The sequence below is a fragment of the Alkalihalobacillus sp. MEB130 genome, from assembly GCF_032335535.1.
Taxonomy (GTDB): Bacteria; Bacillota; Bacilli; order Bacillales; family Bacillaceae_D; genus Halalkalibacter.
On the sequence record NZ_JAOANA010000002.1, the window covers coordinates 1 to 115,343 of the forward strand.

Genomic DNA, 115,343 nt, shown 5'->3' on the forward strand with positions numbered 1-115,343 from the left:
GAACATGGTGATGGCTTCACTCGCTGCACGCCATTTAGGAGAAGATCACTCCTAATTGGCTTAATAGATCGCAGCGGCTTCGCCTATCACTTCGCGGAAAACAAAAAAGGGGAAGATCACCCTTTTTTGGCGAACATGGTGATGGCTTCACTCGCTGCACGCCATTTAGGAGAAGATCACTCCTAATTGGCTTAATAGATCGCAGCGGCTTCGCCTATCACTTCGCGGAAAACAAAAAAGGGGAAGATCACCCTTTTTAGCGAACATGGTGATGGCTTCACTCGCTGCACGCCATTTAGGAGAAGATCACTCCTAATTGGCTTAAAAGATCGCAGCGGCTTCGCCCATCACTTCGCGGAAAACAAAAAAGGGAAGATCATCCTTTTTTGTTTTCCGCTTACATAAATTCGGTCATTAGTTGGTTGAATTTTTCTTCGTTTAAGTTTAGGTCTTGGTGTGCAAGAGGTTTTTCGTCGTATGAGTTGATGAGCTCTTGGTATGATTTTTGTTCTGTGTTTTGATAAATAAGTCCTGTAACAAGTCCATTATGTTCCATTAATGTTTGCATTGCCGTCATACGGTTTGTTGGATCATAGTTCTCAATATCAGCTAACTTCGTAATGTTTTGTTTAAACCAGTCGTACGTATTCACTTTATTAAAAGTAACACATGGACTAAATACGTTAATAAGAGAAAAGCCCTTATGATTCATTCCTTGTTCAATTAATGATGTAAGCTCTTTTAAATCGCTAGAAAAACTTTGTGCGACAAACGTCGCTCCTGCCGTTAATGACATTTCCATTACATTTAATGCAGATTCAATTGAACCACCCGGTGTACTTTTTGTCTTAAAGCCCATCTCACTTCGTGGAGAAGTTTGGCCTTTTGTTAACCCATAAATTTGATTATCCATGACGATATACGTCACATCGATGTTACGACGAATTGCATGAATCGTGTGTCCCATTCCAATGGCAAATCCATCTCCGTCACCACCAGAAGCAATTACCGTCAAATCACGATTTGCCATCTTGACTCCTTGAGCAATTGGCAACGCTCGTCCGTGAACCCCGTGGAATCCATAGGAATTGATGTAACCTGAAATCCGCCCTGAACAGCCAATTCCTGAAATGACAGCGAGATCATCCGGTTCTAGTCCAACATTTCCTGCAGCACGCTGTATGGCGGCTTGAACAGAAAAATCACCGCAACCTGGACACCAATTAGGTTTAACTTTGTTACGAAAATCTTTAAATGTTGCCATCTAGACCAACTCCTTGCTACCTTCGAATAGTGCTTTACATGTTCCATGTAATTCACCAGGTAAAAATGGATTTCCATCATATTTTAAAACGTTTTCTATTTTAACATGGCCAACGTTCATCTTAATGATATTAGCTAATTGAGCTGTTGCATTATTTTCAATCACGACTACTTTCTTCGCACGGTCAATCATTGGTTTTAATTCTTCAGTAGGGAATGGATGCAACAATCGAATTTGAGCATGATTTACTTTCATTCCATCAGCTTCAAGTCTAGGCATCGCCTCTTCAATCGTACCTCTAGTTGAGTTAACACCAATGACAAGTAAGTCAGCCTCATCATGTGTTGCGTTCATATAGATAGGATTCTTAAATTTCTGAGAAAGATTTGCTATCTTACGCATACGCTTATCCATTTGTGCTTTACGATTTTGGGGACTTTCAGACGGTTTTCCCGTTTCATCATGCTCTACACCCGTAACATGATGAATACCATTCTTCATCCCCGGTATAACGCGGTTTGAAATGCCCGACTCTGTTACTTCATAGCGCTTATAATAAGCCTTATCTTCTCTTTCCTGAATCTCTTGACCTTCCTGAAGTGCACCGCGACGAATTTCTACTTTACTAAAATCAAGCGGCTCAACCGTTTGTTTCCCTAAAGACAAAGCTAAGTCGGTCACTAAAATAACAGGACACTGATATTCTTCAGCTAAATTAAAGGCTTCAACGGTATCATAAAATGCTTCCTCTACAGTGCTTGGTGTTATCACGATTTTTGGAATATCACCATGTGTACTGTAGATCATTGCCATTAAATCAGACTGCTCTTGTTTTGTAGGCAATCCAGTACTTGGTCCTCCACGCTGTGTATCCATAATAACAAGTGGCTGTTCGGTCATCCCAGATAAGCCGATTGCTTCAGCCATTAGCGATAAACCAGGCCCTGCTGAGGCGGTGAACGCACGAACTCCTGCATAATTCGCACCAATGGCCATTGTACATGCAGCAATCTCATCTTCCGTTTGAATGACGGTTCCACCAAACTCCGGTAACTTGTCTATCATATACTCCATAATTTCAGATGCAGGAGTAATCGGATAAGCTGCCATAAATCGACTTCCAGCAGCGATTGCTCCCATCCCAATAGCATCATTTCCTATCATAAACATTCTTTTCTTTCCATCAGCGGGAGCTAATTGTAAATCTGAGATGGTTACTCCTGCGTGTTTTCGGAAATATTCTGCACCCGCACGGATGGCTTCCATATTCTTCTCTACAACACTAGCACCTTTTTTTAGAAAGAGGTCTTCTACAACGTCTTGATATGACTCTGTTGACAAGCCGAGAATTGCACTTGATGCACCAACAGCCACCATATTTTTCATTAAAGACGTGCCTAACTCAGTTGCAATCTCAGTAAAAGGAACCGCAAATAATGGAATATTATAGCCTGCGGTTACAACTGGATTAAATTTTGCATCGGCGATAACAATGCCATCTTCACGTAGTTCATGAATGTTTACATCAATCGTTTCCTGATCAAATGCAACTAAAATATCCAGGTCATCCGAAATAGAATTTAATGGAGTTGTACTTACTCGAATCTTATTGTTCGTATGTCCTCCCTTAATTCGGGAGGAAAAATGACGATACCCAAATAAATAATAACCTTGACGATTTAATGCAGACGCAAAAATCTCACCTGTACTTTCAATTCCTTCCCCTTGTTGACCGCCAACTTTCCACGATAATTGCTCTCTCACACTCTCCACCCCTCGCTTGTTGATTAGACTAAAAATAGTGAAATATCAAATTATTGACATGATACCATATTCCCGACTATTTTACTAGACTTACTCAACAATAATAGGATCATCTAAACGTTATTATAATAGGATCTCTCCTCTAAAAAACAAGACCATTCTGAAACAAGAAACTCGTTATTTGAAGAGATTATTTACAATCATGTCATCAACTTTATTATGAAATATAAAAAACCTACTCACATAAATGTAAGTAGGTTTTTGCAGGCGCTATTCCTATCTTGGTTCAACGATGATTTTCATAGCTGTTCGTTCTTCTCCCTCAATTTGAATATCTGTAAAAGCTGGAATACAAACAAGATCAATTCCACTTGGTGCAACAAAGCCCCGTGCAATCGCAATCGCTTTTATTGATTGATTAAGCGCTCCTGCTCCAATTGCTTGAATTTCTGCTGCTCCCCGTTCACGAATGACTCCCGCTAACGCGCCAGCAACAGAGTTGGGAGTAGATTTTGCTGAAACTTTTAAGACTTCCATTTCTTGTACCTCCTCTTTATGCGAAAAGTGGGCTGTCCATGATTACGATCGTCTTCATGCATTCAACAGTGCAATTAGCAGACTCGCTAATCGTACAAGATGTGAATCTAATTCATCTTATTTCAGAAAACCTATCCTTATTCCTAAAACCTTAAAATTCTTACCTAATTACGTATAAAAAGGATGATCATCATTAATTAAGACCCGTTTCACTGATTTTGCTAGACCTGTTTTTGGATCTAAATCAATGACAACCCCACTAAGCTGTGTACGCCCTTCGGCTACTTCAAAGCGGACGGGCAAATTTGTTAAAAATTTATGTATGACCGGCTCCTTTTCTACACCTAAAATCCCATCGTAAGGCCCAGTCATTCCTACATCAGTTAAATAAGCTGTCCCTTTTGGCAATATTCGTTCATCTGCTGTTTGTACATGTGTATGAGTACCTACTACAGCTGATACTCTCCCATCAAGATACCACCCCATTGCCTGTTTCTCACTTGTCGCTTCTGCATGAAAGTCAACAAAAATATATGGCGTTCTTTCCTTTATTTCTTCTAATATTTCATCCATTTTTTGAAACGGACAATCCATTGCAGGCAAGAATGTTCTACCCATGACATTAATGACTGCTACTTCTATTGCATTAATTTTGACAAGGGTATAGCCTTTGCCGGGTACACCTGAAGGATAATTCGCAGGTCTTACTAACGCCTTCGCATCATCAATAAATTCAAAAACTTCACGGTTATCCCAAGAGTGATTTCCTAAGGTTACCGCTTGTGCCCCTGCTGCTAAAAACCCTTTGTAGATTTTCTCTGTAATTCCTTTACCTGAAGCTGCATTTTCACCGTTTATAATTGTAATGGCAGGTTTGAACTTTTGTTTCAATTTCATCGTATACTCTTGAATCATCTTTCTACCTGGCGCTCCAACAACATCACCAATAAATAAAATTCTCATATTAACTCCTTCACACCGCTATGTAGTAATTACAATCATTAAAAGTTTATATAAAAGTACGATAAAAAACAAATAAAGTGGCGAATGTCGCCACTTTATTTTGCATATTCCACGGCACGTGTTTCTCGAATAACCGTAACACGTATATGCCCTGGATAATCTAATTCTTCTTCAATTCTCTTCGTAATATCGCGAGCAAGCTTATGAGCAAGTGCATCATCTACAACATCTGGCCTTACCATAATCCGCACTTCACGTCCAGCCTGAATTGCATACGTCTTTTCAACACCTTCAAAAGACTCAGAAATTTCTTCTAACTTTTCAAGACGACGGATATATGTTTCAAGCGTTTCTCTTCGCGCACCTGGTCTTGCAGCTGATAAGGCATCTGCTGCTGCGACTAATGTTGCGATAATAGAAGTTGACTCTGTGTCTCCATGATGTGATGCAATGGCATTAATGACAACAGGGTGTTCTTTATACTTCGTAGCAAGTTCTACACCAATCTCTACATGGCTACCTTCGACTTCGTGGTCAATTGCTTTTCCGATATCATGCAACAATCCAGCTCGTTTGGCAAGCTTCACGTCTTCACCTAATTCAGACGCCATCAATCCCGCTAAATGAGCAACTTCCATTGAATGCTTCAGAACATTTTGACCGTAACTTGTTCTAAACTTCAAGCGTCCAAGAATTTTAATTAAATCTGGGTGTAACCCATGAATTCCCATCTCAAACGTTGTTTGTTCTCCATACTCTCTAATAGCCTCATCAACCTCACGACGAGATTTATCAACCATTTCTTCAATACGAGCAGGGTGAATACGACCATCTTGAACAAGTTTCTCAAGAGCTGTACGAGCAATTTCACGACGAATTGGATCAAAACCAGATAGAATTACTGCCTCAGGCGTATCATCAATGATCAAGTCAATTCCCGTTAATGTTTCTAATGCACGAATGTTACGCCCTTCACGACCAATGATTCTTCCTTTCATCTCATCATTCGGTAACGTAACAACAGAAACAGTTGTTTCTGCTACGTGATCAGCAGAACAACGTTGAATTGCAAGAGATAATACCTCTTTTGCCTTTTTATCAGCCTCTTCTTTTGCTTGTGCCATTCTTTCTTTAACAATAAGAGCTGTTTCGTGAGCAATCTCTTGCTCCACCTCACTGCGAATGGTTTCACGAGCTTCTTCGCGGGAAAATCCAGAAATACGTTCAAGCTCAGTTTGTTGCTTGTTCAAGATTTCCTCCACTTTGCTATCCATCTCTTCAATTTGTCGTTGTTTTTTGGTGAGAGATTCCTCCCTTTTCTCCAAAGACTCTTCTTTCTTATCTAAGGTTTCACTCTTCCGGTCTAGAATCTCTTCTTTTTGTACCAAACGATTCTCTTGTTTTTGAATCTCATTTCTTCGTTCACGAACTTCCCGCTCTGCTTCAGTACGGATTTTATGTGCTTCATCCTTCATTTCAAGAACTGCTTCTTTCTTACCCGCTTCTGCTTCACGTTTAGCATCTTCAACAATTTGTTTCGCTGCATGTTCCGCACTTGAAATTTTCGCTTCTGCAATGGATTTTCGAACAAGATATCCAACAACTGCACCAATACCTGCAGAGACAACAAGCAAAATGGAGATGATCAATATTTCCATACTCTTTCACCTCCTCTTGCTATCTAATTGTTGGTTTCAAAATTTGTCATACGTTTCATTAATTATAAAAACAAACGCATATTACATTTGATCGCGGAAAAAATAAATAGGAAAAAACTTAACCGCATTCTCCTTAATTTTATAGCTCGTTTTAGGCAATGTCAAGTGTTGTCAATTTTCGTAACTTCACTTATTCCATCTTTTATACTTACCTCATATGATAAATCACCAGACTGTGCAAGGTGATAGTTATGCGTAATCATAATAATTTGTCGATTAAACATCGTACTTAATGATTTTAAAAATTCATATAAATAAAGAACGTAGTCTCCTGAAACATGCTTACCAGGTTCGTCTAACAAAAGTGGCCCTTCCCGTCTAGGCTGAACCGTTTCAATTAATGCTACACGAAGTGCTAATGTAACGATATCGACCACTCCACCACCACGTGAATCCTGTGGTCTTGTTTTCACCTTTATTCCTTCGTATTCTGAAACAACATAAAATTCAGCAACTGCTTTATTTCCATGTTCTTCTAGTTCAATTTGAAATGAGAATAATGGGCCAAACACATATTGCAAAGCATTTGTTACTAGCGTCTCAATTTGTTGTTTCGCTTGTTCTCTTGCATATTCTGCAGATTGTTGTAAGAGTACTCTTGCCTTTTCATACGTATCAATGGTTTCAAAATATGAATCTAGTTCCTTTATCTTTTCCGCCAACTGTTCTTCTAGCAAAGTCTTTTTTGCATCTAATCTTGTCCATCTTTCTTGAGCTATTTTAAACCTGTTCTCTAATTGCTTTAATTGTGTAGAAGCGTTACTCATTATCAATCAATTCCTTAGGAATTAATTCCCACGTCTCTTTTAAGGATATCTCAATTTCCCGTTCAAGCTTTTCTATTTCATGATCCAACTCTTCAGGTTTCACTCCTAACTCTTTTAATTCTGCTAATAACCTATTTTTTTGGTTTTCTAACTCTTCTAATTTTGCTTCTGCACGGTAACGCATATCTCTTGCTTTATCTATTGCCTGTTTCATTTGGGCTAACTGCTTTTCTACTGACATCGTACATTCACCTTCCTTGTATCAATTTTTAGGCATGTTTACAAATGGATTGACCACAGGTTGGACAAGTTCCTTCTGCTAGTAACGCTTCTTGTAACGCTTTTTCGGCCTTTTCTTGTTCTATTTTTTGTTTTTCGATGTAACGTTTCCCTTCTTCTAACCTAGACTGATAATCTCTAACTTCTGAATAGATTGTTTGCAATTTCACACAGAGCTCTAACTTTTCTGTAATCTGTTCTGTATTGCTTTTAAGCTCAGTTACACTAGGCAATCTAGTATAAATTTGTTTAATTTTCTTTTTTTGATTACTGTTACTTGTTAACTGGTCTTTTATCTCATTTAACGTTTGGCGTTTTAATTGGCAAGCCGAAATACGATCCATTGTATGATGATTTACTGAATCGATAAAGGCGGTCTTCATTGTTCTATTTTTTTCTTCTTTCTCTGCATTCTCTAATCTTCTCCATTGTTGAAAATTTCTTTTTAACTGTGTTAGAGATTGAAGCTGATTATGCAGATGTTCATAATTCTTATTTGCTAATTCAGCATGCTTTGTTTTCGTGAGCCACATCTCACATACTGAGATGGCCCGCGTAACTTCTTGTTCTTGTTTTCTTTTTTGCTCATAAATAACAAAGCGATGAACCATCTCCTGCAATTGTTCTCGCTTTCTCTCCCAGTTGTCAACCTCTTTAATTAAGTTCATCCGTCTTTCTGTTTCCGTTTCTTCGATCCTGATTTGATGCCAACTACTTTGGATTTGCTTTAGTTTTTCTTTTTTCTCTAACAGGTTCTTTATCTCGTCAATACTTGAGTCTACACGTCTTAATTGGGATTTTAGTTCTTCTAAATGAATATAGGGTTCTAAGTCTTCTTTTAGTCTATCAATTACTTGTTGTTCTTGTTTCATTCGTATATTTAATTGGGAGACATCCTTCGTCGTATCACGAATGGCCATATCCAAAAAATGTGCCCCGCTAATTCTTCCTAGTGTTTTTGCTCGAATTGTGCTCGTATTTTCCAATAAAAACGGTCCATCTAATTGCTGGGATAAATGAATCATTAATTCATTATCCTGATCAATTCGTAAATGGTCCATTCCGTGTGCTTTCATAACTTCCTCCGGGACATGAATTCCAAATCCCTCTAGCACTAGTTCTTCTTCTCCCTTTCTTTTTATCATATAGCGGTTCTTGGAACCTGTCCGTTCACGTATAATCGTTGTTTCATTTTCAAACATAACGGTAACCCTTACAAAATCACCAGATACACGAATAAAATCGGTTCCTCTTGGTTGATTATACAATGCCCAACGAATTCCTCTTAAGATCGCAGTCTTCCCACTATCAGATTGTCCGACAATAACATTTAAGCCATTACTGAATTCAACAAAAGTGTCTAGGTGAGATTGGAAATTTTCGAGTCTAACTGCCTTAATGTTATTCATATTCCCCGTCCTTCCATACTTCTTCAATAACGGTCATCCTTCGTAACGCTTCTTGTTTCACTTTTTCTTCGACATTTTTCAAAGATGCAATTTCAAGAATAATATCACTCATATTTAACGTTTGGAATTGCGATGTTTCTTTTACTTGCTGAACAAAGCTATGAAGTTTCTCTTCTTGGTGGACAGCTTTTTCTAGGAAAGTACGATCTAGGACCTCTTCTCCTTTGCGCGCGCTCTTTATTCCTACCTCTTTTAGAGAAATCACTCCATTGCAAATAGTACCAATGATTACTTTTGGCATTCTACTAATTTCTGACCAATGGTTATTGACTCGAGACAAGGCACCAGGATTGCATATGTATTTACCATTACGTTCCTTAATCCCGAACCCACCATGAAAATGGCCTGTTAAAATAATATCTGCTGTCGTTCCCCAAATATGATCAATAATCGTGTGCGGAACTCCTTCCGGCAACGCTTTCTCAACGAGCATGCTATGCACGATATGAATCAGAACATCAGCGTCTGAGTCGTTCGTAGGGTAGTAATCTAGTTTCGGATCTCGTTGATCTAAGTCGTAATGATACGGTTGTCCACTAATTTGAACTCGTTGACCGTCTTTTTCTATTAAAACAGGATGAGTAGGATCAATTACTGTCATTACTCCAAAAGAATCCATTAATCCAAGCATTGTTCGTGAAATCGTCTCTGGATTATGACCAAATGTATCATGATTTCCGGCAACAACATAAATAGGCATGTTGGCCTTCATAAATACTTTTGCAAACTGACCAACAACGTTAGGAGACAGATCTGGTCGATCAAATACATCTCCACCATGTAAAATCACATCTACTTCTTCTTTATTGGCTAATTCCATTACTTCTTCCAACTTTTCTTTTAACGTATCTACATAGACGTCTAAACGATTTTTTGGTGTCGTTCCTCGGATATGCGTATCGGTTACATATAAAAATTTCAATGAATATGACACCTCCAAATTAAATTTAAAAGAAGGAGGTGTTCTAAAGGTTAAGATTGGACCTTTAGAACACCCCTCTATTTTTTATTTATTTTAAATCAAAAGGTACATCTTCAAACTCTTCCTCTGTAGCAGCAGCTACTTCAATTTCACCATTTAAACCGTGATGATCACGGATCAATGTTTCAATTTGTTCAGCAAGATGTGAGTTTTCCTTTAAAAACTGTTTCGAATTTTCTCGTCCTTGACCGAGGCGCTCTTCATTAAATGAGTACCATGCTCCACTTTTTTGAACGATATCCAGATCTGATGCAATATCCAAGATCGATCCTTCACGAGAAATTCCCTCTCCGTACATAATATCCACTTCTGCAACTTTAAATGGAGGAGCAACCTTATTTTTCACAACTTTAATTTTCGTTTTGTTCCCAACCATGTCATTCCCTTGCTTTAGTGTTTCAGCACGACGAACTTCAAGGCGAACAGACGAATAGAATTTCAATGCACGTCCTCCAGGCGTTGTTTCAGGATTCCCGAACATAACTCCCACTTTTTCACGAATTTGGTTAATAAAAATCGCAATAGTCTTTGACTTGTTGATTGCTCCTGAAAGCTTACGTAATGCTTGAGACATAAGTCGAGCTTGCAAACCAACGTGGCTGTCTCCCATATCTCCTTCAATTTCCGCTTTTGGTACAAGGGCAGCCACACTATCAATAACAATCATATCAACTGCACCACTTCGTACTAGTGCTTCTGCAATCTCTAATGCTTGTTCTCCTGTATCTGGTTGTGAGAGTAATAACTCATCTATGTTGACACCTAACTTTTGAGCGTATACAGGATCAAGAGCGTGCTCTGCATCAATAAATGCCGCTTGTCCACCTTGTCTTTGTACTTCCGCAATCGCATGTAACGATACGGTTGTCTTACCAGAAGATTCTGGACCGTACACTTCAATGACACGACCTTTTGGATATCCTCCTACTCCAAGTGCAATATCAAGGGCAAGTGCTCCACTTGATACTGTTGATACCCGTTGCTCAGCTTGCTCACCAAGCTTCATAATTGACCCTTTACCAAATTGTTTCTCGATTTGACGTAGTGCCATATCAAGGGCAGCCTTACGATCACTCATTATGAATCTCTCCTCTATTATAAAAAATAATGTATTTTAAATTGGAAAAGCGAATCTATGTTTTGTTCTTTACTATCATACATTCTTTTTTCGCTTTTGCCAATAGTTTTACGAACATTTATTCGCTTAATAATAATAGGGAAAAGGTGACAAGGAAAGGATAGGAAAGAGCCCGATGGAACAAGGACTCTTTCAAATTCGTTATTAACTACGTGTTGGGGTTCTGCGTGGTTCACGTTTCGGGCGTGGTTTAGCTGGCTCTAAGTTAACCCTAGCGCCACTAATTCTAGAATAACGTAATGCTTCATAGACAAATGGAGCTGCTTCTTCTGGCACTTCTACAAACGTAAAATTCTCAAAAATATCAATTTTCCCTACGGATTTTCCTGGAATACCAACTAGTTCAGATATGGCTTCAATTAATATTTTTGGTGTCATATTGACATTTCTACCTACATTAATAAAGAAGCGGACCATTCCTTTTGCAGCACCTGTATCACCAAAACTATAGCCAGATTCTTCGGACGAACTTGCTGGTGAAAAGTTCATTTTTAATAATGCCGATACGACATCTCGTGCTGAAAATTCTGCTAGAACTTCATCAACTAAAGGATCAAATAACTCTGTTTCTTTTCCACTTGTATTAATCGTATCAGAAATTAATTTTTTCCATGATCCCTGTTGCTTTACAACCACTTCCTCAATTGTAGGAACATCTTGTGAAGGAATACTCATTTTAATCTCTTGTTCAATTGAACGCAAGTGTTTCATCTCACGAGGAGTGACAAGCGTAAGAGCTAAACCTTTACGACCTGCCCGTCCTGTACGTCCAATTCGGTGGACATAACTTTCAGGATCTTGTGGAATGTCATAATTAATTACATGTGTAACATTGTCAACATCGATTCCACGAGCAGCTACATCCGTTGCAATAAGGAATTCAATCGATGAGTCACGGAATTTCTTCATAACAGCATCACGCTGTGATTGTGTTAAGTCTCCATGTAATCCATCAGCTAAATAACCACGTGCTTGAAGGGCTTCAGCAAGTTCAGCAACACCTTTTTTCGTTCGACAAAACAAAATTCCTAATTCTATATCCTCACTATCAATAATTCGACAAAGTGATTCAATTTTGTTTCTCTCTAACACTTTGTAGTACATTTGATCAATAAGTGGTGCCGTCACTTCACCTTTATTAATCGTAACTGTTTTTGGAGCTGTCATATACTTACGTGACAACTTTTTAATAGCTGGGGGCATCGTAGCTGAAAAAAGAAGTGTTTGACGTTCAGTATTCACCTCGCGAAGAATCGATTCGATGTCGTCCACAAAACCCATATCAAGCATTTCGTCGGCTTCATCTAGAACAACCGTATGCACTTGATCAAGTTTTAACGTTTGTCTACGTAAATGGTCGAGAATACGCCCAGGAGTTCCTATTACCACTTGCACACCTTGTTTTAACGCGCGAATTTGGTGACCAATTGACTGTCCTCCATAGATAGGCAAGGTTCGAATCGATTTATGCACAGATAATTTTTGAAGTTCCCCTGAGACTTGGATCGCCAATTCCCGAGTGGGTGTTAAAATTAATGCCTGTACGTAACGATCAGAAGTAACTTTATCAACAACCGGTATCCCAAACGCAGCCGTCTTTCCTGTCCCTGTTTGGGCTTGCCCTACAACATCTCCTCCTTCCAAAATAACAGGAATAGCTTTTGCTTGGATAGGAGAAGGTTCTTCAAACCCCATGTCCTTTATTGCTTTTTTAATTGGTTCTGAAATCTCAAAATCATTAAAATACGTAGTCATTCTTTCTTATTCCACCTTTTCATTTCGTTCAATATATAATAACAACCATATTTAATCGCACGATCCCTAACCGACTCACGATTTCCAGCTAAATTCAATTCATAATACAACGGTTCTGACGTGAGCCCTGATACCCCAATAAAAACGGTGCCCGGATCTTTTCCGTCTTGTTTAGATGGACCTGCTACTCCAGTAAAACTTATCGCTAGGTCTGACTCGTATTGCTCCTTTGCACGTTGAGCCATTTCGATCGCACATTGATAACTAATTACACCATGCTTGTTAATGACTTCATTCGACACACCTAATACGTTTTCCTTCACATCTGTAGAATAGGAAACAATTCCCCCACGGTATACCGCAGATGACCCTGCAAACGAAGTTAACATTGAAGAGAACTTCCCACCTGTAAAACTTTCTGCTGTAGATATCGTACAGTTTTTTTCTTGTAATTGCAAAAAGAGCTGTTCCATTAGAGAGGTTTCATCATAACCGTATAAGTATTGGCCAACTCGCTTTGTTATTTGCTCTTCTGTTTCATCTAATAACCTTTTTTGTTCAACAGGGTCGGCATGTTTCACCGTTAATCGTAGCGTCACTTCGCCTTCATTTGCTAAAGGAGCAATCGTTGGATTGGTTTGAGATTCGATTAAATCAAGTAAGTCCGTCTCTAATTGAGACTCACCAATATCGAAAAAACGTAACACACGTGAGGTAATTGACGTTTGTTCTCCCATCATGGCTGCAAGTTGAGGCAACAATTCGTTCATAAACATCGGCTTCATTTCTTGAGGTGGACCAGGAAGAAGAACAATTTTCGTATTCCCGGCTGAAACAATCATTCCTGGCGCCATTCCATGAAAGTTATTTAGGACAAAACTACCTTCAATCACAAGTGCTTGTTTTCGGTTGTTTTCAGACATAGGACGATTTCTTTTTTTAAAATACGCTTCAATATTATGTAAGGACTCTTCATGATGAACGAGCTTCTTTCCTACCATTGACGCCACTGTTTCTTTCGTAAGATCATCTTTCGTAGGTCCTAGACCGCCAGTTAAAATAATTAAATCTGAGCGCGACTTAGCTAACTCTAACGTAGTAAAAAGCCTCTTGTCATTGTCACCTACTGTAGTTTGGTAATAAACATTCACTCCAAGAAGAGCTAATTCCTGAGAGAGAAAAGCTGCATTTGTATTCACAATCTGTCCAAGTAGTAATTCTGAACCTACAGAAATTAATTCAGCATTCATCGCATCTACCGCCTACTATTTTGATTTTAGGAGCACATGTTGATTTTTTTGAAAATAATCAATTCCAGAAACAATCGTTAAAAACGTTGCCACGTATATAGCAATCATATCAAATGGCAATGAAAGAGCTTGAAAAGGCCAGTTATGTAACATAAGTGCAGAAATCGCTACTATTTGTGATACAGTTTTCAACTTTCCAAGCTGACTCGCAGCAATAACATCTCCATCGGCAGCCGCAACTAAACGAATCCCTGTCACAGCAAATTCACGACTGATAATCACAATAGCAATCCAAGCCGGAAGAAACTGTAGCTCCACTAACGCAATTAAGGCTGCAGTAATTAACAACTTATCTGCAAGAGGATCCAAGAACTTCCCTAAATTGGTCACAAGTTGATATTTTCTTGCATAATACCCATCTAGCCAATCTGTCGCAGCAGCAATAATAAAAATAATCGCCCCAATAAAGTGGGCAAGAGGGATCATTGTTCCAAGAAAATTAATGTCACCAAATGAAAAAGGGACTAAAAAGAAAATCATAAATAAGGGGATAAGAAAAATTCGAGAGATCGTTATTTTATTAGGTAAATTCACAAAATTCCCTTCCTTCATCTAACGGTGATAATAGTACAATCCAGGTTCCATAAAACATTGTACCATAATTGCTATTAATTAATAAATGTAACCACCTTATTCCATTTGCACAAAAAAAGAGCAGTTCATCATCCGGCCCTCCCTTCCAGGTTTTCAGAAGGGAGTACAACAGACAATGAGCCCCTCATTATTCAGACTCTTCTTGATTTAAAACCGTGATGTCAATTTTCTGATGAGTAATATCTAGTGGAAATTCTACTTGTACATCATTAATATACAATTCAACAAATTGAGAAGCTCCAAAATTGAAGATTACTCGTTCTTCAGCCTCAACTTCAGGTGTAATTACTTCTCCATCTGTTGGCTGTCCACTAAAAAATGTGTTACCTAATGCATTTTTTACATCGATATAAGAACGCTCTCCTGTAATTTCAATACGCACATCTGATAATTGCCCATTTTCTAACTCAAAGAAGGAAGTATTCCCAGAACTTTCTATGAACGTCAACGTGAACGTTGGTTCAGGCTCAGCTTCTTCCTCTTCTTGTTCTTCTTCAGGAACTTCTTCTACTTCAGGCTCTTCCTCTTCCTCTTCAGGAACCGTCCCCACGCCTTCAGAAAAATCGGCTTCTAAGTTCTCACTATCATCTGGAGCAACAGCCCCACCATCTTCTGTACCTCCACCTTGAGCCATAATCCAAATTCCAACGACAATTATACCTATAAAGACAACGGCAACAAGAGCTGGTATAAACGACCCTTTTTTCGTCCGTTTTTTCGGATTGGGCGCTGGCTTACTTCGCTCTGTTCGCGATGGAAGTGTAACAGCTTCACGCTGTGGATTGGGAAGCTCATTACGATATTGATCAAATAATGGTTCAGGATCAAGTCCAATTGCTTCGGCATATGTTTTAACAAATGCTCTCGCATAGAAGATCCCAGGCAATGCATCAAATCGGCCTTCCTCAATAGCAATTAAATAACGCTTTTGAATTTTTGTCATACGCTGAAGGTCATCCAATGACATTTGTTTTTGCTCTCGTGCTTCTTTTAAATGCTGACCTAATTCTGACAATCCTAACACCTACCTACCTCTAACTTATATCAAAAGAGGAAAAGCCAGATTCTACAACCTCGTATGTAATCTCTTCTCCCTCATCGTTTCTCAATTCTATAATACAATCAAAATCATCAAGTTCATATTCTGTTTCACGAACAAAAATATCTGGATGCTCCACAACTTTCACTGCTGGAAGTCGCATAATATCACTTACTAATGTCCGGTGTTTCTCTGTTGATCTCATCGTTGTCACAATTCCATCAATAATAAAAATATGATCTTCACTCATTTCATCATCGGCCAGTTGGCTTCGAACTGTTTGCCTTAAAAGCGTTGAAGAAATAAAAGACCACCTTTTATTTGCACAGACACTAGCAGCAACAATAGACTCTGTTTTTCCAACTCGAGGCATTCCGCGAATCCCCACTAGGAAATGCCCTTCACGTTTAAATTGTTCTGCCATAAAGTCAACTAATAGACCTAATTCATTTCGGATAAAACGAAACGTTTTTTTATCATCAGCATCCCGTTCAATATATCGCCCATGACGTATAGCTAAACGATCACGAAGCCTAGGTTCCCGAACCTTGATAACCGTAATGTCTTCTATCGTCTCTAAAATAGCTTTAAATCTAGCCACTTGATCATCTGAAGAGCTCCGAATTAGCATGCCTCTTCGCATATTGTCTACCCCATTAATCGTGACGATATTAATCGCAAGCATCCCAAGTAAAGAAGAAATATCTCCCAGAAGACCTGGCCTATTTTTATGTATTTGATATTCTAAGTACCATTCTTTTAAGCCCATTTGCTTCACCCTTTTTGAACTAATTGAGTCATATGTGAGGCTATATGAGATCTCATCTTTCATGATAATTGATTTTAATCATAAATGAAAGAACTTTGTCGGAAATAATTGGTGGTTGACAAATAGCTTCCCTTTTTTTTGGGTATAGTTGTGACTATCAACAGTTTGCTCCACTTCTGGTGCTATTATGTAATGATCCATTAAAGGTTTTTCATGCGATGAAAAAACGCCGCAGATTAGCGGCGTTTCTTGTTTGTCTATTCGAATTAGCCTTCATTTTGAACAAGCTTGACCATCATGTTGGCAATAGCATGTTGTTCTTGCTCATCTGCTACTTTCCAAAGTTCAGCTAGGACACGCTCTTGTTCGTTTTTAGGCTCAACCTGTTGCGCCAAATACTCACCAACTTGATAAGCAACATCAGACACAACATTCTGACTCATTCCTTCACCTTGTGCTTGGTTAAGACGGTTTCCTAAAAAATCTTTCCATTGTTCCCAATTGTCAAGTACAGACATATTAAGACCCTCCTTGAAAATGTACTTCGATAGTATTTTTTCTCAGGTCCAATTAGAATATTCATGTTTCTACTCTTTTTTAAATATGTATAACTGTTCGTATTTTGAGTTTCGATCGTGAATTTTTAACAATACCATGCTCCGTTAATTGACAGAATTTGGCCATTTATATAATTAGCCTTATCTGAACTTAAGAACGCAACTGCATGTGCGACATCCCTTGGTTGTCCAAAAGCATGAGCTGGTATTTCTTCTTTAAGTTCTTCTAACTCTTCAAGTCCATGTTTTTGTAGCATATCAGTTTCAATAGCACCGGGAGCAATTGCATTTACTTGAATTCCACTAGGAGCCAATTCCTTAGCTAGTCCTTTAACAAAGCTATTAATTCCTCCTTTAGCGGCGGAATACATCACTTCACATGAAGCACCTGTTAAACCCCAAATGGAAGAGATAACAATAATCTTCCCTTTTCGCGCATTTACCATGTTCGGCAGTACACCTCTAGTTAGTTTCATTGGGTTTAATAAGTGTATGTTCATCATTTCAGCTAGCTGCTTATCAGTAATATCGCTAAATAAGCCAAAATGACTTAGCCCTGCATTATGAATGATGGTATGGAAGGTAAGGTTGTTATCTATGTTAGATAATAGTTGTTGATCACCGTCATCTCTTGTGAGATCCGCACATAAAACAGTAACGATAGCTCCTTTTTTTTCACATGCACTTGCTACACGTTTTATGCCTTCCTTATTTTTATAATACTGTAAAAAAAGAGAGCAACCTGGGGAGGCTAGCTCGATTGCTACTTGAGCGCCAATCCCTCCGGATGCTCCTGTAATTAAAATAGCTTTCATCTTTATTCTTCAAACCCCTCTGCCTTTACTTGGCATACCGTAAAACGATTAAATTCAAAATGACTTTGTAATACTTCACTAAGTTGACCTGCATTAATACTTTCAAGCATAGGAACTACATCAAATAAATTCATATCATTAAATTCATACCTTGTAAACTGATTAGCGATATACTCTGGAGAATTTAATGAACGTAAAAAGGAACCAATTTTCTTTTTAATCGCTCGATTCACTTGGTCATCTGTTAACTTTCTTTCTTTAAATGTTTGGACCATTTCTTTTAGTCTTTGAGCAAGTTTATCTGGATATTTCGTATCTCCACCAATAATAGTAAAGCCGAAGCCTTCTTCTGCTGAGTGATCAAAAGAGAAGGAATCGTCAATAAGTCCTTCATCAAAAAGAGTCTGGTAATTATCAGAGCTTTGACCAAACATCAAATCAAGCAGTATATTTAAAGAAAGTTCACGCTTTAGTAACTCTTTTCCTTGTCTAGTAGCTCCAGTCTCCTTAAATCCAACTAAACATTTTGGCGTTTGAACCGGCATGGTAATTACATTCTTCTCTTTTGCTACCGTATCAGGCTCTTCTTCAAAGAAACGCTTTATCTCTTCAGGTGCGGCAAAATCTTTCTTCCCTTGGTTTTCCTTTACTTGTTGCATAATTTCTGCTGGATCTACTGGGCCAATTACAAACAACAGCATGTTTGCTGGGTGATAGAACGTCTCATAACAAGTGTACAACAAATCTTTTGTTATATTAGAAATTGAATCAATTGTCCCCGCAATATCAATCTTTACAGGGTGATGATGAAACATATTTTCTATAACTCCGAAATAAGCCCGCCAATCGGGATTGTCGTCATACATAGTAATCTCTTGATTAATAATTCCTTTTTCTTTTTCTACACTTTCCTCTGTAAAATAAGGGTGCTGAACAAAGTTCAGTAACGTCTCAAGATTCTTCTCAACTTCATTTGTGCTTGAGAAAAGGTAAGCGGTTCGAGTAAAGCTCGTAAATGCATTGGCCGAAGCTCCTTGCTTACTAAAATCTTGAAACACATCTCCTTCCTCATCTTCAAACATCTTATGTTCAAGAAAGTGAGCAATCCCATCTGGAACCGTAAGAGGCTCTTCTTTTCCAAGCGGAGTAAATGTTTGGTCTATTGAACCATATTTTGTTGTAAAGGTGGCAAACGTTTTATTAAACCCTTCTTTCGGCAAGATATAGACATCTAAGCCGTTATCTAGTTTTTCATGATAAAGTGTTTCGTCTACTTGTTGGAATTGAACTGGTTTCATTGGCTCTCCTCCTTACCTTTTAAGAAATAAATCGTATCTAATTTTACTTTTTTGGCAACGCGAACAATATCCTCTTTTGTCACTTTATCAATTTGTTGCATCCATTGTTCAATTGACCGATTCTTTCCACTTACTACTTGGTGATAAGATAACTCGACCAGCCCTCTTGCTACATCCGCCGTCTCTAGTAGTTGATTTTTCAACATTGCTTTCGTTTGTTCTACTTCTGCTTCAGTAAAATCACCTTGCTTCATTGCTTCAAATTGTTCCTTAATAATTTCAACCGCTCGATCATATTTAGAGAACTCAATTCCAGACATCACCATCATAATTCCTTTATGACTTTCAAATCTAGATGCCGCGTAATAAGCAAGACTTTCTTTTTCTCGCACATTGATAAATAATTTAGAATGAGAGAAAGCGCCATACAGTCCATTACATACTTGCATCGCAACATAATCATCGTCAGCATATGTCGTATACGTTCGAAAGCCCATATGCAATTTCCCTTGTTTAACATCTTGTTCGTCATTGACCACATTAACTTCTTTGACTTCTGGACTTTGAGAAGTCTCAAATGGAGCCACTTTTCTCTCTGATAAAGAATTAAACTTCTCTTCTACCTTTTGAATGACTTCCGTACCTTCAATGGCTCCCACAATATAAAGGTCAAATTGATTGCTTTTTAACAAATCCTGATAATATGAAAAAATCGATTCAGCTGTAATTGCCTCTACTTCTTCTTCCGTCCCAAAAGCCGTGAGGGCAAAAGGTTCGCCTTTGCACATCTCTTCTGTTACACGAACATTTGCATAGCGCATTTTGTCATCATAAACTGATTGAATTCTTTGTTTTAATGAACGCTTTTCACTTTCCACTACAGAGGTCACAAACGTTCCATTTTCGAGTTGCGGTTGAAAGATCACTTCTGCTAATAATGAAATGGCATTATCAAATAGTGGAGTCGTGTCGGATAAATAGCGTTCATTCGCGACATCAAGGCGAATAGAAATAACATGCTCCTCTCCTTTTTTTTGTACATCCGTCGCTAACATTGCTCCGTACATGTCATCTAATCTTTCACGTAACTGTTTTCTTGATGGACTATTTGCTGTTCCATTTTGCAAAATATGTGGCAATAATGCCCGCATAGCGACCGTTTCTTTTGTTAATGGCGCTTTAATCATAAGAATTAGTGAATTGGTCTTGTATTTATTCGTATACATAGAATGAACGGTTAAACCTTTCAATTCATTGATACGCTCCTCGACTTGCGTCACGTCAATCATCTCCTTTTAGCCAATCACGTTTAGGTTATACTTACATTCTTTTTTTACACAGGAAACGATACGATTACCAATCACAATACGCTTCCTCACTCTACACTTTTTCCATTTATTTCATTCGTTATAAGTATTTTCAATCAAGTAAGAAATCTTACTCATTCATCTGAAACATATTTGCTACTAATTCAAATGAACGCATCCGAGCTTGAAAATCATGAGTAATGGTAATTATTATTACTTCGTTAACGTCATATGTGGTTGCCAATGATTCAATGGACTTCTTCACTTTCTTTGGGTCCCCTACAATCATCCTCTTACGGTTTTCTTTTATTTGTTCGATATCATGTTGTGTATACGGATAATTTAGAGCTGCATCCACTGTTGGAATTTCCATTGAACGTTCCCCTTTTTGAAGCATAAGGAGGGAAAGATCTAAACTTGTCGCCAAACGGTTTGCTTCCTCATCTGTATCCGCACAAATAAGATGAATGGCTACACTCGCTTCTGGTTTTGCATAAAACTCTGAAGGTTGAAAATGCTCTTTATATGCTTTTACAACATCTTCTCCGCCTGCACCATTAATAAAATGAGCAAAAGTAAAAGCTGTTCCCTTTTCGGCTGCAATTCGCGCGCTTCCTCCGCTTGATCCTAAAAGCCATAATTCAGGCAAAGTGTCCACCATTGGTGTTGCTGTGATTCCATAAAAACGGTGAGCTTGAGGAAGTTCTGTTAAGTAACCCTTTAGATCTTCAATTTGTTCTGGGTAACGATCTCTGTTTCCATCCGGATTATTTTGGAGTGCCATCGTTGCAATTGGATTGCCACCTGCTGCACGACCTAAACCAAGATCAATTCGATTTGGATAGAGCGCTTCAAGCATTTTAAAGTTTTCTGCCACTTTGTAAGAACTGTAATGGGGAAGCATCACACCTCCGGAACCAATACGAATTTTCTTTGTTATTCCCCCAATGTGGGCTAATAATACTTCAGGGGTAGATCCTGCTACTCTTCCAGCATCATGATGTTCCGAGACCCAAAAACGGTAATAGCCTAACTGTTCAGCCCATACGGCTAAATTAGCCGTTTGCTTAATGGCTGTTCTTGCATTCACCCCAGTAGCTATAGGAGATTGATCCAATATACTAAGTTTCAACAAAGTGTACCCCTCCCAAAATTGATTTTATCTATGTATTAATGCCATCTCCTCGATTATCGTCTTCTTTTACCTTGCTGTCTACTAATTCACACCACTTTTTTGAAAAGGCTATCATTCCCTCCATCTATAACAATATATGGAATAAGTAAAAAGCGCCCTAGATTTCAAGGGCGCTTTTTACTGTTAATTTCGTTTTCTCACAACATGAAATTTAAATTTATCCGCTCGGAAATAATTTAATGAATACAAAACTGGTTGTTCCGCTTGATCGTAGTGCATTTGCTTTAATAATAAGAGTGAAGCCCCTGGTTCACATTCTAAAATATCAGATACATGTTCATGATAACCAATTGGTTCAACATACGTAATGGCATACGTAATCGTTCTTCCTATATCTTCTAAAAACCGAAAAATTGATTTCGTTTCATGGATAGAATGATGTTTCACTAATTCATTAGGAATTCGATCTAAACAATATACAACTGGGGAGTCATCAGCCGTACGGACTCTTTCAATTTCCATAATTTCAGTTAACTGATCATTGGCAAATTTTCTTTTATCCTCCTCCGTAGCATCTTGTACTGCGGAGGATAGAAAGATGGTACCTGGATTCATTTTTGCTTTCACAATCATATCGGTAACACTATCTAATTCTTCAATTCCTGCAGAAAATAAAGGCTTTGAATGAACGAACGTACCCACACCATGTCGACGAATGACTACTCCTTCTTCTTCCAATAAACGTAATGCCTCACGCAGTGTCGCACGACTTACACCGAGTAATTTAGATAGTTCAAATTCTGAAGGTAACTTTTCGCCTTCCTCATAAACATTTCTCTCTATATCTTCTTTTAGGCGATCAATCACCTGTAAATATAATGGTCTGTGGTCTGCTCTTATCACATTCTCAACCCCTTCTATAGAACCCCTTTTCAATTTAAGACGAGACTTCATCTTCCTTCGGCTTTTCTATTAATACTTCCCGTGGTTTACTTCCTTCGTATGGACCAACGATTCCCCGAATTTCCATCTCATCTATTAACCTTGCCGCTCTTGTATAACCGATTCGAAATCTTCTCTGAAGCATAGAAACAGAGGCCGTATTCATTTCGATTATCAACTCAACAGCTGCATCATACAAATCATCTTCTACTTTTTCCGTTACCACTTGCTCTTCTGTTGGTGTCATCTCTTCTTGATATTGTGCTTTTTGCTGGGAAATGACGAAATCAACGACTTCTTCAACCTCCCCATCTGATAGAAAGGCCCCTTGCACTCTCTTTGGTTTTGTAGCTCCTACTGGCATATATAACATATCTCCACGCCCAAGCAGTTTCTCTGCTCCACCAGAATCTAAAATCGTTCTCGAGTCTGTTTGAGAGGAAACTCCAAAAGCAATTCTCGATGGAATATTGGCTTTAATTACTCCTGTAATAACATCTACTGAAGGACGTTGAGTCGCAATGATCATATGAATTCCTGCGGCACGAGCCATCTGTGCTAATCGTGCAATTGAATCTTCTACATCACCTGAAGCTACCATCATTAAATCGGCAAGCTCGTCCACGATAACAACAATATATGGCAATGTTGGTTGTTTGGCTTCTCCTTCTTCATTTTGACGATTTACAAGATCATTATACCCCTCAATATTTCTTGTTCCACTATGTGAAAATAAGTCATATCGCCTTTCCATCTCGGCAACGACTTTCTTCAATGCCTGAGATGCCTTTTTCGGCTCTGTCACAACAGGTGTTAACAAATGAGGAATGCCGTTATAAACTGTTAACTCAACCATCTTAGGGTCAATCATCATCAACTTGACCTCATGCGGTTTCGCCTTCATTAAAATGCTTGTAATGATTCCATTAATACAAACACTTTTTCCACTTCCCGTTGCTCCTGCCACTAGTAAGTGTGGCATTTTATTTAAATGCGCTAAAACTGGCTCTCCTGATATATCTCTTCCTAGTCCAACAGCAAGCACATTTTTTTCAGATGCTGATTCAGAAGAATCGAGAACTTCACGCAACGTAACAATGGCAACCTCGTGGTTTGGCACTTCAATTCCAATAGCAGATTTCCCAGGAATAGGAGCCTCAATCCGAATATCTTTGGCTGCAAGTGCTAATGCTAGATCATCAGCCAAATTAACAATTTTGCTGACTTTCACACCTACATTTGGATTCACTTCATACTTTGTAACAGCAGGTCCCAAATGAACTTTTGAGACTCGCGCCTTGACCCCAAAACTTTCAAGCGTTTGTTCAAGCTTCCTAGCATTTGCAGTCAAATGTTTTTTTTCATTTGTTTGACTAGGGTTATTTGGCAACTTTAGCATATGAACGTCCGGTAGTTTATAGGCTTCATTCGTTTCTTCGGCTGTTACAAGCGCCACTTGTACTTCTTCTCCTTTTTCTTCTTCATTTCCAACAGTTGGAGGAGAACTATGTTTCTTCGGTTCCTGACCTTGTGGTTTGTATGCTTTCTGTGTAAAATCAACAATTTCTGGTTCTAAATCTTCCGCTTTTTCTTCCGCTTCTACGTGTTGATTTTTATCAACTAGTTTCTTTTCTTCCTCACGTGCTTTCTTTCTTTCACGCTGAGCAGCTCGTTCTTCTTCAAAACGCTGATTGGCTTTCTCACGTAACTGTTTTAGCTCACTTAAAAGACTTGTAAATGTGTCTATCACAAAGAGATAGCACTTTCTAAATGCTTTTCCAATAAATTCAGAAAGTGATTTACCTGTTAGTAAGATGAAACCAATAATGAAGAGGATAAAACAAAGAAAATACGTGCCCATTTCAGCAAACAAAAAATGACTAACTGCAAAAGCTAGGGACCCGACCATCCCTCCCCCTAAATCGGCTGGAGGGGTTTCTCCTTGCATTTCCATCCAAAATAATTTCCACGTATTTCGAATGACCGATTGATCTTCAAATCCTTCCCCGCCACTTAATTGGTGAAACAAACCAACATGACTGAATAAAACAAATGATAGAATGATAACATAAATGCCTGATAACCTTCTTGACCAGAACTTCGGCTTTTGTCGCTTTATCATAATATATAAGGAAACGACAAGTAGGCCTATTGCTAATACGACAAACCACTCACCTAAGAAAAAGCGAAAGAGTCGTACAAAGGTTTCCCCTACCGTTCCTAACCGTGCAAATGTAACGACGGCAATGACTAATAGCCCGAGACCGATTAATTCAAAAGATAGCTGTGATTTCCACTCGGTTTTTCTTTTTTTCTTACGCCTTGCCATACCTTTCACCCTTTACTGCTAAAAATAGTCAATAATATTAAGAAGCAGCCAAAATTGGCTGCTTCGACCATGCTTGGATGAAATTATTATAGCATAAGACAAACACTCTCTACAGAGCTAAAGTTGAGGATTTGCTTGAATGATTGATCCGGGAGCATATTTCTCATCCAAATAGTTCATGACATTTCCACTTATTAGGCGAACGACTCGATATTGGCTATGATTAATTTGTTCAACGACTAAATGACCGGCCTCACATGAAATCACTTGTTGGGACGTATACTGCTGATCGTCTTCAGGGAAAACCATCTCATGAGGCATCATCGTGTAAAGGATCATTGAACGACATCTCCTTCTGGACCTTGTTTATTTTGATCAATTAATTCATTTAATTTCTTTAGTGCCTGTCCAATTCCTCCAACTTCATTAATTAATCCGTACTCAACTGCATCCGTGCCAACAACATTCGTTCCAATATCACGCGTTAAATTTCCTTTAGAAAGCATTAGCTCTTTAAATTTTTCTTCTGATATGGAAGAATTCTTAGTCACAAAATTGATAACACGTTCTTGCATTTTATCTAGATATTCAAACGTTTGTGGAACGCCAATAACGAGTCCCGTTAAGCGAACAGGATGAATGGTCATCGTTGCTGTTTCTGCAATAAATGAATGGTTTGCAGCAACCGCGATTGGTACACCAATTGAGTGTCCCCCACCTAAAACGAGGGTTACTGACGGCTTTGACATAGACGCAATCATTTCGGAAATCGCTAAACCAGCTTCCACATCTCCACCTACCGTATTAAGAATTAAAAGTAGACCTTCAATTTTGGGATTCTGTTCAATCGCAACTAACTGCGGGATAATATGTTCATATTTGGTCGTTTTATTTTGAGGAGGAAGTTGCATATGTCCTTCAATTTGACCAACTACTGTCATGCAATGAATATTAGATTGTCCCATATCTGGCACATTTGTCTGACCTAGTTCTTGTATTTTTTCTATAATACCTGAGCTCTTTTGATCTTTCGGTGGTGCAGCAGGTGTTGGTTGTTGTTCTTGATTTGGGTATTCCATCGTCATCAACAAATCCTCCTTAAATCATCACTAGGAGTAGTATGATCCTGATCTCCCTTTATCATCCAAAAAATAAGGATGTTTTACATGATTGGTATCAAATTTAAATGGGTGAACACATCATAAAAAAGAGATGGTATCCGGCTAGGAATCCATCTCTTTTGGTTTTGCCTTTTTTACTTATTACACTTCCATAATAATTGGCAATATCATCGGACGTCTTTTTGTTTTTTCAAATAAGAAACGACTTAGCCCTTCTCGAACATTACTCTTTAGAGAAGACCATTCATTTACATTCTCATTCACACATTTCTTCAAAATAACTCCTACTAATTCATTAGCATCATCTAATAATTTTTCAGACTCACGAACATAAACAAACCCACGAGAGATAATATTTGGACCAGACACAAATTCACCCGTTTTTTTGTTCAATGTGACAACAACGACTAAAATTCCGTCTTTTGAAAGCAAACGCCGATCTCTCAGCACAATATTGCCAACATCGCCTACCCCAAGTCCATCAATTAATACATTACCAGAAGGGACTTTTCCTGTTTTTCTCGCTTGCCCATTCGTAAATTCAACTACTTCACCTTTATCAACAAGAAAAATATTTTCCTGTGCCATCCCCGTTTGCATGGCTAATTCTCGGTGAGCATATTGCATTCGAAATTCCCCATGAACAGGAACAAAATATTTAGGTTTCATTAAGTTAAGCATTAACTTTAATTCTTCCTGACTTCCATGCCCTGATGCGTGGACTTTCGCTTGTCCATAAACAACATCAGCACCAATTCTGTGTAACTTATCAATGATAGCGGATACTGATTTTTCGTTACCTGGAATAGCAGATGCAGCAATGATTACGGTATCTTCGTCTGTAATTGTGATTTGCCTATGGGCTCCTTTTGCCATCCTTGTTAAAGCCGACATCGGCTCACCTTGGCTTCCCGTTGTTAAGACAGCTAACTGTTCATCTTTATACTTACCTATTTGATCAATATCAATAAAGATATCTTTCGGTGCTTCAAGGTAACCTAATTTGGTAGCAATCGTGATCACACGAACCATACTTTTTCCTACAACAACAAGCTTTCTATTTGCCTTTAACGCAGCTTGAATCACTTGTTGGATTCGGTGGACATTGGATGCAAACGTAGTAACAATAATCCGTCCTTCTGTCTTCTCAAATACTTCAGCAATCCCTTGTCCAACTTCTGTTTCTGATTTTGTTGTACCTGGACGTTCTGCATTCGTACTATCTGATAAAAGGCAAAGAACTCCTCGTTCACCAATTGCCGCCATTTTTCCAATTTCAGCATGCTTTCCATCAACAGGGGTTTGGTCAAACTTAAAGTCCCCCGTATGAACAACTGCTCCTTGTGACGTTTCAAAACAAATACCAACTGAATCCGGAATACTATGATTTGTACGGAAAAACGATACAGATGTAGTTCCAATTGTTAGACGTGAATTAGAATCGATCAAATGTAAGGTAGTATGACGGTAGATTCCTGCTTCTTTTAACTTTTCTTCAACTAGGCCAAGGGTTAACTTTGTTCCATAAACAGGAACATTAATTTTCTTTAATACGTAAGATAAACCTCCGATATGATCTTCATGACCATGTGTTAAAAAGATCCCTTGCACACGCTCGGCATTTTCAACTAGGTATGATACATCAGGTATAACAATATCTACACCTAACATGTCGTCATCCGGAAACATTAATCCCGCATCAACGACCAAGATGTCTTCATCTACTTCAACAACATACATATTTTTGCCTATTTCACCGACTCCACCTAAGGCAAAAACACGTACTTTCTCTATATATTCTTTTGACAATGGACGTTCCTCCTACTTTTTCTAAATCTATCCGAAAAGTTATTCATGTTTGTCTAAACCGTTCTTTCATCCTTGGCGTAGATGATGTCACTCGCTAAAAAACAGATGATCGGCATACCCGATTCAATCTAACCCGAACAAATCAATTACAATTAGTATACCTTATTAAGGAAATGAAACACAAGACTGAACTAAGAACATTCTCATTCACACAACTGAAATACTTACACTATTATCAAACTAGCAAATGAAACACACAAAAAGAAGCCAATCCGAATGGATTAGCTTCTTTTCAATAAACTTGCCTTTACAATTGCTTTTTGATCATGAGTTAAAGAAAGCAATGGGAGACGCACATCTCCTACATCAAGTCCTTTCTCTGCGAGAGCAAATTTTACACAGGTAGGATTTGGCGCTAAAAACATAGCTTTCATCGTCGGCAACAATGTTCGATGGGCTTTCGCTGCTTCTTTTACTTTTCCTCTTTTATAGAAATCAATCATCTCTTTCATTTCATTGCCGATAACATGTGAGGCAACTGAAACGACTCCGATTGCTCCTATAGCCATGGCTGGAAGAGCATTTGCATCGTCACCAGTATAAAGGGTGAAATCTTCTTCAACAGCTGAAACAATCGAAGCCATCTGTTCTAAATCTCCACTTGCTTCTTTAATCGAAACAATATTGGAGATTTTAGATAGAGCAATTGTTGTTTCTGCCAGAATCTGTACTCCTGTTCTTCCAGGAACATTATAGAGCATAATAGGAAGGTCTGTAGATTCAGCTACTTTTTTGAAATGCTCATACATCCCTTCTTGAGATGGTTTATTGTAATAAGGAGCTACGAGCATAATCCCATCTACCCCTATGCTCTCTGCCCTTTTTGTTAATTCAATCGACGCTTGCGTATTATTGCTCCCGGTTCCAGCAATTACAGGGATCCGTTTGTTCACATGCTGCACACAAACATCAAATAATTCTAGCTTTTCATCTGTCGTTAACGTTGGAGATTCTCCAGTTGTTCCTGATACAACAATTGCATCCGTTCCATTTGCAATTAGATAATCAATTAACTTTTTCGTGTTCTCAACATCAATTAAACCTTCATGGGTAAATGGTGTTACCATCGCGGTAACAATATGGCCAAAGTACATAACCTTCAGCTCCTTGTTTCATATTTCTAAGTGGTTTCTTCTTGTTGTCCGATTTGTTCAAGTTGAAACATGTGATGGAGTGCGTTTACTGCTTTAACCATATCTTCTTCTTTAACAAGTACCCAAATTGTAGTATGAGAATCAGCTGATTGAAGTATTTGAATGTTTTGCTTCGACAATGCACTTACAATCTTAGCAGTAACTCCCGGAACACCACTCATTCCGGCTCCTACCGCTGACACTTTCGCACAGTTTCTCATCACTTCAGGTTCATAGCCCATATGATGCAAAACCTCAATAGCTTTGTCAGCGACATCTTCCATTACCGTGTAGCAGACCCCCCGAAGATTAATGTTGATAAAATCAACACTAATTTCCGCGGATGCCATTGCCTTAAATACTTTCTCTTGGAGATCATATTCACCTTCTTTTGCGAATACCTTAATCTGAGCAACATTAGCTAAATTCGCAATTCCGGTAATTACTCGGTCTTTTACTTCTGTTGCTGGTTTGGCTATTTTCGCTGTAACAAGCGTTCCTTCTTTCGAAGAATACGTTGAACGAACGCGAATTGGAATACGGGCTTGCATGGCAACTTCGACAGCTCGAGGATGAATTACCTTTGCCCCTTGATAAGCCATATTGCAAATTTCTTCATAGGACATGGCATCAAGTGCCCGGGCATCTTCAACAATTCTCGGATCTGCTGTCATAACCCCTTCGACATCCGTAAAAATATCGACCCATTCTACTTGAAGAGCTGCACCTAAAGCTGTAGCTGAAGTATCGCTCCCACCTCTACCAAGCGTCGTCGTTTCTCCTTCAAATGTTTGGCCTTGGAATCCAGCAACCACAATCACATCACATGACTGTAGCTGCTTTTTTAAGCCATCACATTTCATATCTATAATCTTTGCATTCGAAAAGTCGTTGTTCGTTCTAAACCCAGCTTGAGCACCAGTCATTGCCATTGCTTGAATGCCCATACTTTGCAGAAGATCTGTAAAAACAACAGAAGAAATCACTTCTCCACATGAAACAAGAAGATCTTGTTCCCTCTTTGGAACCTGTTTGTGATTAATAAGCCCAAGTAATGTATCTGTTGCATAAGGCTCTCCCTTACGCCCCATTGCTGATACAACGACAATGACTTTATAGCCATCTTCAACAGCTTTTTTCACATGGTTTGCTGCCATTGATCTGCTCTGGTCATCTCGTACAGACGTACCACCGAATTTCTGAACAATAATTTTCATATGACACCTACTTTAATTACGATAAAAGATCTAATTTTACGAGACTTTCAGCAATTTGTACTGAATTCCACGCTGCACCTTTTAGTAGATTATCGGAAACAATCCACATGTGGTAGCCATTGTTACGGTCAAGATCATGACGAATTCTTCCAACAAATACATCATTCTTGCCCACACATTCTGAAGCCAATGGATACACTTGATTAGCAGGATCATCTTGTAACGTTACACCAGGTGAATTGGCAAGAAGATCTTTAAGTTCTGCTACTGTTGCCCCACCTTTTTCCGTCTCAATATATACAGATTCTGAATGACCTGTTTCAACCGGTAAACGAACACACGTAGCTGCTACTTCAAGTTCTGCCATTTCCATAATCTTCTTTGTTTCATTGATCATTTTCATTTCTTCAAATGTATAGCCATTTTCTTGAAACAGATCAATTTGCGGGATGGCATTAAATGCGATTTGATAATGCTTCTTGTCTCCACCTACTGGTAAAATCTCAGGCGTGAATTCTTTTCCATCTAGAATGTCTTTTGTTTGTTGCTTCATTTCTTCAATTGCCTCAAGTCCTGCACCGGAAACGGCTTGATATGTTGAAACAACCACTTTTTTCAAACCGTATTTCTCACGGATTGGCTCAAGTGCAACGACCATTTGAATCGTCGAACAATTCGGATTAGCGATGATTCCATTATGGTTACGTAAAGCTCCTTCGTTTACTTCTGGAACAACAAGAGGTACCGTTGGATCCATTCTAAACGCACTTGTATTGTCAACCACAATCGCGCCACGTTTGACAGCTTCTGGTGCTAACGCTTTTGAAACAGATCCTCCTGCTGAAAATAAAGCAATTTGAACCCCTTCAAACGATTCTGGAGAAGCTTCTTCTACTGTATATTCTTGCCCTTTAAAGGTTAAGACTTTTCCTGCAGAGCGTTTTGAAGATAACAATTTCAAACTCGCAATTGGAAAATCCCTTTCCTCCAATGTTTTTAACATTTGTTGACCTACTGCGCCTGTTGCGCCTACTACAGCTACATGATAATTTGACATTTGTGTTCGTCTCCCCTCATCTGCTTACAACGTTTAATAGAACTTCACTGAGTTTGGATTGATTATAGCATATCCAAACTCGTTTGTATCTGTTGCTTTTCTCTATTAAACTTTAAGGGAAATATTTCATTTGTGCAACCGCGTGAATTCGTTAATCTCTGAATTTTTCCACTAGTACAGGCTGATATTGCTTCCCAGCTAGAGCAGACTCAACTGTATCCGTTAATGCTTCCATTCTAGCTACTAACGAGTTTGGTTTATTTACTGGATCATCTTGCCCAAAAGGAATAAAGTATATATTTTTCGTTGCCATTAGTTTCATAATATTTACACCGTTAAGTCCTAACGCATCGTTCGTTGATATTCCTAAGACTACTGGATTGCCGCTTCGTAATGTTGCTTTTGCTCCCATTAAAACAGGTCCGTCTGTCATTGCATTCGCTAGTTTGCTTGTTGAATTGCCCGTAATTGGAGCTAGCACCATACAGTCTAACGGAGTCTTCGGACCAAAAGGCTCAGCTTTCACAATAGAGTCGACTAACGGCTCTTCTGTAATTTCTTCAATTCTTTTTAACCAATAGGCACTCGTTCCAAACTTGGTATCAGTCGATTGAACGTTTCCAGAGACAAATGGCGTTACTTTCGCTCCTAGTTTTATTAGCTTTTCAATTTGTGGCATAACCTCTTCATACGTACAATGAGATGCCGAAATACCAAAACCAATGTGTTTTCCTTTTAGTGACATGATTCATCCTCCTCTTACTTTTTCGTTTCAGTCGTTAACAATCCCGCTAGGACGTCAGCTAAAATTTGACCAGCTGTTTTAGGTGCTACAATGCCCGGTAATCCAGGAGCAAGTAACGCTTTCATCCCCCGCTTTTCTGCATAACGAAAATCAGTACCACCAGGCTTAGAGGCTAAATCAATAATAAGAGTGTGAAGAGGCATCTCAGCTAATACATTTGCTGTAATAACGCGGGCTGGTATTGTGTTTATACACAAATCGACGTCTTTTAATTCTTCTTTGATATGATCCGTGTGAAATGGCTTTAACCCCATTTCGGTAATTCTTGCTAGCTGATGTGATTCATTAGCTCCAACCTTAACTTCGGCTCCTAATGCGCTAAACGTTCTTGCAACAGACATCCCAACCCTACCTAAGCCTAGAACAGCTACTTTGGCTCGGTGAATGGTAATATCGGTATGTTGAATTGCCATCATAACGGTTCCTTCTGCTGTAGGAATGGAATTGTAGATAGCCACGTCATCTCGCTCCATTAGTTTCACTAATGAACGTTCTGCTTTTTCTACGCATTGGTCAAGGTAATTATTGCTTATACCTGAATAGATGACACAATGTTTCGGCGTTTTTTGGAGGTGCTCGACCTTTAAGATGAGTGATTCATTCGAGAACACCGTCTCAATATTTCCATCTGTACTCGTTCCACTTACCGGTAGCAAAATAGCATCTACCGAAGACCATTCAATGTCCTCTAATGTGTGTTTGGATGCACCAATAAAACCATCATTCAACTGATCAAAACCTACCATAGATATTTTGGCATCCAATGTTGAGAGTTTTCTGATGATCTCTAATTGACGTGCATCTCCTCCAATGACAACTACATGCTTATCTGTTAACATTTGCTCTTGTTCTCCTTTCAATCATGCGAATCTGATCATCATCGCAGGCCGCTTAAGAAAGAGACGTTTCGCTTTCATCGTGCTAAATAACTCTAAACACAAGCGACACCAAATTGCACTCGTTCCCGTGAGCAAAGGATGAACAGCAACGATTCACCATAGCATATGTACTGTATATTCAATAGGTGAATACCAAATTAATATGGACATCACCATTTCTTTTCTAAAAAAGTCGCACTATAAGGTGTCGTTCTCGCAAAAAAAAATAGCCCTTATACAAAGGCTATAACTTATTAGTCATATATGTTTTTCACTCAAATTGGTCAAGATTAATAATGATCATATCTTCACCTATTTTTTTAACTTGATTCCAATAGACCGTTACTTCTCGATCTTTTTTTCCAAAACCAAACCATTTCATTGTTGGAATGATAAACGCTTCGATCTCCCCTGTTTCCTCGTTTACTAATAAGTCTGTTTGCCCTAATATTCCTAGTCGTTCTCCTTTTTGATAATCGATAATCTCTTTGCTGCTAATTTCACTAAGTCTCATCAGATTACCTCCTCGTCCCTCATTAGTAGTAAGCTATGAGACAAGAGCAAAAAAAAGACCAGCTGGAGCCAGTCTTTTATAAAATATTTTATTGAACAAAGGATGAAGGCAAAATACCTGTTGTATTAATTAAAGACACGGAAGGCTGTTCTTTTAATATCGAAGCAGCCAGTTGATTCACTTGTGAAATGGATACACTATCAATTTCTTCTACAACCTCATCAAGTGTTCGGTGCTTTTTCAATAAAAGTTCATTTTTGCCGTTTCGGCTCATACGACTATTGGTGCTTTCTAAACTTAGCATAAGACTACCTTTTAATTGTTCTTTTCCGTTTTTTAATTCCTTCTCTGTCATCCCTACATCCGCAAGTGTAAACGCCGTTTCTTGTAATGCTTTTGTTAAATCCTCTAATTGATTATGAGCAGTAGCTGCATAGATGGTTAGCATCCCACTGTCTTGATAAGAGGAATGGTATGAAAATACGGAATAACACAGTCCTCTTTTTTCTCGTATTTCTTGAAACAATCTGCTACTCATGCTACCACCTAAAAGGTTATTTAACAATACGAGAGCATAAACGTCTTTCTCTCCAATTGCTAAACCAGGATAACCTAAACAAAGGTGAGCTTGTTCCGTCTCTTTTTGACGAACAATCGTGTTAGCATAAAAAGTAGGCTTTTCTACTTTATGTTGATACGTAGTAGGGCTTACTTTAGAGAATGTTTCTTTTAGTTGTTCAATCACTTCATCTGTAATGTTCCCTGCTACTGATATCACAACGTGGTCTCCAGTATAGAAACGAGACATATATTCTCTTAACGAGTCCCCATTAAATGTATCTAATGTAGCGACAGTTCCTAAGATGGGATACCCGAGAGAATGATTTTTATAGCTAGCTTCGCTCAGTAGATCATGAACAATGTCATCAGGAGTATCGTCAACCATCTTAATTTCTTCAAAAACAACATTCTTTTCTTTCTGAAGTTCTGTTTCATCAAACACAGAATTAAAGAACATATCAGCGAGAACATCCACCGCAAATCCAGCGTGATCATCTAACACTTTCGCATAATAGCACGTATACTCTTTTGAGGTAAACGCGTTCACTTGACCACCAATGCTATCAAATGATTCAGCAATGTCTGCTGCGGAGCGTGTTGTTGTCCCTTTAAAAAACATATGCTCTAAAAAATGTGAAATTCCGTTTTCTTCTTTTGTTTCAAACCGAGAGCCCGTTCCGATCCAAACGCCTATTGAGACAGAACGGACCGACGAAATATTCTCTGCTAATATTCGAACACCATTGTCTAACTGTATTCTTTTTACCACACTTAATCCCCCTTATTATTATCAAGGGTTACACCTAGCGTAACTCGCTCCTCTGAAAGGACATCTGAAACTGTTCCAATTTTATAACCTTTTTCTTGGATTCCGATAATTAAGTCTTCTAGTCCCTCTGCTGTCGGCTTGGTTGGATGCATGAGAATCATGGCTCCGTTGTGTACTTTTGAAAGGACTCGATTAACCATCTCAGACGTATTCGGTTTTCTCCAATCGACTGTATCCACAGACCACAGGACCGTTTTCATTCCTTGGCTATCGGCCTGATCAACAACAGCTTGATTGTAACTTCCACTAGGTGGAGCGAACCATTTAGGTGTAACTTCAATTGTCGCTTCAATCACTGAGTTTGTTTTCTGTAATTCTTCATCAATTCGACCTATTGTCAATTTATTCATATCTGGGTGGGAATAGGCATGATTTCCTATCTCGTGCCCCTCTTCTACAAGCATTTTAGCGAGGCTTGGATTATTTTTCACCCATGAACCATCTAAGAAGAATGTTGTATGTAGTTCATGTTCTTTTAATGTTTTTAACATGTCCGGTAAGTATTCATTTCCCCATGCCACATTCACTAAAAAAGTTACTACCGGCTTGTTTTCATTGCCCTTATATATCGGGGAAGGAGGCAAATCATCTAAATGGACATTCGGACTTGTTTCATTAAAGACAAGTCGGCTCTCATCAAAGCCGTCTAGCTTCTTCATCTTATCATACGAAGCTTCCACGTCAACTTCTACCCCATTATAACCTGGTACTGCTTTCCACACTTTATCGATTCGTGCATCAATCGCCGGTTCTAGATAAGATTCTGATCTTGCCACTATCTCCTCGTACAGAGCGTCCTGCTTGTTAAAGACCGTTTCACTTTCTTGCTTCAATTCACTTATATAATTTAAAGCAAATGGATTTTGGACAGCTCCAATGGATAGAATGACAACCATGCAGAATACACCTATATGAATCATGTTTTTCTTCATTCCCGTTCCCTCCTCCTCTAGTGCGATTGTATGCTAGAGTAGGACAGGTTAGAACGCAAAAGGAGACTAGGTTTACTTCCCCCAGTCTCCTTTTTACACACATGGTTACTTCTGTGCCTGTTGCTTACGTTCTTTTTCTTCTTTGAGGATGACTTTTCGTGAAAGATTAACTCTTCCTTGATTATCGATCTCTGTTACACGGACAAGAATTTCATCGCCAAGCTTTACAACATCCTCTACTTTTTCAACACGCTCTTCAGCAAGTTGAGAAATATGGACGAGTCCATCTTTACCTTTGAACAGTTCAACAAAAGCTCCAAACTTTTCAACTCGTTTCACTTTACCAAGGTATGTCTGACCAACTTCCACTTCTCGTACGATATCTTCAATAATAGAACGTGCTTTCTCATTCATCGACATCTCAACTGAAGAAATATAAACCGTTCCATCTTGTTCAATATCAATCTTTACTCCCGTTTCTTCAATGATTTTATTAATCATTTTTCCGCTTGGTCCTATAACATCACGGATCTTGTCTGGATTAATTTTCATTGTCATGATTTTCGGAGCATAAGTAGATAGCTCGGTGCGGTATTCGCTTAATGCAGATAACATATTATCTAAAATATGCATGCGCCCTCTTTTTGCTTGAGCAAGCGCTTCTTCTAAAATTTCACGATTAATACCTGAAATTTTAATATCCATTTGTAACGCCGTAATACCTTCTCTAGTACCAGCGACCTTAAAGTCCATATCCCCTAATGCATCTTCCATACCTTGAATATCAGTCAAAACAGATACATGTTCTTCCTGCTTGACTAGTCCCATAGCGATTCCTGCTACTGGTGCTTTAATTGGTACGCCCGCATCCATCATTGCAAGAGTACTTGCACAAATACTAGCCTGTGAAGTGGAACCGTTCGATTCTAACACTTCTGATACTAGACGAACCGTATAAGGGAATTCGTTTTCATTTGGAATGACTGGTTCAAGGGCACGTTCTCCTAATGCTCCATGTCCAATTTCACGTCGACCTGGTCCACGAATTGGTCCTGTTTCCCCTACACTAAATTGTGGGAAATTGTAATGGTGCATAAATCGTTTTGATTCTTCTATACCAAGCCCATCAAGAATTTGTACATCACCTAATGCCCCAAGTGTACAAATACTTAATGCTTGTGTTTGTCCACGGGTAAAGAGACCAGATCCATGTGTACGTGGAAGCAGACCTACTTGTGAAGCAAGTGGACGAATTTCATCAACCTTCCGCCCATCTGGACGAACTTTGTCAACCGTAATTAGACGACGTACTTCTTCTTTTACAATCTTATGTAAAACTTCTTTTACATCCCCTAAATTTAGATCTTCTTTTTCTTCAAAAACCGCAATCGTTTTATCCTTAATAGCGTCGATTGCTTCCGCACGTGCATGCTTCTCTTGTACTTGAACGGCTTCTTTTAATTCCGCTTCTGCTAATTGGCGTACTTCCTGTTCTAAATCAGCATCAACAATTTTTAATTGTACTTCTGATTTTTCTTTCCCTACAGCTTTAGCAATACCTTCTTGAAATGCAATTAATTTCTTAATTTCCTCATGACCAAACATGATCGCTTCTAACATTGCTTCTTCGGTCACTTCAGATGCTCCAGCTTCAACCATGTTGATTGCTTCTTTTGTTCCTGCAACAACAAGATCAATATCACTTTGCTCTAATTGTTCCGTTGTTGGGTTAATGATAAACTCTCCATCTAATCTCCCAACTGTCACACCTGCAATAGGACCATCAAAAGGAATATCAGAAACACAAAGAGCAAGAGATGAACCAATCATTGCCGCCATTTCAGAAGAGGCGTTTTGATCTGAACTCATTACAATACTAATCACTTGCACTTCATTTCTGAACCCATCAGGGAAGAGCGGTCGAATTGGACGATCAATTAAACGACTTGTTAAAATCGCTCTCTCACTTGGACGTCCCTCTCTTTTAATAAATCCACCAGGAATTTTCCCAGCTGCATATAAACGCTCCTCATAATTTACTGTTAGAGGAAAGAAGTTTAAATCTTTTGGTTCTTTAGAAGCGGTAGCTGTTGATAACACTGCTGTGTCACCATATCTAACAAGGACTGCACCATTAGCTTGTTTCGCTAATTGGCCAGTTTCTACAGTTAGTTCTCTCCCAGCCCACTGCATTGTAAATACTTGTTTTTCTTGTTCCATTACGCGTACTCCTCTCGTACACCATTATTAATCCAGCTTCATTTATTATTACCAATTTCATTAAAAACTAAAAGAATATATAAGATTGGGTAATTTTAGTCAAATTACCAATGTTATTAGATCAAGAAAAAAGCGGGAATTTATCCCGCTTTCATCACGAATTATCGGCGTAAACCAAGCTTATCAACTAGGTTACGGTAACGTGTAACATCCTTGTTACGAAGATACGTTAACAAGTTACGACGTTGACCTACCATTTTAAGAAGACCACGACGTGAATGGTGATCCTTCTTATGAGTACGTAAGTGCTCATTTAATGTGTTGATTTGCTCTGTTAGGATAGCAACTTGAACCTCTGGAGAACCAGTGTCCGTGTCATGCGTTTTGAATTCAGCGATTAACTCATTCTTACGCTCTTGTGTTAAAGCCATCCTATTCACCTCCTTTTTTTATCTCCTATTCCCTAGCAAACGTCGGTGAATCGATCTGCCAAGAAACGGATTTGTACTGTAGTACAAACAATACTATACCTTTTTTTACGATGAATTGCAAGTTTTCGCGTTTATTCATAGACTTTTGAATTTAATAAAGATTCAGCTGCCTCTTTGTCTCGTTTAATTTGTTCTACTAACTGCTCAAAGCCGGCAAATTTCTTCTCTGACCGAATACGTGAATGCCACTGAATTTCAACATCAAGTCCGTAAATATCTTTATCAAAAGAAAAAAGATGAACCTCAATAGTCGGAGTGGATTCCTGCTCATTATGAAACGTAGGTTTGAAACCAATATTACAAACTCCATTATATTGTTCCTTATCAACCGTTAATCTTACTGCATAAACCCCTGTTCGCGGAATGATATACCGTTCAATAGGTTCAACATTGGCTGTTGGAAATCCAATCGTTCGACCTCGTTTTTCTCCATTCACTACCGTTCCCCTAATCTTGTATTCTTCTCCTAACAGCTCAGTGACACTAGCGACGTCACCATTATCAAGCAGTTGTCGAATCTTTGTAGAACTTACTTTTTCATCATCCCCAGCAACATGCTTCCGAACAACCGTTGAATCTAATCGATTTCTTGCATGAAATGGCAAAGTCTCCATTGTTCCTTTACCAAGAGCGCCGTACGTAAAGTCAAACCCTGCCACTGCATGTACAACCTGCAAACCTATTAAATAATGATCAACAAATTGCTGAGGTGTCAAACTAGCAAACGATGTAGTGAAATTAACAACATAAAGAGTGTCAATTCCTAGTTTTTCAATTTTTTTTATTTTATCAGGTAATGGTGTTATGTAATTCATTTCCGTTTTCCTCAATACTTCTTTTGGATGAGGATGAAACGTCATTACAGATGTTGATACACCTAAATCTTTAGCTATCTTTATTGCTTGTTTTATAACTGCTTGATGACCTATGTGAACACCATCAAAATAACCTAGAGCCATAACTGATTTCTTTTGATGTAACGTCTGTTCATCTATTGGATGATTCAAATAAATGGTCTCCATAAAAGATCCCCTTTTCACTCCCAAATTATTAGACTGACTCGCCTGTCCAGAACATTTTCTCCGGTTTAATAAGCCCGTCTTTCGTTGGATGCTGCTTATAAACAGCTAAGCAATCCCCTTTTTCATTATAAACGGTAAAACGCATTTCTTCTAACCCTTTATTAACAGGAAGAACAGATCCATTCTTAATTAACTGTTCTGTTTCTTGATCTACCACACAACTTGGCAAATAGTCTACTGCTGTATCAAAAGGGATTAAGTGAGAAAAGAGCGTTCCATTCTCTTTTTCTTTTTCTAATTGTTCAAATGTTTTGCTGTCTTCCAGTTTATAGGGACCTGAGGATGTACGGACTAGATCAGACATATGAGCTGGATATCCAAGCATTTGTCCTATATCAACAGCGAGCGTGCGAACATACGTACCCTTACTGCAATGTACACGAAAACGAAAGGAAGCAGTCTCTTCCTTATAAATAATCTCCGATAAACGTTCTAGAGAATGTATTGTAATTCTCCGCTGAGGACGTTCGACTTCCTGACCAGCTCGTGCATATTCATATAACTTTTTCCCTTTCACTTTAACAGCAGAATACATAGGAGGGACTTGAATGATATCTCCTCGAAATTGTTCCAGTGTCTCTTCAATTTCTTTTTCATTCCATTGTTTCGTTACAGGTTTTGAATGTACCCTATCTCCACTTTTATCTTCTGTTGTTGTTGAATATCCCATTGTTACTTCACCTTCATACTCCTTAGAGTAATCAGACATATATTCTACCACTTTTGTAGCTTTTCCTATACAAATTGGCAAAACGCCATTTACATCAGGATCAAGCGTACCAGTATGCCCTACTTTTTTTGTTTGAAAGAGCCGTCTTACTTTCATCACACAATCATGTGATGTCATACCTCTTGGCTTATGTAAAATTAAGATTCCACTTGGGTTCATGACTTCCTCCACTTTTACTGTTTTTACATTGCAGTTCTAAAAAAGGGTAGAAGAGCATTCGCTCTCCTACCCCTCTTGTACTTATCTTTCATGTTTATTGATATCCTGAAGAAGTGTTTCGATGCGGTTTCCATATTCGATCGATTCATCAAATTCAAAGAAAATATCTGGTGTTTTGCGTAGACGTATTCGTTTTCCGATTTCAGAACGAATAAATCCTTTTGCTTTTGATAATGCTTGAAGAGTTGCTTCTTTTTGTTCGTCACTTCCAAGAACTGTAATAAATACTTTTGCTTGCTGAAGATCTCCTGTGACATCCACGCCCGTAACCGTAACAAAACTTACGCGAGGATCTTTCAGTTCTCTCATAATAATATCACTAAGTTCTTTTTTCATTTGTTCACCGACTCGGTGTGCACGAACATTACTCATAGCTTTCACCTCTGTTCTTTACGTTAGAGCCATTCATAATCGGTAACCGTTCTTTCTGCTTTTGGTTCACCATCAATTAATGCAAGTGCCCTTTGCAGTTCGCGTTCACAAACAGAACGTTCATTTGAAACAGTTACCATTGTTAATTCAGCCCTTTGCCAAACATCATGATGATCTGTTTCTGCAACTGAAAGGTTAAACCGCTGCTTTAATCTTGTTTGAATACTTTTTAAAACAGAGCGTTTGTCTTTCAAGGATTGAGCATCATAAATGAGGAGCTCTAGCCGAACGAACCCGATGATCATTTACGCTCAATTTCTTCCATAACGTATGCTTCGATAATGTCGCCTTCTTTTATATCATTGTAGTTCTCAAGGGTAATTCCACATTCGTACCCTGCAGCGACTTCTTTTGCATCGTCCTTAAATCGTTTCAGTGCATTAATAGAACCTTCGTAAATAACAATTCCATCACGAATAAGACGAACAGTAGAATCTCTTGTTACTTTTCCATCTGTTACATACGCTCCGGCAATTGTACCCACTTTCGATACTTTAAATGTCGTACGTACTTCCACTTGACCGATAACTTTTTCTTCGAATTCAGGGTCAAGCATCCCTTTCATCGCTGCTTCAATTTCGTCAATCGCATTATAAATGACACGATGAAGACGAATATCCACTTTTTCTGCCTCAGCCGTACGCTTAGCATTGACATCAGGTCGTACGTTAAATCCAATTACAATGGCATTAGAAGCTGATGCAAGCATAACGTCATATTCCGTAATCGCTCCAACACCTGTATGAATAATATTTACTTTGACACCTTCAACGTCAATCTTTTCTAATGAACCTCGCATCGCTTCAACTGAACCTTGAACATCTGCTTTAATAATGATATTAATATCTTTTACTTCACCTTGCTGAATTTGATTAAATAGATCGTCTAAGCTTACTTTAGAGTTTTCAGCAAGATTTTCCTCACGTTGACGAGACATGCGAGCTTCTCCAATTTGACGAGCTTTTTTCTCATCTGCAAAAGCTTGGAATTGATCACCTGCAAGTGGTACTTCATTTAATCCAGTAATTTCAACAGGAGTAGATGGTCCCACTTCTTTCACACGACGCCCAAGATCATTGACCATCGCACGAACTCGACCAAATGCCGAACCTACAACAATTGGGTCTCCCACTTTCAACGTACCGCTTTGAACTAAAAGTGTCGCAACTGCCCCACGACCTTTATCTAATTCAGCTTCAATAACCGTTCCTTTTGCTAACTTATCAGGATTTGCTTTTAGTTCCTCTACTTCCGAAACAAGTAGAATCATTTCTAATAACTCATCAATTCCTGTTCCTGTAAGAGCCGATACATTAACAAAAATTGTATCTCCACCCCATGCTTCAGGAACCAATTGAAACTCTGTCAACTCCTGCATCACACGGTCTGGATTGGCAGCTTCTTTATCAATTTTATTGACTGCAACAATAATTGGTACTCCAGCTGCTTTCGCATGACTGATAGCCTCTTTTGTTTGTGGCATAACACCGTCATCTGCAGCGACAACCAAAATGGTAATATCGGTAACTTGCGCACCGCGAGCACGCATCGTAGTAAAAGCAGCGTGACCTGGTGTATCAAGGAATGTAATCTTCTTACTACCAGATTCAATTTGGTAGGCACCAATATGTTGAGTAATCCCACCAGCTTCTCCTTCTGTCACTTTTGTGTGGCGAATCGAATCGAGTAACGTTGTTTTTCCGTGATCAACGTGACCCATAATTGTGACAACAGGTGGTCTCTCTTGTAAGTCTTCCTCTGAATCCTCATCAACATAACTTTCAAAGTCCATTTCATCAATAACAATTTCTTCCTCAACTTCAACACCATAATCACCAGCAATTAGCTCAATTGTGTCTTTATCTAATTCTTGGTTAATAGTCGCCATAACGCCAAGCATCATTAATTTTTTAATGATTTCTGAAGGCTCTTTATGTAGTTCTTTCGCGATCTCTCCAACCGTTAGCGAACCCACAAACGTGATTTTTTCAGGTAATGGCTTTGGTTTTGGTGGCTCTTGTCTTTGCCCACCGCGCTTAGGTTGTTGCTTATTGCCACGGTTGGGTTGATTTTTGTTATTGGAAGGCCGAGATTGATTGCGTTTCCCATCATTGTTAGGCTTCGAACGTTGACCACTATTTTCTGTGTTCTTAGTCGCAGCAGTGTTTGTTGTTGCTGTTTTGCCACCTTCTAACGTTGCGACCATCTTATCATCTAAAACAGACATATGGTTTGTTACAGCGAACCCAGATTCTTTTAGTTGATCAATGATGACTTTGCTTGCCACGTCTTTTTCTTTTGCATATTCATATATTCGCATTTTTTTCATGTACTTACCTCCAAAATCATTGGTCGAGTAATGCGGTCATTTTTTTTGCAAATCCATCATCCGTTACTCCAATGACGACTCTCTCCGCTTTTCCGATAGCTTGCCCAAGGGTTGCCCGATCGGACGTAACTCGTACCGGAATATTGTAATGGCCGCATTTGTCCAATACCTTTTTCTTTGTTTGTTCTGCAGCATCAGAAGACAAGAGGACTAAGCGTACCGATCTTCTTCTCACTTCTTTTATAACGAGCTCTTCCCCGGTAACTAGCTTCCTAGCTCTTGCTGCTAATCCAAGTAACGAAATCCATTTTTCCATCATTTACGACTCCGTTTACTAGCTTCATGCAACTCGTCATAAATGTCAGGATCAACCTTAACTTGCAAATGCCTAGATAAAATATCCTTTTTCTTTGCTAATTCAAAACTTTCATCATTGTTGCTGATGTAAGCTCCTCGACCATTTTTCTTCCCAGTAAGATCAATCGAGACTTGACCTTCTGGAGTACGGACGATTCGAATTAATTCTTGTTTTGGTTTCATTTCATTTGTCACAACACATTTTCGAAGAGGAACTTTCCGTTGTTTCACAGGCTCCATCTCCTTATTTATTCTTGTTCGTCCAGTTCAGGAACAAACGAATCTTCTTCATTTCCAACTGGTACGAGTTCTTCCTCGTCATCTAAAAGACCAAGCTCTCTAGCATCAGATTCACTTTTTATATCAATTTTCCAACCCGTTAACTTTGCAGCGAGTCTAGCATTTTGGCCACGTTTTCCAATAGCTAAAGAAAGTTGATAATCTGGCACAATTACTTGTGTCATCTTTTCTTCTTCATTCACGTTTACTTTTAATACTTTTGACGGGCTTAATGCATTTGCTACATATTCAACTGGATCTTCAGACCAACGAACGATATCGATCTTTTCACCTTTTAATTCATTTACGATCGTTTGAACGCGTTGACCTCTCGGACCAACACACGCCCCTACCGCATCTACTTCTGGATTATCAACGTGAACCGCAATCTTTGAGCGATCACCAGCTTCACGAGAAACAGATTTGATTTCAACAGTACCGTCATAAATTTCTGGTACTTCTAATTCAAATAAACGTTTTAATAACCCGGGATGTGTACGTGAAATTAAAATTTGCGGACCCTTTGTCGTTTTTTCTACTTTAGTGATATAGGCTTTAATTCGATCATTGTGTTTGTAACTTTCATTCGGCATTTGTTCACTTAATGGCAAAAGTGCTTCCACTTTTCCAAGATCGACATAAATGAAGCGATGATCTTGGCGTTGAACAATCCCTGTCATAATATCTTCTTCACGATCGATAAAGTCAGAATAAATAATTCCTCTTTCTGCTTCACGGACACGTTGCGTTACAACTTGCTTAGCCGTTTGAGCAGCAATACGCCCAAAGTCTTTTGGCGTTACTTCAATCTCAACTACATCGTCCACTTCATAGCTTGGATTAATTTTTTGTGCTTCATCTAACGAAATCTCCAAGCGAGCATCGAATACTTCTTCCACAACGGTTTTTCTCGCAAAAACACGAATGCTCCCGTTGTCTCTATTAACATCGACACGTACATTTTGTACTTGATTAAAATTACGTTTGTAACCCGAAATGAGAGCTGCTTCAATCGCCTCAATAATTACTTCTTTTTTTATTCCTTTTTCTCTTTCTAACGTTGCCAATGCATCCATAAAATCGCTGTTCATGGATTGTATTTCCCCCTTTCAATGATCAAGACAGCAAATTCTAGAAAAGAATTGCTAACCTTGCGTTTGCTACTTTATCGTATGGGATTGTATAAACTTTTTTGCGTGTTTTTATTTTTACTTCGATTTCCAATGTTACTCCATCAAAGTTAATCAGTTTTCCTTCAAATGTTTTTTCTCCGTCAATTGGCTCATACGTCTTAACATGAACGTCCTTGCCAATTGCTTTTATAACATCTTTTTCCTTTTTAAGTGGCCTTTCAGCTCCTGGTGAAGATACTTCAAGGAAATACGCTTGTGGGATCGGATCAAGTTCATCTAATTTATCACTTAACCTCTCACTAACTAATCCACAATCTTCCAAGTCAACACCCTTATCAGAGTCTATAAAAATACGTAAAAACCAATTAGGGCCTTCTTTTTTAAATTCAACTTCGACAAGTTCTAAATTAAGTTCCTCTAAAATTGGTGTTACTAATTCTGTTGTTATTTCTGTAGCTTTCTTACTCATTTGTACCTCCTCGCTGTTCTACTATTTCATGTGTTGATAGCGAACCTACTGTTGTTGCTTGTATTTCCTTCAGTTACGCCCTTGTTTTACTAGAAAAAGTAGATCGAACAACGAAAGAGTGGGTTCCCCCACTCTTTTGCGTAACATATTCTAAGTATTACCATATAACACAATACCATACTATACTTCGTATTGCAACAGAACGGGCAGTAAACTAGAACAGAGAGAGTTGATTTGAATCAGGCATACCTTCCAGACAGCCATGTTCATCCAAGTGCTCTAAAACAGTCTTCGTCAACTTGCTTCGCTGTTGTAGATCTTCTTTTGAAAGAAATTCACCATTCTCTCGTGCTTTCACGATATTAATGGCCGCATTTGTCCCAACACCTGTCATGGCGTTGAATGGTGGCAATAACGCATGATCTTCAACAATAAATTCTGTTGCACTAGATTCATACAGATCCACCTTTTTGAAAGAAAAACCTCGTTCACACATCTCTAAAGCAATCTCTAAAACGGTTAGTACAGATTTTTCTTTTGGAGAGGCATCTAACCCTTTTGCGTTAATCTCTTGCACTTTGGTCTTTATAGACGCAGGGCCTTTGATCATCGTATCTAAATCAAAATCATCTGCACGAACGGTAAAGTACGACGCGTAATACAAAATCGGATGATGTACTTTGAAATAAGCAATACGCACAGCCATTAATACATAAGCTGCTGCGTGGGCTTTCGGGAACATGTATTTAATTTTAAGACATGAACCAATGTACCAATCAGGTACATCATGCTTTTTCATTTCATCAATCCATTCAGGTTGAAGACCTTTTCCTTTACGAACAAATTCCATAATTTTAAAAGCTAATGACGGGTCTAAGCCTTTGTATATTAAATAAACCATAATGTCATCTCGACAACCAATTACATCTTTTAATTCACACGTTCCGTTATATATTAACTCATTGGCATTGTTCAACCAAACATCTGTTCCGTGAGATAACCCAGAGATTTGAACTAACTCCGAAAAAGTACTTGGTTTCGTTTCTTCAAGCATTTGACGAACAAACCTCGTTCCAAATTCAGGGATACCAAGTGTCCCCGTCTTACACATGATTTGCTCTTCTGTGACTCCTAGTACCTCTGGGCCACTAAAGATTTTCATCACTTCTGGATCATCTGTTGGGATTGTTTTTGGATCAATTCCACTTAAATCTTGAAGCATACGAATCACCGTCGGATCATCGTGACCTAGAATATCTAATTTGAGCAGATTATCATGTATCGAGTGGAAATCAAAATGAGTGGTTCTCCATTCGGAGTTCTTATCGTCTGCCGGAAACTGAATTGGACAAAAATCGTGAATGTCCATATAATCCGGAACAACAATGATCCCACCTGGATGCTGGCCCGTAGTCCGCTTCACTCCTGTGCAACCAGAAACAAGACGGTCAATTTCAGCCCCTCTCATATGAAGGTCGTGATCTCCTTGATACCCTTTCACATAACCATAAGCTGTTTTTTCTGCTACTGTACCGATCGTACCTGCTCTGTACACATATTCTTCACCAAATAGTTCCTTCGTATAATGATGAGCTCGAGGTTGATATTCACCTGAGAAATTTAAATCGATATCTGGAACTTTATCTCCCTTAAAACCTAGGAACGTTTCAAACGGTATATCTTGTCCATCCTTAATATAAGCTGTCCCACATTCTGTACAATCTTTATCAGGTAAGTCAAAACCTGAGCCAACTGAACCATCATCAAAAAAGTGAGAGTGGTGGCAATTTGGACAAACATAGTGCGGAGGCAAAGGATTTACTTCTGTAATTTCGGTTAATGTAGCGACTAAAGAAGACCCAACCGACCCTCGTGATCCTACTAAATAGCCATCAATCAATGACTTTTTCACGAGCTTATGCGAAATTAAGTAAATAACCGCAAACCCATGTCCAATGATACTCTTCAACTCTTTTTCAATTCGAGCCTCAACTATTTCAGGCAAGTCTTCTCCATAAATACTTCTTGCCATATTGTAGCTCATTTCCCTGATCTCGTCGTCTGCTCCTTCGATTTTAGGTGTATACAAATCGTCTGGGATTGGCTGAATTTCATCAATGGAATTGGCAACCTTTTGTGTATTCGTAATGACAACTTGTTTTGCCTTTTCTTCACCAAGAAACGAGAACGCATCAAGCATTTCATCTGTCGTGCGAAAATGAACTTCTGGTAACGTTTGTTTATTTAATGGATTGGCTCCACCTTGGGATGCGATTAAGATTTTTCGGTAAATATAATCTTCTTTGTGTAAATAATGAGCATTCCCGGTAGCAACAACTGGTTTTTCAAGCTTTTCTCCTAAAGAAACGATGTTCGAAACAATTTCTTGTAATGCTGCATCATTTTTTACTAATTCTTTTTCAATTAAGTGTTGATACGTCGCTAGTGGTTGTATCTCAATATAATCATAAAATTTAGCTATTTCTTCTACTTCATCAGCTGACTTCTGCATCATCCCTTCAAAAACTTCACCTTTGTCACATGCAGACCCAATTAACAATCCATTTCGATGCTTTTGAAGTTGTGACCTAGGAATTCGCGGAGTCCGGAAAAAATACTCGAGATGAGACATGGAAACAAGCTTAAAAAGGTTTTTTAACCCTTCTTGAGTTTGAGCTAGAATCGTACAATGTGCAGGACGTTGACGATGGAAATTTCCTTGTCCCATATGTTCATTTAATTGATCATGATACGTTATGTCTCGTTCATTTGCGTCTTTCACCATTTTCCATAGCAAATAACCTGTTGCTTCAGCATCATAAATGGCTCGGTGATGACTGACGAGTTCAATATCAAACTTTTTACATAACGTATTTAATCGGTGGTTTTTCAATTCAGGATAAAGAAATCGTCCTAACTCGAGTGTGTCAATTACGGGATTTTTCGCTTCTTCCAAGCCAATTTTTTGGTAGCCCACATTTAAAAAGCCCATATCAAAACTTGCATTATGGGCAACTAAAATGGCATCCCCCACAAATTCTTTAAAATCACGAAGAACATCTGCTACTTCTGGCTGCCCTTTGACCATCTCATCCGTAATGCCTGTTAATTCAATAATTGTATTCGTTAAAGGTTCATGTGGGTCAGCAAAAGATTCAAATCGATCGATGATTTCTCCACCTTTAATTTTTACAGCTGCGAGCTCAATAATTGTGTTATACACAGCGGATAAACCTGTTGTTTCCACGTCAAAGACAACAAACTCGTCTTCCATTAAGAGACGGTGTGCCTCGTTATATACAATCGGAACTCCATCATCGACTAGATTAGCTTCAATCCCAAATAAAACTTTAATGCCGTGTTTCTTTCCTGCAGAGTAAGCTTCTGGAAATGCTTGTACCACTCCATGGTCAGTAACAGCTATAGCAGGATGTCCCCATTTTGCTGCTTGTTCAACATATCTCCCTGCTGATACAATCCCGTCCATTTGACTCATCGTCGTATGAAGGTGAAGTTCCACCCTCTTCTCCTCTTCACTCGCTGTGTCTGTGCGTTCCACTGGACTTAACTGATTGACATCATTTCCTATCATGACAAGGTCTCGAACAAACGTATCATTTTGAATGCCACCGCGCACTTTGACCCACATACCTTTTTTAATAGCTTGAAGAAGTGGCACATCTTCTTTATCTCTAGAAAACATCTTAACAAGGATTGAATCGGTGTAATCCGTTATTTTAAATGTTAGTAATGTACGTCCGCTTCTAAGCTCTCTCGTTTCGGCATTGAATACATAGCCTTGAACCGTGACTCGTCTTTCTTCATCTATAATGGCTTCTAGCGGCATAGGTTCATCTTTAATTGGATAACCAATAACCAATGGCTTGCCACTAAGTTCTTTTTCAGCTTGTTGTTCATTTTTCTTTTTCTCTAAAATGGCTTCTACAACCTTTGAATGGTCTTCCTGTTCCCTTTTTTCAACGAACTTCTCGAACTCTTGTTTAGACTCATGTATATGTGTATCAATTTGAACAGAAGGCAAGCTAAGCTCCATTAATGTAGCTTGAAATGGCTCTGTTAATTTTCGCTTTAATGCTACAGCTTCTGTCTCATTTCGAACTTGAATCACCAGTCGTTTCCCATCATAGGTAGGTGTTTGCTTCTTCAACAGGTCACGTATTCCATCTGAAATCTGGGTCAACTTTGAGATGATTAATGGCCAGTAATCTGCCCATGTTACGTCTTGTAACTCAGTACGTTCATAATGGAAGGTAAATGATGCGGAAGCTATATGTTCAAATGTGATTCGTAACCGTTCGGAAAATAATTCATATACTTGAGCAGGTACGATCACAGGCACGTCAATATGAAAATGCCAAGCACGTTTTTCTTTTGAAATAACAAGTTTACGTATCCTCGCCTGTTCAAAATGAGCAGCGACTACTTGTTCAGGCATTTGTAACTGTTGGAGAAGCAATTGAAGTCGTTCTTTCCTAATTTGTTCTTCTGACATCGATTCTTCCCTCCCCATCTTTCAATCTATCTTTATTTTAATTTTATTTTGTTTACATGAAAAGAGATGGTACCTCATAACATGAGATACCATTTTAACATAAATATTTAGGTTTTTACTTACTTACTCAAAAGGTTTTTCACCGTTTCAACTAATTCTGTTACATGTACTTCAATCATTTCCCCTGTTTTCCTAACTTTTACTTCTACAATACCATCTGATGCTTTCTTACCGACCGCCACTCGAATCGGTAATCCAAGTAAATCAGAGTCTTTAAACTTAACGCCTGCACGTTCCGGACGATCATCAAATAGTACATCAAAACGCTCTTTCTTTAATGTTTCGTATAACTCTTCTCCAAGCTTGCTTTGATCTTCATCTTTTACATTAATCGTAACTAAGTGCAGATCAAAAGGAGCTACAGAAGTAGGCCAAATAATCCCATTTTCATCATGATGCTGCTCAACGATAGCCGCTACAGATCTAGAAACACCAATTCCGTAACAACCCATCACCATCGTTTGCGTTTTTCCATTTTCATCAAGGAACGTAGCTCCAAGAGCCTCACTATATTTAGTTCCCAATTTAAATACGTGACCCACTTCTATTCCCATCGCAAATTGAATGGTTCCCTTGCCATCTGGGGAAGGATCACCTTCCTGAATTAAACGAAGATCTGCATATTGAGAAACTGCAAAGTCACGATTTGGATTTACATTTTTATAATGCTTATCTTTTTCATTTGCTCCACAAACACCATTTGTGACAAATTCTACAGCTTGGTCTGCAATGACAGTAACCGAACTTGGGATGTTGATTGGTCCAACAAAGCCTGTTTCACAACCTAGAATTTTTGCAGTTTGTTCCGGAGTAGCTAGTTCCACTATTGCTTTCCCAAGAACATTGCTTACTTTTATTTCATTCACTTCATGATCTCCACGAACAAGTACCAATACCGGTTCATCGTTTACAATGTATAGAAGTGACTTAATCGTTTCACTTGCTTTCACACCTAAAAATGACGTTAGTTCTATAATGGTTTTTGTATTAGGCGTCTCAACCAGTTCTAGTTCTAGGGCTTCCTCATCAGATTTTGTATATTCAACACGAACAGGGGCTATCTCAATGTTTGCTGCAAAATTTGATTGATCGGAATAAGCGATAGTATCTTCTCCAATTTCACTAAGAACCATAAACTCATGTGTATCCGTTCCACCAATTGCACCGGAGTCAGCCTCTACCGCTCGGAAATCTAAGTCAAATCGAGTAAAGATCTTTTGATATGCATCGTACATATCTTGATAACTTTTATCTAGGCCTTCTTTTGATGTATCAAAAGAATACGCATCTTTCATAATAAACTCACGTGACCTAAGAACTCCAAATCGAGGTCTTCTCTCGTCACGATACTTCGTTTGAATTTGATACAAATTCATTGGAAGTTTTTTATACGACTTCACATCATCACGAACCAATGTCGTAATCACTTCCTCATGCGTGGCCCCAAGTACAAAATCACGCTCATGACGATCTTTTAACCTCATAAGTTCTGGACCATAATTCCCTAAACGACCAGACTCTTCCCAAAGTTCTGCTGGTTGAACGGCTGGCATTAATACCTCTTGTCCTCCAGCCGCATCCATTTCAGATCGAATCACTTCCTCAACTTTTCGTAATACCTTTTTTCCTAATGGTAAGTATGAGTAAATCCCTGAAGCTGTTTGGCGAATAAGTCCTGCTCTTAGCATAAGTTGATGACTTTTTATTTCAGCATCTGCCGGAGTATCCCGTAATGTTGGTGTTAAATAATTCCTTTGTCTCATGGTTACTATCCTTTCCAACTCATCTTTTCATGTCACATGAAAAATTTATTAATATCGTTCCATGTTACGACTATCATTAGTAGCATTAATAAAGCAAAACCAATAAAGTGAACCAATCCTTCTTTTTGTGGGTCCATCGGCTTTCCTCTCACCGCTTCAAGACCAATAAAAATTAGACGTCCTCCATCCATTGCAGGAATTGGAAGTAAATTTATTATTCCTAGATTAACACTTAAGGCAGCTGCCCATTGCATTAATACAAAAATCCCCATCGCTGCTGCTTCCCCTGTGTAATTATAAATACCGACAGGACCAGCAACATAATCTAGCGAAAAGTTTCCTGTTACAATCATACCAAGTACTTCAAAAATCATGGTCATGAACAAATAGGTTTGTGTAAATCCAAAAATAATGGAACCCATTAATGAGAATTCCGTCGGTCTAGCAATCCCAACAAATCCCTCTGGATCACCAAATTGCCCTATTCTTTCATCTGGTGTGACAGGGATGGTTAACGATTGTCCGCCACGTTCTATTTCAAAAACAATTGATTCATTCGGATGTTGTTGAATAATAGCTGTCATCTCTTCCCAACTATCAATCGGCTGACCCTCTATCGCAACTACCTGATCACCTTCTTGCAAGCCCGCTTCAATTGCTGCACTATCAGGAGTAACATCACCAATACGCGCTTCATCTACAGGCATTCCTTGGAACAGGGCAAATGCAATTAAAATCACAATTGCAAGTAAGAAGTTCATCATTGGTCCAGCAAAAATAGCTAGTGCACGTTGACCAACCGTTTTTGAACCAAATTGGCGATTCCACGGCGCAATTTGTGTCTCTTGCTCATCTTGTACAAGAACGGCTTGTTCATCGACTTTGTATTGAATTCTTTCACCTTCATCATTATAGGCTTCAATAACCAGTTCACGCTCTAAGTCAATTTTCTCAACTTGTACAACTAATGCCTCAGGATGTTTCGATTTATTATTGACAATAATCTTACTTACTTTTCGGGCTGCATTAAACACAAGACCAATTTCATACCCTGTTTTTATATCAATCATTTCAGGGTCTTCGCCCGCCATTCTAACAAAACCACCTAATGGCAACAATCGAATCGTGTAGACCGTTTCATTCCTTTTAAAAGAGAAGATTTTGGGACCGAAACCGATCGCAAATTCACGGCACAATATCCCTGCTCGTTTCGCAAAGTATAAATGCCCCCACTCATGAATGAAAACAAGAAGACCAAAAATAATTATGACTGATAATAACGTATTCATCGCTTAATCGTCCACCTTTCTTATTTGATGGTAGAGTGAATCATGGCCCTCGTCTGTGCATCAACCGCAATAATCTCTTCTAATGTAGGCTGGCTAATGACACTATGTCCTTCTAAAGCTTGTTCAATGACATGTTCAATTTCAAGAAAAGAAAGTCGATTCTCTAGAAAGAATGCAACTGCTACTTCATTTGCTGCATTTAGAACCGTCGGCATAGTTCCACCTAATTTTCCTGCCTCGTAGGCAAACCTCATGCAACGGAAACGTTCCATATCAAGTTTTGTGAAGTTCAATGAGCCAACTTCCCACAGCTGAAGCCTCTCGTTTGAGATAGAGTGATAACGATTAGGGTAGGTCATTGCGTATTGAATAGGGACACGCATATCTGGTGTACCTAATTGGGCAATCACACTTCCGTCTATGTATTCGACCATTGAGTGAATGATACTTTCCTTATGTAAAACTACATCAATTTTCTCATATGGTATATTAAAAAGCCAATGAGCTTCAATGACTTCCAACCCTTTATTCATCATCGTTGCTGAGTCAATCGTTATTTTAGCCCCCATCGACCAGTTAGGATGATTGAGCGCCTCAGAAACAGTCACTCCCTCTAACTCAGCTCTAGTACGATCACGAAAGCTCCCACCTGATGCCGTTAGAATTAAACGTTCGACCTCATTTAGCGTTTCTCCATTTAAAGCCTGAAATATTGCTGAATGTTCACTGTCAACAGGAATAAGCGATACATTATGTTTTTTGGCTTCTTCTGTTACGATGTGACCAGCCGTTACGAGTGTTTCTTTATTGGCTATTGCAATCGTCTTTCCCGCCTGAATCGCCGCTAATGTTGGAGATAAGCCGACACTTCCTAACACAGCATTCACAACCATATCTGCCGCCTCAACGGTAGCCACTTCAATTAAGCCTTCCATCCCATAAACGACTTTTGTATTGCTTGGAACATTATGGATTAGTTTATCATAATCCTCTTTCGATTGTACTGATATAAGTCTTGGGCTAAATTCATGAACTTGCTTCAATGCTAATTCAATATTTCTTCCAACTGACATTGATTCAAGTGTAAAGTCTTCTGGATATTGTCGAATAACATCCAATGTTTGTGTTCCAATAGATCCTGTTGAACCTAATAAACTAATATGCTTCAACTTTTACTCACCTACTATTCAAAAAATCTTCTTTTTTATTATATTAGTTGAAGCAAATGCAAAATTGGCATGACATAAATTAAACTATCAAAGCGATCTAATATTCCACCATGGCCGGGTAGTACATTTCCAGAGTCTTTGACAGCATAGTGCCTTTTTAACGCTGATTCAACTAAGTCTCCCAATTGTCCAAATACAGATGCAACGACAATAACGAGTAAGGCTGTTATATAACTTGAAAAGATCGGAAATATGGAAAAAAAGATCGTACCAACAATAAGAGCTGCTAGTAACCCACCAAGAGAGCCTTCGATTGTCTTCTTCGGACTAATATCAGGCCACAGCTTATTTTTCCCCCATTTACGTCCAACAAAATAAGCACCTGAATCCGTTGTCCAAATTATGAATAGGACAAAAAACACTAGATACAAACCGTACTCAGGGATATCTCTCGTCATAATTAAGTAATGAAAACCAAAGCCAACATATACCGATGAAAGGATCACAAAACCAACTTGATCAAATGTAAACGTATTTTTTGTAAGTACCGTAAACATAAGCAAGACTAAGATGACGAAGATGAAAATTTCTACTTTCGTAAAGTGTGAAGGCACGACTTGTTCAAACCAATTTGTCGGAACAAGAAGAAGCCACATTGATAAAAGACTAATAATTCCCATGATAGATATGGGTGCAATTCTTTTCATTCTTAACAGTTCAACCATGGCTACTGATGCTAATATAGAAATAAAAAGGGCAAATATCCATCCCCCTAGCAAAACCATTGTTAAGAAGACGGCGCCTCCTACCATTCCTGTTATAATTCTTTGTTTCATGTTACATCGCCCCTTTTAAACGCCACCATATCTACGCGCTCGTTTTTGATAGACGGCAATGGCTTCCACTAGGTGCTGCTCATTAAAATCCGGCCAAAGAACATCTGTAAACCAAAATTCACTATAAGCTACTTGCCAAAGCATAAAGTTACTTAGACGAAGCTCCCCACTTGTCCGAATTAGCAAATCCGGGTCGCGTAATTCAGCTGTCATTAAATGCTCTGAAATAACGGACTCGTCAATGTCCTCAACAGACATAGAGCCACTCTCAACTTCCTTTGCAATATCTTTGACAGCATTAATAAGTTCATACCTACTTCCGTAATTAAGAGCAAAATTAAGGACCAGTCCAGTATTATTCTCCGTTTCTTTCATGGCTTTTGTCACAGCTCTTTGAGTATGCTCTGGTAGTTGCTCAATACTTCCCATTAAACGCACTTTCACATTTTTCTCTATTAAGGTCGGTAATTCTTTATTTAAAAATCGCTCTGGTAGCTTTAACAAATAATCAACTTCTGTTTTCGGACGTTTCCAGTTTTCAGTTGAAAATGCGTATAATGTTAAGATTTCAACTCCAAGCTCATCTGCTTTACGAACGATCTTATTGATGACCTTCATCCCTTCGTGATGACCAGCGACACGTGGTAATCCTTTAAGTTTAGCCCAACGACCATTTCCATCCATGATAATAGCTATGTGTCTGGGGACATTAATATCATCTATATCTTTATTTTTTTCTCGAGATGAAATAGTTGATTTCCATTTTGATAACTTTTCAAGCATGTTTGCGCCCTCCATCTATGTAAGCAGCAGGTTCATCTTCATCTAGCTTTACCTATTTTTTGATGAGTCATAACCACTAAGAAAGTGTAAAAAACCCCCTATGACAAAAGAGGGTCTTTTACTATGTCTATTTTACATGGATCTAGCTTACACTTCCATGATTTCTTTTTCTTTCGTTTCTGCTACTTCATCTACTTGCGCAATGCTCTTATCTGTTAATTTTTGAACATCATCCGTGCTACGACGTAATTCATCTTCCGTCATCTCACCATCTTTTTGACGTTTCTTCAAATCATCATTCGCATCACGACGAACGTTACGAACAGCTACTTTCGCTTCTTCAGCAGCTTTCTTCACTAACTTAACCAAATCTTTACGACGCTCTTCCGTTAATGGCGGGATCTGGATTCGAATCACAGTTCCATCATTGGAAGGTGTTAAACCAAGATCAGCCATTTGGATTGCACGCTCAATATTAGCAATGGAAGATTTATCAAACGGTTGAATGAGAAGCAACCTTGCTTCAGGTACCGAAATCGTTGCTAGTTGATTAAGAGGCGTATCAGCTCCGTAATATTCTACCGTTACACGGTCTAATAGAGCTGGATTTGCTCTACCCGCTCTCAATTTTGCTAACTCACGGTTAAGAGCTTCAATTGCTTTTGTCATACGTTGTTCGGCATCTTTTTTCACTTCTTGTGACATTATGAATTCCCCCTTACTAATGTACCAATTTCTTCACCAAGTACAGCTCGTTTAATATTTCCTTCTTCCATAATAGAGAAGACAATTAATGGAATATCATTATCCATACATAAAGATGACGCTGTTGAATCCATAACAGCCAATCCTTCTTTAAGGACGTCCATATAGGAGATTTTTGTATATTTCTTTGCGTTTACATCTACAGATGGGTCCGCACTATAAACACCATCTACTTTGTTCTTCGCCATTAAAATAACCTCTGCCTCAATCTCTGCAGCTCTTAACGCCGCTGTTGTATCTGTTGAGAAATATGGATTTCCAGTTCCAGCTGCAAATATTACAACACGCTTCTTTTCGAGATGACGAATTGCCTTACGGCGAATATAAGGTTCAGCTACTTGACGCATTTCAATTGATGTTTGTACTCGTGTTTCAACATCAATATCCTCTAAGCTATCTTGCAAAGCTAAAGAATTCATAACTGTAGCTAGCATACCCATATAATCAGCTGTAGCACGGTCCATTCCTTTTGCACTACCTGCCATCCCACGCCAGATGTTGCCGCCGCCGACAACTACAGCAACTTCTACTTGAAGTTCAACAATTTCTTTGATCTGTTTTGCAATAGATTGAATGACTAGAGGATCAATCCCATACCCTTGTTCCCCTGCCAATGCTTCTCCACTTAGTTTCAGTATTACTCGTTTATATGTTTGCATGAAAACCTCCGACATGAGATGAAGTTAATCGAATTCACTCTGAAAAAAGGGACACTGCGTGCCCCCTACTAGCAAAAATTATTTCTTAACTTGAGACATTACTTCCTCAGCAAAGTTATCTTCGCGCTTCTCCATACCTTCTCCAACTTCATATCGGATAAAGCTCTTTACAGAAGCACCTTTACTTTGAACATATTTCCCAACTTTTTGATCACCATCTTTAACAAAAGGTTGATCAAGAAGACAAACTTGCTCAAAATATTTTGAAAGACGACCTTCTACCATTTTTTCAACAATGTTTGCTGGTTTGCCTTCGTTAAGAGCTTGCTGTGTAAGAACTTCACGCTCACGTTCTACTTCTTCTTGAGATACTTCATCACGAGATACGTAAGATGGGTTGATTGCTGCTACGTGCATAGCGATATCTCTAGCAAGCTCAGCGTCATTAGAGCTACCTACTACAGAAAGAACACCAATGCGGCCGCCCATGTGTAAGTACTCACCGAATACATCGCCATCTTCTTTTTCTACTACTTCAAAGCGACGAAGAGAAATTTTTTCTCCAATTTTCGCGATAGAAGCATTAATGTATTCTTGGACAGATTGTCCATTAGCAAATGGTTGTGTAAGAGCTTCTTCAACAGATGCTGGTGCGTTAGAGATGATATGAGAAGCCAAATCCCCAACTAATTTTTGGAAGTTTTCATTTTTAGCAACAAAGTCTGTTTCAGAGTTAACTTCTACAATGACTGCCTTGTTTCCTTCAGATTTTACAAGAGTAAGACCTTCAGCCGCTACACGGTCTGCTTTTTTAGCTGCACTTGCAATCCCTTTTTCACGAAGGAAGTCAATTGCTTTTTCCATATCACCATCAGTTTCAGTTAAAGCTTTCTTACAATCCATCATTCCTGCGCCTGTTTTTTCACGTAATTCTTTTACCATACTTGCTGTAATTGCCATTCAAAACGCCTCCTTAATAGTGTCAGTATGTACACGTACCTAAACGTATAAACAATAATCAGTTGTGAATTGTCCTAAACTTACAAAAAAAGATGGCAAAAGGGTAATCCCCCTTTACCACCCTTTTTTAGTAAATGAAATTAAGCTGTTGTTGTTTCCTCAACTTCTACTGTTTCTTCACCAGATGTTGCTTCGATTACTGCATCTGCCATTTTACCTGTTAAAAGTTTAACAGCACGAATAGCATCATCGTTACCTGGAATAACATAATCAATTTCATCAGGGTCACAGTTTGTATCTACAATCGCAACAATCGGAATGTTCAATTTATGAGCTTCCGCAATTGCAATGCGCTCTTTACGAGGATCAATAACAAAAAGTGCATCAGGAATTCCTTGCATATCCTTGATACCGCCTAAGAACTTCTCTAAACGATCCATTTCCTTTTTAAGAAGAATAACTTCTTTCTTAGGAAGAACATCGAATGTACCGTCTTCTTGCATTTTCTCAAGATTCTTAAGACGAGTAATACGCTTTTGGATTGTTTCAAAGTTCGTTAATGTACCACCTAACCAACGTTGGTTAATGAAGTACATGCCACAACGCTCAGCTTCTTCTTTTACAGAATCTTGAGCTTGTTTTTTCGTACCAACGAAAAGGATTTTTCCTCCGTCAGCTGCTAAGTCACGTACAAAATTATACGCTTCCTCAACCTTTTTGACTGTCTTTTGTAAGTCAATAATGTAAATACCGTTACGTTCTGTGAAGATGTAGCGATCCATCTTAGGGTTCCAACGACGAGTTTGGTGACCGAAGTGTACCCCAGCTTCTAATAATTGCTTCATGGAGATTACTGCCACATCAAACACCTCCTTTAAAATTGGTTTTTTTTTCCTCCGCTCTCATCATCTCTATGCGACACTGAATCATCAGCACCATCACATAAATTAGAGGCGTGTGTGATTAACACCGTTGATTAATATATCATATCAAATCTTTTGTTGCAAGCAGAATTAGACATTAACGATAAAATTTCAACATTAATTCTACTTCGCCTTTTCCTAAACTTAATTTTTTTGCAATTTCCTCCGCATGTAACCCTTGTTTGGCTAGAGCTAATACTTTCGCAGTATCGGACTGTTCATACATATCACTCTCCATTTGATCTTCTTCTATCAATGGAGGGCTATAGTCATCATACGTTATGCTTTCTCTAGTAGGTACCTGTTTGACTCGTTCAGACTCTTTCAAAGATTGTTTTGGACTTGGATTTTCTTCTGAAGAGGTTCCTTGTGATTTTTTTTCGGGCGTTGCTTTCAATTGCTTTAACTGTTTAACTAATCGCTCATTCTCTTCTTTCATTTCGACTGTATAGGAAACTAATAAATCTTCTATTTCACTTTTTAACTTGTCTTCATTCTCTTTAGTTGATAATGGTTGAACATGTTGTTGTCTTTTCATAAGAGTGATGATCCAAAGAAATGTAAAGGCATGTAGAAGTAAACTAATAGTGACGAGTAATGTTGTCATAATAATCCTTTCTCAACCAGAAAAGTCAATAAATTTCCCTTTAAAAGGATGATCTGCTTGTTCCCCAACTGCTTCTTTTTCCTCTTCCTTTTGATTTTGTTTTTTCTGATTTGAATTATGTCTATTTTCCCCATCGTCTCTTAACCGAATCTGCTCTTTTCCTTCTGACTCATTCACTTGCTTTCTTTTTCTCTTATCTTCTGCTTTTTGATGCTCTGTCAACACATGATGACTCACATGCGCTCGTTGCTGGAGCTGATCTTGAATTTTCCCTGTTTTTGGTGAAATAGGAAAAGAACCTTGTGCTTCTATTGGACGCAAACTCATATAATTTAGCCTCCTGTTATGACAATTTCACTATCGATGAGGGAAATATGCGGTTGGTAAACGATGGATAGCAACTTTCGCCGATACTTTCCAAATTGGACATTTACATTTGGATACATGGTTTTGCTTTTTATATGTCCCGAATCATGGATTCTTCCGTCCGTATCTTCTTCTACTCTTTCGCTGATTTCGTCTATTTTTTGCTTTGTTACTTGGAAAGAATGTTGAACTTTTACTTTTAACAACTTCTCATGAGGAGGGAAAACCTTCCCTTGTTTTTCTTGATCTATGTATACTTTGAGTAATTTTCCTAATTTCATAAATTCGTCTTTTAGACGGGTAAGCTCATCCTCTCTTTCTTTTTGTTGACGTAAGGCATGTTCATGCATTCCGATAAATAAATTTGTACGCGTTTGCATCTCATTTCCAATTTCATGTGCCACAATACTTTTTTTTGCAGAAAGCGTACCACCAACAATTAATCCCTTACCTCCCATACAAACGATATTCTCCTCTGCGGAACAGTTGCTATGTAAGATGGCTTGAGTCACTTCAATAGATCCTTTGGCTATGACAGTTCCTTCATTAATAAATGTAGTTTGTATATCTCTTTCTGCTTCGAGATGGGATTGGTTTTGACCTACAATTCCTTGTCCAATAAAAATAGACCCGCCTGATATAATTTTGGCTGACTCTACAGTTCCAGTTATACGTATATCTCCCCCTGCTTCTACAGTAAAACCCGAAGGAACATTCCCATGTATCGTTACATTCCCAACAAAGGAGATGTTGCCTGTTTTCATAGAGAGATCACTTTTCACTTCAAAAGTAGGGTGAACATGCACCGTGTTTCGGTCCACACTTATCTGCCCATCAATAAGTGAATAGAGTACTTGTTCCTTTTCTACGAGTCTTGTGTTTTTCCCTTTTCTCAATACAACATCTTTACCCCGTTTCGGCTGAACGACTTCGCCGTAAACGTTAAAACCTTGTTCCCCTTGTGTAGCTTTTATTTTTTCGGCTATTTTATCACCAGCTTTTACTGAGGGAATGTCCAATATCTCTTTTAAATTTACATTGTGCTTCGTTTCTATATTTTTATCTCTTTTCTCAAAATGAATATGTTGTAAATATGCAGCGTCTCCATCTACTGCTGGTTTGCCTTGCGCAAGAACCATCTTCAAAATAGGCAATCCTTTGTCATTCATTATAGTTTCAATTACATTTGATTCAATACCATATGTTACACCAAATCCATTAATAAATTGAAAAAGAGTATCTTTAGACAAGTCAACCTCATCAGGTACATTCTCACACTTTGTTATAAAAGCCCTCATTTTATCGTCAGAGACCGTTATTTTATAATATTGTTCCAAATCATACATTTTTGATCAAATCCTTATTAGTAATGGTTATAACATTTTCTTCATTGCTTGCTGAAGTTTAAACAAAGATTTTGAATGTATTTGTGATATTCGAGAAGTGGAAAGTTCTAATATTTGACCTATTTCCGTTAACGTTAATTCTTCAAAGTAAAATAAGCTTACGACCAATTTTTCTTTTTCGCTTAATCCATCAATGACCCTTGCTAACTCTTTTTTTGTTTCATCTTCAGCTGAGTATTGCTCTGGGGACTTCATTACCTTGTCCTCAATTAAAGATGCGTAGGTCTCATCCTTCGTTGTATCTTGCGCGCGCTCGTCAATGGAAAGGATGTTTGACGCATAATACTCAGTCATTGCCTGTTCTACTTCTTCAGGTTCCATATTCAATTTACTTGCTACTTCATCACTTGAAACAAACCGGCCGTATTGTTGTTCTAGCTTTTCTGTTGTTGATTCTATTTTTTTTATTTTGTCTCGTAAAGACCTAGGAAGCCAGTCCTCTTTACGAAGACCATCTATGATTGCTCCCCTTACTCTAAACGATGCATACGTATCGAATTTCAAATCTCTATTGGGGTCAAATTTTTCTAGAGCATCATATAATCCAATAAGCCCATGGCTTTTTAAATCGTCTGTTTGGACACTTTTTGGCAACCCTAACGAAATACGTTGAACGTGATAATTTACGAGTGGCATGTAACGACGAATTAATTCATCACAAGCAGTATGGCTTCTCTCGACAATCCATTTATCCCAGAGTATTTGATCTTCTACTGTTGTTACATGTCCCATAAGCTACCTCCATTAACAATATAAAAGTATATGTAAAACTCACAAAAATTAAATTTCCTTTGTTCCCTGATTGACTGTACGAATATGTAACATTTTTGTAACAGGATTAAATTCAATCGTACGACCACTTTTGCCGCCAACATCTTCAGAAATCAATGGAATTCGAAGGTCTTTTAATGTTGCTTTTACCGCCTCCACATTTCGTGGCCCAATTCTCATCAAATCACTTGAACCTGTTGAAAATGAAAACATTTGGGCTCCGCCCGCAATTTTTGCTTTTAACGAAAAGGTTTTCGCACCTAACTTCTCCAGTTCCATTAACAAAGCAGGTATAGCTGTATCCGCATATTTCGCTAAATTGGTCTGGCCTTGCCTGTTCAATGATGAACTTGGGAGCATAATATGGGCCATCCCTGCTACTAACCTGATTTCATCATAAACAACAACTCCAACACAAGAACCAAGACCAGATGTACGAATCGTATTAGGCGGATTGACGACTTTAAGATCTGCCATACCAACTTTTATGACATCACCCATTCTCATGCACTCCTAATGCTTTAAAGATTTTTTCGAAGGAGTCTGGGTCAGGCAGTAAGAAAAAATGACCAGATATCGGTTTCTCAGCTTCTAGTTCCATCATTTGCGTATCAATGACAATAGCATAGTCTCCCACTACTGAAAGGGGTATTAATCCATAGCTTAAAATGGCACCTGCCATGTCCACACTAAATCCAGGCACTGAAGGATATAGAGATAATTGAGTGAAATCTGCCAATGAGGATAAGTACGAACCTGCTAATATATTTCCAACTTCTAAAAAAGCAGATACAGCCATTTCATCAAAAGGTGGATTCATTAATTGGATCGACTCCTGATGGATTAAATGACGAATTAGTTTCTCTGTATCTTCAACCGTCGAGATAAAAAACATACTTCCTGGAGCTTCTCCCTCAATTCGTAAAAATATAGCTGCTACTTTCGTATCGGCTCCACCAACATGGTCAGGAAGTTCTTGAAAACTAGCAATGCGGACAGCTGGTACTTTCATATCAATTGTTTTATTTAACAACTGTGATAATGCTGTAGCTGCATGCCCGGCTCCAATATTGCCAATCTCCTTTAATACGTCCAAGTGGTAATCCTTTAACTTCTCCATAAATTCCACGATAATGCCCTCCAATCAAAACCGTTTTAAAATTCGTTCACTGATTTGCTGTACATGGACAACTTCATCAACTAGCTTGGTTTGAATCGCAGCTTTGGGCATTCCGAATACAGTACAAGATTCTTCTGACTCTGCAATTGAGTAACAATAATGACCTTGTTTCTTTAATTGCATCAATCCCTCCGTTCCATCTGCACCCATGCCTGTCATGATGACAGCGATAGTTTCAATCTCCGGAAACATTGCCAGTGACTCAAACATCACATCAACGGACGGTCTGTGGCCACGTCTAGCTTCTTCTTGGTGTAAGTGAATAGCATAAATAGAACCGACCCGTTTTGCAGTAAGGTGGAAACCTCCAGGTGCGATATACGCCGTACCATTTTGTAAAATTTCTCCGTCTTGCGCTTCTTTTACGTGAATGTGCGATAACGAATTTAATCTATTAGCCAATGAAGCAGTAAATCCAGCCGGCATATGTTGCACTATTAATATAGGAGCTTCAATATTAGCTGGAATTTTTGTTAAAACATCCTTTAAGGCTCTAGGTCCGCCTGTAGACGTCCCAATAGCAACTATTTTCTTTTTGGTTACAAATTTTTCTACTTTCTTTACGGGAAGAGGCCGGTCCTCTCGGGCCGGTCTCTTTTGCCGTACGTTGGCTTTTGCAGCATGTAGAACTTTTTCGATAATTTGTTTTTCAACTTTATCAATATCCAAAGAGATAGCTCCCGAAGGCTTTGTCACAAAATCAACTGCACCATACTCTATCGCTAATAGCGTATTTTCTGCACCTGCCTTCGTTGTACTGCTCACCATGACAACAGGGCATGGGTCTTCATCCATTATAAGTTTTAACGTATCCAATCCATTTAAGATCGGCATTTCGACATCCAAAGTTATTACATCGGGACGAAGAGTTTTACGCTTGGTAAGGGCGTCTTGACCATTACGAGCGGTCCCTATCACTTCCATTTTCGGATGTTGATTCAACATTTCTGAAATCACTTTTCTCATAAAAGCAGAATCATCAACAATAAGAATTTTTATAGTATCAACCAAGCTTTTCTCCCAACTTTCTGTACGGGAATTTTTTTATTGTTTAGATGCCATTATTTTTTTCATTTTGCCAATAAATTGGCCAAATTTAGTCGGCTGATGCAACTCACCTATATAGGAAGAGGCAAGTTGTTTCACTGCTTTGCTTGCTTTTGTCTGATCATTCCAAATGACAAACGGGATTTGAGCTTTAACAGCTTTTTTTACGTTCGTATCATCAGGAATAAAGCCAAGAATAGAAATCTCCTTTGATAAAAATTGCATAGCGACTTTTTTAAAGCTATTTAGTGTACGGTTTCCTTCTTGTTCCGAGTCTGCACGATTAACAATCAAGTAAAGTGGTTTTTCATTTTCTTGTAAGTAGATGTATTTCAGCATTGAATAGGCATCTGTAATCGACGGAGGTTCCGGAGTTGTCACAATAAAAACTTCATGAGCTGCTAGAATGAACTCTAAGCTTTCTTTTGTAGCCCCTGCCCCCATATCTAAAAAGATATAATCAAATTTCTTTCCGATTTTTTCAAGTTGAGAAAAAAAGCGGTGCATTTTCTCTTCATTTAATTTAGAAAATGTAGAAAAACCAGATCCTCCAGCTATATAGGAAATACCAACGTCTGACTCTTCCATGATATCCCAGACAGACAACTGATTCTCAAGCATATCAAGGAGGTGATATGAAGGCGTAAGTCCCATCAATATATCTAAGTTCCCCATTCCAATATCAAGATCAATAATCGCTACTTTTTTATTCAGGTTTGATAGCGAAATCGCAAAGTTTAAACATACATTCGATTTCCCTACTCCTCCTTTTCCACTTACCACCGCAATTACTTTCGCTTCTTTTTCATCGTTCATATTTATTAGCCTTCTCAGACTCTCTGCTTGGTCATTCATACTTGCTCACCTCAAGCACACTGTCAAGTAAATACTTAATCGTTGCTTCAACAATATCATCTGGGACATTTTGTCCTGTTGTTATATAGGCAAACCCTTTATCTAGATCAATGGGAATGTTTAAAATCGCTCCATACGAACTTGTCTCATCTTGCTTCGTTAAAATTACTTGATCTAGGGGGATCAAGCTGAATTGATTAATAATGTTTTTCATATCTTCGTATTTAGATGTTAACGACAAAACAAGATAAGTGGTTGCATCTTGCTCGAAGTCAATCACTTTTGATAATTCATCTACATACAATTTGTTTTGAAAATTTCTCCCAGCCGAATCAACAAGTATTAAATCATAATGCTGAAATTGTTCAATGGCCTTTTTAAAGTCTTCAATAGAATAAGCAACTTCTAAAGGGATATTCAAAATTTTGGCGTATGTTCTTAACTGGTCAACAGCTGCAATACGGTACGTGTCTGTTGTAATTAGAGCTACTTTCTTTTGCTTTTTCAAAACACAATGTGCAGCTAACTTAGCGATTGTCGTTGTTTTTCCTACGCCTGTCGGACCGACTATATTTATAATCTTCTTATCAAAAGCGATTCCCCCTATTGGGACTTTAGAAAGAAGCTCTTGTAAATAAGTATAAAGATCCTTTTTAATTGCTTCTTTGTTTCTCTCTGGAGCCGTTTGTTCATACCATTGCTTCATCATATGCTTCATGATCTTTAAACGAATAGTATCCGTAACACCTTGTGTACGCAATTGATCATCCATCTCTTGAAATGGTTCCGGGTAATCCTTTTGAATTGGTTTATTGTCATTCATGCCTTGAATAAGCTCTTTTAATTGATTGATTTCTTTCATTAGATGAGCTTGATTAGTCGATTCTTTTTTTGACTGAACTTGTGAAGGAGCATGGGCCTGTCTACTACGGGAGATAGAATGATCTTGCTTCCGAATAGGAGCTCGAATTACAGTAGGATCAATTGCTGCAATGACTTCAATTTGTTTTTTTGTAAAAAAACCAAGAAACCCACCTACGTCCACTTCTTTCGAATTTAGGATGACTGCATCATCACCAAGCTCTGAACGGATTACCTTCATTGCTTCATGCATCGAGTTTGCTGTATATTTCTTTACTTTCATTCTATATTCACCACTCCCACACTTTGCACTTCCACGTCTGCTTCGAGTTCATTGTAAGATAAAATTGGAACATGAGGCAAATATCTCTCTAGCAACTGTCTTACATACATCCGTACTGCCGGAGAACATAGAATAACAGCCTGTTGCCCCATCTGACTTAGCCGATCTGTTTCGGTTGCCGCCGCTTCAAGAATCGCTTGGGAATCATTCGGGTCCATAGAAATGAAGTTACCATGTTCGGTTTGCTGAACAGAATCGGCTACTTTTTTCTCAACTTGACCGCTTAATGTAATAACATATAGTGGCTCACCAGGTGTTGTCATTTGTTTTGATATTTGACGTGACAGCGATTGCCTTACATATTCAGTCACTAAGTCCATATCTTTAGTCATATGGCCGTAATCAGCAAGTGTTTCAAATATAATTGGTAAGTTTCTAATTGATACATTTTCCTTTAAGAGATTCGTTAGAACCTTTTGTATCTCACCCGTATTTAGTGAATTAGGAGTCACTTCTTCTACAAGCACTGGATAAGTTTCTTTTAAATGATCAATTAGCTGTTTTGTTTCTTGGCGACCCAATAACTCGTGAGCATGCCTCTTAATCACTTCCGTTAAATGAGTAGATACAACAGATGGTGGATCTACGACAGTATAACCTGATAACTCTGCTTGTTCTTTCATTTCTTCCCCAATCCAGAGAGCAGGTAGACCAAAAGCCGGTTCAATTGTATCAATTCCTATAATGCTCTCATCTTCAAACCCTGGACTCATTGCCATATAATGATCAAGCAACAAATCACCTTTTGCAATTTCATTTCCTTTAATCTTTATCGTATATTCATTTGGTTGTAACTGAATGTTATCTCGTATACGAATCACTGGCACAATCATACCTAATTCAAGTGCCATTTGACGTCGAATCATAACGACACGGTCTAATAAATCTCCCCCTTGATTTGCATCTGCAAGAGGAATTAAGCCATATCCAAATTCAAATTCAATAGGATCAATCTGTAACAGATTGACGACACTTTCTGGAGATTTCAGATCATCCGTTTCTCCCTCATCTTCCACTTGGTCGTCTTCCACCAGTGCCAGTTTTTCATCTCTGGAAAGAAAATAGCCACCAATACCAAGTAAAAACGCAATAGGAAAGGTAAAGATCGGACTAATTGGTGTTATTACCCCTAGAAGAAAGATTGTTCCGCCTGCAATATAGAGCATTTTCGGATAGGCAAAAATTTGCTTTGTTATATCATGTCCTAAATTCCCCTCAGAGGCAGCACGAGTTACAACAATTCCTGTTGCGGTTGAAATAAGCAAAGCAGGTATTTGACTGACAAGACCATCCCCTACAGTTAATAGAGTATAAGTAGAAGCCGATGTAGCTAAGTCCATTCCCATTTGAGTCATTCCGATAATAAGCCCAAATAACAGGTTGATAATAACAATGACAATCCCGGCAATAGCGTCTCCTTTTACGAATTTACTAGCACCGTCCATCGAACCATAAAAATCTGCTTCACGTTCAATTTTTTCTCTTCGTTCCTTTGCCTCTATATCTGAAATCATTCCAGCATTCAAATCAGCATCAATACTCATTTGCTTACCAGGCATGGCATCTAATGTAAAACGTGCCCCTACTTCTGATACACGTTCAGCACCTTTTGTAATAACTAGGAATTGAATGACAATCAGAATGAGAAAGACAACAAAACCAACTAAAGCGTTTCCTCCAACAACAAAATTCCCAAATGTATCAATCACATTTCCGGCATTAGCTTCTCCTAAAATCGAACGTGTTGTCGATACATTTAGCCCCAGACGAAATAGGGTAACAAGCAAGAGCAATGTTGGAAATATGGAAAATTGCAAAGGTTCTCGTGTATTCATTGCAACGAGAATGATAATTAGAGCAAGAGAGATATTGATAATGATTAAAAAGTCTAACATCGCCGTTGGTAACGGTATGATGAGCATGATGACTATTAAGATAACACCTAGTAAAACCGAAAGATCTCTTGCTCCCACAAAACTTCTCCCCTAACTAAATCGAAATAACTAATTTATTTGTTTATTTTTCAGACGATATACGTAAGCAAGCACTTCAGCTACCGCTTTAAATAGCTCTTCAGGAACAACATCGCCAACGTCCGTCTGATGATACAACGCTCGAGCAAGCGGTCTATTTTCAACGGTTACGACCTTATGTTCAGCCGCTACCCCTTTTATTTTCTGAGCCATAAAATCAACACCTTTTGCAACTACAAATGGTGCATCAGCTTTTTCCTCATCATATCGCAATGCAACAGCAAAATGAGTTGGATTCGTAATAACGACATCCGCTTTCGGTACTTCTTGCATCATTCGTTGCATTGCCATTTCCATTTGTTTCTGCTTACGTTTTGATTTGATACGAGGATCCCCTTCCATGTTTTTATGCTCATCTTTAATATCTTTTTTTGACATTTTGATTTGCTTTTCATGGTCATATTTTTGATATAGATAATCGGGTATTGAAAGGATAAGGAGGAGAATCGCTACTGAGATTCCTAAGATTGCTGTAAGCTCCGCAATCAAGACAAATCCATCTGCTACGCTTTTTTGTGACAGCATCATAACTTCTTCTAATCTAAGCCAAATAATGATAAACACAACAACGCCAGCTAAAGATATTTTTAATAATGATTTCAATAGCTCAACTAGCGCTCGCACAGAGAATATTCTTTTTGCCCCTTTTATAGGGTCTAATTTTGATAATTTCATTTTGATCGCTTCAGGAGCGAAAAGAACCCCAACTTGAATATAACTAGCCAATACTCCAGCAATAAGAGCAATCAACATAATAGGCAAAAGAACGATAGCTGCCTCCATAACTAATTCGTAAAACATCGCAGCAAAATTTGCTTCCGTCATATCCATTAGCAAATATGTTTGAAATGTGTGCTTTAATAAATTAAATAACGTTTCTCCAAGTAGTCCACCGAACATCCATAGAAATAGAAAAACTAATAGCAAAATAATAGCTGTATTAACATCGGTACTTTTCGCTACTTGTCCTTTTTTCCTTGTATCTTGACGCTTTTTCGGGGTCGCTTTTTCCGTCTTTTCTTCGGCAAAATACTGAAGATCAATTCGTAGTTTGAACCTTTCCATATTATGCCCCCCCCAGTAATTGTAACAGAGTCCTCATGGCGATAATCATTTGATCAAATAAACGTTGTACCACCATAAAAAAGACTCCCATAAAAACCGTTAATAGAAGTAAACCAACAATAATTTTCAAAGGCATCCCGACGACAAAGACATTCATCTGAGGTACAGCTCTTGAAACCATGCCTAAACCAACATCAACTAAAAATAAAGAACCTACAATAGGAAATGCCATTTGAAAGGCAATGATAAACATAGCATTAAACGTTGTAGCCACATACTGAATTACATTTTCCTGACCAAATGGAAGAGTCACTTGATCCATAGGGACATACTGATAACTATAGAAAATTCCATCTAACAGCAAATGATGTCCATTAACTAGCAAAAGAAAAAGTAACGCAAATGTATATAAATAACTTCCGGTAAGTGGAGTTTGCGCACCTGTTTGAGGATCGACTACGTTAGCAATCATAAACCCCATACTATAGTCTATAAATCCACCTGCCACTTGAATGGCATACAAAAGGATGGCGGCAATTAATCCAACAAATAAACCAACCATAACTTCTTTTATTAAAATCAAATAATACATCGAGTCTATTACGATAACAGGATTATCTAAGGTAAATACCATTGTCCAAGCTAAGAAAAGCGATAAGCCTATCTTTAACATATTCGGAATGGATCGATGTGAATAAAGTGGCAATACAGCTAAAAAAGCGAGCACTCTCATAAACACTAGCAAAAAAGCAGGCAAAACATTTACAAATTCAATCATTAGCCAATAAACCTATGAAGATTGCTGAAAATTTGGTACGTGAAATTAGTAACATTAGACAACATCCACGGACCAAATAGAATTAACGCTGCAAAGACTCCAACAATTTTTGGTATAAAGGCTAGTGTTTGTTCTTGTATTTGTGTTGTTGCCTGAAAGATACTCACCAATAACCCAAGTCCAAGTGCCACAAGAAGAAGTGGTCCTGCAACAAGGAGCACCGTCCATACACCATTTTCAGCCATACTAATGACAAATTCAGGACTCATAATCCCACCACCCTTTAATTAAAGCTTAGAAGCAATGATTGAACGATCAAATACCAACCATCTACTAGTACAAACAACAAGATTTTAAATGGCAAAGCGATCATAACAGGTGGCAACATCATCATCCCCATCGACATTAACACACTCGCCACAATCATATCGATTACTAAAAACGGAATAAAGATTAAGAAGCCTATTTGAAAAGCCGTTTTTAGTTCACTTATAGCAAAAGCTGGAACAAGTGCAGTTAATGGAATATCATCAAGCGTTTCTGGACGATCCAACCCTGCATACCCCATAAACAAAGCTAAATCTTTCTCTCTAGTATGATTAGCCATAAACTCTTTAATAGGAACACTTGCTAAATAAAAGGCTTCGTCTTGATCAATTTCTCCTTCAAAAAAAGGTGTTAATGCTGTTTCATTCACTTCAGCGATAACAGGAGCCATGATAAAGAAGGTTAGAAATAGAGCAAGTCCAATTAACACTTGATTGGGAGGCATTGATTGTGTAGCCAGCCCTTGTCGTACAAAAGACAAAACAATGACAATTCTTGTAAAGCTTGTCATCAAAATAAGAAACGATGGTGCTAATGATAAGACCGTTAATAGAATAAGAAGCTGAATGGTTGTTGCGACATTTGCTGGTTCATCTGTAATAAAATCTAGATCTAATCCTGGAACAGTCGTGACAGCTGAAATAATCAAGTAGTCAAGCATTAGATGTCACGCTCCCTTGCCGCATCACGCAACTTTTGTTGTGATTTTGACACGTCTTTTAACTGGTTTTCAAGTAAACTTTTAAAAGGATCTTGGCTCCCTTTTGTTTCTTTAGTTGTAGATCCCTTTCCTTGTTGGCCTTTTGTATTTATTTTATCAGAAATCCAATTAATGGCTTTTTCAATAGGTTGGTCAAACTGTTCTAGTTGGTCTTGTTGGTTTCTAAGTAGGGACTCCACTTCTGTTTCATCTTCTATTTCTTTCAAAAGCTGAATGGAATCTCCAACACCAACAACTAAAACACGTTCACCAATTTTTATTAGTTGAACGGATTTATTTGCCCCAAGCGGGACTCCTCCAATATTTTCTAACGTTTTAGATGATCGAAACGATTGGGACCGTTTATTCAAAAAGCGTAACAGTACGTAAATAAGAACAACGACAAGTGCTAAAGCACTAATCATTTGTGCAAAAATCAAGAATGTATTTTGTTCCGGAATAATTTCCATTTCCGCAATTTGTTCTGTTTCTGTTTCACTAACAGGCGCATCAGAGATGGTTTCTTGCTCACCGGCTGGTTCGTCGGTTGTTTGATTGCCATTTAATGTTTCTGAAACCCTTCGATTTTCATCAGTAGTAGTTGCTTCTACAATATTTTGCGCACCACCGACAGGTAGAAGTAAAATAAGTGCGAGTATAAGTAATTTTCTGCCCATTAAGTAAGAAGCTCCTCCATTTCCAGTACCATTTCTATCCGAGTGTTTTATTAATCGCCTCTAACACTCGATCTGCTTGAAAAGGTTTGACAATGAAATCTTTTGCTCCGGCTTGGATCGCATCGATTACCATTGCTTGTTGTCCCATAGCAGAACACATTATAATCTTAGCACCAGGGTCAATGGATTTGATTTCCTTTAATGCCGTAATTCCGTCCATTTCAGGCATAGTAATATCCATCGTGACAAGATCTGGAGACAATTCCTTAAACTTTTCCACCGCTTGAGCCCCATCATTTGCCTCACCAACAACGTCAAAACCATTTTTGGATAATATATCTTTAATCATCATTCTCATAAAAGCAGCATCATCAACAATTAACACTTTTGCAGACATGTGTTCATTCACCTTCTCTTATTTTAAATTTTTAATACGATCTTGTTGACTCACAATATCAGTTACTCTCACACCGAAGTTTTCATCTATTACAACGACTTCTCCTTTGGCAATTAACTTTTGATTCACCAATATATCAACTGGTTCACCTGCTAATTTATCTAGTTCAATAATAGACCCTTGAGTGAACTCTAAAATTTCCTTAATAGAGCGTTTGGTTCTCCCTAACTCAACTGTAACTTGAAGTGGAATATCCAATAGCATATTTAAATTATTTGATTCATTTTGTGATAATGATGGAGTTTCAAAGGTGGAAAAAGCCGCTGGTTGAACATTCACTTCACGCTCATGATACCCACCTAAATGCTGCTGTCCTCTTTCTTCATAATGAGTTTGAGGCGTTGATGCTGGCGGAACAGAACTTCTTACTTGTTCACGTACTGGCTCTGTTCTTTCTACTTGTGGAGCTTGTTCCATAATAGGTAAATCTTCTTGCTCCACAGGCTGCACCATTTCCTCGGATCCTGTACCACCTGGATTCATTAACTCTTCTACTAAATTTTTGGCAAACGAAACCGTCACTAATTGCATAATATTGGAATCAATTAATTCCCCAACTTTTAAACGGAAAGAAGTTTTAACAAGAATTTCATCTTGAGGAACGTTCGATGTTCCTTTGTCTTCTTTCACATCCATTAGATCAATCCCAGGTGGTGAAATATCGACTTTTTTATTAAAAATTGTTGACATCGATGTAGAAGCAGAGCCCATCATTTGATTCATCGCTTCTTGCACAGCGCTCACATGCATATCCGTTAGATCCAGTGAAGGGTTAATTCCATCTCCACCAAGCATTAAATCAGCTATAATAGCCGCATCGCTTGTTTTAATAACAAGTAAATTAATTCCTTGAAATCCTTCAGTATACTCAACATGAATCGCTACATGTGGTTGAGGAAACTCTTGGACTAGTTCGTTTCTACTTATAATAGAAAGTTGCGGTGTCGTAATATCGACTTTTTGATTCAATAGGGTTGATAATGCTGTTGCGGCACTACCAAAAGAAATATTTCCAATTTCCCCTAATGCATCTTTTTCAATTTCAGACAAATAATCTTCTAATTTTAGTGAACTCCCACCATCATTTGATGCTACCGTTTCTTCACTAGTTTCCTCGAAATTATCACTAACCCCTTTTAAGAGCTCATTAATTTCATCTTGGGAAAGCATCTCATCATTCATCTTTTTCTGCCTCCTCCACTAATTGTGTCACTTGAACCGCAATATGGTTCTTCGTTTTCCCTGGTTGTGCCAAATACTTTCTTTCCCCACCTACAATGATGGAAAGAGGTTGATTAATAAACTGATCTAGCTGAATAACATCCCCAACATCCAACTGTAAAAATTCTTCAATCGAAATTTCTGAACGTCCTAGTTCTGCCTGAATAAGCAAAGGAGCCTTTTGAATATTTTTTTCAATTCGTTCTATTTCACCAGGTTGTCTTTGTTTCTTCTTTTCCTGCATCCAATAATGAACCGAAAGCTTCGGTAGAATTTCTTCTAAGACAACGTGCGGAAGACAAATATTGATCATTCCAGATGTTTCTGCAATCGTTGTAGAAAGTGAAATAACGACAACTGTTTCATTTGGCGAAACCATTTGTAAGAATTGTGGATTTACTTCAATATCTTCCATAACCGGATCAAGTTCAATAATTGAACTCCACGCCTCTTGAAAACTATCTAGCGTACGCTGGAAAAGCTGAGACATTATCCGTGTTTCAATTTCCGTTAAATTATCTACTTTATTCACGCTAACTCCTTTGCCCCCTAGCAAACGATCTAGCATGGCATAAGCGATATTCGGATTAATTTCCATTAGCAATCGACCGTCTAATGGATAAGGCTCAAATACATTTAAAATCGTCATTTTCGGAATAGACCGAATGAATTCTTCGTACGGAAGTTGATCAACGGAAGCGACAGAAATTTGAACATACGTCCGTAATTGTGCCGAAAAATACGTAGTCAGCAAACGAGCAAAGTTTTCGTGAATACGTGATAAACTTCGAATTTGGTCTTTTGAAAATCGAAGTGCTCGTTTGAAATCATAAACTTTAACTTTGGACTCTTTCTCTTCTTTCTTTAATTCTTCAGCATTCATTTCTCCCGTAGAAAGTGCTGATAACAGGGCATCTATCTCACCCTGTGATAACACGTCAGCCAAGCCCCTCACCTCTTTCTCTAGGTAACAAATACCTCTATTGGACTACCCACGTAGTTGTATACACTTGGATAACTTCCCCTTCTTGCATTAACTTATTAATTTGATCACGAATGTCTTTTTCAAAACCTTCAATTCCTTCAGGACCAGCTAAATCTGAAGCTCTCTTCCCTGAGAGCGAACGTAAAATAATGTTATTCACTTGAAAATCTCGTTTTTGTACTTCAGATAATGCAGATTTACTGTCAACATGTATGCGAAAAGATGCCCGTACATAATCGTTAGATAAGAGGTTAGTTGTGATTTCCTTCGTTTCAAATGACTGAGCGATAATTTCATCGATCGTTGGTTCAGCGTTTGGATCTGGTTCCTGTAAGTAGTGATTTACAAGTACAAATGCCACCACACCAACTAAAGTTAGAGATACTAATATGATAAGCATGATGTTTACAAGCTTATTTTTAAACAATCAAAACTCCTCCGTATCTTTGTAAATTCCAATTAATCCTATTTGGGTAAAACGAGCATTGATTATCCGATGTATTTCGTCCATGCTATTACGTACGACAATTTTCTTTCCGCTTATTAGCGTAATTGTGGTATCTGGAAATGCTTCAATTTGTTCAATTAACATGGCATTAAGTAAAAAAGGTTTGCCGTTTAAACGAATAAGTTCAATCATAGATAAATGAATGGGCTAGACTTGGCTAGCCCAATCCTCCTATTAAAGTATATAGTTTAGTAGATTAACGTTTCAGATTTACTAATTCTTGTAAAATCTCATCCGAAGTCGTAATGATACGTGTATTAGCCTGGAAAGCACGTTGCGCAACGATCATTTCAGTGAATTCTTCTGAAAGGTCAACGTTCGACATTTCAAGAGTACCTGCAACTAGAGTCCCAGTACCGTCAGCACCTGGTGTCGTAACTTGCGGAGCTCCAGAGTTGGCAGTCACTTGATAAAGGTTTCCACCTTCTTTTTGTAACCCTTCAGGATTGGCAAAGAAAGCCAAGGAGATCGTAGCAACTGTATTTAAAGCACCTTGATTATCAACAACATTTACATTACCTGTTTGGCTAATACTAAAACTTTGTGAGTTAGCTGGGATATTAATCGGTGCATTCCCTGCGTCAAGTAAGTACAGACCGTCCGAGTTCACAATAAATCCCTCTTGATCTAAATAGAAGTTACCCGCTCTACTATAGAAAGTATTCGCACCTTCTCCTAATCTGAAGTACCCATCTCCAGAAATACCTAAGTCTAACTCCCGATTTGTATTTTGAAGACTTCCTTGCGTATGAATCGTATCAATCGATGCTAGTTGTGAACCTAATCCAACTTGTTGCGGGTTCGTTCCCCCCATACCGTTCCCTGGGCCTGACGCTCCTGCAATTTGTTGACTTACCATATCTTTAAATGTTGTACGGCCCTTTTTATAACCGAATGTATTAACATTAGCGATATTATTACCGATTGTATCTAATTTCGTTTGCATATTTTTCATTCCAGAAATTCCTGAATACATTGAACGTAACATGTCATTTTCCTCCTATAGTTGACTGCTTCAATCCTTCCACAGTCATCAGACCTCCCTGTTCGGGTCCAGTCTTCGATATTATTATTTTTTAATCAATAATGATGGTTCCATTAATATTGGTGAAAATTTGTGATTGCGCTTCTTCTCGATTCATCACTGTAATCACGGTATCATTTTTTGCACTAACGACAAGGGTTGCATCATCCGTAATAACAAGGGAATCAGTAACCCCTTTTTGTTTTGCTTCCTTGACCTTTTCTTGGATGGTCAACCATTTTTCTTCAGGAATTTCAATTCCCCTAACATCCATTCGCTGCTGGGCATGCTTGCTTACTTTTAATTCCGTTGTACGTGACATTTCATCATGTAACAAATGATGAAATTGATTGTTTTTAGGTTGATTGACCGTCTTACGAGTAGGCTTGGGAAGTGTATGCAACGATTGAGCATAAATCCTTGGATCCATTTCCATCACGCCCTTACATGCCTAATATGTGTTACTCTGTGCTTTTCTTTTGTTCATCCGCTTTGCTTACTTGAACAAGCTGTTCATTGCTAATCCATCTACCGTCATCAAGTTGAACTCTAAGCAATCCATTACTCTCAAGCCTAACAGCCGTTACGACATTATCCACAAGTTCAGTTCTGGAACGATATTCATCAATTTCAACTTCACGTTTCCATTGAACTTTTTTGCCAATAAGTTCACTGTGTTGAACTAGATTTTGACTTGTTTGCATCGTGACAAATTTTTGCATCGCTTGATTCATATTTGTCATTTGTTCTAATGACGAAAATTGAGCCATTTGAGCAATAAATTCGCGGTCATCCATCGGATTAGATGGGTCTTGGTTTTGAAGTTGTGTAATAAGAATCTTTAAAAAATCATCTTTTCCTAAGATGCCTTGTCCGGTTTGCTGAACTTGCTTTGTTTGATTGTTTAACATTAACCCTTCGTGAATCGTTGTCATATGATCACCTAAATCTGTTCATTAATAGTAACTTCCTGTAAAATGTCCTCAAAAAATGTGCTTGGCTCGTCTTGATCAGATTTGCTGTCAGAGCGCTCGTCTCGTCTTTGTTCCTCTTTTGAAGACTGTTTGTCTTTCTGCCGTTCGAACGGTTCGTGACTTACCTCCACTCGCTCCACTTGTAATTGCTGTTGAACAAATGCTTGACGGAGTTGCTGTAATTGCCCCTCAACCAACTCCCTTGTTGCTTGAGTTCCTGTTACAATACGTGCCGTCAAAATCCCATCTTGCTGCGATAGCTGTATGTTTAATCGTCCTAGATGTTCAGGATATATTTTTATTGATAACGTTTGAATGCCTTGTGGAGTTTGAGTAAACGTTCCACGTTTTAATAGCGATTGAAATTGCTTCACCAATTGCTGTTGCTGAAGTTCTTTAGGCAAGCGCTCCCCGATGAACAACTGCAAAGAATCCATTCTAGTTAGTCGCTCTTCTACAGACTGATTGTAACCCGGTTCAATAGCTCCATTTAAAATATTCTGACGAACCGCAACTTCCTTATTTTGTTCAACGATTCCCTGATAGTCACTTTTCAAATGCTCACTACTGGATGAATTCCTACTAGAAAATAAAAGAGATTTCCATTCTCCTGTACCTTCATTTATTTCTTGCATGAAGGCAAACAAAGTTGAGAACACCGATGATTTTGCTAAAGTCTCCCTAGGCGTTTCTAAAGCAACGCTCATAATCTCATTGACACCCTCACTTGAAATCATAGTAGGTGGGAATTTCTGTCTCACCATTTCTTGAACGGTTTCACCACCTTCAAAATAAAGAAAGGCTAGAAACTTCATTTGCTTTTCTTCAGACCAGTTCGAGATTAAATTCAAAGGTTCTTTCGTCTCTAATCGAATTGCAGTGAATTCTTGCTGCCAGTCCTTCGGTATGTGATCTTCCTTCATCTGGATACCTCTCTCATTTAGAAGACCCTTTGTTTGAAACTCATGAACCAATTCATCTAATAAAGAGAAAAACATACTTGACTGAATACCGTTAGGAGGCTCTAGCTCGGTGTGAACAGACGTTTTAGTTGTTGCAAGAAAAGCTTGTTCAACCGGCTCTTGTGTTAGAGCTAAAAAAATCAATTGTTTTGCTTCAGACCAGTTTGACACTTCACTCAAAGTTCCATTTGATAGATTGGACCAAATAGCACGATAGTCTTCTTGCCAACTAGTAGGTAAGCTTTCCACGTTTTCTCGAGCTATTTCCACTTTATTGCTTTGATCTAACTTTATCGAAGCAGCAAGAACTTCCTCTAACTGAGACAACAAAGGTGTGCGCTCTTGTGCACTAGTCATTTGGTTTAAGTGACCTTCCATCATATTAAAACGTGGCAGGAAATGAGCAGGACTTGTTACCTTATAATTAGTAGGCTCAGTTGCATCTTTAACTTGGTCTTTCTTCACGTCTAAAAACACACTAGCTAAATCTTGCTCAACAGATAGGTCCATCTCTTTAGAAAAAAAGTTTAATTGATCTAAACCGACCTCGATATTCGCAAGAAATGGCGCAGGGACATTTTGTCTTATTCCCTCTTTTACTGACTCAGCTCCTAGAGTGTAAGTGATGGCTAAAAAGGCGGCTTGCTTTCCTTCAGACCAATCTGCTACTCTTGTCAACCTTACGTCATCTGAATGTATCGAGAGCGAATAGAGCTCTTCTTGCCATTCTTTTGGGAGATGCTCTATTTCAGATTCAAAAGAAATCTCATTACTCATAACTGTTCCTAATGCTTGAGACAACCAATCAAACTTTGATTCTTCATTTTCTTCGTATGGTTGATCTGATGATGTCGTTAATCCACTTAGTACATGTGAAAACATTTTTTTACCATCTTCAATTGGAAGAACCTTATTAGAAGACGAAAAATTGGGACCGTTTGAAAAAGTCATCATTGCTGCATGTGCCGCGATCGTATTCATCTTTTCACCTCCTTTCAAAAACGCAATTGCCACTTACTCGTTAGCAAATCGACTCATTAAATCTGCAGCTACTTCACTTTCCATTTTAGAAAGGATTCCAGCTCTTGCATCTAGCGAGACTTGTGATAAATGTAAAAGCGCCTCTTCTGCAGGTAATTCTGATATAATAGAAGCCGCATTCTTGGAAGACATAGACTCATAAATTTTTGCTATATCTTTTAAATCTTGCTTTGCTTCATACTGATAATCAGATTCTACTGCGAGTTGTTCTCCAGCTTCTATCAATTCGCTTTCTAGCTGTTCAATCGTCTGCTCACGCTGCTCAATGATTTGTTGCAATCGAATAATCTCAGCTTCTTGTTCACTAATTCGCTCATCTAACAAACGAACATCTACTTCTTCTATCTCTACTTCCTCCTGAACAAGAGAAGAAAGAACGGGAACATGACCTGCCACTTCCTTTGTTTTGTCTAACATATCTACTCCAAGAAAGGAAAGGATAACGACAAATAAAATGATGGCAAAAAGTACTGGAATACAAATTACGAGAAAAAACCATTGAAATTTGCTATATGACCTTTCTTTTTCACTCATACCTTTTCACCTTCAACGTTTTACAAATAATTGCACCGATAATTCATCCATTTGAATTAATTCCCGGCGCTTCAATTCTTGTTGATATTGCTCATGTTTCAGTTGTTTCATTTTTTCATATTTTTTCACTTCAATTGTTTTTAAAACTAAATCCTGCTCTTTTGCAGCCATTTTTTCTCTAGCTACCTGTGTAGCATACTGCTTGTGTTGAATCGCTTGTTGCAGACGAAAGAGTTCATTTTGATGTTGTTGCAATTCATAGATGGACGTTCCTGATGTAATCTGATTTCTCGCCTGCTCTTCTAAGCTTTCCTTCGTCTTCAGCAATTCGTATAATTGCGTTGCCACAATTTCAAAATGATCAATTGCATCTTGGTATTCAGCTTGTACTTTGATTTTTTCTCTTTCTCTAACTTGCATCACTTTTTGCAAAGTAAACTGAAATGACATCGTTAGTTACCACCTTTCGAGAATTCTTCCAATAACCGCTCAATAGATTGATCGATGGTGGTTTCTTCCGTTGTAGACTGTTTCAAAAAATTGATCACTTTCGGATACATTAGAATCGCTTCATCAATCTCTTTTGAAGCACCACGTTTATAAGCACCGATGTTAATTAAATCTTCATTTTCCGTATAGGTTGATAAATAAGACCTAACTTGATCAGCTGCCTGTTTGTGCGGCTCATTTACAATATCAGCCATAACACGACTGACGCTTTTTAACACATTTATAGCTGGAAATTGTCCTTTGTTTGCTAGAGTTCGATCGAGTACTAAATGCCCATCTAATATTCCGCGTACGGCATCAGCAATCGGTTCATTCATATCATCTCCATCGACAAGAACAGTGTAAAAAGCAGTAATGCTTCCCCTAACATCTGTCCCGGAGCGCTCTAATAATTTCGGTAGCATCGCAAACACAGAAGGCGTGTACCCTTTAGACGTAGGTGGTTCACCAACAGCTAAACCAATTTCTCGTTGAGCCATAGCAAATCTCGTAACAGAATCCATCATTAAATTCACGTGTAGTCCTTGATTTCGAAAATATTCAGCAACGGCGGTAGCTGTCATGGCTCCCTTAATCCGCATTAAGGCTGGTTGATCAGAAGTAGCTACAACGAGGATCGACTTAGCTAATCCTTCTTCCCCTAAATCACGCTCAATAAAGTCTTTCACTTCTCTTCCACGTTCCCCTATTAAGGCAATGACATTGATATCTGCAGCCGAATTTTTAACGAGCATAGAAAGAAGTGTACTTTTCCCCACGCCACTTCCTGCAAAGATTCCAATCCTTTGTCCTTTTCCAACAGTAAAAAGAGAATCAATTGCTCGAACTCCTAGTGACATTTTTTCGTGGATCCTAGGTCTAGCAAGTGGGTTAGGAGGTGGATTATCGGTTGGGAAAGAGTTAAGTCCTTTCGGTAAACTTCCCTCTGACATTAGCTCCCCACATCCATCAATCACGTGACCAATTAAACCCGTCCCTATTTTTATCTCTAACGGTTTTCCCGTTGCTTCAACCAAACAACCAGGTGAAATATCCATAATTCCATTTAAAGGCATAAGAAGGACATGCTCATCACGAAACCCAACAACTTCAGCTTTCACTTTCGTTTGCTCTTGTGATTTGCCAACTAGAATATAGCAAAGGTCACCAATTGACGCTTGTGGCCCCTTCGATTCAATTGTTAGTCCAACTACTCTAGTAACTTTCCCAAACCATTTATAAGGAGTAAGAGCAGGGACAATATTAATAAGATCCTCCGCGTTCATTGTCTCCCTCCTTAAGTTTTTCTAGAAGTTGACCTTTTAACTCACTTAATTGTTTATCAACAGTAGCCTCAATTCGTCCATATTTTGATTCAATGACACAGCCATTTTTCATTAAGCCGGCATCTGGGTATATGAATAATTTCTCGGTATGACTTACTATTTGCTCCAGTTCTTCTTTTTGTTGATTTGTTCTTTCATACCAATCTGGATGTACGTATATTCTTACGTTCTCATGCTCGCGTACTTCCGTCATAACTTGCAGTAAAATTGCAGACCACATCTCCTCGTCATCCGTCAATTTTTGACCGACAATACGTTGAGCTAGTGCAGCGGCAAGCTCGACAATAACCGGTTGCGATGAGTCTATTGTCTTTTCATATTCTTGTTCGGATTGAGCAACAATCATCTGAGCCTGCTCAATTAAAGTAGAATACGATGAAAATCCATCCGCTTGTCCTTGAGCATAACCATCTTGATACCCTTCCTCGATTGCTCTTTGTTTATGCTCCGCGATCTCTAACTCCGCTTGTTCGAGCTTACTTTGGATCATTTCAGAAATGGTTGCTGCTTGCCGCTCAGCATCAGCAACGATTTGCCTTGCTGTTTCCTCAGCTCGTTCAATTTCTCCCCGCAAATTCTGAAGTTTCTCTTCTAAACCCCCAACTTGATCATCAGGAACAGCCAACGCTTGATGATTTTGAGCATAGTTATTATCAAAAGTAGTCGGAATCGTTATTTTTTTCGCATCTCTCTCAGAGGTGTGATAACGTGATTTGATGATTTTAGACAATGATATCGTCTCCTCCACCACGAGCAATCACAATTTCACCGGCTTCTTCCAAGCGGCGAATTACAGCAACAATTCTTGATTGAGCTTCTTCGACATCACGCAATTTAACAGGTCCCATAAATTCCATTTCATCTTTAAACGTTTCTGACATTCGTTGAGACATATTGTTAAAGACAATGTCTTTCACTTCTTCACTAGCTACTTTCAATGAAAGCTGTAAATCTTCATTTTCAACATCTCTAATCACTCGTTGAATCGAACGGTTGTCAAGAGTGACGATGTCTTCAAAGACAAACATGCGTTTCTTAATTTCTTCTGCTAATTCTGGATCCTGTATTTCTAGAGCATCAAGAATCGTACGTTCTGTGCTTCGGTCTACACTATTTAAGACCTCTACAACAGATTCAATCCCTCCTGCATCCGTGTAATCTTGCGTTACAGTAGATGAAAGCTTTTGTTCTAAAATGGCTTCTACTTCATTGACAATCTCTGGTGACGTACTATCCATTAAAGCAATTCGTCTTGCAACATCGGCTTGGACTTCCTGAGGCAATTCAGAAAGTATTTGTCCTGCCTGAACCGATTCAAGGTAAGACAAAATAAGCGCGATCGTTTGAGGGTGTTCATTTTGAATGAAGTTTAATATTTGTGCTGGATCGGTTTTGCGTGCAAAATCAAAAGGCCGAACTTGCAAAGTAGACGTTAGACGATTAATAATATCCATCGCATTTTCTTCACCTAAAGCTTTTTCTAAAATGCTTTTTGCATACCCAATTCCGCCTTGAGCAATATAATCTTGAGCTAATACAAGTGAGTGAAATTGCTCAAGAATTTCTTCTTTCATTCCACTATCTACTTTTCGCACATTCGCTATTTCAAGCGTTAATTGTTCTATTTCTTCTTCTGACAAATGTTTATAAACTTGCGCCGACACATCGGGTCCAAGAGATATAAGAAGAATGGCAGCCTTTTGTTTTCCTGTTAACCCTTTGTTTGTTGAACCAACCACTAATCATCCCTCCTAATCTTCTGATAACCATGTTCGTAATAATTTTGAAAATTCTTCTGGCTTTTCTTTCGCCATTTTTTCTAATTGTTTACGTTTTGTTGCAGATATGCTTTGGTCTTCATTTGGAAGATCTGGCACTTCATAGCGCATTGCATCTTCCTCTGTAAACATATCTTCATCTTCTCTTTCTGTCTTTCTCTTTTTAAAGAGCAAGAATAACAATAATAAAATGACAACAACAAGAATCCCACCGACAACATACATCCATATCGGAATAGCTTGAATTGGTTGTTGTTCAAATTCTACTTTTCCTTCAAAAGGCTGAGATGAGACAAAGATCTTCTCATTAATGGCTTCTTGAGTTAATTCTTCTGCATATACTCCTGAAATGCTTGTTCGTACAATCGTTCCTAAAATCTGCTGAATGTCATCCATTCGCTCTTGTGGTAGAACGTCTAACCCATCAGGAGGTTCAACCATGACTTGAATCCCTAAATCTCGAATTTTGTAAGGACTTTCAACAATATCACGATTGATACGGTTTACTTCATTATTAATACGGTCTTCTGTACGTTCCCATTCTGTTGGCCCTTGACCCGCTGCTCCAGGGAAGTTCGGGATTTCATCGCCAACACCATTCACTCCACCTTCAACTGTACCTTCTCCACTGTAGGTTTCAGCAATCCGCTCTATACTCACAGCAATTCCTTCGATGTTCTCCGGATCAACTGGTTCTACTAGCGCTTCTGTACGATTTTCTTGGGTAAAATCAATATCTGTTGATACTGAGACAAGTACTTTGTCACGACCTACAACTGTTCCTAGCATTTGCTGCAGATTTCGTGTTAAATCTCGTTCGATATCACGTTGAATTGAACGTTGTTGCTCATACACAGATAAAGTCGACTGAGAAAGATTTGCATTCTCATATCCATAATCATTAAACATTTGGTCTGAAATGACGATATTCTCAATAGGGAGGTTCGGTACACTTTTTGATACTAGATGGTAGAGAGCTTGTACTTGAGATGGCTCTAGTTGGTAACCAGGAGCCAAGTCTAGAACAATGGCTGCTGTAGATGATTGATTTGTAGAGTTAAGCCAAACACTTTCCTCTGGTAAAGTAATCATAACATTAGCATGGTTAACACCATTTATATTCCTGATTAAACTACCAAGTTCTGTTTGCATTGCCGCTCGTTCCATGACAGAAAACTCACTATCTGTCATACCAAAACCCATTTGTTCTTGAAAGAAACTGTAATCAATACTTCCACTTCTAGGAAGACCCTCTGCCGCTAATTCTACTTTTAAAGAATCTACTAATGGCTCAGGGACCATAATGGTTGTTCCATTATCAGAAATAGTTGAAGCAATTCCTCGAGCATCTAGTGTTTCTTTAATTTGACCTGTTTCCTGTAATGTTAAATTGCTATATAAAGCAACATAATTAGATCGTGTTGTGAAAAACAATAGAAGTAAGAGCAAAGCAATGACAGAAATAACTGTACCAAGAAGGATCGCCTTTTGTTTACTTGTTTGACCACTCCAGTATTCTGTTATGCGCTCTTTATACATAGTTAATTTTTCGTTCATGTGGTCTCTCCTTCAAAAGCAGTACTTCCAACTTACACTTGCATTCTCATAATCTCTTGATACGCTTCTACGACCTTGTTACGTACTTCTACCGTCGCTTGAAGTGTGATACTCGCTTTTTGTCCTGTAATCATGACATCATGCAAGTTGTCAATTTCACCTTTTGCCATTAACTCTGTTTTTTTAGCTGATTCATTTTGTACGTCATTTACATTTTTTATTGCTTCATTTAGAGCTGTTTTAAATGATTGTTGTGCTTGGGCTGGCGTAAACTTCGGTTTAGATACCGCTGTAGGCATTTGTAAAAACGGGGACTGTATTTCCATATATATAATCTCCTATCGACCAATTTCTAGTGCTTTTAATAACATATTTTTTGATGCATTCAATGTCGTTACATTTGCTTCATACGAACGTGTTGCGCTCATTAAATCAATCATCTCTCTAAGTGGATCAACATTTGGCATTTGAACATAACCCTGTTCATCTGCATCAGGATGTTCTGGATTATACACCTGTTTAAACGGCGTTTGATCGCCTATAATACCTGTTACTTTTACGCCGTTGCCAATGCTTGTCTCCCCACCCGTTTTGGCTTGATTTAAGAAATGTACAAAAGGCTTTGACTCATTTGGCTGTGTAACGACCATTTTACGTCGATAGGGTTGCCACTGCCCATCAACCATTGTCGCTCTAGTTGTTTCAGCATTGGCCATATTAGAAGACACAACATCCATTCGTAATCTTTGTGTTGTTAAGGCCGAAGCACTTGTATTAAATCCATGAAAAATCGTCACAACTATTTCCCTCCACGTATAACGGTTTGTAAACTAGTAAACCTACCGTTCAATCTATCAATCAGTGCATTATAGTATATTTGATTTTTAGCCAATTCAGCCATCTCTAAGTCGATATCCACATTGTTTCCATTATGGTTGTACATCGTTTGACGGTTCGTTTCAACCGTTATTGAATTTTGAGCTCTACTAAATTCAAAATGGCGATCGTTTGTGCGATTAGCTTTTAATGATGACATCGCTTCATCTAATGTATGTCTAAAATTAACTTGTTTCGCTTTATAATTTGGGGTATCTACATTCGCTATATTGTGCGAAATAGCATTTTGCCTCATTTGGGCTCCTGCCACGCCTCTCTCCAACGCTTTAAACGCACCACTTCCAAAAAGATCCAACTAAAATCACCTTCCGACAAAAAGATATATTCACGACAAAAAACGACGATTTTCTCATCGATTTCACATTATTTCACACAGTCTTGTCTCTATTGAAGATTGTATTAAATCCTAGTCTAAAAGTCTAACACCGTTTTTATCCATTTTCGAATCAATAAAAAAGAACTAGAGAAAAATGGTGACTTTTGTCGCAAAAAACTATATTCATGTTGTTAACTTCTTTTGATTTCAACAATATTCGACATGAATGTAGTAAAAGTTTACCATTGTTAAGACCGTTAGACAATAAAAAAAAGACGTATATTTGGCATACGTCTTTTTACCCTATTTATTTAGCTTTTAACTTTTCTAATTCAATTAGGAACTTGTCATTAAGCACTTTTATATATGTACCTTTCATCCCTAATGAACGTGATTCAATAACTCCAGCACTTTCTAGCTTACGCAAAGCATTAACAATAACAGAGCGTGTTATACCAACACGATCAGCGATCTTACTTGCAACAAGTAGTCCTTCTTTCCCATCTAATTCATGGAAAATATGTTCAACAGCTTCAAGTTCACTATAAGATAAGGAACTAATGGCCATTTGGACGACAGCTTTGCTTCTTGCCTCTTCTTCTATTTCTTGCGTTTTCTCGTGAAGTATCTCCATTCCTACAACAGTCGCACCATATTCAGCTAAAACTAAGTCATCATCATTAAATGAATCGTTTAATCTAGATAGAATTAATGTACCTAGACGCTGTCCTCCGCCTTGGATAGGGACAATCGTTGTAAGTCCCGTACTAAATAGATCTTTATTTTCTACTGGAAACGCAGTATATTCACTTTCAATATCAAGATTGGCTGAAGTTTCATCAATTTTAAACAATCCATCCGTATATTCTTCTGGGAAACGACGATCCTCTAACATTTTTTTCATACGCTCGTTTTCAATTTCTTGTTTAATTGCAAAACCAAGCAACTTACCGCGGCGGCTTACAACAAAGATATTAGCGCTAATTGTATCGCGAAGGGTTTCTGCCATATCTTTAAAATTGACGTGTTGTACCCCCGTTTTTTGTAACATTTCATTAATCTTTCTTGTTCTTGTTAGTAAATCCATAATTCTCCTCCTGCAACTTTTACAAAATAAATTGACTAAGATCTCGATTTTTCGCAATAGAAGCTAGTTTTTCTTCTACGTATTCTGGTGTAATTATAATTTCTTCTAAATTTATATCTGGAGCTTCAAAAGACAGATCCTCTAACAACCGTTCAAGAATCGTATGTAACCGTCTTGCCCCAATGTTTTCTGTTTCTTGATTGACTTCCGTTGCAATTGTCGCAATCTTATGAACAGCTTCGTCCGAAAACGATACTTTTATACCCTCTGTTTCAAGAAGTGCAATATATTGCTTAATTAGTGCATTATTAGGCTCAACTAAAATTCTTACAAAATCATCTACTGTTAAATTTGAGAGCTCGACTCTAATTGGAAATCGTCCCTGTAATTCAGGAATAAGATCAGATGGTTTGGCCATATGAAAGGCTCCAGCACCAATAAAGAGTATATGATCAGTTTTTACTGAACCATATTTCGTAACAACGGTAGAGCCCTCTACGATTGGCAAAATGTCTCGCTGTACACCCTCTCGTGACACATCAGCAGACTGTTGTCCTTTACTAGCCACCTTGTCAATTTCATCTATAAAGATGATGCCAAGTTGTTCTGCCCTCATAACAGCTTCTTGTGTTACCTCATCCATATCAATAAGCTTCTGAGCCTCTTCTTCAATTAGCAATTTTCGTGCATCTGACACCGGCAAGCGTCGTTTCTTTCTTTTCTTAGGAAGCATGCCTCCAAGCATTTCTTGCATGTTCATTCCCATTTGTTCCATACCCTGACCTTGAAACATATCCATAAAGCCTTGCGACTGCTCATCTACTTCGACTGTCACCATATGATCCTCTAGTTCACCAAGTGCAAGCTTGTGCGCCATCTGTTTTCTTCTTTGAGCAATATTAACCTCTTCAGACTGGTCTTGTTCTACCTCTTGAGTTCCTTGCTGTCCAAAAATCATCTCAAATGGATTTTTATAATTTGATTGTTTTTTGGCTTTTGGAACGAGGAGCTCCACCATTCGCTCATTTGCATTAGTTTCTGCTTGGCCTCTTACTTGATAGGTTTTTTCCTCTTTCACAATTCTCACACTTGTCTCAACAAGATCACGTATCATCGATTCAACGTCGCGTCCAACATAACCAACTTCCGTGAATTTCGTCGCTTCTACTTTAACGAAAGGGGCTCCAACCAATTTCGCTAATCTCCTTGCAATTTCTGTTTTGCCGACACCAGTTGGCCCTGCCATTAAAATATTTTTAGGTGTTATTTCATCTCTTAGCTTTTCATCCAGCAGACTACGACGATACCGATTGCGTAATGCAATCGCTACAGACTTCTTTGCTTCTTCTTGACCGACGACAAACTGGTTCAACCGATCAACAATTTCTCGAGGAGTTAAGTTCGTTTTCACATTACCACTCTCCAATCCAATATTAGCCTGCTATTTAAGCTCTTCAACAATAATGTTTAAGTTCGTATACACACAAATTTCGCCAGCTGTTTCAAGCGAAGCTCGAGCAATTTCTCTCGCTGATAGTTCAGGAGCATGTTTCTTTAATGCTCGACCTGCAGATAGAGCATAGTTTCCACCTGAACCGATTGCTAAAATCCCATCATCAGGTTCAATGACCTCACCAGTTCCTGAAACAAGTAATAAGTGCTCTTTATTCATAACGATTAGCATCGCTTCCAATCTCTTAAGCACTTTATCACTTCGCCATTCCTTTGCCAGCTCAACAGCCGCACGCTGAAGATTGCCATTGTACTCTTCCAGTCGCGCTTCAAATTTCTCAAAAAGAGTAAAGGCATCTGCAACAGACCCAGCAAAACCTGCGACTACTTTTCCTTGATAAATAGTTCGAACTTTCTTTGCGGTATGTTTCATTACAACCGCATTTCCAAATGTTACTTGCCCGTCGCCAGCCATCGCACATTCACCATTATGTTGAACGGCAAAAATAGTCGTTGCGTGAAAAGATTGATCCATCTATATCCTCCCTTTCATCCTGCTTACGCTCTAGGATGACAATGTTTGTATACATCTTGCAATCGATCTTTTGATACATGTGTATATTGTTGTGTTGTCAGAAACTGCTTATGACCTAATAACTCTCGAACAATCCTTATATTTGCCCCGTTATTCATCAAATGAGTCGCCAAAGAATGCCTTACATCATTCGGACGAAAATCTTTTTTATCTAAAACCTTCTCTACCCTTTTGTGAATAATGGCTCTTATACTTCTTTCTGACAGTGCTCCGCCACGAAAATTCAGAAACAATGATCCATTGGGCTGACTCTTTTTTTCCGCTAGAACCATACGCCCATGATTGATATACTTCTGCAATACGTCCAATGCAAATGCACCTAATGGTGAGTACCGTTCATTTCGCCCTTCCTTATCAATCAACACTGTCCCAATTGAGAAATCAATGTCCCCTAGTTGAATACTTTTACACTCACTCACTTTCATTCCGGTAGCGTATAGCAGTTCTATTATGGCACAATCCCGCTGATCAATTGGATCAGAACTATTTAGTGACTGTAAGACATCCATTATTTCTTTCTCATTGAAAAAAGTAGGAATACGCTCACTATTTTTAGTAAAGGTAAGCGAGGAAAATACATTTTCATGTACCCGTCCTTCTTCCATGTGAAACCGATAAAAACTACGTAATGTAGAAATTTTCCTTAAGATCGTATTGTTTGAATACTTCCTTTCTAACATCTCTATATACGTCTCAACATCGTTAACGGTTACATCAGAAAAGCAAAAAACTTGAGAATCTTTCATAAATACCTCAAAATCGCTTATATCATTCGCATAATTTCTCATCGTATGTATAGAACTATTCTTTTCAAGCTGTAAATATGTAATAAATAAATCAAGCCAGGACTGCTCTTGCAATAAAAGGACACCACCTAACACTCGCAGAGCTACTAAATTCTATCACGATTTAGTAGCTCTGACAACGATATTTACATTTTTTTCACAAAATTCTGAATTGCGTCGATTGCTCGGTTAGCTAAATGTTCATATCTTTCTTTTTTATCGCGAATTCGTTGCTCTAGAGGTGGCAATAAACCAAAATTCGCATTCATCGGCTGAAAGTTCTTTTTGTTAGCTGTTGTAATATAGGCTGCCATACTTCCTATCACCGTTGTATCAGGAAAAACAATCATTTCTTTCCCTTGTACGTAATTGGCTGCATTAATACCAGCTACAAGTCCAGCAGCAGCTGATTCAACATAGCCCTCGACACCCGTAATTTGACCAGCGAAGAATAAATCATCCCGATCTTTATACTGATAGGTCGGTTTTAGAAGATTTGGTGAATTAATAAATGTATTCCGATGCATGACACCATAACGAACGATTTCTGCGTTTTCAAGGCCTGGTATGAGTTGTAGAACTTCTTTTTGAGGTCCCCATTTAAGGTGTGTCTGGAATCCTACTATATTATAAAGCGTACCTGATGTATTATCTTGTCTTAGCTGAACAACGGCAAATGGTCTCTTTCCTGTTTCGGGATGTTCAAGGCCAACGGGCTTCATTGGACCAAACAACATTGTTTTACGACCACGCTTAGCCATTACCTCAATCGGCATACACCCTTCAAAGAAAATTTCCTTCTCAAATTCTTTCAAAGGAACCGTTTCAGCTTCAATAAGAGCTTCATAAAAACGATCAAACTCTTCTTCTGTCATTGGGCAGTTTAGATAGGCAGCTTCTCCCTTATCATATCTTGACTTCTTGTACACTTTTTCCATATCAATGGATTCTGTTTCGATGATAGGAGCAGCCGCATCATAAAAGTATAAATACTCTTCTCCCGTTACCTCTCGTAAATGCTTAGACAGAAGCTCTGATGTTAAGGGACCTGTAGCAATAATCGTTGGCCCTTCTGGAATTGACGTTATTTCTTCATTAAACACCTTTACATTAGGGTGATTTTTCACTCGATCTGTTACAGCTCCAGCAAATTCGTGGCGATCAACAGCAAGTGCACCACCTGCAGGAACCGATGCATCATCTGCAGAACCAATAATAACGGAGTCTAACTTCCGCATCTCTTCCTTTAACACACCTACTGCATTCGTTAAACTATTCCCTCTTAACGAGTTGCTACAAACTAATTCAGCAAACTTATCTGTATGATGAGCCGGAGTCTGTTTAACCGGGCGCATTTCATATAAATGGACAGTCACGCCTCGTTTCGCAAGTTGCCAAGCTGCTTCACTACCAGCAAGACCTGCACCGATGACGTTTACATGTTGCTCTGACAAAATAATCCCTCCATCTTACATTAGAAATGAGGGTGACTCCCAAAAGCCACCCTCTCTCTTATCATTAAACTATATTATCATAATACATGAAACAACATCAAGAAATCTCACTTTCAATTGCGTTAATTAGAGTCTTCCTTGTAATCACAACCTGAGCATTCCACATGAACACCTTTTTTGGTTTTCTTTTCAACAAGCATTTTCCCGCATTTCGGACATGGACGAGCAATCGGTTTATCCCAAGATATAAATTCACACTCTGGATAGCGGTCACATCCGTAAAAGATACGACGTTTCTTGCTCTTTCTCTCAACAATATTTCCTTCTTTACAACTAGGACACTTTACACCAATGTCTTTCACAATTGCTTTTGTATTTCTACAATCGGGGAAATTTGAGCAAGCCATGAATTTTCCATATCTACCCATTTTATAAACCATCTCGTGACCACACTTCTCACAATCTTCACCAGCTGGTTCGTCTTTTATTTCTACTTCTTTCATTTCTTCTTCGGCAACAGTTAAACGCTTTTCAAATCCATGGTAAAATCCATCAATAATTCGAATCCACTCTTGTTGTCCATCTTCTATTGAGTCCAAATCATTTTCCATTTTAGCTGTGAACTCAACATCTAAAATTTCTGGGAAGAATTCAACAATCAGCTCCAATACTATTTGCCCTAATTCCGTCGGCACAAAGCGTTTATCTTCTAGAGCAACGTATCCACGACGTTGAATGGTATCAAGCGTCGGAGCATAAGTAGATGGGCGACCTATACCTAGCTCTTCCATCGTTTTAACTAACCTTGCTTCTGTGTACCTTGGAGGAGGTTGAGTAAAGTGTTGATTCGGTTCTATTTCAACCTTCTCGACTTTTTGACCTTCCTCTAAATTGGGCAACAAGCGATCTTCTTCTTTTTTTCCATCATCATTGCCTTCAATATACACTTTCATAAAACCGGCAAACTTTACTTTTGATCCAGTAGCCCTAAACTGCACTCCATTTTGCTCGATGTCAACCGTCATTGTATCCATAATAGCCGGTGCCATCTCACTTGCAACCATTCGTTCCCAAATTAGTTTATACAGTCGTAACTGATCTCTAGATAAATAACTTTTAACGGTTTTCGGATCTTTAAATACTGACGTTGGCCTGATTGCTTCATGAGCATCTTGAGCCTTCTTGTCTTTTTTCACAGTACGTTTTTCTGTTCTAGTAAACTCTTCACCGAAGTTCTCTACGATGTACTGTTTCGCCTCTTCTTGAGCTGTTTCTGAAATTCGAGTAGAATCTGTACGCATGTACGTTATTAAACCGACAGCGCCTTCTTTCTTATCGAGTTCAATTCCTTCATATAATTGTTGCGCTATCATCATCGTTTTTTTAGCTCGAAAATTTAATTTTCTAGCAGCTTCCTGCTGTAACGAAGAAGTGGTAAACGGAGCAACAGGATTACGTTTTCGTTCTTTCTTTTTAACTGAGACTACGTCGTACTGATCACTCGTAAGTTTAGTTAATATATCTTTAACTTCGCCCTCTGAATTCAATTCACGTTTTTTTCCTTCAACTCCGTAAAACTTCGCATCAAACGGTTCCCCATCTAATGCAAACTGGGCAGGTATACTCCAGTATTCTTCAGGAACAAAGCTTTGGATTTCCTTTTCGCGTTCAATGATCATCTTCACTGCAACAGATTGTACGCGACCAGCACTTAATCCTTTTTTCACTTTCTTCCATAATAATGGACTAATGTTATATCCAACTAGTCGGTCAAGAATTCTTCGTGCTTGCTGAGCATCAACCAAATCCATATTAATCGGCCGTGGCGTTTTGAAAGCGTCTTTAATTGCTTGTTTCGTAATTTCATTAAATACAACTCTACATTCAGAATTCTCATCAATATCGAGACTATGAGCAAGATGCCAAGCAATTGCTTCACCTTCTCTATCGGGGTCAGCTGCGAGATAGATTCGTTTTACTTTTTTAGCAGCTGTCTTTAGTTCTTTTAAAACGGGACCTTTTCCACGAATTGTAATGTACTTGGGTTCATAACTTTTTTCAACATCTACTCCCATTTGACTTTTTGGTAAGTCTCTAACATGTCCCATTGAAGCTTTCACAATAAATTTTTTTCCTAAATATTTTCCAATGGTCTTTGCTTTGGCGGGAGATTCAACGATTACTAAATAATCGGCCATATAGTTAACTCCCTCTCTCGAAGATATAATTAAAATCTTCCCTATTATTAAACAGTCTTTTGCTATTTGTCAAACAGTACTTGGAAATAAAGGAAAGAAGGGATGAATGATTTTTGTCGAATTGTGTAAAAAGCAGTATCTTTTATGCATCCAATCCTTGTAAAATATCATATTCATTCCTGACTAGCATTGCTCCTTGTTGTATGAGATAATTCGTGCCTTGAGATTGTGGGGAGTAAATGGAACCAGGTACAGCAAAAACGTCTCTGCCCTGCTCTAATGCTTGATCTGCCGTTATTAGTGAACCGCTTTTTTCTTTCGCCTCGATTACTAAAACTGCTTTAGATAAACCACTAATAATTCGATTACGAGCAGGAAAGTGCCATTTTTGTGGAGGAGTTTGCGGAGGATATTCAGAAAGAATTAAGTGACTTTTCGACATTTGTGAAAATAATGAAACATTTTCTTTTGGATAGACATAGGAATGACCTGATCCTAATACCGCAATCGTTGTTCCAGAAGCATTAACTGCTTCCCAATGGGCAAGAGAATCAATTCCTTTTGCAAACCCGCTAACGATTGTCCAGCCTTTTTTTGTGATAGGAGGAATTAAAGTAGATACCGTTTTTCTCCCTATTGGAGTTGGTGCACGAGTTCCAATAACGGCTAACCGTTGTTCTGAACATAAAACGGTTTTATCCCCTAGAGCATACAACACAAGAGGTGGATCATAGATTTTTTTTAATAAGAGAGGGTAATCCGAATCTAAGAACGTAATCGTTTGAATCTCTTTTGACTTAAGATAGGATAAACATTGGTCTGGAGAAGTTTGTTGGATATATGAAAGGATTCTTTCTGCCTTTTGTAGCGGGAGATGATACATGCTTTGAAGGTTTGCTATAGAAGAGTGATAGATCGTTTTGAGCTCCGGATCCTGAAGTAAAATGGATCGTAATATCTTTCTTGATATGTGTGGACAACTGTGAAGATGAATGAGTCGTTTTTTAAGAGTGAACATAGACGAACATCTCCTTTTAGGCAATGGGGAAGAAAGCCCTCAAAATGAGGACTTTCTAAAATTATATCGTTATTAGTTTGTTACTTTATGTGTCGTACATTTTTCAAGTAATCCCTTTTCCTTAAGAACAGAGATTAATGTTTCACCCATAACAGAAGGAGTCTCAGCGACTTTAATTCCGCAGCTTTCCAACGTTTTAATCTTTTCAGCTGCAGTCCCTTTTCCGCCAGAAATGATCGCACCAGCGTGACCCATACGCTTTCCTGGAGGCGCTGTTTGACCACCGATAAATCCAACAACAGGTTTTGTCATATTCGCTTTTACCCATTCAGCTGCTTCTTCTTCTGCTGTTCCACCAATTTCACCAATCATAATAACAGCATACGTATCTGGATCCTCATTAAACAGGTTTAAAACATCAATGAAGTCTGTTCCATTTACAGGATCTCCACCAATCCCTACTGCTGAAGATTGACCAATACCATTTGTCGATAATTGATGAACCGCCTCATACGTAAGTGTACCAGAACGAGACACAACACCAACATGGCCTTTTTTATGAATGTAACCTGGCATAATACCAATTTTACATTCTTCTGGCGTGATAACACCCGGGCAGTTTGGTCCAATTAGACGCGTTTTCTTGCCTTCCATATAGCGTTTCACACTAACCATATCCATTACCGGGATACCCTCTGTGATACAAATCGCTAAATCTAGTTCAGCATCTGTTGCTTCCATAATAGCATCTGCTGCAAAAGCAGGTGGTACGTAGATAACGGATGCATTTGCACCAGTAGCTTTTACTGCTTCTTCAACCGTGTTAAAAACAGGAATTCCTTCTACCTCTGTACCACCTTTACCAGGTGTTACACCACCAACAATATTTGTACCATACTCGACAGCTTGTTGAGTATGAAATAAACCTGTAGCTCCTGTAATTCCTTGTACAATCACTTTTGTGTCTTTGTTAATAAGGATACTCATTCCTTCACCCCGCCTTTCTATTTCACTAATGAAACGATTTTTTGTGCGCCATCAGCCATGGAATCTGCAGCTGTAATATTTAATCCAGACTCTTTAAGAATGCTCTTACCAAGTTCTACATTCGTACCTTCTAAACGAACAACTAGTGGAATTTCAAGACCAACTTGTTTTGTCGCTTCTACAACACCTTCAGCAATAATGTCACATTTCATAATACCACCAAAGATATTCACAAAAATTCCCTTTACGCTGTCATCAGAAAGAATGATTTTAAATGCTTCTGTTACCTTCTCTGCCGTAGCACCGCCACCTACATCAAGAAAGTTAGCTGGATCTCCATTGTAATGTTTAATGATATCCATCGTTGCCATTGCAAGACCTGCACCATTTACCATACAACCAATGTTTCCATCTAAAGAAATATAGCTTAAATCATATTTCGATGCTTCAATTTCCTTTGGATCTTCCTCTTCTAAATCACGATATGCTAAAATATCTTTTTGACGATACAAAGCATTAGAATCAAAGTTTAATTTCGCATCTAGTGCCATTACTTTTCCATCACCTGTCGTAACAAGTGGATTAATTTCTGCGATGGAACAATCTTTTTCTACAAATACTTTGTAAAGGCCTAACATAAATTTCACTGTTTGCCCTACTAGCTCTTTTGGCATATTGATATTAAAAGCAAGACGGCGAGCTTGGAACCCTTGCAAACCGACTGCTGGGTCTATTATCTCCTTAAAAATTTTCTCAGGAGTTGCTTCCGCTACTTCTTCAATCTCTGTTCCACCTTCTTCAGACGCCATCATAACAACGCTTGAAGTGGCACGGTCTAATACTAAACCAATGTAGTATTCTTTTTGAATATCGCAACCCTCTTCAATAAGTAAGCGCTTTACTTCTTTGCCCTCAGGTCCTGTTTGATGAGTAACTAGCGTCTTCCCTAAAATTTCATTTGCATATGTACGAACTTCATCTAAATCTTTAGCTACTTTTACACCGCCGGCTTTCCCGCGTCCACCTGCATGGATTTGTGCTTTTACAACATTAATTTTTGAACCTAATTCCTTTGCTGCTTCTACTGCTTCTTCAACCGAGAACGCCACCTTGCCATTTGGAACAGCAACACCGTACTGGCGAAGCAACTCTTTCCCTTGATACTCATGGATATTCATTCTCTCTCCATCCTCCTATCAATTGCATGTATTTTCATGCCATTCTTAAACATTTCGAGGTTGAATGGCTGAATCCTTCTTTATTCTACCATTCTTTTCTTAAATTGGGGAGGGGTAAATCCCCTCTAATTCAAATTAGTTTAAAAACTTCGACTTTTACTACATAAATGAATAGGGCATTCAGCAATTATAAAGCTTGATTATCCCCTATTTTGCTGTCAATTTATTATTTCGAAGTTGTGTGATCTTTATGGGTGCTTTGCTTGGTCTGATTTCTTTTCTGGTTTTTCTTCTTATTATTACTTAATAAAGACTGCACCATTTGAAATTTCGCGTCTGATTCTTGAACAGAATGATGAATACCAAATTCGTGGGCATATTCTTCCTTGAATTTTTTCACTAAATCGGTCGCTATAGGACCAACGATCTTATCTTTTTTCATTTTTATCACCTTTCTATCGCGTTAATTAGCTCAAAAAAGCTAGCCTCCGTTAGTATGTTCTGAGATAAAACATTCTAACAAAGCTAGCTTCTTATCCATTTTGATCAATGCGATAAATAAAAGCAAAGATTTCTGCCACTACTTCGTACAGTTCTGTAGGTATCGCTTGGTTCACCTCAAGTTGAGACAGCAATTCAACTAAAGCTTTGTCCTCCTGTATAGGAATTTTATGTTCTTTCGCCTTTTTTATTATTTCCTCGGCCATGAATCCTTTCCCCGATCCTATTACTTGTGGAGATAGGTCTGTTTCAGGTTGGTATCTAAGGGCTACAGCGTGCTTTTTTAATTCCGTTCCTTTTGTATTCATACTCGAAAATCTACTCCTTTATAACTAGAAATGGGAGCATAGCCTTCGTTAGATGAATGGACAGACTCTGTCTTCATTTCTTGAATCTTTTTCCAAGATACGCTTAATAGTTGATAGCCCTGATCGTTAAGGTTTCCTTTTAAATTCGGAATAAGGAGTTCGAGTAACGCCGATGGTTTATCCATTTCATTAAAAACCGAGATCATGACAACACGGTTTTGCACTTGTACATCGACAATCGTTTCTTCTAGTCTTGGAAGAGTTAAATAAAAGAGAATGCGACAATGAGAAGGATCTAGCTCGCCATTATCCATTTTTCTGCTTTCCCACTTTATTGTCAAGTCCGTCTTATGAGCTCCAAGAGTTAACGGGAGGTGAAAAAGAAGTTGCAAAAAAGGTCCTATTTGATCTTGAGCAAATAATTGATGCGACGTTACTCTGGCTAGAAGTTGCTTTGCCTGTTCTTTTACATAGATCGGAACATCATGTTCTTGCACTTGAAGTAATAACGTTTTAAAGCTCTCCTGCTTGAACCTTTCATTCATGATTTCCCCTTGTAGAAAACGGGTGACAAGATGTTCATAGTCATATCCAATCATGGATAATAACGTCCTAAAAACCATGCCTGAATTACGCTGATTTGACTGTTCTAAAAGAGTTTGAACGAGCTTTTTTTCCGATGTTGTTAAAGGTTGTTTTACGATCTCTGTCCAACGAGTATGCAACTCATCGGCATCTATTTCTATGGAAGGTGAAATAAAAGCCAAAAGTTTTGCCAGCTTATCAACCCCCTCCCTTCCTGCGGGAATTGATAAGCTACTTATTGCATGTTGAAAAAAGGATCGTACATCAAGATCATTTTGTAGACCACTTTCTAATCCTGTTGGCCAAAGTGCTTTCACCATTGCTTGATGAGATGATTGTTGAACAGTTTGATAAAAGGTTGTAAAAATTTGATTCTTTGAAGAACTTAACTCAATAAGTTTCAGCCTATGTAAGAGATGTTCGACATCTTCGTTTTCCCCTTCAGCATACATGGTTAATAATTGAGTAATAGGAGATATGGTAGTCTTAACGGGACTTGACTGAGACATTTTGCTAATGAAATCTAACAAATTAGCAGCAATCTTATTATCTACTTTTTGTAAGCTTTTCGAAAATAGAGTTAGTAATTCGCTAAATGACTGCGAGTGATTTGTAGATTGAAAAGCTAAAAAAGTCTCACGTGAAAGTGGTATTCCTTTTTCAAGCATTACTGAAATCGTCTCAATTCCCTGTTTATTTACCTGCTGTAATTGGGTAAGTAGTTGAAAACTAGTCATTATCGTTTCTCGCGAGAACGGTATTTGTTTATTAGCAAACAGCTGTAAGAGGCCATCCATTCCTTTTTTTTCCGGAAGTCCTAGCTGTTGTAACATTGAATCGCTAGAAGAGCTACGTTTATGATCAGTTATAACTTTTACGTGCGGAAGACCTCTACCATCCTTTACTTCAAACCAATAACGTTGTCCAATTACTAAAGCGGCCTCTAACTTAGCTGTTATTTGCATCTTTCCAATCCCCAGTGTTGCTAATTGATTTGGATAGAGTTTCGTAATTTTCCCTTGAAAAATCTGACCTGTTCTAAAGGAAAGGACCTTCGCTTGTTGCACTTGTGTTGTCAGTTGTTTTTGAATGGTAGGTTGATACATTCCCTTACACGCCTCCTACTCTTGACATACTAATTCTTCAATTGGTTTAAATGATTTTCTATGTTCTCTTGTGATTCCTAATGTAGATAAAGCATGAAGATGTTCTCTTGTACCGTACCCTACATGATTACTAAATCCATAACCTGGAAATTCCTTGGCTATTTCTTCCATGTACCGATCTCGTGTTACTTTTGCTAACACTGAACTCGCTGCAATGGAAAGACTTTTTTGATCTCCCTTTATAAGCGATAATTGTTCAATTGGTACATCTATTTTTATGGCATCAAGCAATAAATACTCAGGTTGATATTTAAGGTCCTGTACCGCTCTTTTCATAGCTAGTTTCGTAGATTCATAAACGTTGATCTGATCAATCTCAGCAGCATGCACCATTTGAATAGAGTAGCAAATAGCGTCTCTTTTGATCACTTCGAAAAAATGTTCTCTTTTTTCTTTCGTTAATTTTTTTGAATCTGTTAGTCCTAATAATTTAAAATCGGCGGGTAAAATTACGGCTGCTGCGACGACAGGGCCAGCTAAAGGTCCGCGACCCACTTCATCAAGACCTGCAATATGTACAAATCCTTTCTCTCGTAGAGAAGATTCATATTGAATCATTTCTATATGCATCTCTTCTAATGCATGCTCTTTCTTCTTCATCGTTTCATAACGAGTTAGTAATTTCTGAACACCTTTGCGCTCATCTTTTTTTAACAGTTGGATTGTTTTATCATCTATTTCATTTGTATAAAGTAATTTCTCTTCTAACTCTTTAATGGATGCATTCAATTGATTCACCTCTAGTATTATATCGGTTGCTTCTTAATAAAACTGTAGTTAAAATGAAGAGTTTCTAGTTGTTTTAATAATAAAAAAACCGACGAAAAGCCAAAATGGCTCTATCATCGGCCTTATAGGTTATCTGGTTGTTCTAACGAGATTCTTCCCAGTGTTCCAGATCTCATTTCTCTCAGTATGATTTCCGCAGCCTTGTCATAGTCTATATATCCACCACTAAGCAAGCATCCACGTTTTTTTCCTATTTCATCAAAGAGGGCTACCCCATCCTCTGGTACATGATCTAATTTATAGCGCTCTTTCACGGACGTTGGGTAATGGTCCTTTAGATAATTTAGTATAAATAGGGCAATATCTTGAAAATCCAACAATTCATCTTTAATTGCTCCCGTTGCTGCTAAACGATAGCCAATAATTTGATCTTCAAACTTCGGCCATAAAATCCCTGGTGTATCAAGCAATTCCAATTCTGTACCAACTTTAATCCATTGCTGCTTTTTGGTTACACCCGGACGATCTCCTACTTGAGCTGTACGTTTGGAAGCTAGACGATTAATTAGAGTGGACTTCCCTACATTTGGGATACCTAATATCATAGCTCGAACGGCTCTAGGCTTCATTCCTTTTGAAATCATTTTATCAAGAATCGGTTTTGCCAGTTGCTTACATGCACTTGGAATTTTTTCGGTCCCTTTTCCAGTTTGTGCGTTGACCGCTAACACCATTGCACCCTTGCTTTCAAAGTACAATTTCCACTTCTCTGTAACAGATGGATCAGCTAAATCGGCTTTATTTAGCAAAATTAGTCTCGGTTTATGTGAGACAATTTCATCAATCATTGGGTTACGTGAAGCTAACGGAACCCTTGAATCAAGAAGTTCAATGACTACATCAATAAATTTAAGTTTCTCAGTAACTTCCCTTCTAGCTTTGGCCATATGGCCGGGAAACCATTGAATGGTCACTACGTTCACCTTCCTACTTGGCAATACGAATATTTGGAACTGGCCAGAATACAACATTAGCTTTCCCGATTACTTCATCAATATGAATCGTACCAATGTCACGACTGTCCTTGCTCCGTCCACGGTTATCCCCAAGAACAAACAATTCATCTTCAGGAACTGTAATAGCTTGAAAATCTCGTGTTACTCGCTCTATTCCTGCAGCTTGTTTCAATTCATCTAAATGAGGCTCATCTACCGCTTCTCCGTTTACATAAAGCGTATCGTCCCTAAACTCAATTACATCTCCAGGTAAACCAATGACGCGTTTAATATAATCCTTACCAGCTGGAGCATGGAAAACAATAATATCAAAGCGATTAGGTGTCCCTATTGAATAACTAATTTTATTTACAATCATTCGATCACTATGTTCGAGAGTAGGCATCATCGATTCACCATCAACGATTACCGGGGCAAATAAAAAATGGCGAATAACAAATGCAAGGACAAGTGCTATAACGACCGCTTTCAGCCACTCCCATGATTCTTTCTTCTCCTTACCCATGCTAACGCCCTCCATTATGTAACCATTACAAGCATTAGTTTATCACATCTTTGTTTCGATGTCGTTTACATTATCCTAGATCAAGTAAGTATATCTAGAGGTGTTCAAAACCCCATTTAAAAAAGAGCTTAGTTTCCTAAGCTCTTTTTCTCGCTCTTTATCGAATTTCTTTAATACGAGCTTTTTTACCACGTAGGCTACGTAGGTAGTAAAGTTTAGCACGACGTACTTTACCGCGACGCTTCACTTCGATCTTAGCGATCTTTGGTGAATGTAATGGGAATGTACGTTCAACTCCTACACCGTACGAAATTTTACGTGCTGTGAAAGTTTCGCTAATACCAGTACCGCGACGCTTGATTACAACGCCTTCGAATAACTGGATACGCTCACGAGTACCCTCAACAACTTTAACGTGGATCACTAACGTATCACCAGGACGAAAAGCCGGAAGATCAGTACGTAGTTGCTCACTTGTAATTTCACGGATAATGTTGTTCATATAATTCCACTCCTTCCATACAGATGCTCTTGAAAGCTTAATACTACAGCGGAACATCGTAATAACAGGCCTTAAGCCACAAGATTTATAATAACATAAACACTTATCTTTCACAAGCTCTAGTTATTCTTTTCTAGTAAATTCTTCGATCCATAATTGCTCTTTCTCGCTTAGCGCTTTTCCCTCAAGTAGATCAGGTCGTCTTTCCCATGTTCTCTTTAAAGATTCACGATGTCTCCATTCATCAATGTTTTTATGATGTCCTGATAGCAGTATATCCGGTACCTTCATGCCACGAAATTCAGCTGGTCTTGTATAATGAGGGTGCTCTAGTATTCCAGTTGAAAAGGAATCTGTGATAGCCGATTCTTCATTTCCAAGCACACCCGGCAACAATCTTGTTACACTATCTGCGATGACCATTGCTCCAAGCTCTCCACCTGTTAACACATAATCACCAATTGATACTTCATCCGTAACAAGATGTTCCCTCACACGTTCGTCATAACCTTCATAGTGCCCACAAAGAAGAATAAGATGTTCTTCCTTGCTAAATTCCTCAGCCTTCTTTTGAGTATATCGTTCTCCTTGTGGACAGAGAAGAACGACTCTCGGTTTCTTCTGATCTTTTACTAAATCATCTACAGCATCAAAAAAGGGTTGAGCACGTAAAACCATACCTGCTCCTCCACCATATGGGTAATCATCTACTTTTCGGTGTTTATTATCAGCATATTCTCTGAAATCAACCACTCGAAACGACACCGCACCTGACTCCTCTGCATGCTTTAATATCGACGAACCGAAAACATTTGTAAACATGTCTGGAAAAAGAGATAAGACGTCAATCTTCATTCTATTAACCCTTCTAATACATGCACTCGAATTGCTTTATTCTCTATATCTATTTCCTTTACAACATCTTCAATATAGGGAATCAAAATGTCTTTTCCCCCACCTGAACGTTGAATAACCCAAACATCATTTGCACCCGTTTCAAAAATCTCTTTCACTTTGCCAAGCTCATCACCAGATTCTGTCATGACGCTGCACCCAATAATCTCGTGATAATAGTATTCATTTTCCTCTAATTCATCTAAATACTCTTCCGAGACATAAAGAGTTGAGCCCTTAAACCGTTCTACATCGTTAATAGAATGATATCCTTCGAACTGGAGTAAATCAAAATTTTTATGTGGACGGTGATGACGCACGACCACTACTTCTTCGTTCCCATTCTCCGCTTTAATCATTAACTGAGTTCCAACCGCATAACGTTCTTCAGCAAAATCAGTTGAAGAAATGACACGAATTTCTCCCCTCACTCCATGGGTGTTCACAATTTTTCCAACTTTAAACCATTCAGTCATCATCATTCCTACTTTCTCGAATTTCTTGAACAATGCCATCTTTGACGACAATCTCTTGTCTAGACTCTATACCAGGCCATCGGTCTCCTTCATGAATCTCAATGAAACTTTCCACTGTCCCTTCAAGAATTTCTGTTCCTAATTCTAGTTTATCCATCTGTTGTATTTGAAACGTAACGGATTCCAAAGAAGCTTCTCTTTGTTTAATATCTTTCATATATCGTGCACGTATTTCTTCTTCTTCATGCTTGCTTCCTGAATCTCTTATTGCTTTATGTAAAAGAAAAGTTAATTGTTTAATTTCACGATTGTATTTTTGTGCTTCCTCTTCTAACTTCTTTAAAATTGTTGCCCGTTTTTTACTGGTTAAAACTTGTTTAACAATGACGTTACGTATGATTTTCATTCACAGTACCTCATTTGAGCAATAAGTTTTTTTCGTAATAGTCTATCTTTTTAATAATAGAAAAAGGGTGAGGTTACCCTCGCCCTTTGTTGCGTTACTAATCCACGATGTCTAATCGTACTCGCTGCGAAGGCGTTGCGGCATATACTACCGAACGAATCGCTTTAACGGTTCGACCTTGCTTCCCTATGACCTTCCCCATATCGTCAGGATGAACAGTTAAACGTAAGTTAAGGGTTTGTCCCTCTTCTACTTCTTCCACTTGAACATATTCTGGTTGGTCAACAAGTGCTTTTACAATGTGTTCAACTAACGCTTTCATATAATTCTCCTTTTAGTATGTCATCAAAAAGGAAAGACGCTCATTACTTTAAATAAGAACCCAAAAGGAAAATCACTTTTGGATTCTTATTTTTTATTACTTCTGGTTTTTAGCGTTGTGTAACTTTTCCATTAAACCTTCTTTAGAGAAAAGGTTACGAACTGTATCAGAAGGTTTTGCACCTTTTAACATCCAGTCAAGAGCTTTCTCTTCAGCAATATCAACTTTTGCTGGTTGAGTTAATGGGTTGTACGTTCCAATTTCCTCGATGAAACGACCATCACGCGGTGCGCGAGAATCTGCTACTACTACACGATAAAATGGGGCCTTCTTAGAACCCATACGCTTTAAACGAATTTTTACTGCCATTCGTGGGACACCTCCAAAAATATTCACACAAAAATTTATATTATCATCAATTTCTCTAGTTATCAACTAGAAAAATGGATTTCCAGTTTAAAATGGAAGTTTAAAACCTCCAAGACCTTTTCCTCTTTTCTTTCCTTTACCTGAGGTCATACCGGCCATTTGCTTCATCATTTTTTTCATATCTTCAAATTGCTTCAAAAGACGGTTCACATCTTGAATGGTCGTTCCGCTTCCTTTCGCAATTCGGCGACGTCTGCTCGCATTCATAATACTTGGGTCTTGTTTCTCTTTTTTCGTCATAGAGCGAACGATCGCTTCTACTTTACCGATTTGCTTGTCATCTACTTTTAAGTCTTTCATACCTTTTTTATTCATACCAGGCATCATATTTAGTAGCTCATCAAGCGGACCCATACTACGAACTTGATCGAGCTGATCTAGAAAATCGTCAAAGGTGAAATCCATTGTACGCATTTTCTTCTCAAGTTCACGAGCTTTTTCCTCATCAACATTGGTTTGTGCTTTTTCAATTAATGACAGCACATCTCCCATTCCAAGAATCCTTGATGCCATACGATCTGGATGAAATGGCTCGAGTTGGTCAATTTTCTCTCCCATACCCGCAAACTTAATCGGTGTATTCGTAACGGCTTTAACAGAAATCGCTGCACCACCACGTGTATCACCATCAAGTTTTGTTAACACAACACCCGTTACATCAAGCTGTTCATTGAAACTTTCTGCCACATTGACTGCATCTTGTCCAGTCATTGCATCGACAACAAGTAAAATTTCATCAGGTTTAGCGATTTCTTTTACTTGTATTAATTCATCCATTAAGGTTTCGTCAATATGCAATCTACCAGCTGTATCAATTAAAACATAATCATGATGATCTTCTTTTGCCTTTTCAATTGCCTGCTTCGCAATTTCTACAGGGCTCACTTGATCACCAAGAGAGAACACAGGCATATTCAGTTGCTTTCCTAACGTCTCTAACTGCTTAATTGCAGCAGGTCGGTATATATCTGCAGCAACTAATAATGGCTGTCTGTTATGTTTTTTGCGCAAATGATTCGCAAGCTTCGCTGTAGTCGTCGTCTTACCAGCTCCTTGAAGCCCGACCATCATAACGACCGTTGGTGACTTCGGCGCAACTGCAATTTTGCTTTGTTCTCCTCCCATTAAGGCTGTTAATTCTTCATTAACAACTTTAATGACTTGTTGTCCAGGCGTTAAGCTTTTCATTACTTCTTGCCCAAGTGCTTTCTCTTTTACACTTGCAATGAATTGTTTGACAACTTTAAAGTTAACATCCGCTTCTAGTAAAGCGAGCCGAACTTCCCGCATCATTTCTTTTACGTCATTCTCGCTTACTTTACCTTTTCCACGAATTTTGGTTAACGTCCCTTGCAGTCGTTCCGCTAAACCTTCAAATGCCATGTTGTCGCCTCCTAATCTAATTTCTCAAGAGAGTCAAGCAGTGACATGAGCTCTTCAGGAGTCGCGTTTTTTTCAACTGCTGATTTCATCTGAGTTAAAAGCTCTGAACGCTCCTCAAATTTTGAGAGAAGCATCAGCTTCTTTTCGTAATCTTCTAACATAGCTTCAGTACGCTTAATGTTATCATATACGGCTTGGCGACTAACTTCAAACTCCTCAGCAATTTCACCTAACGAGAAATCATCAAGATAATACAATGACATATATTTACGTTGCTTCTGTGTTAGCAGCGACTGATAGAAATCATACAAATAATTCATTCTAAATGTCTTATCTAACACACAACCAACCCCTTGTTAAGTGATTTCCCTTTACGAGATATCATGTTACAACATCTAAGTTTAAGTGTCAAGTTTTTTTCTTAACATAACCTACTACAATTCTGTCACGCTCTTCTTAGTTTAAAATAAGCATCCGTTACGATTCTGTTTTTATCATTCAAGAAAGAGAAGCTGTACCGTTTGGTGCAGCTTCATCTACTGTTTTCTATTCTTCCTCTACTACTTCTGCTTCCACTAATTCACGGAACAATCCATACACAAATTGTTCTGCATCAAACGCCTGAAGATCATCCATCTGTTCTCCAAGTCCAACAAATTTGACTGGAATATCAAGCTCATGGCGAATAGCTAATACAATTCCACCTTTAGCTGTTCCATCAAGTTTTGTTAACACAATTCCTGATACATTTGTTGCCTTGCCAAACGTCTTAGCTTGCGACATTGCATTTTGACCAGTTGTCGCATCTAATACGAGAAGAACTTCGTGCGGCGCTCCTGGGACTTCACGTTCGATAACGCGTTTAACTTTTTCTAACTCATTCATTAAGTTTACTTTGTTTTGAAGTCGGCCAGCTGTATCACATAACAAAACATCAATATTACGTGATTTTGCGGCTTGTAAGGCATCATACATGACTGCAGCTGGGTCTGATCCCTCTTGTTGCTTAATTACGTCAACCCCTACTCGCTCTCCCCATACCTCAAGTTGTTCAATTGCACCAGCACGAAACGTATCTCCAGCTGCCATCATAACCGACTTCCCTTGTTGCTTAAGATGATAAGCTAATTTACCAATAGACGTAGTTTTCCCTACACCATTGACACCAACAACTAAAATCACGGTCATGCCATTTTCCTGAAGGTTTAAAGTCGTATCGTCACCTTCTTTTTCTAACAGCTCAGCTAATTTCTCTGAAATAACAGGTTGTATTTCTTTCGTATCTTTGATGTTACGAAGTCGAACTTCATCTTTTAGCTGATCAATTAATTCCATTACTGTTGTCACACCAACATCAGAACTGATAAGTAACTCTTCAAGCTCTTCAAAAAAGTCTTCATCAACTTTACGATATTTATAGACCAGTTCATTCATTCGCCCTACAAAGGAGTCCCGTGTTTTCTCTAAACCCTCTTTAAATTTATCTGTCACTTCTGATGTTTGGCTCGTTATTTTTTCTTTTAGTTTCTTAAAAAAGCTCATGTTTACACCTGACTTTCTATAATTTCATTAATTCATTCGTTTCTTCTAATTTAACCGAAACGAGACGAGATACACCAGATTCTTGCATCGTTATCCCATACAATACATCTGCTTCTTCCATCGTTCCTTTTCGATGTGTAATGACAATAAATTGTGTTGCTTCACTAAAGTCTTTTAGGAAGTTGGCAAATCTACTGACATTCGCTTCATCAAGAGCGGCTTCCACTTCATCCAATACGCAAAAAGGAACTGGTCGAACTTTTAATATAGCAAAAAGCAAACCTATTGCCGTCAATGAGCGTTCACCACCAGAAAGAAGAGCAAGATTTTGCATCTTTTTCCCCGGGGGCTTTGCTAAAATTTCTACGCCTGTTTCAAGCAAATTCTCTGGATCGGTTAAGACTAAATCTGCTTCTCCCCCACCAAACAATTCCCTGAATACGGTTTGAAAATGTTCACGAATTTGAACATAAGAATCGTAGAATCTTTTGGTCATCTCTTCATCCATCTCAGAGATCACATCATGTAATGTCGTTTTAGCCGTTAACAAATCCTTTTGCTGCTCTGACAAAAAGTCAAATCTCTCGCGAACTCGTTCATATTCATCAATTGCCCCAATATTAACTGTTCCTAGTTCTTCAATCGCAAGTTTAATTAATTTCACTTTCGTCCTAGCTTCTTCAGGAGGAAGGGTGAGCTTATATTTTTCTTTTGCCGCTTGAAAGGAGAGCTCGTATTCCTCTCGCAAGTGAGTCAATCTATTATCTAGCTCTACATCCATTCGATTGACTTTCACTTCAATTTTGCGACACTCATCAGCAAGTATGACATGCTCTGATTGCTGTATTTTTAACGTGTGTTCTAGTTCAGCATACGTTTGCTCGACCTCTTCTCGCTCGCTCTTCATATTCGCTATAGCTTCTGTTAACTTCGCCTTTTGCTGTCGACTTTTTTCAATTCGTACATCGAGACTAGTCTCACCGTCTGACCGGTCTGACATTTCTCCTATCAATAAACCATAATGATCTTTCTGTTCCGTTAGTTCTTCTTCTAGACGAGTTTTGGTTCTAGACACTTGTTCCGCTCGAACCTCAACTGAATGAAATCTCTCCTTCGCCGTAGCTAAATCAATTTGATCTTGAACTAATTCATCTTGAAGACTTTCTCTGGATTTCCGATGCTCCATTTGTTGTCGCTCAAGCATTTTGACTTTAGACTCTAACTCGGAAGCTTGAATTGTCGCTTCTTCAGATGCTTTCGTCAAATCAGATAAACGATGTTTCAATCGTCTAACTTCCTCTACATATCCCGTTTTGTCTCGATCAAAGCGCGAATACTGATCCTGCGATCTTTCCACTTCTCTTTCTAATTCTCGGACTGTTGCTTTCGCATCTTGAACGATTTGCCTTAATTCTTCACCCTTTGTCCGTAACTCTTCTAAAGCTTGTTCTTTCTGAGATCTCTTCGTCTTTAATTCTCTCACTTCAGCCTCAAGCTTTTTCGTTACGTTATCAAGTTTTTGAAGCTTTTCTTTTAAGTCCTCAAGTTCTCTCTTTCGACCAAGTAATGGTGTTTGGGTCTGCTTAACAGATCCACCTGTCATCGAACCTCCAGGGTTAACTACATCCCCTTCAAGGGTAACAATACGCAAACGGTGACCAGAAAGTTTCGCTATCTCGTTTGCTCCTTGCAAATGGCGCGCGACAATGACATTACCAAGTAAATTCGAAATGATCGCCTCATATCGGTCGTCATAAGCAAGTAGTGTTGAAGCTACACCTACAAAAGCACTATGTTTTTTCATTTGTTCAATTTGAAATTCAGAGATACTTTTTGGCTTTATAACAGGCAATGGAAGAAAAGTTGCTCTTCCCATTCGACTCTGTTTCAAAAATTGAATAGCCAATCTCGCATCAGCTTCGGTCTTCATGACGATATGTTGAGAGGCACCTCCTAAGGCAATTTCGACCGCCGTTTCATATTCCTTTGGAACTTGAATCAGCTCAGCAACCGCACCAATCACTCCCGATAATTTGCTATCCCTAGCTTTTAACACTTCTTTTACTCCATGAAAAAATCCCGAAAAATCAGCTTGCATTTCTTCTAAAACATCTGCTCTAGATTGGATCTTTTGTGCCATTTGATAGGTTTCATAGAGTTGACTTTCTTTCTTTTGATATCGTTCTTTCTCTTGTTCAAACGTTCGTAACAACGCCCGGTAGTCTTCTCCAACCTTTTCGAGTATTCGTTCTTGAAGAATAGCATCTTGCTCGGCTGCTTCAAGTTTTTTCTTCACTTGCTCTCGAGCTTGTAGCAAGTCCTCATTTTCAATAAGCAATCGTTCATGCCTAGCCTCTTGTTTTTGTAATTGCTCTTCTAAATAACGCTTTTCATTCCGAATACTTGCTTGCTCATTTAAAACTTCAATGTAATCCGCTTTATATTGATCAATCTCTTCCTCAACATCTGAATGCGTACGCTCCAAAGCATGTTGTTTCTTTAAAACTGCCTCTTTTAAAACAGAGAGCCTTTGGCTAGCGGTTGCTAACGCCTCTTGTTCTTCTTCCCATTCAACGAGTATAGACTGAAGCTGGGATGTCTTGTCGTTAATCGAGCGTTCAAGCTGCGCTTTATTTTCAGAAGCATTCTTTTTCCGTTCTTTAAGGACTTCCCGTTTTCCTTCGCTTTTCTCAAGTTCTTCACTCGCTTGTAACAGTTCTTCTTGTAAATGAGTGAATTGCGTTGATAGCCGATTCGTCTTTTCCCGAAGCGTCGCTCTCAACTGTTCCATTTCTTCAAGCTTTTTTTGACGTTCTTCATAAGACAGCAAGAGGTTTTGAAGGTTATCTTTTTCAAGGGTCCAAATTTCATGAAGTTCGTCAATTTCATGAACCAATAAAGCGATATCCACTTCCTTTAACTCGTCACGTTTATGTAGATAATCTTTTGCTATAGAAGCTTGTATCTCCAAAGGTTCTACTTGCCCCTCAAGTTCATGCAAAATGTCTTCTACCCGGTAAAGATTTTCTTGGGTTTCTTGTAAACGTTTTTCTGCTTTTATTTTTCTAGTCTTGTATTTTAAGACCCCTGCGGCCTCTTCAAAAATCACGCGACGGTCCTCTGCTTTATTGCTTAGAATTTCTTCTACCTTTCCTTGACCTATTATAGAATAGGCTTCTCTCCCTAACCCAGAGTCAAGAAATAAGTCAACGATATCCTTTAGACGACATGCCTGCTTATTAATTAAGTACTCACTGTCACCAGAGCGATACACTCTTCTTGTTACACTCACTTCACTATAATCTATAGATAAATGCTGATCTTCGTTATCTAAAATGAGGCTAACTTCGGCATAATTTAATGGTTTTCTACTATCACTGCCGGCAAAAATGATATCCTCCATTTTGGAGCCCCGCAATGATTTTGCCGATTGTTCACCTAAAACCCAGCGAATACTATCTGAAATATTGCTTTTTCCACTTCCATTTGGTCCAACTACTGCTGTCACTCCTGGCACAAAATCGATATTGATTTGTTCAGCAAAAGACTTGAACCCAACGACTTCTAGTCGCTTGAGGAACATATTCCTTCCCCCTAACCTTTAATTAACAACTAACCTATTTTACCATAGTCTATGCCTCAATTACAGATGGAGAGGACAAAAGGACAAGTGTATGATACGATACATACATAAACAATCTAGGGGTGAATCGAACCGATGAATTTAGACGTAAATACACGTGACAATATTGAATACATGATTGAAGAAATTAAGAACAAATTGCAAATAGTCAATGCAGGAGCATTAAATTCAAAGAGCTTTGACACTGAGCAGTATGAAGAATTACGAGATATTTACGAAATGATTCAGAAGAAGTCCTCTTTCTCTGTTAGTGAATTAGACGCTATCGTAACCGAATTAGGAAGATTACGTAAATAACCAACCAATGAATTATGAATTCAACAAATAAAAAAATGTCCTCTCGATTTCCATATGAGAGGACATTTTTTTATTTTAACTTTTCATGCTCACTTAACTTCATTAATGCTTGTTGCGCAGCATGTTGCTCTGCTTCCTTTTTTGATCTACCTGTTCCAATTCCAAGAGCAGCTTCATTCAATTGCACCTCCGAGACAAACTCTCGATTGTGTGCAGGTCCACGTTCCTGTACGATAATATATTGGATTTGCCCTAGGTTGTCACGTTGAATGAACTCTTGAAGCTGACTTTTGAAATCCATCATATGAGAGAAAGCACCTTCATTTATTTTTGGATACATCGTATCATTCAAAAATTTGAAGACTGAATCTAATCCTTGATCAAGATAAAGAGCGCCAATAAAAGCTTCAAAGACGTCTGCCAAAAGAGCTGGTCTGGCACGTCCCCCCGTCATTTCTTCTCCTTTTCCTAGTAAAACGATCTCTCCAAAATGCAACTCCTGAGCAAATTGAGCAAGAGAAGGTTCACAAACAATAGAAGCACGTAGTTTCGTCATATCGCCTTCACTCATCGTTTTAAACTTCTTAAATAGGAACTGAGAAACGGAAAGTTCTAACACTGCATCTCCTAAAAACTCTAATCGCTCATTGTCTTGAAAAGAATAAATACGGTGCTCGTTTACATAGGATGAATGGGTGAAAGCCTGAATTAATAGCTTTCTGTTTTCAAAAGTCAACTCAGTTCGCTGCATTAAATCATCAAACTTCTTTTTCTGCTCTTCTGTAAGAATCATTTTGCGATTTCCCCGTCTTCGATCATTTGAATAATGGGATTTCGACTTTCGTTGGTATTTCGAAGATTGTGGCATAGCTACCTCCAACATCATTCATATTAAATTGAAAGCAAGTCCCACATGGCCAAGCATATGGGACTCCCTTTTTACTGACGGCTGTTTATGTAATCAACTACATCAGCTACAGTTGAAATTTTTTCTGCTTCTTCATCAGAAATTTCAAGATCAAATTCATCTTCAAGTTCCATTACTAATTCAACCACATCTAGTGAATCAGCACCTAAATCATCCTTAAATGAAGCTTCTGGCTTTACTTCAGCCTCTTCCACTCCTAGACGATCAACAACGATTTTAGTAACACGTGATAATGTATCTGCCATGTTTCGTTCACCTCCTCTCAAAGATCAAAGCAAGCTACATCACAACAAGGTGAAGGCTAGGAAAAGTTTACCTATGAACACCCGCTCTGTCAACTAGCTATTTATAAAATTACATAAAAAAGCTAAATTCGACTTTTTATAAGGATATTCTTCCTTATCCGTGCGAACATGTGGCGCTGGCTTCTCTCGCCGTGCGCCCTTTAGGAGAAACCCACTCCTAAAAGGCTTAAAACATTACGGCGGCTCCGCTCATCGCTTCGAGTTACTATCAAAAGGGAAAACCGCCCTTTTGATAGTAACTCTACATCACCATTCCGCCGTCTACGTGGAGGGTTTGTCCTGTCATATAGTCTGCATCAGGGCTTGCTAAGAAGCGTACAACATTAGCAATGTGTTCTGGTTTCCCTAGTGTAGCTAGTGGAATTTGCGAGAGCAATTGACCTTTCATATCCTCACCTAATTCATCTGTCATATCTGTTTCGATAAATCCAGGTGCAACGGCGTTCACATGAATATTTCTGTTCGCAAGTTCTCGAGCCATTGTTTTTGTTAAGCCAATAACCCCTGCCTTAGCCGCTACGTAATTCGCTTGACCGGGATTGCCTAACACTCCAACAACGGATGCTACATTGATAATTCTACCGTAGCGTTGTTTCATCATTTGTCTTGTTACTGCTTTTCCACAGTTAAAAACACCTTTTAAATTCGTGTTAATAACTGCATCCCATTCTTCTTCTTTCATTCTCATAATTAAATTGTCCTTCGTGATTCCTGCATTGTTTACAAGAATATCAACACGTCCGAACACTTCAATGGTTTCTTTAACCATAGCCTGAACTTGTTCGCTGTCAGCAACATCTGCTTGAATAGCTAAAGCATCAACACCAAGTGATTTAATTTCAGCAACGACTTGTTCAGCTCTCTCTTGGCTTCCTGCATAGTTCACAACTACATTGGCCCCATTTCGCCCCAACTCTATTGCCGTCGCTCGTCCAATTCCACGAGACGCTCCTGTAACTATGGCTGTTTTCCCTTGTAACATCATTCTGTCACTCCTTCTAACATCTCTTTCAGCTTTTGAACGCCTTCTCGATTACTTACCGCCACTACTTTTGCTCTTCTTTCCACTTTACGGACTAGACCTGAGAGGACATTACCAGAACCTACTTCCACAAACAATTCAACACCTTCATCTAGCAGTGTACGAATCGTATCTTCCCAAAGAACAGGGGAATAAACTTGTTCAAAAAGATTTTCCCTAATTTGCGACGCTTCTTGTACTCCTTTTGCAGACACATTTGCAATAACGGGAATGGTAGCGTCTGAAACGGATAATTGTTCTAGTATTTCCTTCAATTTGATAGCGGCAGGTTTCATAAGGCTTGAATGAAACGGTCCACTCACCTGAAGAGGAATCACTCTTTTTGCACCGGCTTCTTTTGCTTTTTCACTAGCAAATTGTACCCCTTTAGCAGAACCTGAAATTACGATCTGCCCCGGACAATTTAAGTTTGCCAATTCTGCGGGCTCAGATGTCTCCTTGCTCACCTTTAAGCAAACATCTTCTAAGACACTTCGCTCTAAACCAAGTACAGCAGCCATTGCTCCTTCTCCATAAGGAACAGCTTCCTCCATAAACAATCCACGGTTTCTAACTGCAAATACCGCATCTTCAAAGGACATGGCACCTGCAGCTACTAATGCGCTATACTCACCCAAGCTATGACCCGCTACGTAATCAGGCTGAATGTTTTCCTCTTTTAACAGTTCTAGCACAGCTGTACTCATTGTCACTAAAGCTGGTTGTGTATTCTCTGTACGTCTCAATGTCTCTTCAGGGCCGTGAAGCATTACTTCTGATAAAGAATATCCTAGCCTTTGATCTGCACGTTCAAAGATCTCCTTACAAACTCGTTCCTCATCTAGTAATTCTTGCCCCATTCCAACAGCTTGAGACCCTTGTCCTGGAAATAAAAAAGCAATTTTACCCATAATCTTCCCTCCTCTTTTACTTTGCTTCTTCGATTTTAGCAACTTCATTTTTAATGATGGTTACTACTTGATGCTCAACCATTTCTTTCGCTTGCCTAATCGCATGGAAAAAAGCAATTTCATCTGATGAACCATGTGCTTTAATAACAGGTGCCTTTAATCCATACAGTCCAGCACCGCCATATTCAGAATAACTTAATTGACTTTTGATTTCTTTAAAGCTCGATTTTAACATTCCGGCAGCTAACTTATTCACAAATGAACTCGTTAGTTCTTTCTTCAACAAAGAAAACAAAGTTCCTGCTGTCCCTTCAACCGACTTTAAGACAAGGTTCCCTGAGAAGCCATCACAAACGACAACATCCGCCACACCTGACAATAAATCGCGGGCTTCTACGTTTCCAACGAAATTTATTTCACTCGATTTTAAAAGAGGAAAAGCTGCTTTCGTCAGCTCATTTCCTTTCCCATCTTCCGTGCCAACATTTAATAGCCCTACACGTGGAT

At 38.5% G+C, this 115,343-nt stretch carries 119 protein-coding genes (1 of these 119 running past the window's edge); 2 read left to right on the forward strand and 117 right to left on the reverse strand.

All coding sequences use genetic code 11. The features are described 5' to 3' along the window. Positions 1 to 186, forward strand: a 186-nt coding sequence (locus tag N0O92_RS01800; protein ID WP_315612902.1) for a hypothetical protein, incomplete at its 5' end; no start/stop codon positions are given. 211 nt (positions 187 to 397) lie between these two features. On the opposite strand, the gene N0O92_RS01805 is transcribed toward N0O92_RS01800, so the two are convergent. The 112 genes from N0O92_RS01805 to smc form a co-directional block, all read right to left on the reverse strand. After that, complete coding sequence (locus N0O92_RS01805) at positions 398 to 1,264, reverse strand: 2-oxoacid:ferredoxin oxidoreductase subunit beta (protein ID WP_315612903.1); 867 nt, start codon at positions 1,262 to 1,264, stop codon at positions 398 to 400. Beyond that, the gene (locus tag N0O92_RS01810) at positions 1,265 to 3,028 is read right to left on the reverse strand and encodes a 2-oxoacid:acceptor oxidoreductase subunit alpha (RefSeq protein ID WP_315612904.1); all 1,764 of its coding nucleotides are present in this window, start codon (positions 3,026 to 3,028) and stop codon (positions 1,265 to 1,267) included. It abuts the gene before it with no gap. A 276-nt stretch (positions 3,029 to 3,304) separates the two neighbouring features. Further along, the gene (locus tag N0O92_RS01815) at positions 3,305 to 3,565 is read right to left on the reverse strand and encodes a stage V sporulation protein S (protein WP_034632153.1); all 261 of its coding nucleotides are present in this window, start codon (positions 3,563 to 3,565) and stop codon (positions 3,305 to 3,307) included. 168 nt (positions 3,566 to 3,733) lie between these two features. Then, a complete protein-coding gene (locus tag N0O92_RS01820; protein ID WP_315612905.1) occupies positions 3,734 to 4,528 on the reverse strand; it encodes a TIGR00282 family metallophosphoesterase in 795 nt (264 codons plus the stop codon). A gap of 95 nt (positions 4,529 to 4,623) precedes the next feature. Then, the gene (gene rny / locus N0O92_RS01825; RefSeq protein ID WP_315612906.1) at positions 4,624 to 6,186 is read right to left on the reverse strand and encodes a ribonuclease Y; all 1,563 of its coding nucleotides are present in this window, start codon (positions 6,184 to 6,186) and stop codon (positions 4,624 to 4,626) included. Between the two features lie 161 nt (positions 6,187 to 6,347). Beyond that, entirely contained in the window at positions 6,348 to 7,013 is a 666-nt protein-coding gene (locus N0O92_RS01830; protein ID WP_315612907.1) for an OLD family protein, read from the reverse strand. After that, on the reverse strand, positions 7,006 to 7,254 hold the full coding sequence (locus N0O92_RS01835; protein WP_315612908.1) for a hypothetical protein: 249 nt from the start codon (positions 7,252 to 7,254) through the stop codon (positions 7,006 to 7,008). Before N0O92_RS01835 ends, N0O92_RS01830 begins: the two co-directional genes overlap by 8 nt. 28 nt (positions 7,255 to 7,282) lie before the next feature. Next, a complete protein-coding gene (locus N0O92_RS01840; RefSeq protein ID WP_315612909.1) occupies positions 7,283 to 8,701 on the reverse strand; it encodes an AAA family ATPase in 1,419 nt (472 codons plus the stop codon). Then, entirely contained in the window at positions 8,694 to 9,683 is a 990-nt protein-coding gene (locus N0O92_RS01845; protein WP_315612910.1) for a metallophosphoesterase, read from the reverse strand. Before N0O92_RS01845 ends, N0O92_RS01840 begins: the two co-directional genes overlap by 8 nt. A gap of 88 nt (positions 9,684 to 9,771) precedes the next feature. Continuing rightward, positions 9,772 to 10,821 (reverse strand): recombinase RecA, encoded by a 1,050-nt coding sequence (gene recA / locus N0O92_RS01850; protein WP_315612911.1) that lies wholly within the window; start codon positions 10,819 to 10,821, stop codon positions 9,772 to 9,774. Between the two features lie 204 nt (positions 10,822 to 11,025). Beyond that, positions 11,026 to 12,636 (reverse strand): DEAD/DEAH box helicase, encoded by a 1,611-nt coding sequence (locus N0O92_RS01855; protein WP_315612912.1) that lies wholly within the window; start codon positions 12,634 to 12,636, stop codon positions 11,026 to 11,028. Beyond that, the gene (locus N0O92_RS01860) at positions 12,633 to 13,886 is read right to left on the reverse strand and encodes a competence/damage-inducible protein A (RefSeq protein WP_315612913.1); all 1,254 of its coding nucleotides are present in this window, start codon (positions 13,884 to 13,886) and stop codon (positions 12,633 to 12,635) included. The genes N0O92_RS01855 and N0O92_RS01860 overlap by 4 nt, the downstream gene beginning before the upstream one ends. A gap of 15 nt (positions 13,887 to 13,901) precedes the next feature. Then, on the reverse strand, positions 13,902 to 14,480 hold the full coding sequence (gene pgsA / locus N0O92_RS01865) for a CDP-diacylglycerol--glycerol-3-phosphate 3-phosphatidyltransferase (RefSeq protein WP_315612914.1): 579 nt from the start codon (positions 14,478 to 14,480) through the stop codon (positions 13,902 to 13,904). Between the two features lie 187 nt (positions 14,481 to 14,667). Further along, entirely contained in the window at positions 14,668 to 15,564 is an 897-nt protein-coding gene (locus N0O92_RS01870; protein ID WP_315612915.1) for a helix-turn-helix domain-containing protein, read from the reverse strand. Between the two features lie 10 nt (positions 15,565 to 15,574). Then, entirely contained in the window at positions 15,575 to 16,348 is a 774-nt protein-coding gene (locus N0O92_RS01875; protein WP_315612916.1) for a DUF3388 domain-containing protein, read from the reverse strand. 266 nt (positions 16,349 to 16,614) lie between these two features. Continuing rightward, on the reverse strand, positions 16,615 to 16,866 hold the full coding sequence (locus N0O92_RS01880) for a DUF3243 domain-containing protein (protein WP_315612917.1): 252 nt from the start codon (positions 16,864 to 16,866) through the stop codon (positions 16,615 to 16,617). A 125-nt stretch (positions 16,867 to 16,991) separates the two neighbouring features. Further along, positions 16,992 to 17,720, reverse strand: a complete 729-nt coding sequence (gene ymfI / locus N0O92_RS01885) for an elongation factor P 5-aminopentanone reductase (RefSeq protein ID WP_315612919.1) — start codon at positions 17,718 to 17,720, stop codon at positions 16,992 to 16,994. Between the two features lie 2 nt (positions 17,721 to 17,722). Then, on the reverse strand, positions 17,723 to 19,018 hold the full coding sequence (gene yfmH / locus N0O92_RS01890; protein WP_315612920.1) for an EF-P 5-aminopentanol modification-associated protein YfmH: 1,296 nt from the start codon (positions 19,016 to 19,018) through the stop codon (positions 17,723 to 17,725). After that, on the reverse strand, positions 19,015 to 20,244 hold the full coding sequence (yfmF, locus tag N0O92_RS01895; protein ID WP_315613234.1) for an EF-P 5-aminopentanol modification-associated protein YfmF: 1,230 nt from the start codon (positions 20,242 to 20,244) through the stop codon (positions 19,015 to 19,017). The genes yfmH and yfmF overlap by 4 nt, the downstream gene beginning before the upstream one ends. Positions 20,245 to 20,455: 211 nt before the next feature. After that, complete coding sequence (locus N0O92_RS01900) at positions 20,456 to 21,460, reverse strand: LLM class flavin-dependent oxidoreductase (protein ID WP_315612921.1); 1,005 nt, start codon at positions 21,458 to 21,460, stop codon at positions 20,456 to 20,458. Positions 21,461 to 21,643: 183 nt separating this feature from the next. Beyond that, positions 21,644 to 22,363 carry a GntR family transcriptional regulator gene (locus N0O92_RS01905; protein WP_315612922.1) on the reverse strand — a complete coding sequence of 240 codons (720 nt, stop codon included), beginning with the start codon at positions 22,361 to 22,363 and terminating at the stop codon, positions 21,644 to 21,646. A 34-nt stretch (positions 22,364 to 22,397) separates the two neighbouring features. Continuing rightward, positions 22,398 to 24,731 carry an FtsK/SpoIIIE family DNA translocase gene (locus N0O92_RS01910; protein WP_315612923.1) on the reverse strand — a complete coding sequence of 778 codons (2,334 nt, stop codon included), beginning with the start codon at positions 24,729 to 24,731 and terminating at the stop codon, positions 22,398 to 22,400. Between the two features lie 117 nt (positions 24,732 to 24,848). Next, positions 24,849 to 25,070, reverse strand: a complete 222-nt coding sequence (locus N0O92_RS01915) for a YlzJ-like family protein (RefSeq protein ID WP_315612924.1) — start codon at positions 25,068 to 25,070, stop codon at positions 24,849 to 24,851. Beyond that, positions 25,067 to 25,810: a ClpP family protease gene (locus tag N0O92_RS01920; protein WP_315613235.1), complete on the reverse strand. Its 744-nt coding sequence runs from the start codon at positions 25,808 to 25,810 to the stop codon at positions 25,067 to 25,069. The genes N0O92_RS01915 and N0O92_RS01920 overlap by 4 nt, the downstream gene beginning before the upstream one ends. A gap of 183 nt (positions 25,811 to 25,993) precedes the next feature. Continuing rightward, positions 25,994 to 27,661 (reverse strand): ribonuclease J, encoded by a 1,668-nt coding sequence (locus N0O92_RS01925; RefSeq protein WP_315612925.1) that lies wholly within the window; start codon positions 27,659 to 27,661, stop codon positions 25,994 to 25,996. 281 nt (positions 27,662 to 27,942) lie between these two features. After that, positions 27,943 to 28,815, reverse strand: coding sequence for a 4-hydroxy-tetrahydrodipicolinate synthase (gene dapA, locus N0O92_RS01930; protein ID WP_315612926.1), 873 nt, complete (start codon positions 28,813 to 28,815; stop codon positions 27,943 to 27,945). Positions 28,816 to 28,841: 26 nt separating this feature from the next. Further along, positions 28,842 to 30,071: an aspartate kinase gene (dapG, locus tag N0O92_RS01935; RefSeq protein ID WP_315612927.1), complete on the reverse strand. Its 1,230-nt coding sequence runs from the start codon at positions 30,069 to 30,071 to the stop codon at positions 28,842 to 28,844. Between the two features lie 16 nt (positions 30,072 to 30,087). Next, the gene (gene asd, locus N0O92_RS01940) at positions 30,088 to 31,128 is read right to left on the reverse strand and encodes an aspartate-semialdehyde dehydrogenase (protein WP_315612928.1); all 1,041 of its coding nucleotides are present in this window, start codon (positions 31,126 to 31,128) and stop codon (positions 30,088 to 30,090) included. Between the two features lie 151 nt (positions 31,129 to 31,279). Continuing rightward, positions 31,280 to 31,873 carry a dipicolinate synthase subunit B gene (locus N0O92_RS01945; RefSeq protein WP_315612929.1) on the reverse strand — a complete coding sequence of 198 codons (594 nt, stop codon included), beginning with the start codon at positions 31,871 to 31,873 and terminating at the stop codon, positions 31,280 to 31,282. Positions 31,874 to 31,887: 14 nt separating this feature from the next. Beyond that, positions 31,888 to 32,772, reverse strand: coding sequence for a dipicolinic acid synthetase subunit A (dpaA, locus tag N0O92_RS01950; RefSeq protein ID WP_315612930.1), 885 nt, complete (start codon positions 32,770 to 32,772; stop codon positions 31,888 to 31,890). A 310-nt stretch (positions 32,773 to 33,082) separates the two neighbouring features. After that, the gene (locus N0O92_RS01955) at positions 33,083 to 33,325 is read right to left on the reverse strand and encodes a YlmC/YmxH family sporulation protein (RefSeq protein ID WP_315612931.1); all 243 of its coding nucleotides are present in this window, start codon (positions 33,323 to 33,325) and stop codon (positions 33,083 to 33,085) included. A gap of 88 nt (positions 33,326 to 33,413) precedes the next feature. Further along, a complete protein-coding gene (locus N0O92_RS01960) occupies positions 33,414 to 34,655 on the reverse strand; it encodes a M16 family metallopeptidase (RefSeq protein WP_315612932.1) in 1,242 nt (413 codons plus the stop codon). A gap of 2 nt (positions 34,656 to 34,657) precedes the next feature. Further along, positions 34,658 to 35,647 carry a polysaccharide deacetylase family protein gene (locus N0O92_RS01965; protein WP_315612933.1) on the reverse strand — a complete coding sequence of 330 codons (990 nt, stop codon included), beginning with the start codon at positions 35,645 to 35,647 and terminating at the stop codon, positions 34,658 to 34,660. Positions 35,648 to 35,752: 105 nt separating this feature from the next. Continuing rightward, positions 35,753 to 37,867, reverse strand: coding sequence for a polyribonucleotide nucleotidyltransferase (gene pnp / locus N0O92_RS01970; RefSeq protein WP_315612934.1), 2,115 nt, complete (start codon positions 37,865 to 37,867; stop codon positions 35,753 to 35,755). 161 nt (positions 37,868 to 38,028) lie between these two features. Beyond that, complete coding sequence (gene rpsO, locus N0O92_RS01975; RefSeq protein ID WP_012959342.1) at positions 38,029 to 38,298, reverse strand: 30S ribosomal protein S15; 270 nt, start codon at positions 38,296 to 38,298, stop codon at positions 38,029 to 38,031. A gap of 131 nt (positions 38,299 to 38,429) precedes the next feature. After that, complete coding sequence (gene ribF / locus N0O92_RS01980; protein WP_315612935.1) at positions 38,430 to 39,380, reverse strand: bifunctional riboflavin kinase/FAD synthetase; 951 nt, start codon at positions 39,378 to 39,380, stop codon at positions 38,430 to 38,432. Positions 39,381 to 39,408: 28 nt separating this feature from the next. Then, the gene (truB, locus tag N0O92_RS01985) at positions 39,409 to 40,329 is read right to left on the reverse strand and encodes a tRNA pseudouridine(55) synthase TruB (protein WP_315612936.1); all 921 of its coding nucleotides are present in this window, start codon (positions 40,327 to 40,329) and stop codon (positions 39,409 to 39,411) included. Positions 40,330 to 40,410: 81 nt separating this feature from the next. Beyond that, complete coding sequence (gene rbfA / locus N0O92_RS01990) at positions 40,411 to 40,761, reverse strand: 30S ribosome-binding factor RbfA (RefSeq protein ID WP_315612937.1); 351 nt, start codon at positions 40,759 to 40,761, stop codon at positions 40,411 to 40,413. Between the two features lie 23 nt (positions 40,762 to 40,784). After that, positions 40,785 to 41,066 (reverse strand): DUF503 domain-containing protein, encoded by a 282-nt coding sequence (locus tag N0O92_RS01995; RefSeq protein WP_396334459.1) that lies wholly within the window; start codon positions 41,064 to 41,066, stop codon positions 40,785 to 40,787. Next, complete coding sequence (gene infB, locus N0O92_RS02000; RefSeq protein WP_315612938.1) at positions 41,063 to 43,150, reverse strand: translation initiation factor IF-2; 2,088 nt, start codon at positions 43,148 to 43,150, stop codon at positions 41,063 to 41,065. The genes N0O92_RS01995 and infB overlap by 4 nt, the downstream gene beginning before the upstream one ends. A gap of 16 nt (positions 43,151 to 43,166) precedes the next feature. Then, positions 43,167 to 43,469, reverse strand: coding sequence for a YlxQ family RNA-binding protein (locus N0O92_RS02005; protein WP_315612939.1), 303 nt, complete (start codon positions 43,467 to 43,469; stop codon positions 43,167 to 43,169). Continuing rightward, entirely contained in the window at positions 43,466 to 43,738 is a 273-nt protein-coding gene (rnpM, locus tag N0O92_RS02010) for an RNase P modulator RnpM (protein WP_315612940.1), read from the reverse strand. The genes N0O92_RS02005 and rnpM overlap by 4 nt, the downstream gene beginning before the upstream one ends. A 17-nt stretch (positions 43,739 to 43,755) precedes the next feature. Beyond that, positions 43,756 to 44,877 carry a transcription termination factor NusA gene (nusA, locus tag N0O92_RS02015; RefSeq protein ID WP_315612941.1) on the reverse strand — a complete coding sequence of 374 codons (1,122 nt, stop codon included), beginning with the start codon at positions 44,875 to 44,877 and terminating at the stop codon, positions 43,756 to 43,758. Between the two features lie 40 nt (positions 44,878 to 44,917). Then, positions 44,918 to 45,388, reverse strand: a complete 471-nt coding sequence (rimP, locus tag N0O92_RS02020; RefSeq protein ID WP_315612942.1) for a ribosome maturation factor RimP — start codon at positions 45,386 to 45,388, stop codon at positions 44,918 to 44,920. A gap of 214 nt (positions 45,389 to 45,602) precedes the next feature. Beyond that, complete coding sequence (locus N0O92_RS02025) at positions 45,603 to 49,901, reverse strand: PolC-type DNA polymerase III (protein WP_315612943.1); 4,299 nt, start codon at positions 49,899 to 49,901, stop codon at positions 45,603 to 45,605. Between the two features lie 119 nt (positions 49,902 to 50,020). Then, the gene (locus N0O92_RS02030; protein ID WP_315612944.1) at positions 50,021 to 51,724 is read right to left on the reverse strand and encodes a proline--tRNA ligase; all 1,704 of its coding nucleotides are present in this window, start codon (positions 51,722 to 51,724) and stop codon (positions 50,021 to 50,023) included. Between the two features lie 32 nt (positions 51,725 to 51,756). Further along, the gene (gene rseP, locus N0O92_RS02035) at positions 51,757 to 53,013 is read right to left on the reverse strand and encodes an RIP metalloprotease RseP (protein ID WP_315612945.1); all 1,257 of its coding nucleotides are present in this window, start codon (positions 53,011 to 53,013) and stop codon (positions 51,757 to 51,759) included. A 20-nt stretch (positions 53,014 to 53,033) separates the two neighbouring features. Then, positions 53,034 to 54,182, reverse strand: coding sequence for a 1-deoxy-D-xylulose-5-phosphate reductoisomerase (locus N0O92_RS02040; RefSeq protein WP_315612946.1), 1,149 nt, complete (start codon positions 54,180 to 54,182; stop codon positions 53,034 to 53,036). Positions 54,183 to 54,220: 38 nt separating this feature from the next. After that, the gene (locus tag N0O92_RS02045; protein ID WP_315612947.1) at positions 54,221 to 55,018 is read right to left on the reverse strand and encodes a phosphatidate cytidylyltransferase; all 798 of its coding nucleotides are present in this window, start codon (positions 55,016 to 55,018) and stop codon (positions 54,221 to 54,223) included. 15 nt (positions 55,019 to 55,033) lie between these two features. Then, positions 55,034 to 55,801 carry an undecaprenyl pyrophosphate synthase gene (locus N0O92_RS02050; protein WP_315612948.1) on the reverse strand — a complete coding sequence of 256 codons (768 nt, stop codon included), beginning with the start codon at positions 55,799 to 55,801 and terminating at the stop codon, positions 55,034 to 55,036. A 147-nt stretch (positions 55,802 to 55,948) separates the two neighbouring features. Then, complete coding sequence (frr, locus tag N0O92_RS02055; protein WP_315612949.1) at positions 55,949 to 56,506, reverse strand: ribosome recycling factor; 558 nt, start codon at positions 56,504 to 56,506, stop codon at positions 55,949 to 55,951. Beyond that, a complete protein-coding gene (pyrH, locus tag N0O92_RS02060; protein ID WP_315612950.1) occupies positions 56,506 to 57,225 on the reverse strand; it encodes a UMP kinase in 720 nt (239 codons plus the stop codon). The genes frr and pyrH overlap by 1 nt, the downstream gene beginning before the upstream one ends. Positions 57,226 to 57,303: 78 nt before the next feature. Next, entirely contained in the window at positions 57,304 to 58,185 is an 882-nt protein-coding gene (gene tsf, locus N0O92_RS02065; RefSeq protein WP_315612951.1) for a translation elongation factor Ts, read from the reverse strand. A 140-nt stretch (positions 58,186 to 58,325) separates the two neighbouring features. Further along, the gene (gene rpsB / locus N0O92_RS02070; RefSeq protein WP_315612952.1) at positions 58,326 to 59,045 is read right to left on the reverse strand and encodes a 30S ribosomal protein S2; all 720 of its coding nucleotides are present in this window, start codon (positions 59,043 to 59,045) and stop codon (positions 58,326 to 58,328) included. A 160-nt stretch (positions 59,046 to 59,205) separates the two neighbouring features. Next, positions 59,206 to 59,715 carry a DUF6115 domain-containing protein gene (locus N0O92_RS02075; RefSeq protein WP_315612953.1) on the reverse strand — a complete coding sequence of 170 codons (510 nt, stop codon included), beginning with the start codon at positions 59,713 to 59,715 and terminating at the stop codon, positions 59,206 to 59,208. 12 nt (positions 59,716 to 59,727) lie between these two features. Further along, positions 59,728 to 60,042 carry a hypothetical protein gene (locus tag N0O92_RS02080; protein ID WP_315612954.1) on the reverse strand — a complete coding sequence of 105 codons (315 nt, stop codon included), beginning with the start codon at positions 60,040 to 60,042 and terminating at the stop codon, positions 59,728 to 59,730. 5 nt (positions 60,043 to 60,047) lie between these two features. Beyond that, entirely contained in the window at positions 60,048 to 61,427 is a 1,380-nt protein-coding gene (locus N0O92_RS02085; protein WP_315612955.1) for a flagellar assembly protein A, read from the reverse strand. A gap of 27 nt (positions 61,428 to 61,454) precedes the next feature. Beyond that, positions 61,455 to 62,219: a FliA/WhiG family RNA polymerase sigma factor gene (locus N0O92_RS02090; RefSeq protein WP_315612956.1), complete on the reverse strand. Its 765-nt coding sequence runs from the start codon at positions 62,217 to 62,219 to the stop codon at positions 61,455 to 61,457. 48 nt (positions 62,220 to 62,267) lie between these two features. Further along, positions 62,268 to 62,759, reverse strand: coding sequence for a chemotaxis protein CheD (locus N0O92_RS02095; protein ID WP_315612957.1), 492 nt, complete (start codon positions 62,757 to 62,759; stop codon positions 62,268 to 62,270). Beyond that, a complete protein-coding gene (locus N0O92_RS02100; RefSeq protein ID WP_315612958.1) occupies positions 62,752 to 63,387 on the reverse strand; it encodes a chemotaxis protein CheC in 636 nt (211 codons plus the stop codon). Before N0O92_RS02100 ends, N0O92_RS02095 begins: the two co-directional genes overlap by 8 nt. Positions 63,388 to 63,402: 15 nt before the next feature. Further along, positions 63,403 to 64,449 carry a protein-glutamate methylesterase/protein-glutamine glutaminase gene (locus N0O92_RS02105; protein ID WP_315612959.1) on the reverse strand — a complete coding sequence of 349 codons (1,047 nt, stop codon included), beginning with the start codon at positions 64,447 to 64,449 and terminating at the stop codon, positions 63,403 to 63,405. Positions 64,450 to 64,482: 33 nt separating this feature from the next. Then, a complete protein-coding gene (locus N0O92_RS02110) occupies positions 64,483 to 65,340 on the reverse strand; it encodes a MinD/ParA family protein (RefSeq protein ID WP_315612960.1) in 858 nt (285 codons plus the stop codon). Next, positions 65,333 to 66,484, reverse strand: coding sequence for a flagellar biosynthesis GTPase FlhF (flhF, locus tag N0O92_RS02115; RefSeq protein WP_315612961.1), 1,152 nt, complete (start codon positions 66,482 to 66,484; stop codon positions 65,333 to 65,335). Before flhF ends, N0O92_RS02110 begins: the two co-directional genes overlap by 8 nt. Next, complete coding sequence (gene flhA / locus N0O92_RS02120) at positions 66,481 to 68,517, reverse strand: flagellar biosynthesis protein FlhA (RefSeq protein ID WP_315612962.1); 2,037 nt, start codon at positions 68,515 to 68,517, stop codon at positions 66,481 to 66,483. Before flhA ends, flhF begins: the two co-directional genes overlap by 4 nt. 30 nt (positions 68,518 to 68,547) lie before the next feature. Beyond that, positions 68,548 to 69,642: a flagellar biosynthesis protein FlhB gene (gene flhB, locus N0O92_RS02125; RefSeq protein ID WP_315612963.1), complete on the reverse strand. Its 1,095-nt coding sequence runs from the start codon at positions 69,640 to 69,642 to the stop codon at positions 68,548 to 68,550. Between the two features lies 1 nt (position 69,643). After that, on the reverse strand, positions 69,644 to 70,420 hold the full coding sequence (gene fliR, locus N0O92_RS02130; protein WP_315612964.1) for a flagellar biosynthetic protein FliR: 777 nt from the start codon (positions 70,418 to 70,420) through the stop codon (positions 69,644 to 69,646). Then, the gene (gene fliQ, locus N0O92_RS02135; RefSeq protein WP_315612965.1) at positions 70,420 to 70,689 is read right to left on the reverse strand and encodes a flagellar biosynthesis protein FliQ; all 270 of its coding nucleotides are present in this window, start codon (positions 70,687 to 70,689) and stop codon (positions 70,420 to 70,422) included. The genes fliR and fliQ overlap by 1 nt, the downstream gene beginning before the upstream one ends. Positions 70,690 to 70,703: 14 nt before the next feature. Then, complete coding sequence (gene fliP / locus N0O92_RS02140; RefSeq protein WP_315612966.1) at positions 70,704 to 71,408, reverse strand: flagellar type III secretion system pore protein FliP; 705 nt, start codon at positions 71,406 to 71,408, stop codon at positions 70,704 to 70,706. Continuing rightward, positions 71,408 to 72,124 (reverse strand): flagellar biosynthetic protein FliO, encoded by a 717-nt coding sequence (gene fliO, locus N0O92_RS02145; protein ID WP_315612967.1) that lies wholly within the window; start codon positions 72,122 to 72,124, stop codon positions 71,408 to 71,410. The genes fliP and fliO overlap by 1 nt, the downstream gene beginning before the upstream one ends. Positions 72,125 to 72,158: 34 nt before the next feature. After that, complete coding sequence (cheY, locus tag N0O92_RS02150; RefSeq protein ID WP_315612968.1) at positions 72,159 to 72,521, reverse strand: chemotaxis protein CheY; 363 nt, start codon at positions 72,519 to 72,521, stop codon at positions 72,159 to 72,161. 18 nt (positions 72,522 to 72,539) lie between these two features. Beyond that, entirely contained in the window at positions 72,540 to 73,763 is a 1,224-nt protein-coding gene (gene fliY, locus N0O92_RS02155; RefSeq protein ID WP_315612969.1) for a flagellar motor switch phosphatase FliY, read from the reverse strand. After that, positions 73,756 to 74,748 (reverse strand): flagellar motor switch protein FliM, encoded by a 993-nt coding sequence (gene fliM / locus N0O92_RS02160; protein ID WP_315612970.1) that lies wholly within the window; start codon positions 74,746 to 74,748, stop codon positions 73,756 to 73,758. The genes fliY and fliM overlap by 8 nt, the downstream gene beginning before the upstream one ends. A gap of 34 nt (positions 74,749 to 74,782) precedes the next feature. Next, positions 74,783 to 75,214, reverse strand: a complete 432-nt coding sequence (gene fliL / locus N0O92_RS02165) for a flagellar basal body-associated protein FliL (RefSeq protein WP_315612971.1) — start codon at positions 75,212 to 75,214, stop codon at positions 74,783 to 74,785. Beyond that, positions 75,215 to 75,427 carry a flagellar FlbD family protein gene (locus tag N0O92_RS02170; protein WP_315612972.1) on the reverse strand — a complete coding sequence of 71 codons (213 nt, stop codon included), beginning with the start codon at positions 75,425 to 75,427 and terminating at the stop codon, positions 75,215 to 75,217. It lies immediately after the preceding gene. 64 nt (positions 75,428 to 75,491) lie between these two features. Then, a complete protein-coding gene (flgG, locus tag N0O92_RS02175) occupies positions 75,492 to 76,283 on the reverse strand; it encodes a flagellar basal body rod protein FlgG (protein WP_315612973.1) in 792 nt (263 codons plus the stop codon). Between the two features lie 88 nt (positions 76,284 to 76,371). Beyond that, positions 76,372 to 76,749 carry a TIGR02530 family flagellar biosynthesis protein gene (locus N0O92_RS02180; RefSeq protein ID WP_315612974.1) on the reverse strand — a complete coding sequence of 126 codons (378 nt, stop codon included), beginning with the start codon at positions 76,747 to 76,749 and terminating at the stop codon, positions 76,372 to 76,374. Positions 76,750 to 76,780: 31 nt separating this feature from the next. Further along, on the reverse strand, positions 76,781 to 77,254 hold the full coding sequence (flgD, locus tag N0O92_RS02185) for a flagellar hook assembly protein FlgD (RefSeq protein WP_315612975.1): 474 nt from the start codon (positions 77,252 to 77,254) through the stop codon (positions 76,781 to 76,783). 8 nt (positions 77,255 to 77,262) lie between these two features. Further along, positions 77,263 to 79,236, reverse strand: a complete 1,974-nt coding sequence (locus N0O92_RS02190) for a flagellar hook-length control protein FliK (protein ID WP_315612976.1) — start codon at positions 79,234 to 79,236, stop codon at positions 77,263 to 77,265. A gap of 33 nt (positions 79,237 to 79,269) precedes the next feature. Next, positions 79,270 to 79,830 (reverse strand): MotE family protein, encoded by a 561-nt coding sequence (locus tag N0O92_RS02195; RefSeq protein ID WP_315612977.1) that lies wholly within the window; start codon positions 79,828 to 79,830, stop codon positions 79,270 to 79,272. A gap of 12 nt (positions 79,831 to 79,842) precedes the next feature. Beyond that, positions 79,843 to 80,280 (reverse strand): flagellar export protein FliJ, encoded by a 438-nt coding sequence (fliJ, locus tag N0O92_RS02200; RefSeq protein ID WP_315612978.1) that lies wholly within the window; start codon positions 80,278 to 80,280, stop codon positions 79,843 to 79,845. Between the two features lie 2 nt (positions 80,281 to 80,282). Next, positions 80,283 to 81,605: a flagellar protein export ATPase FliI gene (fliI, locus tag N0O92_RS02205; protein WP_315612979.1), complete on the reverse strand. Its 1,323-nt coding sequence runs from the start codon at positions 81,603 to 81,605 to the stop codon at positions 80,283 to 80,285. After that, the gene (gene fliH / locus N0O92_RS02210; RefSeq protein WP_315612980.1) at positions 81,583 to 82,395 is read right to left on the reverse strand and encodes a flagellar assembly protein FliH; all 813 of its coding nucleotides are present in this window, start codon (positions 82,393 to 82,395) and stop codon (positions 81,583 to 81,585) included. The genes fliI and fliH overlap by 23 nt, the downstream gene beginning before the upstream one ends. After that, the gene (gene fliG / locus N0O92_RS02215) at positions 82,388 to 83,404 is read right to left on the reverse strand and encodes a flagellar motor switch protein FliG (RefSeq protein WP_315612981.1); all 1,017 of its coding nucleotides are present in this window, start codon (positions 83,402 to 83,404) and stop codon (positions 82,388 to 82,390) included. Before fliG ends, fliH begins: the two co-directional genes overlap by 8 nt. Positions 83,405 to 83,416: 12 nt before the next feature. Continuing rightward, a complete protein-coding gene (gene fliF / locus N0O92_RS02220) occupies positions 83,417 to 85,000 on the reverse strand; it encodes a flagellar basal-body MS-ring/collar protein FliF (RefSeq protein ID WP_315612982.1) in 1,584 nt (527 codons plus the stop codon). 32 nt (positions 85,001 to 85,032) lie between these two features. Further along, positions 85,033 to 85,326 carry a flagellar hook-basal body complex protein FliE gene (fliE, locus tag N0O92_RS02225; RefSeq protein WP_315612983.1) on the reverse strand — a complete coding sequence of 98 codons (294 nt, stop codon included), beginning with the start codon at positions 85,324 to 85,326 and terminating at the stop codon, positions 85,033 to 85,035. Between the two features lie 12 nt (positions 85,327 to 85,338). Continuing rightward, on the reverse strand, positions 85,339 to 85,791 hold the full coding sequence (gene flgC / locus N0O92_RS02230) for a flagellar basal body rod protein FlgC (protein WP_315613237.1): 453 nt from the start codon (positions 85,789 to 85,791) through the stop codon (positions 85,339 to 85,341). 8 nt (positions 85,792 to 85,799) lie between these two features. Further along, positions 85,800 to 86,192: a flagellar basal body rod protein FlgB gene (gene flgB / locus N0O92_RS02235; RefSeq protein ID WP_315612984.1), complete on the reverse strand. Its 393-nt coding sequence runs from the start codon at positions 86,190 to 86,192 to the stop codon at positions 85,800 to 85,802. A 328-nt stretch (positions 86,193 to 86,520) separates the two neighbouring features. Further along, positions 86,521 to 87,300, reverse strand: a complete 780-nt coding sequence (codY, locus tag N0O92_RS02240) for a GTP-sensing pleiotropic transcriptional regulator CodY (RefSeq protein WP_315612985.1) — start codon at positions 87,298 to 87,300, stop codon at positions 86,521 to 86,523. Between the two features lie 19 nt (positions 87,301 to 87,319). Next, a complete protein-coding gene (gene hslU, locus N0O92_RS02245) occupies positions 87,320 to 88,711 on the reverse strand; it encodes an ATP-dependent protease ATPase subunit HslU (protein WP_315612986.1) in 1,392 nt (463 codons plus the stop codon). Positions 88,712 to 88,741: 30 nt separating this feature from the next. Next, positions 88,742 to 89,287, reverse strand: coding sequence for an ATP-dependent protease subunit HslV (gene hslV / locus N0O92_RS02250; RefSeq protein WP_315612987.1), 546 nt, complete (start codon positions 89,285 to 89,287; stop codon positions 88,742 to 88,744). A gap of 23 nt (positions 89,288 to 89,310) precedes the next feature. After that, positions 89,311 to 90,207 carry a tyrosine-type recombinase/integrase gene (locus N0O92_RS02255; protein ID WP_315612988.1) on the reverse strand — a complete coding sequence of 299 codons (897 nt, stop codon included), beginning with the start codon at positions 90,205 to 90,207 and terminating at the stop codon, positions 89,311 to 89,313. 71 nt (positions 90,208 to 90,278) lie between these two features. Next, positions 90,279 to 91,586, reverse strand: a complete 1,308-nt coding sequence (gene trmFO / locus N0O92_RS02260) for an FADH(2)-oxidizing methylenetetrahydrofolate--tRNA-(uracil(54)-C(5))-methyltransferase TrmFO (protein ID WP_315612989.1) — start codon at positions 91,584 to 91,586, stop codon at positions 90,279 to 90,281. 122 nt (positions 91,587 to 91,708) lie between these two features. Further along, positions 91,709 to 93,784, reverse strand: coding sequence for a type I DNA topoisomerase (gene topA / locus N0O92_RS02265; RefSeq protein WP_315612990.1), 2,076 nt, complete (start codon positions 93,782 to 93,784; stop codon positions 91,709 to 91,711). Between the two features lie 142 nt (positions 93,785 to 93,926). Beyond that, entirely contained in the window at positions 93,927 to 94,802 is an 876-nt protein-coding gene (dprA, locus tag N0O92_RS02270; RefSeq protein WP_315612991.1) for a DNA-processing protein DprA, read from the reverse strand. Positions 94,803 to 94,874: 72 nt separating this feature from the next. Then, a complete protein-coding gene (gene sucD, locus N0O92_RS02275) occupies positions 94,875 to 95,789 on the reverse strand; it encodes a succinate--CoA ligase subunit alpha (protein ID WP_315612992.1) in 915 nt (304 codons plus the stop codon). Between the two features lie 17 nt (positions 95,790 to 95,806). After that, entirely contained in the window at positions 95,807 to 96,967 is a 1,161-nt protein-coding gene (gene sucC / locus N0O92_RS02280; protein WP_315612993.1) for an ADP-forming succinate--CoA ligase subunit beta, read from the reverse strand. A gap of 226 nt (positions 96,968 to 97,193) precedes the next feature. Beyond that, complete coding sequence (locus N0O92_RS02285) at positions 97,194 to 97,409, reverse strand: hypothetical protein (RefSeq protein ID WP_315612994.1); 216 nt, start codon at positions 97,407 to 97,409, stop codon at positions 97,194 to 97,196. Positions 97,410 to 97,500: 91 nt separating this feature from the next. Next, entirely contained in the window at positions 97,501 to 97,776 is a 276-nt protein-coding gene (locus N0O92_RS02290; protein ID WP_315612995.1) for an EscU/YscU/HrcU family type III secretion system export apparatus switch protein, read from the reverse strand. Then, a complete protein-coding gene (locus tag N0O92_RS02295; RefSeq protein ID WP_315612996.1) occupies positions 97,773 to 99,467 on the reverse strand; it encodes a hypothetical protein in 1,695 nt (564 codons plus the stop codon). The genes N0O92_RS02290 and N0O92_RS02295 overlap by 4 nt, the downstream gene beginning before the upstream one ends. Before the next feature lie 15 nt (positions 99,468 to 99,482). Then, complete coding sequence (locus N0O92_RS02300; RefSeq protein WP_315612997.1) at positions 99,483 to 100,256, reverse strand: ribonuclease HII; 774 nt, start codon at positions 100,254 to 100,256, stop codon at positions 99,483 to 99,485. Positions 100,257 to 100,378: 122 nt separating this feature from the next. Next, positions 100,379 to 101,230 (reverse strand): ribosome biogenesis GTPase YlqF, encoded by an 852-nt coding sequence (gene ylqF / locus N0O92_RS02305; protein ID WP_315612998.1) that lies wholly within the window; start codon positions 101,228 to 101,230, stop codon positions 100,379 to 100,381. 13 nt (positions 101,231 to 101,243) lie between these two features. After that, a complete protein-coding gene (gene lepB / locus N0O92_RS02310) occupies positions 101,244 to 101,777 on the reverse strand; it encodes a signal peptidase I (protein ID WP_315612999.1) in 534 nt (177 codons plus the stop codon). A gap of 157 nt (positions 101,778 to 101,934) precedes the next feature. After that, the gene (gene rplS, locus N0O92_RS02315) at positions 101,935 to 102,279 is read right to left on the reverse strand and encodes a 50S ribosomal protein L19 (protein ID WP_034740905.1); all 345 of its coding nucleotides are present in this window, start codon (positions 102,277 to 102,279) and stop codon (positions 101,935 to 101,937) included. A 123-nt stretch (positions 102,280 to 102,402) separates the two neighbouring features. Further along, positions 102,403 to 103,134, reverse strand: a complete 732-nt coding sequence (trmD, locus tag N0O92_RS02320; RefSeq protein WP_315613000.1) for a tRNA (guanosine(37)-N1)-methyltransferase TrmD — start codon at positions 103,132 to 103,134, stop codon at positions 102,403 to 102,405. Next, entirely contained in the window at positions 103,131 to 103,649 is a 519-nt protein-coding gene (gene rimM / locus N0O92_RS02325; protein ID WP_315613001.1) for a ribosome maturation factor RimM, read from the reverse strand. The genes trmD and rimM overlap by 4 nt, the downstream gene beginning before the upstream one ends. Beyond that, the gene (locus N0O92_RS02330) at positions 103,642 to 104,055 is read right to left on the reverse strand and encodes a YlqD family protein (protein ID WP_315613002.1); all 414 of its coding nucleotides are present in this window, start codon (positions 104,053 to 104,055) and stop codon (positions 103,642 to 103,644) included. Before N0O92_RS02330 ends, rimM begins: the two co-directional genes overlap by 8 nt. 97 nt (positions 104,056 to 104,152) lie before the next feature. Continuing rightward, the gene (locus N0O92_RS02335) at positions 104,153 to 104,377 is read right to left on the reverse strand and encodes a KH domain-containing protein (protein WP_315613003.1); all 225 of its coding nucleotides are present in this window, start codon (positions 104,375 to 104,377) and stop codon (positions 104,153 to 104,155) included. Between the two features lie 96 nt (positions 104,378 to 104,473). Next, positions 104,474 to 104,746: a 30S ribosomal protein S16 gene (gene rpsP / locus N0O92_RS02340; RefSeq protein WP_034629696.1), complete on the reverse strand. Its 273-nt coding sequence runs from the start codon at positions 104,744 to 104,746 to the stop codon at positions 104,474 to 104,476. A gap of 87 nt (positions 104,747 to 104,833) precedes the next feature. Beyond that, the gene (gene ffh / locus N0O92_RS02345; protein WP_315613004.1) at positions 104,834 to 106,189 is read right to left on the reverse strand and encodes a signal recognition particle protein; all 1,356 of its coding nucleotides are present in this window, start codon (positions 106,187 to 106,189) and stop codon (positions 104,834 to 104,836) included. Positions 106,190 to 106,200: 11 nt separating this feature from the next. Continuing rightward, entirely contained in the window at positions 106,201 to 106,509 is a 309-nt protein-coding gene (locus N0O92_RS02350) for a putative DNA-binding protein (RefSeq protein WP_396334464.1), read from the reverse strand. A gap of 226 nt (positions 106,510 to 106,735) precedes the next feature. Continuing rightward, positions 106,736 to 107,731, reverse strand: a complete 996-nt coding sequence (ftsY, locus tag N0O92_RS02355; protein WP_315613007.1) for a signal recognition particle-docking protein FtsY — start codon at positions 107,729 to 107,731, stop codon at positions 106,736 to 106,738. Between the two features lie 16 nt (positions 107,732 to 107,747). Further along, positions 107,748 to 111,314 carry a chromosome segregation protein SMC gene (gene smc, locus N0O92_RS02360; RefSeq protein ID WP_315613008.1) on the reverse strand — a complete coding sequence of 1,189 codons (3,567 nt, stop codon included), beginning with the start codon at positions 111,312 to 111,314 and terminating at the stop codon, positions 107,748 to 107,750. 135 nt (positions 111,315 to 111,449) lie between these two features. Between smc and N0O92_RS02365 the strand changes: the two genes are divergently transcribed. Further along, positions 111,450 to 111,671: a DUF1128 domain-containing protein gene (locus N0O92_RS02365; protein WP_315613009.1), complete on the forward strand. Its 222-nt coding sequence runs from the start codon at positions 111,450 to 111,452 to the stop codon at positions 111,669 to 111,671. 70 nt (positions 111,672 to 111,741) lie between these two features. On the opposite strand, the gene rnc is transcribed toward N0O92_RS02365, so the two are convergent. From rnc to plsX, 5 genes are all read right to left on the reverse strand, one after another. Further along, the gene (gene rnc, locus N0O92_RS02370) at positions 111,742 to 112,539 is read right to left on the reverse strand and encodes a ribonuclease III (RefSeq protein ID WP_315613010.1); all 798 of its coding nucleotides are present in this window, start codon (positions 112,537 to 112,539) and stop codon (positions 111,742 to 111,744) included. A gap of 71 nt (positions 112,540 to 112,610) precedes the next feature. Next, positions 112,611 to 112,844: an acyl carrier protein gene (acpP, locus tag N0O92_RS02375; RefSeq protein ID WP_034740877.1), complete on the reverse strand. Its 234-nt coding sequence runs from the start codon at positions 112,842 to 112,844 to the stop codon at positions 112,611 to 112,613. A gap of 301 nt (positions 112,845 to 113,145) precedes the next feature. Continuing rightward, a complete protein-coding gene (gene fabG, locus N0O92_RS02380) occupies positions 113,146 to 113,886 on the reverse strand; it encodes a 3-oxoacyl-[acyl-carrier-protein] reductase (protein WP_315613238.1) in 741 nt (246 codons plus the stop codon). Further along, positions 113,886 to 114,836, reverse strand: a complete 951-nt coding sequence (fabD, locus tag N0O92_RS02385; protein ID WP_315613011.1) for an ACP S-malonyltransferase — start codon at positions 114,834 to 114,836, stop codon at positions 113,886 to 113,888. The genes fabG and fabD overlap by 1 nt, the downstream gene beginning before the upstream one ends. Before the next feature lie 16 nt (positions 114,837 to 114,852). Next, positions 114,853 to 115,343, reverse strand: partial view of a phosphate acyltransferase PlsX gene (gene plsX / locus N0O92_RS02390; protein WP_315613012.1) — the end only. The gene runs 505 nt beyond the window's last position; the window shows 491 of its 996 coding nt (coding positions 506-996); its start codon lies off the right edge, out of view; it ends in the stop codon at positions 114,853 to 114,855.

Excerpts from the sequence above, each read along its gene's own strand:
- rnc (WP_315613010.1), bottom strand. The coding sequence starts at position 112,539 with ATGCCACAATCTTCGAAATACCAACGAAAGTCGAAATCCCATTATTCA.
- N0O92_RS02330 (WP_315613002.1), bottom strand. The coding sequence starts at position 104,055 with ATGAAAATCATACGTAACGTCATTGTTAAACAAGTTTTAACCAGTAAA.
- rimP (WP_315612942.1), bottom strand. The coding sequence starts at position 45,388 with ATGAGTAAGAAAGCTACAGAAATAACAACAGAATTAGTAACACCAATT.
- yfmF (WP_315613234.1), bottom strand. The coding sequence starts at position 20,244 with ATGTATACGAATAAATACAAGACCAATTCACTAATTCTTATGATTAAA.
- N0O92_RS02180 (WP_315612974.1), bottom strand. The coding sequence starts at position 76,749 with ATGGATCCAAGGATTTATGCTCAATCGTTGCATACACTTCCCAAGCCT.
- fliR (WP_315612964.1), bottom strand. The coding sequence starts at position 70,420 with ATGATTGAATTTGTAAATGTTTTGCCTGCTTTTTTGCTAGTGTTTATG.
- N0O92_RS02005 (WP_315612939.1), bottom strand. The coding sequence starts at position 43,469 with ATGATGGAAAAATGGATTTCGTTACTTGGATTAGCAGCAAGAGCTAGG.
- ymfI (WP_315612919.1), bottom strand. The coding sequence starts at position 17,720 with ATGAAAGCTATTTTAATTACAGGAGCATCCGGAGGGATTGGCGCTCAA.
- rny (WP_315612906.1), bottom strand. The coding sequence starts at position 6,186 with ATGGAAATATTGATCATCTCCATTTTGCTTGTTGTCTCTGCAGGTATT.
- ffh (WP_315613004.1), bottom strand. The coding sequence starts at position 106,189 with ATGGCATTTGAAGGTTTAGCGGAACGACTGCAAGGGACGTTAACCAAA.
- fliI (WP_315612979.1), bottom strand. The coding sequence starts at position 81,605 with ATGAACGCGGAGGATCTTATTAATATTGTCCCTGCTCTTACTCCTTAT.
- N0O92_RS02295 (WP_315612996.1), bottom strand. The coding sequence starts at position 99,467 with ATGTATCAACCTACCATTCAAAAACAACTGACAACACAAGTGCAACAA.
- N0O92_RS01945 (WP_315612929.1), bottom strand. The coding sequence starts at position 31,873 with ATGTCACTAAAAGGAAAACACATTGGTTTTGGTATTTCGGCATCTCAT.
- flhB (WP_315612963.1), bottom strand. The coding sequence starts at position 69,642 with ATGGAAAGGTTCAAACTACGAATTGATCTTCAGTATTTTGCCGAAGAA.
- flhF (WP_315612961.1), bottom strand. The coding sequence starts at position 66,484 with ATGAAAGTAAAGAAATATACAGCAAACTCGATGCATGAAGCAATGAAG.
- fabD (WP_315613011.1), bottom strand. The coding sequence starts at position 114,836 with ATGGGTAAAATTGCTTTTTTATTTCCAGGACAAGGGTCTCAAGCTGTT.
- pnp (WP_315612934.1), bottom strand. The coding sequence starts at position 37,867 with ATGGAACAAGAAAAACAAGTATTTACAATGCAGTGGGCTGGGAGAGAA.
- fliO (WP_315612967.1), bottom strand. The coding sequence starts at position 72,124 with ATGGGCAGAAAATTACTTATACTCGCACTTATTTTACTTCTACCTGTC.
- N0O92_RS01880 (WP_315612917.1), bottom strand. The coding sequence starts at position 16,866 with ATGTCTGTACTTGACAATTGGGAACAATGGAAAGATTTTTTAGGAAAC.
- N0O92_RS01830 (WP_315612907.1), bottom strand. The coding sequence starts at position 7,013 with ATGAGTAACGCTTCTACACAATTAAAGCAATTAGAGAACAGGTTTAAA.
- N0O92_RS01995 (WP_396334459.1), bottom strand. The coding sequence starts at position 41,066 with ATGATCATCGGGTTCGTTCGGCTAGAGCTCCTCATTTATGATGCTCAA.
- N0O92_RS02290 (WP_315612995.1), bottom strand. The coding sequence starts at position 97,776 with ATGAATACAAAAGGAACGGAATTAAAAAAGCACGCTGTAGCCCTTAGA.
- N0O92_RS02030 (WP_315612944.1), bottom strand. The coding sequence starts at position 51,724 with ATGAGACAAAGGAATTATTTAACACCAACATTACGGGATACTCCGGCA.
- N0O92_RS01875 (WP_315612916.1), bottom strand. The coding sequence starts at position 16,348 with ATGGGCTTAAAAGAATGGTACTTAGAATATCAAATACATAAAAATAGG.
- sucD (WP_315612992.1), bottom strand. The coding sequence starts at position 95,789 with ATGAGTATCCTTATTAACAAAGACACAAAAGTGATTGTACAAGGAATT.
- N0O92_RS01805 (WP_315612903.1), bottom strand. The coding sequence starts at position 1,264 with ATGGCAACATTTAAAGATTTTCGTAACAAAGTTAAACCTAATTGGTGT.
- N0O92_RS02285 (WP_315612994.1), bottom strand. The coding sequence starts at position 97,409 with ATGAAAAAAGATAAGATCGTTGGTCCTATAGCGACCGATTTAGTGAAA.
- N0O92_RS02190 (WP_315612976.1), bottom strand. The coding sequence starts at position 79,236 with ATGAATACGATCGCGGCACATGCAGCAATGATGACTTTTTCAAACGGT.
- fliY (WP_315612969.1), bottom strand. The coding sequence starts at position 73,763 with ATGAATGATGAGATGCTTTCCCAAGATGAAATTAATGAGCTCTTAAAA.
- topA (WP_315612990.1), bottom strand. The coding sequence starts at position 93,784 with ATGGCCGATTATTTAGTAATCGTTGAATCTCCCGCCAAAGCAAAGACC.
- nusA (WP_315612941.1), bottom strand. The coding sequence starts at position 44,877 with ATGAACAGCGATTTTATGGATGCATTGGCAACGTTAGAAAGAGAAAAA.
- N0O92_RS01965 (WP_315612933.1), bottom strand. The coding sequence starts at position 35,647 with ATGAAGAAAAACATGATTCATATAGGTGTATTCTGCATGGTTGTCATT.
- rplS (WP_034740905.1), bottom strand. The coding sequence starts at position 102,279 with ATGAACAACATTATCCGTGAAATTACAAGTGAGCAACTACGTACTGAT.
- codY (WP_315612985.1), bottom strand. The coding sequence starts at position 87,300 with ATGGATTTACTAACAAGAACAAGAAAGATTAATGAAATGTTACAAAAA.
- ftsY (WP_315613007.1), bottom strand. The coding sequence starts at position 107,731 with ATGAGCTTTTTTAAGAAACTAAAAGAAAAAATAACGAGCCAAACATCA.
- N0O92_RS02195 (WP_315612977.1), bottom strand. The coding sequence starts at position 79,830 with ATGAGTGAAAAAGAAAGGTCATATAGCAAATTTCAATGGTTTTTTCTC.
- fliE (WP_315612983.1), bottom strand. The coding sequence starts at position 85,326 with ATGGAAATACAGTCCCCGTTTTTACAAATGCCTACAGCGGTATCTAAA.
- dapG (WP_315612927.1), bottom strand. The coding sequence starts at position 30,071 with ATGAAAATTATTGTTCAGAAATTCGGTGGTACGTCTGTACGAGATGAC.
- dprA (WP_315612991.1), bottom strand. The coding sequence starts at position 94,802 with ATGTTCACTCTTAAAAAACGACTCATTCATCTTCACAGTTGTCCACAC.
- fabG (WP_315613238.1), bottom strand. The coding sequence starts at position 113,886 with ATGTTACAAGGGAAAACAGCCATAGTTACAGGAGCGTCTCGTGGAATT.
- recA (WP_315612911.1), bottom strand. The coding sequence starts at position 10,821 with ATGAGTGATCGTAAGGCTGCCCTTGATATGGCACTACGTCAAATCGAG.
- N0O92_RS02090 (WP_315612956.1), bottom strand. The coding sequence starts at position 62,219 with ATGGGACATGTAACAACAGTAGAAGATCAAATACTCTGGGATAAATGG.
- N0O92_RS01840 (WP_315612909.1), bottom strand. The coding sequence starts at position 8,701 with ATGAATAACATTAAGGCAGTTAGACTCGAAAATTTCCAATCTCACCTA.
- N0O92_RS01820 (WP_315612905.1), bottom strand. The coding sequence starts at position 4,528 with ATGAGAATTTTATTTATTGGTGATGTTGTTGGAGCGCCAGGTAGAAAG.
- dpaA (WP_315612930.1), bottom strand. The coding sequence starts at position 32,772 with ATGTTAACAGATAAGCATGTAGTTGTCATTGGAGGAGATGCACGTCAA.
- fliQ (WP_315612965.1), bottom strand. The coding sequence starts at position 70,689 with ATGAGTCCTGAATTTGTCATTAGTATGGCTGAAAATGGTGTATGGACG.
- N0O92_RS02335 (WP_315613003.1), bottom strand. The coding sequence starts at position 104,377 with ATGAAAGCGTTAGTTGAACACATTGTAAAAGCACTTGTTGACCAACCA.
- rimM (WP_315613001.1), bottom strand. The coding sequence starts at position 103,649 with ATGACTGAATGGTTTAAAGTTGGAAAAATTGTGAACACCCATGGAGTG.
- N0O92_RS01860 (WP_315612913.1), bottom strand. The coding sequence starts at position 13,886 with ATGAATGCTGAATTAATTTCTGTAGGTTCAGAATTACTACTTGGACAG.
- N0O92_RS01955 (WP_315612931.1), bottom strand. The coding sequence starts at position 33,325 with ATGAGACTTAGTGAAATTAGCAGCAAAGAGATTATCGATTATCAAAAA.
- rseP (WP_315612945.1), bottom strand. The coding sequence starts at position 53,013 with ATGAATACGTTATTATCAGTCATAATTATTTTTGGTCTTCTTGTTTTC.
- frr (WP_315612949.1), bottom strand. The coding sequence starts at position 56,506 with ATGTCACAAGAAGTGAAAAAAGATGCCGAACAACGTATGACAAAAGCA.
- sucC (WP_315612993.1), bottom strand. The coding sequence starts at position 96,967 with ATGAATATCCATGAGTATCAAGGGAAAGAGTTGCTTCGCCAGTACGGT.
- N0O92_RS02365 (WP_315613009.1), top strand. The coding sequence starts at position 111,450 with ATGAATTTAGACGTAAATACACGTGACAATATTGAATACATGATTGAA.
- N0O92_RS02110 (WP_315612960.1), bottom strand. The coding sequence starts at position 65,340 with ATGAATGACCAAGCAGAGAGTCTGAGAAGGCTAATAAATATGAACGAT.
- acpP (WP_034740877.1), bottom strand. The coding sequence starts at position 112,844 with ATGGCAGATACATTATCACGTGTTACTAAAATCGTTGTTGATCGTCTA.
- N0O92_RS01915 (WP_315612924.1), bottom strand. The coding sequence starts at position 25,070 with ATGATCCTTTACACGATGATGCCTCATGAGATGGTTTTCCCTGAAGAC.
- N0O92_RS01920 (WP_315613235.1), bottom strand. The coding sequence starts at position 25,810 with ATGGAATACCCAAATCAAGAACAACAACCAACACCTGCTGCACCACCG.
- rpsO (WP_012959342.1), bottom strand. The coding sequence starts at position 38,298 with ATGGCTTTAACACAAGAGCGTAAGAATGAGTTAATCGCTGAATTCAAA.
- N0O92_RS02080 (WP_315612954.1), bottom strand. The coding sequence starts at position 60,042 with ATGAGTTTGCGTCCAATAGAAGCACAAGGTTCTTTTCCTATTTCACCA.
- tsf (WP_315612951.1), bottom strand. The coding sequence starts at position 58,185 with ATGGCAATTACAGCAAGTATGGTAAAAGAATTACGTGAAAAAACAGGC.
- ribF (WP_315612935.1), bottom strand. The coding sequence starts at position 39,380 with ATGGAGACCATTTATTTGAATCATCCAATAGATGAACAGACGTTACAT.
- flgG (WP_315612973.1), bottom strand. The coding sequence starts at position 76,283 with ATGTTACGTTCAATGTATTCAGGAATTTCTGGAATGAAAAATATGCAA.
- N0O92_RS01910 (WP_315612923.1), bottom strand. The coding sequence starts at position 24,731 with ATGGCAAGGCGTAAGAAAAAAAGAAAAACCGAGTGGAAATCACAGCTA.
- N0O92_RS02095 (WP_315612957.1), bottom strand. The coding sequence starts at position 62,759 with ATGGGTGATGTCATAAAAGTTGGTATGGCAGATCTTAAAGTCGTCAAT.
- N0O92_RS01855 (WP_315612912.1), bottom strand. The coding sequence starts at position 12,636 with ATGACTACGTATTTTAATGATTTTGAGATTTCAGAACCAATTAAAAAA.
- yfmH (WP_315612920.1), bottom strand. The coding sequence starts at position 19,018 with ATGAAACCAGTTCAATTCCAACAAGTAGACGAAACACTTTATCATGAA.
- N0O92_RS02350 (WP_396334464.1), bottom strand. The coding sequence starts at position 106,509 with ATGAATTATTTGTATGATTTCTATCAGTCGCTGCTAACACAGAAGCAA.
- N0O92_RS02170 (WP_315612972.1), bottom strand. The coding sequence starts at position 75,427 with ATGATTGAACTTATTCGTTTAAACGGCAAACCTTTTTTACTTAATGCC.
- hslV (WP_315612987.1), bottom strand. The coding sequence starts at position 89,287 with ATGGATCAATCTTTTCACGCAACGACTATTTTTGCCGTTCAACATAAT.
- smc (WP_315613008.1), bottom strand. The coding sequence starts at position 111,314 with ATGTTCCTCAAGCGACTAGAAGTCGTTGGGTTCAAGTCTTTTGCTGAA.
- fliP (WP_315612966.1), bottom strand. The coding sequence starts at position 71,408 with ATGCTTGACTACTTGATTATTTCAGCTGTCACGACTGTTCCAGGATTA.
- N0O92_RS02085 (WP_315612955.1), bottom strand. The coding sequence starts at position 61,427 with ATGTATGATTTGGAACAATATTATAAAATAACGGTCTCTGACGATAAA.
- N0O92_RS02045 (WP_315612947.1), bottom strand. The coding sequence starts at position 55,018 with ATGAAACAAAGAATTATAACAGGAATGGTAGGAGGCGCCGTCTTCTTA.
- trmD (WP_315613000.1), bottom strand. The coding sequence starts at position 103,134 with ATGAAGATTGACGTCTTATCTCTTTTTCCAGACATGTTTACAAATGTT.
- rbfA (WP_315612937.1), bottom strand. The coding sequence starts at position 40,761 with ATGAGTAATGTTCGTGCACACCGAGTCGGTGAACAAATGAAAAAAGAA.
- lepB (WP_315612999.1), bottom strand. The coding sequence starts at position 101,777 with ATGGGTAAGGAGAAGAAAGAATCATGGGAGTGGCTGAAAGCGGTCGTT.
- N0O92_RS01835 (WP_315612908.1), bottom strand. The coding sequence starts at position 7,254 with ATGTCAGTAGAAAAGCAGTTAGCCCAAATGAAACAGGCAATAGATAAA.
- cheY (WP_315612968.1), bottom strand. The coding sequence starts at position 72,521 with ATGTCTGCAAAAGTGTTAATTGTTGATGATGCTGCTTTTATGAGAATG.
- N0O92_RS02050 (WP_315612948.1), bottom strand. The coding sequence starts at position 55,801 with ATGCTTGAAAAGTTATCAAAATGGAAATCAACTATTTCATCTCGAGAA.
- N0O92_RS01815 (WP_034632153.1), bottom strand. The coding sequence starts at position 3,565 with ATGGAAGTCTTAAAAGTTTCAGCAAAATCTACTCCCAACTCTGTTGCT.
- pyrH (WP_315612950.1), bottom strand. The coding sequence starts at position 57,225 with ATGCAAACATATAAACGAGTAATACTGAAACTAAGTGGAGAAGCATTG.
- dapA (WP_315612926.1), bottom strand. The coding sequence starts at position 28,815 with ATGTACTTTGGCCATATTGTTACCGCGATGGTAACACCATTTACCCAT.
- truB (WP_315612936.1), bottom strand. The coding sequence starts at position 40,329 with ATGAACCCAAGTGGAATCTTAATTTTACATAAGCCAAGAGGTATGACA.
- N0O92_RS02075 (WP_315612953.1), bottom strand. The coding sequence starts at position 59,715 with ATGACAACATTACTCGTCACTATTAGTTTACTTCTACATGCCTTTACA.
- fliF (WP_315612982.1), bottom strand. The coding sequence starts at position 85,000 with ATGAACGAAAAATTAACTATGTATAAAGAGCGCATAACAGAATACTGG.
- rpsP (WP_034629696.1), bottom strand. The coding sequence starts at position 104,746 with ATGGCAGTAAAAATTCGTTTAAAGCGTATGGGTTCTAAGAAGGCCCCA.
- infB (WP_315612938.1), bottom strand. The coding sequence starts at position 43,150 with ATGAAAAAAATGCGAATATATGAATATGCAAAAGAAAAAGACGTGGCA.
- N0O92_RS02025 (WP_315612943.1), bottom strand. The coding sequence starts at position 49,901 with ATGTCAGAAGAACAAATTAGGAAAGAACGACTTCAATTGCTTCTCCAA.
- fliJ (WP_315612978.1), bottom strand. The coding sequence starts at position 80,280 with ATGTCATTTCAGTTTACTTTGCAAAAAGTGATGCAAGTTAGAGAAAGA.
- asd (WP_315612928.1), bottom strand. The coding sequence starts at position 31,128 with ATGTCAAATTATCATGTAGCTGTAGTAGGCGCAACAGGCGCAGTAGGT.
- flgD (WP_315612975.1), bottom strand. The coding sequence starts at position 77,254 with ATGACAACGATTCACGAAGGGTTAATGTTAAACAATCAAACAAAGCAA.